The organism is Streptomyces sp. LBL, from assembly GCF_029893585.1.
Classification (GTDB): Bacteria; Actinomycetota; Actinomycetes; order Streptomycetales; family Streptomycetaceae; genus Streptomyces.
The window spans coordinates 340,454-422,294 of sequence record NZ_JARXYX010000002.1 but is presented as its reverse complement, the minus strand read 5'-3'; the positions used below and the strand labels follow the sequence as shown (position 1 = coordinate 422,294).

Sequence of the window (81,841 nt, the reverse complement as noted above, 5' to 3'; positions counted from 1 at the left end):
AAGGGTGACACCGGTCCTGCCGGTCCTAAGGGTGACACCGGTCCTGCCGGTCCTAAGGGTGACACCGGTCCTGCCGGTCCTAAGGGTGACACCGGACCTGCCGGACCCAAGGGAGACACCGGACCTGCCGGACCCAAGGGATCCAAGGGGTCCAAGGGGTCCAAGGGAGACACCGGACCCAAGGGACCCAAGGGATCCAAGGGGCCCAAGGGGGACACCGGACCCAAGGGACCTGGCGGTGAAGGTGATCACGATCACCACGAGGACGACCACGATCACGGTGATCACGGCGGTCACAAGCCCGACTGCCACGAGCACGAGGGCCGTCCCTCTGAGTACGGGACATGTCAGTGAAGGCTTGGGCGGTATGCGGGGGCTAAGCGAAACCTCGCCTGCATCTCCTTGAGGAGAAAACCAAGATGTAAGGGGCGCCTTCCCTCAAGGTGCCCCTTACCGGCATTGCCGAGCCAATGTGGCGGCAGTTCGTTTGGCCATGGCCGTCGTGGCGCGAGCGCGCGACGGAGCCGTCTCTCCCCTCCGAGCCGAGTCATGACCAACCCTCCCCGCCCACAAGCTCCCCGCTACGTGAGGCCAGGGCAAAACGACTGCTTCAGGGACACCGCCCACGCGCGCACGTTCCAGCGTGATGCGATCGTTCAGGTGCATCTCTGCGTCATCTTCCAACACCTTTCGAAATGTGCCCCCTTTGTATCCCCCTGCCCGGACTAGCGTCCCGGAGCCATGGGACACCTGGACCACGCAGCCCTGGGGTGGCTGACCCCCGCGCTGTCATACGTGATGGCCTGCACAGGCGCCGCGCTCGGGCTGCGCTGCACCGTCCGCGCGCTCGGCGCCACCGGCCGGTCGCGACGGAACTGGCTCATCACCGCGGCCTCAGCGCTCGGCACCGGCATCTGGACCATGCACTTCGTCGCCATGCTCGGCTTCAGCGTCAGCGGCACCGAGATCCGCTACGACGTGCCGCTCACGATCGTGAGCCTGCTGGTCGCCATGGTGGTCGTCTGCGCCGGCGTCTTCGCCGTCGGCTACAGCCACGACCGCACCCGCGCCCTCTTCCTCGGCGGCCTCACCACCGGGGGCGGCGTGGCGAGCATGCACTACCTGGGCATGGCGGCGGTGCGCCTGCACGGTGACGTCGACTACGACCCGGTACTCGTCGGCCTCTCCGTCCTGATCGCGGTCGTCGCGGCGACGGCGGCTCTGTGGGCCGCACTCAACATCAAGTCACCCGTCGCCGTCACCCTCGCCTCACTGATCATGGGGGCAGCGGTGAGCAGCATGCACTACACCGGAATGTTCGCGGTGAGCGCGCGTGTCAAGCCCTCGGGGGCCGCTCTGCCCGGGGCCACGGCGATGCAGTTCATCTTCCCCCTCGCCGTCGGCCTCGGGTCCTACCTCTTCCTGACCTCGGCCTTCGTCGCGCTGTCGCCGACCACGGGGGAGCGCCAGGCATCCGACTCGGCCCAGCGGCAGGTCGAGAGCACGGCCCCCTAGCGACCCACCCGGCGGCATCCCGGACCCGCCACCGCGCGGACCGCCTGCCCCCGACCCACTTCCGAGCGAGGAGGCCATGCGTACACCGCGTAGGACCCACCCAGCCGGCGTCGAGACGCCGCCCCCGCCCCCCGTGCGAGGCCGCCGCGCGCACGCCGGACCGCCCGCCGACGAACTCCCGGGCGGACTCCCGGGCGAACCCGCGGGTGCGATACCGGACGACGTACCCGCGCGCGCGGGTAGCCGGCGTATTCGACCACGGACGGTGCGAGCCAAGATCGTCTGCCTGCTGATGGTGCCGGTCGTCTCTCTGCTCGCCCTGTGGGCGTACGCGACGGTCACCACCGCCCAGGACGTCTCCCGGCTCCGGCAGCTCCAGCGCGTGGACTCCGCGATCCGGGCCCCCGTCGCGGATGCCGTAACCGCCCTCCAGACCGAGCGTGCGGCGGCCGTCCGCTACGCGACCGACCCGTCGGCAGGGCAGAGTGCCGACCTCGAGAAGCTCGCCCGGCGCACGGACGGCGCAGTGGCGAAACTGCGCCTCGGCGATGACAACACCGTCGCCGACAGCGAGGAACTGCCCACCGGAGTGGCCCAGCGGCTCGAGACCTTCGTCACCGGCGTTGAGCGACTGCACTCACTGCGCGGCGCCGTACTGGCCCACCGGGTGAACTGGAACGAGACGTACGGGCGGTACACGACGATCATCGCCAGTGCCTTCGGCGTCGGGGGAGCCCTCACCGGCATCCAGGACGCCGAACTCGGCTCCGACACGCGTGTGCTGCTCGAATTCTCCCGCGCGGGAGAGGCCCTGGCACAGGAGGACGTCGTCCTGGGCAGCGCGCGTCTGGCCGGCGGGCTGTCGGGCGAGCGCCTGCGGCTGTTCACCGGTGCCGTCGACACCCGCCGTGCCCTCACCGCCGCCGCCGTGGCCGACCTGCGCGGCTCCGGACGAGCTGACTGGCGCGACCTCGCGGACGGCAGCGCGTACGCCACCGTGGGCACCACCGAGGACAAGGTTCTCGTCGCAGGTGCGGGCACCCACGCCGTCGCAGTGGTGCCGCAGGCGACCTGGGAAGCGGCGCACGCGCGCGTGCAGGAGGGCATGCGGACGATCGAGCAGAACGCGGGACGTGCGGTCACCGACCGCGCCGACCCGTTCACCCGCGGTCTGCTCACCCCGGCCGGTGCCGCCGTCCTCCTCGGCCTCGTCGCTGTCGCCGCCTCCCTCGTGATCTCCGTACGCATCGGCCGCGGCCTGGTCGTCGAGCTGGTGAGCCTGCGCAACGGGGCCCTGGAGATCGCCCGCCGCAAACTCCCCGAGGCCATGCGGAAACTGCGCGCGGGTGAGGAGATCGACGTCCGGGCCGAGGCCCCGTCCGGACCGCCCGCGGAGGACGAGACCGGACAGGTCGCCGAAGCCCTCAGCACCGTGCACCGTGCTGCCCTGAGGGCTGCTGCCGAGCGCGCCGAACTCGCCGGCGGCATCTCCGGTGTCTTCGTCAACCTCGCCCGCCGCAGCCAGGTCCTCGTCCATCGCCAGCTCAGCCTCCTCGACAGCATGGAGCGCCGCTCCGACGACCCGAACGAACTGAGCGACCTCTTCCGGCTCGACCACCTCACCACCCGGATGCGGCGCCACGCCGAGAGCCTGATCATCCTCTCCGGGGCAGCACCCGGCCGTGCCTGGCGCATGCCGGTCTCCCTGACCGACGTGGTCCGCGCGGCCCTCTCCGAAGTCGAGGATTACGCGCGCGTGGAGGTGCGCCGACTGCCCGACGCGTCGATCTCCGGCACGGCCGTCGCCGACCTCACCCACCTCCTTGCGGAGATCATCGAGAACGCCGCCCAGTTCTCGCCGCCCCACACACGCGTGCAGGTCACCGGCGAACCCGTCGGCAACGGCTACGCCGTCGAGGTCGAGGACCGAGGCCTGGGCATGGGCAAGGAGACGCTTTCGAAGGCCAACCGGCGCATCGAGCAGTCCGAGACTCTCGACCTGTTCGACAGCGACCGGCTCGGCCTCTTCGTGGTCAGCCGGCTCGCCGCCCGGCACGGCATCAAGGTGCACCTGCGACCCTCGCCCTACGGCGGCACCACAGCCGTAGTCCTGCTGCCTACCGCTCTCCTGCACGCCGGAGCGACGGAAGGTTCCCCCCGCAAGGTGGCGAACGCGGAACGGCACACGGAACACGAGTACGTACGCGTGCCCGCCGCCACGCAGTACCAGGAGACCGTCCCGGCAGTGTCCGACCGGCCCGCACTGCTGGCTCCCGCACCGACCGTCGCCCGCGTCCGGGAAGAGCCCTGGGTCGCGGAAGAGACCCGCGTCCGGGAAGAGCCCCGGATCACGGAAGAGACCCGGACCACGGCTGAAGCCCCAACTGCCCGGACGGCGGCTGTCAACATGCGGCCCGGAGTCACCACCTTGCCTCTGCACCGTCCCCCGGACGACTTCTGCGACGACTCTCCGGAGGATTCCGACGACCTGCCCCGCCGGGTACGGCAGGCACATCTCGCGCCCCAACTGCGTGAGCGGCCCGCCGAGGAACCGGCATCGACATCCGCGCCACGGAACGACGACCGGCGCACCCCCGAACTCGTACGGGACCGCATGGCGGCGTACCGCGAGGGCTGGAACCGAGGCGGCGGCAGGCAGCCCGGCCACGGCGCCATCCCGGATGTGCCAGTGGGCAGTGACAGCAGCGAAGGAGATCCCGCATGATCCAGGACCCGAGCATGAACACCGCCCAGCGGTCCGGCGAACTCGACTGGCTGCTGGACGACTTGGTCCTGCGTGTGAACGAGGTGCGGCACGCGGTGGTGCTGTCCAACGACGGGCTCGCCGTGGGCGCCTCGACCGGCCTCCGCCGTGAGGACGCCGAGCATCTCGCCGCCGTAGCCTCCGGTTTTCACAGCCTGGCCAAGGGCGCGGGTCGACACTTCGGCGCCGGAGGCGTGCGCCAGACCATGGTGGAGATGGACGACGGCTTCCTCTTCGTGGCCGCCGCGGGCGACGGCTCCTGCCTCACCGTCCTCACTGCCGTAACGGCGGACATAGGCCTGGTCGCCTACGAGATGGCACGGCTGGTCAAGCGCGTCGGCGAGCACCTCTGCACGCCGCCGCGGTTCGACGAGCGGCCTTCCTCCGCCGGATGACGTGAGAAGGCGGTCCACGCACATGGCCGAGGACATGACCGGGGCCCCTGACGAGCAGGGCAGCCAGTGGTACGACGGGGAGGCCGGGCCCCTGGTGCGGCCGTACGCCATGACCGGCGGACGCACCGAGGCCGGCCCCACCGGGGTGCGCTTCGACCTGATCTCCCTCGTCACGCTGGACACCGACGTGCCCGGCGTCGACGACGACACCGCGCTCGGGCCGGAGCACCGCGCCCTGGTCGACCTGTGCCGTACGGAGACGCAGTCGGTCGCCGAACTGGCCGCGGGCGCCGACCTGCCCGTGGGCGTGGTCAGGGTCCTCCTCGGAGACCTCCTGGAACTCGGCCGGGTCACCGTCAGCCGTCCCGTGCCGCCCGCGCACCTCCCTGACGAACGGATTCTGCGCGAGGTGATCGAAGGACTGCGAGCCCTTTGAAGAACGCGCTCAGCCACCCGGCCCCGGCGGCGCCTACTTGTGCGCTCTTCCGCACACAGCATGGCCACGAGTCGGTCAGATCGGGCAAATAGCGGTCCAAGCCCCTCGGAGGGAAGCCGCAGTTGTCACCATGCTGACGTCGCATCCAGCTGACGTCGCCTTTATGCGTCGAAGCCGCGGGCGGACGTTCCGGCGGGACGCGGCACCACTCCCCGACGTCGACCGTTGCCGGTCCTCCCGAGAGAAGTGATCGATGATCTCCGAGCACTCCGACGACCAGGACGGCGAAACGACCGCCCTGGCGTTGAAGATACTGGTCGCCGGCGGTTTCGGCGTGGGCAAGACGACCCTGGTCGGCGCAGTCAGCGAGATCCGGCCGCTGCGCACCGAGGAACTGCTCAGCGAGGCCGGGCAGCTGGTGGACGACACCGACGGTGTGGACCAGAAGGTCACCACGACGGTCGCCATGGACTTCGGCCGCATCACCATCCGCTCCGGCCTGTCCCTCTACCTGTTCGGCACACCGGGCCAGGACCGCTTCTGGTTCCTGTGGGACGAGCTGTCACAGGGAGCCCTCGGCGCGGTGGTCCTCGCCGACACCCGCCGCCTGGAGGACTGCTTCCCCGCGGTGGACTACTTCGAGCACCGGCACATCCCGTTCGTGGTGGCCGTCAACTGCTTCGCGGGTGCCCGGGCCTACGGCGTCCAGGACGTCTCACGCGCCCTGGACCTCGACCAGGGCACGCCCGTGGTGCTCTGTGACGCCCGTGACCGTGACTCGGGGAAGGAGGTGCTGATCCGGCTGGTCGAGTACGCCGGGCGGATGTACACCGCCCGGCTGCTCGATTCGGTGGGTTGACCTCGTGGCCGAGGTCTCGGTGGATTGACCTCGTGGCCGAAAACGGAAGCCGTGCTCAGTCGGCGATCGCCTTCTGCGCCAGGACCTTTTCGATCGCGACGCGGACGAGGAGTTCACCCGGGACGCCGTTGCGGGCGCCGAACTCCTCGGCTCGCTCCTCGCCCATGTACCGCGCCCCGAGACGCCCGGCCCAGTGCCTCACCTCGTCGAGATCCTCGATGATCCGGGCACGGCCCTGGAGCAGCACGTAGTCGAAGGGCGGCCGGTCGTCGTCGACGCACAGCGCCACGCGGCCGTCCCGCGTCAGATTGCGTCCCTTCACCGTGCTCTTGCCGGTGTTGAACACCAACTCGTCCCCGTCTAGCAGGAACCAGATCGGTGCGATGTGCGGGCTTCCGTCGGCCCGTACGGTCGACAGCTTCGCGGTGCGGGTGCCGTGGGAGACGAACTCCCGCCATTCGGTGTCGGTCATGTTCTGTGCCATGTCCCCATCCTCCTTGCTCGCACGCCGGTCGTGGGTAAGGCTGGCGGAGAGAGATCCTCCGGCCAGGGAGGAGACGTCACAGGGGGAGACGGACAACATGGCGCGGAACCAGAGACTTGGCTGGCTGCTGGACGACCTGACCGAGCGCGTGGAACACGTGCGACACGCGCTGGTCCTGTCCAACGACGGGCTGGTGACGGGGGCGAGCACGGGACTGCGCCGCGAGGACGCGGATCATCTCGCCGCCGTCTCGTCCGGACTGCACAGCCTGGCCAAGGGCTCGGGGCGGCACTTCGGAGCGGGCCAGGTACGACAGACCATGATCGAGTTCGACGACGCGGTGCTGTTCGTCACCGCCGCGGGTACCGGCAGCTGCCTGTGCGTACTCAGCGGCGCGGAGGCCGACATCGGCCAGATCGCCTACGAGATGACCCTGCTCGTCAACCGGGTCGGCGAGCATCTCACGGTGGACCCCCGACAGCCCGAGCGAAGCCCAGCCGCAGACCTCTGACCTGCTGATTCGTCGCCCTCCGCAGAGTTATCCACAGGCTTGCCGTGATGTCCGCCGGACCGGCTACGGTTTTGTCACGGCGAGCGCACACAGCGTGAGCCCTGATTCCACGGGGGAGACCGGCCATGCCGACCGACACCATTCCGAAACCGCACCACCTCACCTACGTGCCCAGCCGCGCCGCTCGCGAACTGGGCCTGAGGCGAGGCGAGTTCGACCTTGCCGTGCACCTCGGTCATATCCGCACCCGGCCTGACGAAGGCGGTGGAGGCCGACGCGTCCCCCGCGCCGAGATCGACCGGCTGCGTGCGGGTGAAGGCTTCCCCGATTCCCTGCGGGAACGGGTGAAAGCCGTGGGGGCCACGGAGGGCGCGGCCGTCATGGAGGTGCCTCCAGGCAGGTTCACCCGCCTGGCCCGCCTGGGCCTGGTGGTGCCGGTGACTTTCTACCTGAACCGGTACCGGATGGTGGTCTGGCAGTATCTGGCCGAGGAACTACGCCAGTTCGCGGCCGACGAGAAGAACGCGCGCCTGCTGAACGCCCGTATGCCCGAGGGGCCGCGGGGCCAGCTGGAAACCGGCCTGGATCTGCGCGCCCGCAACTGGCGCGGTCGACACCTCGGATTCCTGCTCCGGCAGGCCGAGGACCCGTGGGAACAGGCCGGTGCCGTGGCTGCCTTCCTCGACCCGGTTCAGATCGCGGAGCTTGTTCCGGACCCCTACGAACGCTCGCACCTGAACCGCTTCCGGCCCGGGCCACCCACTCACGGGGCGCCAGGTTCCCCCGCCGCGCAGCTGGCCGAGCGAATCATGACGGCGGACGATCCGGACGAGATCGGCTGGCTGAGGGCCGACCTGGCCCGGGCCCTGGAGGAGGCGGCCGAGCATCGACCTGCACCCCGTCCACGTCCCACGACCCCACCGGCCCCGGCCATGTCACACCGTGACGTGTCCGTCGGGGCGCACCATGACACGCCCGCGTCCGAGGGGCCGCAACCGCCCCGAAAACTGCTGGGCTGGCTGCGCCGTGGCAAACCCCGGTCTACAGCGCTCTGAACAAACCCTCCTGGACGACCGACACGAGCAGCCGGCCCTCCAGGTCGTAGATCCGGCCGCGGGCCAGCCCTCGCCCGCCCGTCGCGATCGGCGACTCCTGGTCGTAGAGGAACCACTCGTCCGCGCGGAAGGGCCGGTGGAACCACATGGCGTGGTCCAGTGACGCCATGTCGAAGCCGCGCGGGCCCCACAGGGGTTCGACCGGGATGCGGACGGCGTCCAGGAGGGTCATGTCGCTGGCGTAGGTCAGCGCGCAGGTGTGCACCAGCGGGTCGTCACCCAGCGGCCCGACCGCGCGCATCCACACCGCGCTGCGCGGCTCGGCGTCCTCGATCTCCTCGGCGCTCCAGCGCAGCCGGTCCACATAGCGGATGTCGAAGGGCTGACGCCGGGCCATCCGCTCCAGCTGCTCGGGCAGCGCGCCCAGATGCTCCCGGATCTCGTCCGAGACCGTCGGCAGGGATTCCGGGTCCGGGACGGTGCGGGCCGGCGGCAGCTGGTGCTCGAAGCTCCCCTGTTCAGGCTTGTGAAAGGAGGCGGTGAGATTGAAGATCGTGCGTCCCTGCTGTACGGCGGTGACCCGGCGGGTCGTGAAGGACCGCCCGTCCCGCACCCGCTCGACCTGGTACACGATCGGCACCCCGGGCCTGCCCGGACGCAGGAAGTACGCGTGCAGCGAGTGCACCGGTCGGTCGCCCTCCGTGGTGCGGCCCGCGGCGACCAGCGCCTGGCCGGCCACCTGGCCGCCGAAGACGCGCTGCAGGGACTCCTGCGGGCTGCGGCCGCGGAAGATGTTGACCTCGATCTGCTCCAGGTCGAGCAGGTCGACGAGGCTCTCGGCCGGGTTCGTCGTCATGGGTGGGTTTCTCCTGTGCTCACAGCTGGCCGACGTCGGTGACACGTACGATCGCACGGCCCTCGGCGTCGGAGCCCGTGAGGTCGACCTCCGCGCTGATGCCCCAGTCATGGTCGTCGTTCGGGTCGTCGAAGATCTGTCGTACGCGCCACAGGCGGTTCTGCGGCTCCTCCTCGATCATCAGCAGCTTCGGGCCGCGGGCGTCGGGACCGGTGCCGAGGTCGTCGTACTCGTCCCAGTACTTGTCCATCGCCTCGCCCCAGGCCTCGGCGTCCCAGCCGGAGTCCGCGTCCATCTCGCCGAGCTGCCCGACCTGGTCCAGGGCGGCGAGCTCGACCCGGCGGAACATGGCGTTACGGACGAGGACGCGGAAAGCACGCGCGTTGGTGGTGACCGGCTTGACCTCGTCGGCCTTCTCCCGGGCCTCCTCCGCGGTCATCACCTCCGGGTTGGCGAGCTGCTCCCACTCGTCCAGCAGGCTGGAGTCGACCTGGCGCACCATCTCGCCCAGCCACTCGATCAGATCCTGGAGATCCTCGGACTTGAGGTCGTCCGGGACCGTGTGGTCGAGGGCCTTGTACGCGCCGGCGAGGTAGCGCAGCACGATGCCCTCGGTGCGGGCGAGCTCGTAGTAGGAGACCAACTCGGTGAAGGACATGGCCCGTTCGTACATGTCACGGACGACGGACTTCGGCGACAGCGGATGGTCGCCGACCCAGGGGTGGCTCTTGCGGTACGTGTTGTACGCGTGGGAGAGGAGCTCTTCCAGAGGCTTGGGGTAGCTGACGTCCTGGAGGCGCTCCATGCGGTCCTCGTACTCGACGCCGTCCGCCTTCATCGCGGCGATCGCCTCGCCGCGTGCCTTGTTCTGCTGGGCGGCGAGGATCTGCCGGGGATCGTCGAGGGTGGACTCGACGACGGACACCATGTCCAGAGCGTAGGACGGCGACTCGGGATCGAGAAGTTCGAACGAGGCGAGCGCGAACGTGGACAGCGGCTGGTTGAGAGCGAAGTCCTGCTGGAGATCGACCGTGAGACGGACGACGCGGCCCTCGGCGTCCGGCTTGTCGAGCTTCTCGACGATGCCGCCGTCCAGCAGCGAGCGGTAGATCGCGATCGCCCGCCGGATGTGCCTCAGCTGCTGCTTGCGCGGTTCGTGGTTGTCCTCCAGGAGGTGCCGCATCGCCTCGAAGGCGTTGCCGGGCCGTGCGATCACCGACAGCAGCATCGTGTGCGTCACGCGGAAACGGGAGCTGAGCGGCTCCGGCTCGGAGGTGATCAGCTTCTCGAAGGTGCTCTCAGTCCAGCCGACGAAGCCCTCGGGCGCCTTCTTGCGGACGACCTTCCGGCGCTTCTTCGGGTCATCGCCCGCCTTGTTCAGCGCTTTCTCGTTCTCGATGACGTGCTCGGGGGCCTGGGCCACGACAAAGCCCGCCGTGTCGAAGCCCGCCCGTCCGGCACGGCCGGCGATCTGGTGGAACTCACGGGCCCGCAGCGTGCGCACCCGGGTGCCGTCGTACTTGGCCAGCGCGGTGAACAACACGGTCCGGATGGGCACGTTGACACCGACACCGAGCGTGTCCGTGCCGCAGATGACCTTCAGCAGACCTGCCTGCGCGAGCTTCTCCACCAGGCGGCGGTACTTGGGCAGCATGCCGGCGTGATGGACACCGATGCCGTGCCGCACGTACCGGGAAAGGTTGCGGCCGAACTTGGTGGTGAAGCGGAAGTTGCCGATCAGCTCGGCGATCTGGTCCTTCTCCGCGCGCGTGCACATGTTGATGCTCATCAGCGCCTGCGCCCGCTCCACGGCCTGCGCCTGCGTGAAGTGCACGATGTAGACCGGCGCCTGCCTGGTCTCCAGCAGCTCGGTCAGCGTCTCGGTGAGCGGAGACAGTTTGTACTCGTAGGAGAGCGGCACCGGGCGGGTCGCCGAGCGGACCACCGACGTCGGGCGGCCGGTGCGCCGGGTGAGGTCCTTCTCGAACATCGAGACGTCGCCGAGGGTGGCCGACATCAGGATGAACTGCGCCTGGGGCAGTTCCAGGATCGGGATCTGCCAGGCCCAGCCGCGATCGGCCTCCGCGTAGAAGTGGAACTCGTCCATCACGACCTGGCCGACGTCCGCGTGCTTGCCGTCGCGCAGGGCGATCGAGGCGAGCACCTCGGCGGTGCAGCAGATGACCGGGGCGTCGGAGTTGACGGACGCGTCGCCGGTCAGCATGCCGACGTTCTCGGTGCCGAACATCTTGCACAGCTCGAAGAACTTCTCCGACACCAGCGCCTTGATCGGTGCCGTGTAGAAGGTGACCTCGTCACGGGCCAGCGCCGCGAAGTGGGCGCCCGCGGCGATCATGCTCTTGCCGGAGCCGGTGGGCGTGGACACGATCACGTTCGCACCGGAGACCACCTCGATCAGCGCCTCCTCCTGATGCGGGTAGAGCGTGAGACCGCGCTCCTGCGTCCACGACTCGAAAGCTTCGTAAAGGGCGTCGGGGTCGGCGGTCGGCGGCAGCTGATCGATGAGGGTCACCCACCCATCTTGCCTGCCCTCCTCCCCTCCAGGGGAATCGGCTGCCGCTACGAAGATCGCGAACGCTACGCTGTGTCGCCGACGGAGCGTCAGTGCTCCCGGTCAACTGGACAGCGACACACGAGGAATCGGGCGGGCAGCGGCGATGATGGGACCAGCACACTCACTGTCGGGAGCCGCGGCCTGGCTCGGCGTCGGCGCGGCGGCCGCCGCGGCGGGGCACACGATGCCCTGGCCGGTCCTCCTTGCCGGTGCCCTGATCTGCGCCGGCGCGGCGCTCGCCCCGGACCTCGACCACAAGGCCGCCACCATCTCGCGGGCCTTCGGTCCGCTCTCGCGTGGGCTGTGCGAGATCGTCGACAAGCTCTCCTACGCCGTCTACAAGGCCACGAAGAAGCAGGGCGACCCACGCCGCTCGGGCGGGCACCGCACGCTCACGCACACCTGGCTGTGGGCCGTCCTGATCGGCGCGGGCTCCTCGGCGGTGGCGATCACCGGTGGCCGCTGGGGCGTATTGGCGATCCTGTTCGTGCACATGGTGCTGGCCATCGAGGGACTGCTGTGGCGGGCGACCCGTGGCTCCAGCGCCGACGTCCTGGTCTGGCTGCTGGCCGCGACCAGTGCGTGGATCCTCGCCGGGGTGCTGGACAAGCCGGGCAACGGCTCGGACTGGCTGTTCACCGCGCCGGGCCAGGAGTACCTCTGGCTGGGGCTGCCGGTCGTGCTGGGCGCGCTGGTGCACGACATAGGCGACGCGCTGACGGTCTCCGGCTGCCCGGTCCTGTGGCCGATCCCGGTCGGCCGCAAGAGGTGGTACCCGATCGGTCCGCCGAAGTTCATGCGGTTCCGCGCGGGCAGCTGGGTCGAGCTGAAGGTTCTGATGCCGGCGTTCATGCTGCTCGGAGGGGTGGGCTGCGCGGCGGCCCTCAACTTCATCTGAGCGGGCCGCGCCGCGCGGGCGCCGGACTCGTCCGCGGTGCCGCACGGCCCGCCGCCGTCCACGGTGCCTCGCGACTCGCGGCCGTGGTCCGCGACCGGGCACGCTCCGTCGGGACGAACCGCAGGCGCTCACGATCCGCCGGGCCCCTGGCCCGTCCCGCCGCCGTAGCGCCGTTCGAACTGGGCGATGCGGCCCTCCGAGTCCACCGTGCGAGCCTTGCCGGTGTAGAAGGGGTGGCTCTCCGAGGAGATCTCCACGTCCACGACCGGGTAGGTCTCGCCGTCGTCCCACTCGATGGTCCGGTCGCTGGTCGCGGTGGACCGGGTGAGGAAGGCGTAGCCCGCGGAGCGGTCGCGAAAGACGACCGGGTGGTAGTCGGGCTGCTTGTCCTGCTGCATGGATCCTCCTTGTGCGGTACCGGCCGGGCGGCCGGCGGCGCGGGGTCGGTGGGGTCAGCCGGGCAGGGCGTCCCCGTCGACGATGTGCATCGCGGCCTCCTCTGCGGAGGCGGCCGCGCCGTCGATGCCCACGTCCGTCGCGACCAGGGCACTCTCCTTGTCCTCGTGGGTCCCCTCGTCGGGTGCCACGAGTCGGCCGGAGCGGGCCGTGCCGACCTCGTTGTCGAGGAGTTCTCCGTCGGTGCCGTCGCTGTCGCCGATCCCGTCCCCGTCGAACTCGACCGGGTCGGGCAGCTCCTCGGCGAGCCGCTGGTCCAGCGTCTCACCCCGGCGGCGCTCCGCGGCCGTCACACCGCTGTGTTCCACCGCCCAGGGGCGTTCCGGTGGCGACCAGCCCCGGTCGAGCGGATCACCGACCCCGTCGTCCTCCAGGGTGTCCTCCGCGTCGAGCAGCCCCGCGTCGTCCTGGATCTCGGATCCATCGGGCTGGTAGACGTCGTCTCCCCATCCGTCGGTGCTGTTCACGGGTACCTCCAGGTGATGGGGACGGGCCCGTTCTCCCCGCGGTCCGCGGCGGACCAGGGACGTACGAGGCACGAGCCGCGCTCGTCTTCGAACCGCCTGGTTCGCGGGCGCTCCCCGAGACGGTTCCGCTATCCACCCTTCCACTCGACTTCGCCCCTGCGCAATGGCACCGAGCCGAGCCGGGGAGCGCTCGTCCCCGGCCCGGCTCTGCGGCCACCTCACACCGGCAGCGTCAGCCGGTCAGCCGTGCCAGGACCGCCACAGCGCCGCGTACGCCCCGTCGGCCACGACCAGCTCGTCATGGCCGCCCAGTTCGCTGATCCGGCCGTTCTCGACCACGGCGATCACGTCCGCGTCATGGGCGGTGTGCAGCCGGTGGGCGATCGCGACCACCGTGCGGCCGTCGAGGACCCGGGCGAGGGACCGCTCCAGATGGCGGGCCGCCCGGGGGTCGAGCAGGGAGGTCGCCTCGTCCAGAACCAGTGTGTGCGGGTCGGCCAGCACCAACCGGGCCAGGGCGATCTGCTGCGCCTGGGCGGGAGTGAGCGCCAGCCCGCCCGAGCCGACCTCGGTGTCCAGGCCCTCATCGAGGGCCCGCGCCCACCCGTCCGCGTCCACCGCGCCCAGCGCCGCCCACAACTGCGCGTCGTCGGCGGCGGTCCGGGCGAGGAGCAGGTTGTCCCGCAGGGAGCCCACGAAAACGTGGTGCTCCTGGTTGACGAGGGCGACGTGCGAGCGGACCCGTTCCGCGGGCATCCGGGAGAGCTCGGCGCCGCCGAGGGTGATCCGGCCGTCCCGCGGCGCGTAGATCCCGGCGAGCAGTCTGCCCAGCGTGGACTTGCCCGCGCCGGAGGGGCCGACCAGTGCCAGCCTGGTACCGGGGGCCACCTCCAGGGACACCTTGCGCAGTACGTCCACGCCTTCGAGGTAGCCGAAGTGCACCCGGTCCGCGTGCACATCGCGTCCGTCGGGGGTCAGCGCGTCGTCACCGGCGTCCGGCTCGATGTCCCGGACTCCCACCAGCCGGGCCAGCGACACCTCGGCCACCTGCAGCTCGTCGTACCAGCGCAGGATCAACCCCACCGGGTCGACGAGCATCTGCGCGATCAGCGCGCCCGTGGTCAGCTGCCCCACCCCGATCCAGCCCTGGAGCACGAACACCCCGCCGATCATGAGCACCGAGGCGAGGACCGTCACATGGGTGACGTTGACGACGGGGAACAGCACCGACCGAAGCCAGAGCGTGTAGCGCTCCCAGGCCGTCCACTCCTTGATCCGCCGCTCCGACTGCGCGATACGGCGGGCGCTGAGCCGGTGGGCCTCGATGGTGCGCCCGGCGTCCACGGTCTCCGCCAGGGCGGCGGCGACGGCGGCGTATCCGGCGGCCTCCGAGCGGTAGGCCGCTCCCGCCCGCCTGAAGTACCAGCGGCAGCCGACCACCAGCAACGGCACGGCGAGCAACACCGCGGCGGCCAGCGGTGGCGCGGTGATCACCAGCCCGCCCAGCAGCAGGGCCACCCACACCACGCCGATCGCGAGCTGCGGCACGGCCTCGCGCATCGCGTTGGACAGCCGGTCGACGTCGGTGGTGATCCGGGACAGCAGGTCGCCCGTCCCGGCCCGCTCCAGGACTCCCGGCGGGAGTCCCACCGACCGCACCAGGAAGTCCTCGCGCAGGTCGGCCAGCATCCGCTCGCCGAGCATCGCCCCGCGCAGCCGCACCTCGCGAACGAAGACGGCCTGGATGATCAGGGCGAGCACGAACAGTCCGGCCGTCAGTTCCAGATCGAGTTCACGGGCCCCGTCCGACACCCGCTCCACCAGCCCGCCCAGCAGCCACGGGCCCGCCATCGAGGCGACCACGGAGACCGTGTTGACGGTGACGAGGATCAGGAAGGCACGGCGGTGCCGGCGGAACAGTTCGGCCACGTAGGCGCGGACGGTCGCGGAGGCGCCGACGGGCAGGGTGTTCGCCGTCGTCGGGGCCGCCGGGTCGTACGCCGGTGGCGCCACGCCGATCATGCTGTCTCCTCGATCTCTTCCAGTGTGTCCAGTACGTCGTTCAACTCGGATCCGGTCCTCTCCCGCTCGTGCCGGGTGGCCTCCTCGTCGGTCTCGCGGGTCACCACGGCCCGGTACCTGGGTTCCTCGCGCACCAGGTCCCGGTGCACGCCGACCGCCACGACCTCGCCCTCGTGCACCAGGGCGACCCGGTCGGCGTGGTCCAGCAGCAGCGGCGAGGAGGTGAAGACCACGGTGGTGCGTCCGGCGCGCAGCTCCCGCAGGCCCTGCGCGATCCGGGCCTCCGTGTGCGAGTCGACGGCGGAGGTCGGCTCGTCCAGGACGAGCACCTCCGGATCCGTGACCAGCGACCGGGCCAGCGCGAGCCGCTGGCGCTGGCCGCCCGACAGGGACCGGCCGCGTTCGGTGATCCGGGCGTCCATCGGGTCCTCGGCGTCGAGCGACGCTTGGGCCAGGGCGGTCAGCACGTCCCCGCACTGTGCGGCAGCCAGCGCCTCCTCGGCGCCGATGTCGCCCGAGGCGGGCACGTCGAGCAGCTCACGCAGCGAGCCGGACAACAGCACCGGATCCTTGTCCTGGACGAGGACGGCCGTCCGGGCGGAGTCGAGCGGGAGGTCGTCGAGCGGCACCCCGCCCAACAGGACCGACACGCCCACCTCCGAGGGATGCCCGCCCAGCCGCTCCGCCAGCACCCCCGCCGCGTCCGGGTCGCCGCACACCACGGCGGTGAGCCGGCCGGCGGGCGCCAGCAGACCGGTGACCGGGTCGTAGAGGTCACCGGACGGGGTCTCGGCGGCCAGGGAGCCCCCGGTGTCCGTGGCCCGCTCCAGGGACAGCACATGCGCGGCCCGCCGGGCGGACGGACGCGAGAAGGAGTAGGCCATCGCGATCTCTTCGAAGTGCCGGAGCGGATAAGTGAGGAGCATGACGGAGCTGTAGACGGTGACCAGCTCGCCGACGTCGATCCGGCCCTCGCGGGCCAGGTGGACGCCGTACCAGACGACGGCGATCAGCAGCAGTCCCGGCAGCAGGACCTGGATCGCGGAGATCAACGACCACATCCGGGCGCTGCGCACGGCCGCATGGCGTACTTCCTGGGAGGCGCGGCGGTAGCGGTCGAGGAAGAGTTCCTCGCCTCCTATACCGCGCAGGACGCGCAGACCGGCCACGGTGTCCGACGCCAGTTCGGTGGCACGCCCCGCTTTCTCACGCTGGACGTCGGCGCGCCGGGTCGCGCGGGGCAACAGGGGCAGCGCCGCGAGTGCGACGACCGGCAGGCCCGCCGCGACGACCACGCCCAGCGCGGGCTGGTAGACGACGAGGCCGACGCAGACCAGCACGATGGTGACCGCCGCCGCGGTGAACCGGGAGACGGCCTCCACGAACCAGCCGATCTTCTCGACATCGCCGGTGGAGACGGCCACGACCTCTCCGGCCGCGACCCGCCGGGTCAGCGCCGAACCCAGCAGAGCGGCCTTGCGGGCCAGCAGTTGCTGGACGCGGGCGGCCGCCGTGATCCAGTTGGTGATGGCGGTGCGGTGCAGGAAGGTCTCGCCGACCGCGTTGCCGACGCAACACACGGCCAGCAGCGCGCCCGCGAGGGCGAGCCGGGAACCGGAGTGGTCGACGACGGCCTGGACGGCGAGCCCGACGCAGAACGGCAGCACGGAGACGGAGCCGAAGTGCAGCAGCCCCCAGGCCAGCGACTTGAGCTGCCCGCCCAGCTGGTTACGGAAGAGCCACCGGAGGAACCGGGGACCCGAACGCGCGTCCGGCACTCCCGGGTCGGGATACGGAAGGTCTTGAATCTGCATGACGTCCCAGTGGCTCGTGTCAGGGGGTGGGTGGGGGGACCGCTCGACGGCGGCAACAAACCGTGAAAGGGTCGCGTCACAGCGTGGTCGGAAGCAACCGGTTTTCCGCCGCGGCGCACAGAATCGGCTGACCGCGGTGCGACCAGGTGAACACCTCGCACGGCCGGGTGACGACCACCGCGAGCTCGTACCCTCGCGAACACCTCCACGCACCGCCGCACCGACGGCGAGAACGTCGACGCCTGGACGCGGCATGGAGCGACGACGAGTCGATGACCGTCGACGGACGCGGCCCCCCACGACGCGCCCCCACGACGCGCCCCCACAGCGCGCCGCACCCGGCGGACGTACACCATGGGCGGCACGACCACGCTCGGCGCGGCGGGTCGGCTGCGGACCCTGCCGGCCCTCGGTGACCGCGTCGCGGGCGGCCGGCGCACCGCGTGGTCGGGGTTCGACGGCACCGGCGTGGGCGACATGAAGTACACCGCGAACGTGCCGCGCGACCAGCGGCACGCGGTCGGCACGACGAGCGAACGCTGTCGGGTCCATGGCTCGACCGGATGCTACGACCGCTCCCTGACGGCCGTTCAGGGCGTGCTCGCCCAGGAACGCAGGGGCTGCGGGGCCAGTTGGGTGCGCGTCCACCGAGTCCGTCATGCCACGCGTGCGGCAGGAGCTGCGCGAGGCCGGCCGTCGCTCCAGTCCCACGGAGCGGCGGTTGCGGCCGGTTCACTTGCTCAGCAGGTCCGTCCCCGCCTCCGCTCCGGAGCCCCGTCCACCAGCGCGTCCAGCAGCCCGCCCAGCACCTCACGTTCCACGGTCGTCAGCGGATCCAGGATCTCCTCCGCGGCGGACACCCGCGCGCGCCGCAACTCCTGTACGGCCTTGTGCCCGTCGTCGGTGAGCTCGATCCGGATCACCCGGCGGTTGGTGGGGTCGGGCATCCGACGCGCCATGCCGCTCGTCTCCAGCCCGTCGACCAGGGTCGTCACGGCGCGGGGCACCACCTCGAGGCGCTGCGCGAGGTCGGCCATGCGGGGCGGGGCGTCGCAGTGCGCCAGTGTGCGCAACAACCGGGCCTGGGCCGGCGTGACGCCGAGGCCGCGCTGCTCAAGGTGGCGCTTCTGGATGCGGTGCACCCGGCGCGTGAGCCGCAGCAGTTGCTCGGCGAGCAGGCCGTCGGAATCGGGCGTGGTCATACGGGAACAATATCAGGACCCCGTTCATTGTGAGTATAGGTAACAATCAGCTACGCTCCCTCTGTCCGTACCGTCTCACCCTCCGTAGGAGCCATGCCCCGCGACACCATCAACTGGACCCCCGCCCCCGGCACCTCGACCGAGCAACCCCGGCAGGTGCGCCGCATCCTCAAGCTGTTCAAGCCCTACCGCGCCCGGCTCGGGGTCGTCGGCCTGCTGGTCGGCGCCGCGTCCCTGGTGACCGTGGCGACCCCGTTCCTGCTGAGGGAGACCCTGGATGTCGCCATCCCCGAGGGGCGCACCGGACTGCTGAGCCTGCTCGCGCTCGGCATGATCCTCAGCGCCGTCCTCACCAGCATCTTCGGCGTGCTGCAGACCTTGATCTCCACCACGGTCGGCCAGCGCGTCATGCACGACCTGCGCACCGCCGTCTACGGCCGTCTGCAGCGGATGTCCCTCGCCTTCTTCACGCGCACCCGCACCGGCGAGGTCCAGTCCCGGATCGCCAACGACATCGGCGGCATGCAGGCCACCGTCACCTCGACCGCCACCTCCCTTGTCTCCAACCTGACCAGCGTGGTCGCCACGATCATCGCGATGGTCGCCCTCGACTGGCGCCTCACCGTCGTCTCCCTGGTCCTGCTGCCGGTCTTCGTGTGGATCAGCCGCCGCGTCGGCAGCGAACGCAAGAAGATCACCACCCAGCGGCAGAAGCAGATGGCCGCGATGGCAGCGACCGTCACCGAGTCGCTGTCGGTCAGCGGCATCCTGCTGGGCCGCACGATGGGCCGGTCCGACTCGCTCACCCGATCCTTCTCCGAGGAGTCCGAGCAACTGGTCGACCTCGAAGTGCGGTCGAACATGGCCGGGCGCTGGCGGATGGCCGTCATCTCGATCGTCATGGCCGCGATGCCCGCCTTCATCTACTGGACCGCGGGTCTCGCCCTCCAGACGGGCGGCACCCAGATCTCCATCGGCACCATCGTCGCCTTCGTCTCGCTCCAGCAGGGCCTGTTCCGCCCGGCCGTGAGCCTGCTGTCGACCGGCGTGCAGATCCAGACCTCGCTCGCGCTCTTCCAGCGCATCTTCGAGTACCTCGACCTGCCCATCGACATCACCGAGCGGGAGCAGCCGGTGCATCTCGACCACGTCAAGGGCGAGGTCCGCTTCGAGGACGTCGAGTTCCGCTACGACGAGAAGGACGGCCCGATCCTCGACGGCATCGACATCACCGTCCCCGCGGGCAGCAGCCTCGCGGTCGTCGGCCCGACCGGCGCCGGCAAGTCCACCCTCGGCTATCTGGTGCCGCGGCTGTACGACGTGACCGGCGGGCGAGTCACCCTCGACGGGGTCGACGTACGCGACCTCGACTTCGACACCCTCGCCCGCGCGATCGGCGTCGTCTCCCAGGAGACGTACCTCTTCCACGCCACGGTCGCCGAGAACCTGCGCTTCGCCAAGCCGGACGCCACCGACGAGGAGCTCCAGCAGGCGGCCGAAGCGGCCCAGATCCATGACCACATCGCTTCACTGCCCGACGGCTACGACACGGTCGTCGGTGAGCGCGGCCACCGCTTCTCCGGCGGTGAGAAGCAGCGCCTCGCCATCGCCCGGACCATCCTGCGCGATCCGCCGGTGCTGCTCCTCGACGAGGCGACCAGCGCGCTGGACACCCGCACCGAACACGCCGTCCAGGAGGCGATCGACGCGCTCTCGGCCAACCGGACCACGCTCACCATCGCGCACCGGTTGTCCACCGTTCGGACTGCCGACCAGATCGTGGTCCTGGACTCCGGGCAGGTGGCCGAACGCGGCACGCATGAGGAGCTGCTGGAGCGGGACGGGCGCTACGCGGCCCTGGTCCGCCGGGATGCCAGACTGGAATCGACAAGATGACGATATGTCGGGTTTGAGGGTATTGGCGGGTTACCGTGCCCGCATGCACATGAACACTCCGCCACGGAGCACGATCCGACTGACGCGTCGGGGCCGTCTCGCCCTCATCGCGACCGGGGCCGTCGTGGCCGGTACCGCCGTGGCGGTGCCGCTGCTGACCCTGGACAGCGACGGCGAGGAGAAGCCCAGCACCTTGGTCATCGCGCAGGGCTGGCGGGCCGGGCAGGTCTACGACGCCGTCGACAAGGCCCTCGCCCTGCCTGCGGGCACCACCAAGAAGTCACTGGCCAAGGCGAACCTGAAGCTGCCGAACGACGCGGAGGGCAACCCGGAGGGCTACCTCTTCCCGGCGACGTATCCGCTCCAGGAGAAGGCGACTCCGGATCGGCTGGTGTCGTCCATGGTCGACACCGCGAACAAGAAGTTCAACGGCGCCCCGATCGCGGCCGGTGCCCAGCGGAACGCGATGAACGTCTACCAGGCGGTCACCATCGCGAGCATTGTCCAGGCCGAGGTCGCCACCAAGGCGGACATGGGCAAGGTGGCCCGGGTCGTCTTCAACCGTCTGGAGCGCGGTCTGCCACTGCAGATGGACTCGACGATCAACTACGCGCTGAACCGTTCCACTGCCAGGACGACTTCCCGGACGACTCCCAGGACGACCGAGGCCGACACACGGATCGACAGTCCCTACAACTCGTATCGGCGCATGGGCCTGCCGCCGACCCCGATCGACAGCCCGGGCGAGGACGCGATGCGGGCAGCGATCAACCCGGCCCCGGGTGACTGGCTGTACTTCGTCACGGTCAAGCCGGGCGACACCCGCTTCACGGCCGACCAGGCGGAGCACCAGCGCAACGTCGCCGAGTTCAACCGCAACCGGCAGAAGAGTTCGGCCGTGGCAGGCTGACCGGACGGGGCTCAGGCGGCGACCGGTTCCCCGGCCAGCAGCCGCCTGATGTCCCGTACGGCCGCGCGGCCCGCTCGGTTGGCGCCGATGGTGCTGGCCGACGGGCCGTAGCCGACGAGGTGGATCCGAGGATCGGCGACCGCGCGCGTGCCCTCGACCCGGATCCCGCCACCCGGCTCGCGCAGCTTCAGCGGCGCCAGATGGTCGATGGAGGCCCGGAAGCCGGTCGCCCACAGGATGACATCGGCGTCCACGCGCCGCCCGTCGCTCCACTCCACGCCCTCGGGAGTGACCCGGTCGAACATCGGCAACCGGTCGAGGACCCCGTCCGCGATGCCCTGGCGGATCGCGTCGTTGAGCGGCAGCCCGGTCACGGACACCACGCTCTTCGGCGGCAGCCCCTGCCGCACCCTCTCCTCGACCAGCGCTACAGCGGCCCGGCCCACGCTCTCGTCGAAGGGCCCCTCGCGGAAGACGGGCGGTCGCCGGGTGACCCAGGTGGTGGAGGCCGCGTAGGGGGCGATCTCCAGCAGATGTTGGGTACCGGAAGCGCCGCCACCCACCACCACGACCCGCTGCCCGGCGAACTCCTCGGGCCCGGGGTACTGCGCGGTGTGCAGCTGCCGTCCCCGGAAGGTCTCCTGGCCCGAACAACGTGGCCAGAACGGCCGGTCCCAGGTCCCGGTCGCGTTGATCAGCGCCCGCGTCGCCCAGGTTCCGGCCGAGGTCTCGACGAGCAGCCGCCCGCCCACACTCTCGCGCACGGCCTGGACCTTGACGGGCCGCCTCACCCGCAGGTCGAAGGTGCGCTCGTACGTGCTGAAGTACTCGGTGATGACGTCGGCGGACGGCCGCGCCGGGTCGGCGTCCGTGAGTTCCATGCCGGGCAGGGCGTGCATCCCGTGGACCTTGCCGTATGTCAGTGACGGCCAGCGGAACTGCCAGGCGCCGCCGGGGCCGGGGGAGTGGTCCAGCACGACGACGTCACGGTCCGGCTCGTAGCCGGCCCGGCGCAGGTGATAGGCGCTGGACAGTCCGGCCTGTCCAGCGCCGACGACGACCACCTGGACCTCACGCGTCTTGTTCACGTTTCTACCAACAGTGGTGAGGTCGCCGGTCTTCCCCTGCGGTCAGCGGCCGCTGCCCATGAGGATCGGCGAGCCGGCCTTCGGCGTCTGGGGCCGCGGCGGAGCCAGCCCACGGGTTGCCAGCTCGGGGATCACGCCCTCGCCGAACCAGTACGGCTCGCGCGAGATGGTGTGCACCCTGATCCCGAACCGGACCTCGCGGCCCTCCCGTTCGGCGAGCGAGCGGATCCAGTCGATCTTCTCCTGGACCTACGCGGGCGGCTCGCCCCACGTCAGACAGACGTCGGGCGGGCCGGTCGACGAGGGTACGGTTGTCGCCGCCCGTCGGGAGGAAGCAGTGGAGCCGGACGGTCATGTCACGATCCGTCCGAGGGGCGGGGCGCGGTGGTCGACGGCGGCAGGTCGCCGTTGTACCGCGAGTCGGTGAAGGCGCCGAAGTCGACCTTGCGCGGGATGAGCTTCAGCTGGGTGAAGGTGTCGGCGATCTGCTGCTCGGAGGCGATGAGCGGCTTGTCGACGGCGACCGCGACCCGGGTGGCGTAGGTGCGCTTCACCGCGGCCAGCGCCACGTCCTCGGGCAGTCCGGTCTCCTTCGCCCAGACCTTCGCCCAATCCTCCTCGTGGTCGTACACCCACCTGTAGGCGCGCTGCAGCCGCTGCAGGTAGTCCTTGACGGCGGCCGACTTCTTCGCGTCCTTCAGCGCGCCGGGCGCCGCCACCTGGAAGGTCAGGCCGTTGGTGATGCCCTCGCCGGTCGTCAGGATCCGGCCCTGTCCGCCCTTGAGCACCTGCGAGGTGTACGGGTCCCACACCGCCCACGCGTCGACCTTGCCGGAGGTGAACGCGGCCAGCGCGTCGGCCGGCTGGAGGTACTTGACCTTGACGTCGCTCAGGCTCAGCCCGGCCCGCTTCAGGGACGCGACCAGCTGGTGGTTCGCGGAGGAACCCTGCGCCACGGCCACCGATCTGCCCTTGAGATCCTGCGGCTTCGACAGCTTCGAGTCGTTCGGTACGAGGATGGCGTCGCCCTGGGACGTGCCGTGCCAGGCGGACACCACCGTGATCTTCGAGTTGGCGCCGGCCGCGAACACGGGCGGGGTGTTGCCGACGCCGCCGATGTCGACGGCCTTGGCGTTGACGGCTTCGAGCAGCGGGGGGCCGGAGGTGAAGGTGGACCACTTGATCTTGTAGTCGAGGTTCTTGAGTTCGCCGGCGGCCCGCAGAATCGCCTCCGAACCGCCCTTCTGGTCACCGACGCTGAGCGTGAGAGAGCCCGAGCCGTCGGTGCCGCCGCCGGTCGAGGCCGACGAGTTCCCGCCGCAGGCGGACAGGAGCAGGGCGAGAGGGAGGAGCAGCGCGGCGGGGACGAGGCGACGTCGCATGACGGATCCGTTCTGTGCAACCAGGGGAGAAAGAAGGGGAGAAAGAGGGGAAGGGGGTGTTCAGGCGGCTTCGGCGGCGGTGTCGACGCCCAGGCGCTCCAGGAGCCCGGCGCGCAGTTCGGCGAACCGCGGGTCGGTGATGTCACGCGGCCGGGCAAGGTCGATCTGCTGCTCGTGCGCGATGACACCGTCGTCCATCACCAGAACCCGGTCGGCGAGCAGTACGGCCTCCTCGACGTCGTGCGTGACCAGCAGCACGGCGCAGCCGCGCCGCCGCCACAACTCGCCCACCAGGCGCTGGGCCTTGATCCGGGTGAGCGCGTCGAGCGCGCCGAACGGCTCGTCGAGCAGCAGCAGATCGGGCTCGCGGACCAATGCCCGGGCCAGCGAGGCACGCTGGGCCTCACCTCCGGAGAGGGTCTTGGGCCAGGCGTCGGAGCGGTGGTCCAGGCCCACCTCTTCCAGAGCCCGGTCGGCGAGGGCGCGCTCGGCCCTGCCCGGCAGTCCCAGCAGTACGTTGCGCCACACCTTCTTCCACGGCATCAGCCGCGGCGCCTGGAACGCGACGGCCTTGCGGCGCGGGACGAGGACGGTGCCCTCGATGTCGCGGTCGAGACCGGCGAGGATGCGCAGCAGGGTCGACTTGCCGCAACCGCTGCGGCCGAGCAGGGCGACGAACTCGCCCCGACGGACGTCGAGTCGGAGGTCGTCGATGACGGCGCGGCCGTCGAAGGAGCGGGTCAGCCCGTCGACGCGGACCGCCTGCGGCACCGAGAAGATCAGGGATTCCTCGGGCACTTGGGGCACTTGGGATACCTGAGATACCTGGGGGCTCATCGGCCGGTGAACGTCGGACGCCATTGCAGCAGCAGCCTTTCGAGGGTGCGGACGACGAAGTCGGCCAGCAGGCCGAGGAAGGCGTAGACGATCAGGCAGACCACGATCACGTCGGTCCGCAGGAAGTCACGCGCCTGGACCATCAGGAACCCGATGCCGGAGTCCGCGTTGACCTGCTCGGCGAAGACGAGCGCCAGCCAGGAGACGCCGAGTGAGAAGCGCAGGCCGGTCATCGCCCCGGGCAGGGCACCCGGCAGTACGACGTGGCGCACGAGCCCCCACCGCGACAGTCCGAGGGACTCCCCGGCCTCGATCAGCTGGGAGTCCACGCCGCGGATGCCGGCGTACACGTTGAGGTACAGCGGAAAGGTCACGCCCAGCGTGATGATGGCGACTTTCGGTGCCTCGCCGATGCCGAACCAGATGATGAACAGCGGGATGAGTCCCACGAAGGGCACCGCCCGCAGCATCTGGACGGGGGCGTCCACGAGGTCCTCGCCGAACCGGAACAGGCCCGAGACCAAAGCGAGTCCGGTGCCGATGACGGTGCCGAGCAGGAGTCCGACGGCCACGCGCTGCAGTGAGGTGCCCATGGCGGAGGGCAGCGAGCCGTCGGCGATCAGGTCCCTGCCGACCTGAGCGATCCGCCCCGGTGAGGCGAGCACGTCGGGGGCCAACACGCCCGTACTGCTCAGGAGTTGCCACAGCACCAGCAGCACCAGCGGGCCGGTGGTGCGGCGCAACCAGCGGGGGACGCGGGTGCGGCGGGAAGAACTGGGGACGAGGAGCTGGAGGTCGAGTGGAGAGTGCCCGGCGGCGTCGGCCTTGGTGATACCGGACACTGATATATCTGATGTATCTGAAATGTCGGGCTCGGGGGAGCCGGGCGGGGCATGGCTGATGCTCATGAGTGCTCCACGGGGAGGAGAGCGGCCGGTGAGGGAGCGCGCCCGAACGCCACCATGTCGCGGGAGTGGCCGGGGCGGGCGGGCATGGCGGCATGGATCAGGCGCGGATCAGAGGCGGACCAGGCATGTTTCAGCCGCGGAACGCGCGCCGATCAGATCCGGATCAGGCGAGGAGAGGTGATGAAGGCGTCAGCAGCCGCGACGACACGCGGCGGAGGCCACCCGCAGCAGGTCGATGTGACCGCGCGTGGTGAGCAGGGCTGAACGCAACATGCGGACGAAAGTAGTCAGCTGGGATGACCCAGGTCAATGGTGTCTCGCGGAGCGGACCACTCGGATCGGAAGGTCTTCGGTCGGGCACGTGTGAAATCCGGTGCGGGGGCGAGGATGGGAGGTATGCCAGATGTTTTCACCACCCGAGTCCTGAATGTGACCACCGGCTCCACGGAGCGGATCGCCGATCTCACCGGCGACTGCGAGGACTTCCTGCGTGAGGCCGCAGCCGGCCGCGACGGCCTGCTCAACCTCTTCGTCCCGCACGCGACGGCCGGCATTGCGATCATCGAGACGGGCGCCGGCAGCGACGACGACCTCCTCGCCGCCCTGCACACCCTTCTCCCCGCCGACGACCGCTGGCAGCACCGCCACGGCAGCCCCGGCCACGGTCGCGACCACGTCCTTCCCGCCCTCGTCCCGCCGCACGCGACACTCCCGGTGATCGGCGGGCGACTGGAGCTGGGGACGTGGCAGTCGGTGTGCCTGGTCGACACCAACAAGGACAATGCCGACCGTCGTGTCCGGTTGAGCTTCCTCGCGTAGCTTCCTTCCGAGGAGCGACTTTGGCGGTCGGTCCATGGTCGAGGAAGTCAAAGGGTCCTCAACTGTTGGTTGTTTAGTTTAAGCAGGCTGGTTGATGCTGCTCCGTGTCATCGGTGCGGTTCCTCAGGATCTGTTGATCCTTTCATCCTCATAACATGCATTTTGTGCAGGTTGGTGGAATGTGGTGTTCCTCGATCCGGTGCTCGCCGACGCCGACGATCGTGGTCGTCCCGCTCTGCCCCTCCGGCCTTCCCGCACCCGCAGGGTGCGGGAAGGCCGTGTCCTTGTGTGATGGTCAGTCGTTAGGCCGATCGGAGGCGGGGATGCGGCCGCTGCTGAAGGTGGCCGGACACGTGCGGGAGAGTGAGGTGGTGGGCATGGCCAAGTTGATGGCGACGGCGACGTGTACCGCCTTCGCCGGTGTGCTGGAGGCAACCGGTGAGCGGATCGGGCAGCGGGGCTTGCTGGAACGGGTGGGTTTTCTGGCCCGGTTGGGCCGGACGCTGACCGGTGCTCTGGTGGCCGCCCGGTGGGATGAGAACTCCTTCGACGTGCTGGCCGCCGGGGTGGACGAGCGCGGTGAAGTCCTGCCGTCCAAGGGGTGGATGGCACTGCGCCGCCTGAACTGGCCGAAGACTGTCCCGCCCCCGGCCGGGGTGTATGTGCCGGACCGGGTGCGCCGGGGTGTGGAGGAGTACGCGGCCCGCACCCTGCGTCTGGCCCTGCACCGGCGCGGCATCGTGGCCGCGGTCCTCGCCACCTGGCCCGCCGATCCGGGGCGTCGCACCGAGGCGGAATGGACGTTGCTGCGGGCGCTGCTGCCTGCTGGGGTGAGTGGTGCGGAGATCCGTAACCGCACCCGGCAGATTGGCGCGTATGTGGCCGGGCACGGGCAGCTGCCCGCCGGGCTGTGCGTCCTGGAGGGCCCGCCGCAGGTGGCCCCGCTGGTGTTGCTGGCGGCGATGGACCGCCAGCAGGTCACCCTGGCCCGGGTGGATGCGGTCACCGCCCGGCTCCGGGTGAAACTCCCCCTGTGCGCGGCCCCTGTCACAGGCCGTGACTGGGCCTGGCACGTGATCGACATCCGGCTGCCCGGCATCATCGCGCCGGATGCCGTGCTGCACACCCCCACCCTGCGCCCCACCCGCACGGGCCGGATCGCCCTCGACCTGCCCCACTCCCGGCCCGCCCCCGCCACCAAGGCGACCGGTCATACTCTGGCCCTCGGCTTCGACTGGGGCGTCAACACCCTGCTCACCGGCACACTCGCCCGCCTGACCGGAAAAGGCCAGACCCAGCGGGTGGTCACCGACGGGCGTCCCCTGGTCTTCGACGCCACCACGGTGAGCGCCGCCCTGCACCGGCTGCGCGGCCTGCGCGAAAGCCTCGCCGCCAAACGCGACCACTACCGGGCACTCGCGGACGGGCTGGGCTCCCCACACCTACGCTGGCCCGAACACCTCGACCGGGCGCGGGTACTGGAGGTCGAGCACGGGCGGGTGTGTGCGCGGATCCGGCAGCTGAATGCCGCGCTGGCCTGGGCGGCGGCCCGCTGGGCCGTCGACCAGGCGGTAGCACTCGGCGCGAGCGTCATCTACCTGGAAGACCTGACCACCCTGGAAGCCCGCGGCCACCGACGAGGCAACGCCCGCCTGTCCGGACAGGTCCGCGGCACCGTCGCCGAAGCGATCCGCCACCTGGCTACGAAGGCCGGGGTCGCGGTCGTCACCGTCCCCGCCCGGGGCACCTCCAGACTGTGCCCCGGATGCCTCGCAACGCTCACCCACCATCCGGCCCCCGACCGGCTGTCCGAGCGCGGCTGGAAGTGGGCACACTGCACCGGCTGCGGATTGTCGATGGACCGCGATCATGCCGCCGCCCGCCGGATCGTCTCCCGCGGCCTGCTCGCACAAACCCACACCACCACCGAACGCGCCACCCACGCCCGGACCATCCGCACCACCATCGAGGGCACCGTGCGCCTGGTGAAGCGTCCGAAGAAGACCACCCGCCGCCTGCGCCGACAGCATCACGCCGAGCACACCCCGCCCCGGCCGCGCGGAACCAAGACCACCCCGGGCAAGGGACACCCCACCCCCACCAGGCCCGCCGCCCCTCGTGGCCGAGGTACTCGGCGCGCCGCCGAACAGGCCCCCGGACAGAAGACTTCCCGCCGTATGCCCGATGTGCGTACGGTCCCCGCCACCACCCCCACCACGGGGGCAGTCCAGCGTCCGGCGGGGCATGACACTACGACACCAGCCGCCGTACCCGGGCTGGCGTCAGGTCATGGAGTACCCGCACACGGCCGGCCCGAAGAAGACCTTCTTCGATCCAGCCGGGTGCGGCTCTCCCACAGAACCTGTCGCCGGCGCACCCGCGCCGCCGAGCGGACCGGCTTCCACCACCTGCACGCCACCGCAGTCCACCCCCTCACCCCGAGGTTCGGACCACCGGACAGCGACCGCACACGGCCACGCCGCGCCCGAAAAGCCTGGAAACCACAGGCACACACAGAGTTCTAGAGACGCTGTCGTACGCGTGATGGGATCAGCGTGGCGCGGGTGCTCCGTCCCACGCCGACCTGTCGAACGCGCAGGTGTGGGTCAGCACCGGGCTGTTGCCCTCGCCGTCGAGTTCGTGCAGTTTGTCGCCCTTGCGGGCGGTGCGGTTGCGACCGCCGGTGCGGGTCTGGGGCGCCGGCCCGCTGAGCTCCGGCGAAGGCACCGCGCCGGACTTCGCCGCCGCACCGAGCGCGGCGGCCGGCGAGGAACCGTCGGTACTCATCCTCGGCGCAGGCGTCGGCGGACTCACCGCCGCCTACGAACTGGGCAGGCTCGGTTACCGAAGAAGTCCGTGGGACCGGCCGCGGGATGGCCTCGAAGGAGACGAGACCTGGCCATGAAGTGCCGCGCGAAGTGCGAGTGGCCTGCGCAAGGGGGGGTCTTTCCCGGTCTGTCGAGAGCGGACGCCGACCGTCCGGGTGAGCACACGGAACGGAAGCTGACGCACGCCGGCGTGCGCCCGCGCCTGCCGGCCCGCGGCGGACAACCTTCAAGAGGCCGTGTGCGGCCCGAGGGAGGTGACGGCGGTGCCGGGCACGGCCAGGAGCAGTCCAAAACCCCGGGCCTGACGCTTTCAGGGAGCCCCTGCTTGCCACCTGTGGCTCACCGCACTTGCGGTACATGGCGCCGCACATAGCCTGATTAGTGGCATTAAGGGTGATTCGGTGTGTGGTTTCGCGCTGGACCACCCGTTCTGTGTGACTGGAGGAGTTCCCAAGATGCAGCAGCCTCACCCGGCGGACTTGCGCGCGGTGGCGACCTACCGCGATGACGGTGACGTCAAGCTTGAAGGCATCTCACTCACCTGGCGGATCGGCGCAAACTCCCCCGACCAGGGCACCACGGAGCCGTCCGACTGGAACAACGGACGCCCGGACTACCCGCACCACTACGAGGTGTGGCTGGACGGGCGTCCCGCGCAGACGGTGGACCTGTACTGGGCGGCCTGGTATCCGCACTGGCAGTCGGCCAACCGGCACTGGGTGTGCCTCGGAGAGACTCCCGCCCGCGAGTACCGGGTGAAGATCCGGGCCCGGCACGCCGACGGCGCCTGGGGGCCGTTCACGGATGAGGTCACCGTCGACACGTCCACGTCCACGCGCTACAACGTGCACATCCCCATGCGCGCCGAGGAGCGCGGGGATGACGGCCGGGAGCGGCACGGGAGTCTGGAGTTCCCGGTCAGCCGGGCGATCCGGGCGATCCGTGACGAGGACGATGCGCCGATCTGCCAGAAGGCGCGCGAGTTGAACACCTCGACCACCTGGCAGGAAGTGGTGCCTCCCGGCGCGGCCGGCAACCCGCCGTGGAACGAGGCCCACGGATACCTGGAGTACCGAAAGTTCTTCCAGGGCGCCAACGTGGCATCGGCAGCGAATCCCGCCTTCCAGGGCCTGGACCTGGCCGGCGGGGACGGCCTGGGTGACTGGCCGACCAGCACGCTGGAGGCCGTCGACGGTCGGCACGCCTTCACCTACAACTACAGGCAGAACCACATGGGCCCGAAGTGGACTCATCAGTGGTTCATCACCACAGAGGACTGGGACCCGGCCCAGGGAATCTCCTGGGACGTGCTGGAGCCGACACCCTTCATGGTCGAATACCACGGTGGCGGCACGCACGCCGACCAAGAGCTGCACTACACGACCGAGGCACTGGCATCCCGGCAGGGACGGCACGCCATCGTCAACATCTGGGGCGGCGGCGACGCCGGACACGACTTCAAGGGCGAGTTCTTCGTCAGTGTCTCCGACGTCGAATTCCGCTAGGCCCGCGCTGCGAGCCCACCAGGCGGCCGGCGATGCTGTGGCCAGCCTGGCTGTTCCAGGAAGGGTTTCCCGCGAGTGGCAGGGCCCTGCGCGTCTGATAGGTCTCGGGCATCGCGGTGACCGCAACCCGTTCCTGGCCGAAGCGTTCGAAGATCGCGTCGTAGACTTCAGCCGACGGGCGGACTCCACATCGATGTCGATGTCGGGCAGCGAGGCCCGGCGCATGCGTGACCGGTGCCGTCTGCACAGCGATCGCCGCGCCCCTACCTGGCTCGGTACTCGGCGATGTCGCCCCAACAGCGCCACCGAGCGCACCGTTCCGCGTCCGGCACCCCGCCCGTTCCCTCACCGTCGAGGTCGACGTGGATGGCCCCGCCCTCCAGATCCGCAGAGCGACCCATGGATCCCTCGGATGTCTGCCGGAGACTGGCATCAACCCGAAAGAGCGCTTCGGCCTCCGGGCCTGCTCGAACCCGGGGCGCGTCAGCGCATGTCTGCCGCATCGAGCAGGGTGACCACGGTGGGTGCGATGAGCCCGGTCAGGTTGTCGGCCTGGATTCCCGCACGGGCGCTGGCGCCGTCGAAGACCAGGATGAGCTGCCGGGCCAGCAGGTCGGGGTTGCTCGCCCCACCCTGTTCGGCCTCGGAACGGAAAAAGGCCGTCAGGTTCGCTTTGATCTGGTGGGCCACCCGGCTCGCGGGGTGGGTCTGGTCCTTGAGCTCGATCTGCACAGCCAGGTACCGGCAGCCTTGGAAGTCGGGCGCACCCGCCTGCGACTCCACCCGCTCGAAGACGTGCAGGATCCGCTCGCGGGGGGAACGGCCATCATCCGCCGCGGGCAGGAGGCTAGCCCCGAAGGCGGCGGCACGCTCCTTCAAGCTCGCCGCCAGCAGTTCATCCTTACTCTCGAACAGCTGGTACATGGAGCGCTTCGACACCCCCGCCGCCTTGCACAGCGCCTCGACGCCGATGCCGACGCCGTCGCGGTAGGTGAGCGTGGCTGCTGCCTCCAGCAGCCGCTCCCGGGGGCTTTGCTTCACGTTGGTGGTCATACCGCGAGGTTAACTCGAATAGGACCAAAAAGAAACCGATCGGTTTCCGTGGGGTGTCGGGAAGACTCCCGCCGCCGCGCGGCCGCCTGAAGGCCGCTCAGAGGCTCGGCGACGATCTCAGGGGAGAGACCGTCGCCGAGCCCTGATGGTGCACGCGCCTCTCGTCTCCACAGGGGGCGACGCACACCGGGGCCACTCCGAGTAATGGCCACGTCTCGGGTGAGCCGCCTCCGCTACGCCGGGGCAGCGGTCTTCTCGGGCTCCGTCTCGACGGGGATACGGTGGAGCCCCTTGCGGTCGTACCAGCTGGTCATGCCGAAGCCGAAGAGGGCGGCGGCCGCGAGGCCGACGGCCATCATGACCCAGCCCCGGGTCAGGCCGGCGTCGGCCTGGGCGTCGTAATAGAGGATCGAGCGGATGCCGCCGGTGATCTGCCGCAGCGGTTCGAACTCCGCCAGGAAGCGGTAGAAACCGGGCAACGCCTGAAGCGGCGTGGTGGCGTTGGCCGTCGGCACCGCCATCCCGATGAAGACCAGCGTGACCACCAGCATGCCGGGCGTGCCGAAGACGGCGAGCAGGGTCAGCGCACCGATCCCGGAGACCGCGATGGCGCACACCGAGTAGAGCCACAGCAGTGGCAGATGGGCGGCCTGCATTCCCATGAGGCCGACCGCGCCCGCCATGACCATGCTCCCCATCAGCAGGGACAGCCCGGCCATGAGAGTGCTGCTGATGGCGAGGGTCTGCACCCGGGTCGCCCGGATCAGCGGGCGGTGCAGGCGCAGCGGGCCCATGTCGTTGTGGGTGTAGCCGAGGGCGTGGTCCACCTGGCCGCTGATGACGTTGGCGGAGAGCATGCCGCAGACCACGAGGACGAGGGCGTAGTAGAACGCCGTCAGGCCCAGGCCGCTGCGCGAGTCGAGGGGATGGCCGTCCTCGACGGTGACGGCGGCCGGGTCGGCCAGCAGGACGCGTGCCGCGGCGGGCAGCTTCGCCTCCCTCGTTCCGCCCTGGGACGTGAGCTCCTTGCCCACCTGGAGCGAGGCGCTTTCGGCCGCCTGTGTCGTCGCAGTCCGGGCCAGACTGGAGCCCACACTGCCGGCGGACTGGTTGGTCAGCACCGTCAGTGTCGGACGGGTCGGGGCCCCGGTGGTCGCGGCGCTGGTGAGTGCGGTGGCGGCGGAGGTGAAGCCGGCGGGGACGACGAGCGCGCCGTACAGCTTGCCCTTGCCGAGTTCCTCCTTCATTTCCTTCTCGTCCGTCACCTTCCAGTTGATCTTGTCCCCGCTCGCGGTGGACTTCTTGATCGACTCGGTGATCCGAGCCCCGAGGTTGACCTGCTCGCCACCGACAGCGGCCCCCTTGTCGGCGTTGACCAGGCCGACGGGCAGATTCTTCATGTGATCGACGGGATCGATATTGGCCCCGACATAGAACACGGTGAACAGCAGCGCGAGAACGCCCGTGATGACGCCATTGGCGATCCACAGGGGTTTGGCGCGCAGGACGCGGAACGGGTGAATCCCACTCATGACTTACTCCGGTCTCGGACAACACACTCATATCCGGAGAGGGGCGGACAGCTTCATTGTGGTCCGGCGACCCTCGGAACGTTCAATCTCGGCACACACGGCCGTCGACGCGGAACCGGAGATGCAGCACCCCGCCGGGACCCCGACTGATGAAACCGGTCGGTTTCAAGCCCATCGTAAACAGCGCCAGGCGGCCGCCTGGCGCGAGCCGGAGAGGTCACACGAGCCTGACCGGCCCGGCGTCGATCGGCAGGCGGACCAGGAGATAGGGCTTGCGGCGCAGGTCCTTGCCCTCGTGGAAGGGCGACAGCCGGTTGAGCTGGTTGGCGATGGCGTACAGGTGCCGGTCCGAGGCGACGGACAGGGTGTCGACCCAGAGCAGATCGCGTCCCTGGGCGAGGGTCCGGTAGGTGCCGTTCGGGCTCCTGCGCCAGATCGCGTTGTGTTCGAGGTCGCCGCCGTAGAGCCGCCCCTTGTCGTCGCTCTGAAGGCCGTCGGCCATCGGCTTGAACCCGAGGTCCTCGACCGTCGCCGCCACCTCGGCGTCCGTGGCGTCCGGATCGGCGAGGGCGTCGGTGGACACGCTGTGCAGTCGGCGGCTGGACAGCGGGCAGTAGTAGAGGCGCGTGCCGTCGGCGCTGAGAGCGATGCCGTCGGAACCGGTCTCGTAGTACGTGGGCTCGCCGCCCGCGGGGCGGACCATGAAGGGCTCGCCCTCGATGACCGGAAGGAACTGCGCGTCCGGGAGCGCCGAGGGATGCCCGGCCAGTCGCCGCCAGGAGCGGCCCGTGGCGAGGTCGACCACGATCACCCCGTTGGAGCCGCCCGAGTCGGTGATGAAGGCCATGCCTTCGGCGCCGCGCCGCAGGTCGAAGCGCACGTCGTTGGGGTAGCTGTTCGCCGGCACCACCTCGGGCGGGAAGAGGATCTTCCGTACGATCCGGTCGGTGCGCAGGTCGACCGCCACGAGCTTGGGACCGCCGTAGGAGGACCCGGCGAACCCCGGGCTTCCGGTGTCGAGGATCCACAGCCGGTCGGCCGGGTCGACGACGACGCTCTGCACCGACTGGAAGTGCCCGGCCAGGTCTGAGGCGTCCTGACGGTTCACCTCGGCGTCGGGGTAGGCAACCGGCTTCCCGCCGCGCAGTTCGGCGACGGTGAACGGGACGTCGTCGCCCCAGCGGGGAAAGTTGACGAAGACCCGGCCGCGGCGCGAGACGGTGACACCCGTCGGCATCGCGCCCCAGAAGCGCGCAACGACCTCGTAGTGACCGGCTGTTGAGCCGGAGGGGGAGGCGTAGGCGTAGGCGGGTCCGGCGAGTTGGGTGGCGGCCAGCGACGTGGTGGTTGCCGTAAGGAACGTACGTCGTTTCATGGAAGCCTCTCCTGTTGGGTCAAGTTGCTGGAAGGCGCGGCGAGTTGCCGCATCACCTCGGCGCGTGGGGGATTGGCCGAACGTTGCCGTGGCCGGTGGAGGACGGTGCCTCCAGCAGCCGCTCTCGGGAGTCGGCTTCGCCCGTGTGGTCAGGGCGAGCCGAAGCCCACCTGGACGGCAGGTACCTCGTGCGTTCCTGAGACCTGAAGCTGTCCGCCGGGGACATCGCCCGCGGCTGCCGCCAACTCCTGGAAGGGGAATGGGGCCAAACGGCCAGTGGACCTGGCGCTCTCAGGTTTACCCGGCTGCCGGCTGGGTCTTCGCGACCATGCTGCGGTCCCCGAAGGTGACCATCGCGTGGATGGGTATGGTGCTGGCGCGCATGAGCGCCGCGAGGCCCCGGCGGCCCTGTTGGCGGGCGAGCTCCGGCCCCAGGGTGGTCATCAGGGCGGTGAGGGCCGGCATCGGACGCCCGAAGAGCGTGATCTCCTTGATCTTTGCCTCGTCGTCGAGCCGCAGCAACTGCACCTCCTCGAACGACTGGGACCCCACCCGCGCCCGGTAGACCAGCGCGTACACGTCGCCCTCGCCGGTCTGGGTGTGGTAGCGGACGTCCTTGACCGCCGTGAACGCCGAGGTCAGGAAGTCACGCAGCTGGTCAGATCCCTCGAAGCGGAACTGCTCGGTGAGCGGCGAGCTGAGCACGACGTCCCGGCTCAGGCACGCGACCGCGGCGTCGACGTCACCGCGTTCCTCGGCGGAGCGCCAGCTCGCGACGGTAGCGGCGGCGGAGTGCAGGGTCTCGGACATGCGTCTCTCCCGGTATCAGCGGCGCGATGGGATGTGCGGGTGCCGACGTGCTTGGTGGACGGGGTTTGCGGGTGGCGGGTGTCAGCCGGTGAGCTTGTTCATCGTGCGGATCTGCTTGTCCAGGACCCAGGCGGGAACGAAGCGGAGCATGCGTGCGCGTCCGGCCATGGGACCGGCGGCGTAGCGCAGTTTCGGCTTCGCGTCGGTCGCCGCCGTGACGATCGCCTTGGCGACCACGGCGGGGTCGTCACCGCCCTTGATCGCCTCCGCCATCAGGCGGTCGAAGACGTGCCGCTGGTCCGCGTAGGTCTGCAGGGGGGTGTCGGGCTTGGCGCTGTTGGCCTCGAATCCGGTGTTGGTGTAGGCGGGTTCGACGAGGAGCGAGCGGACGCCGTACTGCCGGACCTCGTGGTCCAGGGACTGGGAGTAGCCCTCTATCGCGTGCTTGGACGCGCCGTAGACGGCCATGTAGGGAGCGGGGATAAAGCCCTGCACGGACGAGAGGTTGATGATGCGTCCGCGCCCCCGGGCACGCATGTGCGGCAGGACCTCCTTCACCATGCGCATGACCCCGAAGACGTTGATGTCGAAGACGCCCTGGGCCTGCGCGAGGGAGGTTTCCTCGGCCGCGCCGATCGAGCCGATGCCGGCGTTGTTGACCAGGACGTCGATCCGCCCGAACCGGTCGATCACCTGCTGGACCACGGCGGTGACCGACTTGTCACTGACCACGTCGAGGTCGAAGAACGTCACGCCCTGGAGCGGGGTGACGCGTGAGGTGTCGCGGCCCGTGCCGGCCACCTCGAAGCCCGCCGCGACCAGCGCGAGCGCGGTCTGCTTGCCGATGCCGGAGGACGCGCCCGTCACGAGGGCCACCGGCCGATTTGTCGTCATCATGCACTCCCGAAATCACCCGGGAAACCGGTCGGTTTCCCCTTGGTCTCACTGTAAACCGATCGGTTTCCAGTGCGCAAGCTCAAGCAGCGAACGGATCCCGGGCCGCGCCACCGGCCGGTTGCAGGTTGAGCTGACCGGCGCCCGCCGGCATGGCGGCACGCGCCGGATGAGCAGGCAGGAGAGACGCGGGAGCGCCATCCGTGCGCCGCGATCGCGAGTTCGCGCTCAAGGGCTGCTACGGCACTGCCCGGCGATTGCCAAGCGTGTCGTTGTCACGCAGCCGTACCTCTTCCGAATCTTCCCGGGCGAGAAGGCGATCGCCGCCGCCTTGACGCGGAGCACGGAAGAACGCCCGCCTGGCGTTCGAGAGGTGGCCAAGGATGAGCGGCACGAGCGGTTGCCTCCCGTGCCATGAGCAGCTCAATGGCGATCGGTTACATGCGGCCGATCTCGGCACACCCCGAAACGCTCCAGATGCAGATGCAGGGATACACCGTCGCGGCAGCCACCAGGCGGTAGAAGCCTTCGGCGGCGTCCGGTGAGAAGGGCACGAGCCCGATGCCGCCGACGATGATCACGGACGGGGCGCAGTACTCGAGTCTGGCGAATGCGTCCACCGCGCGAATACGGACAGTGACTGCGGTCGAGAGACGTAGGCACTTGGCGGGCTGGGCATTTGCGGGCGCCCAGCGATAGCCGCAAGGTCGGTCCGGCGCGGGCCGGGCCCCGGGCGCGGGACGGCGTCGGGCGCAGGCGGAGGGTGATCCCTCATCGTTCAGCAGCTCCCGCGACGCAACACTGCCGTCATGGTTCGCGGCCCCTCAGCCCGATCGCCCGCGTCACTTCCGGATGGATGATGGGTATGGAACCCGTCCGACAGCCGGCAGGTGCGCCGCACCTGCGTTCACTGCGCAATGTTTCCCGTCGGCCTGCGTGATCAGTGCTGATCGCTGATGGCTCGGTAGGCCGCGATGAACAGGGTGTAGCACAGGTCGATCAGTTCTTCGATGGTGGCGTTCTGGTGGCCGAGGGTCCAGTCCACGAGGAGTTCGTTGACTCCGCCGACCAGACTCATCGCGGTCATGGTGAGCCGGCTGGAAGAGGCTTCCGGGCCAGGGAGCGGTCCGACGACGGCGGCGACCATGGCGGCGAATTCGTGCAGGACCTCACGGCGCCGTACTTCGAGGCGGGGGCTGGCGCCCACGACCTCGATGAGCACCAGGCGGGCCCTGCGGGCGTCGCCGGCCAGTGTGCGGATGAACACCTCGAGGCCGGCGCGCAGTTGGGCGTCGACATCGGGTGCGGCAGCGGCTGCGGCCTGCGCGGTTTCGGCGCTGATCGTAGCGATCAGCTCGTTGTAGACCCCGGCGAGAAGGTCTTCACGGTCGCGGAACGATTCGTAGAAGTAGCGCTCGGTCAGTCCGGCATGCGAGCACACCTGCTTGACGGAGGCTGAGGCGTATCCGGCCGTGCCGAACAGGTCGAGGCCCGCCTGGATGAGGCGGGTGCGGCGCTCCTGCTGTCGTTGCGCCGCATCGCGTCCGCCGTAGCGCCGCCCGGCGGTCTGTGTGCCGGTCATTTTTCCCCTTCGCAGAGGTGTTGACACCGGTGTGCTCCGAACTGACACTCTAGCTTGTCAGTTCATCTGACATGGCATCGTGTCAGACGTGCGGGCCGCTTGCCGCTCGGCGTTCCGCTCATGCTCAGGGCAAGAAAGGGGCTCGACCGTGGCAGCACCGCCCACATACCCGTACACGTCCGTCCGAAGAGACCGCGACAGGCTCCCCCGCACACAACCGCTGACCGGACGAGTGATCGCGGTCACCGGGGCGGGCCGCGGAATCGGGCATGCCGTCGCGGCCCGGCTCGCCGCGGCCGGAGCGGCGGTGGCGATCGGCGATCTCGACGCGGAGCTTGCCATGGAGGCGGCTGGTGCCATCGGCGCGCATCCCGGTGGCCGGCTGCTCGGGCTGTCTCTCGACGTCACCGACACACCTTCCTTCGACGACTTCCTGCGCACCGTCGAGACCCAGCTGGGGCCGATCGACGTACTGGTCAACAACGCCGGAATCATGTGGGTGGGCCCCTTCGAAGAGGAACCGGAGGAAGCCGCCCTGCGCCAGTTCGACGTCAACGTCCACGGCGTACTGCGGGGGATGAAACTCGTGATCCCGGGGATGCGGAAACGCGGTCGCGGCCACGTGGTGAACATCGCCTCCGCCGCCAGCAAGGTCGCCCCGGCCGGCGAGGCGACCTACGCGGCGACGAAGCACGCCGTCCACGGCTACAGCACAGCCGTCCGCGCCGAACTGCGCGGCACCGGCGTGCATGTGTCCTTGGTGATGCCCGGTGTCGTGGACACCGAGCTGGCGGTGGGCACCACGACCGGACCCACCCGGCGCCTGACGACAGATCAGGTGGCCGACGCGGTGCTCGACGTCGTGCTGCGCCCGCGGTTCGAGGTCTTCGTTCCCCGCCAGGTGGCCGCCCTGACCCGGTTGGCCGCAGTGCTGCCGGGCCGTGCCCGCGATGCCCTGCATCACCTCCTTGTCCCCGACCAGCTCGCCGCCCTGTCCGACCGGTCGGTCCGCGCGGCCTACGAGCAGCGCACCCGGACCGCCCGCCATCCCGAAAGTTGAGCCCGTGACCACCACGCCCAAGCCGGCGCCCGGCGCGAAGAAGGCCCAGGACGCCGCTGCTCCGCGTCCCATCCCCGAATTCGAAGGTGTCCACGACGTATGGCCCCGCGGTGACCGGCTGCGCGCCGTGCGCAGCGCCGCGGCCACCTACCGTGAGCGGTTCGTCCAGCAGGGCCGCATCCACGCCGTCCGCAGTTTCGACATCGCCGCCGCCCCGTACCCGACCCGGTTCGGCTTCCACGGCGCCGCGCTCGCCGTCAACCCGTTCGTGAGCATCGTCAACCGGATGCTCGTCGTGCAGTTCGACGGCTTCGACGGTGAGCCGAAAACACTGGTGTGGGAGCCGACCGTCGCCGCCGGAACGGCTCAAGCGCCGTTCTACGCCCAGCTCAAGCGGCTGGCGGGGGACTTTCTCACCGAGCGCGTCTTCGCCCGCTTCTACCAGGACCCGAACACCGTCCTGCCCTCCTGCGGTCTGCGACCCGAGGACGTGGACTTCGTCAGCTTCGACCACCTGCACGTCCAGGACGTGCGCATGATCATGGGAAGTGCCAGCACCATTCCCGGCGAGCGGGCGCCCCGCGAAGCGCTGTTCCCGCGCGCCCGGTTGTTGGTGCACCGCAGGGAGCTCGGCACCTTCGAATCGGTGCATCCGATGCAGTGGGCCTGGTACGTCGACGGAGGCATGGACGGGGTACCGCCCGAGCGCGTCACCGCCTTCGACGGCGATGTCGAACTCGGTGTCGGCGTCAGCCTGCTGTGGACCCCGGGCCATACGGACGGCAACCACTCCCTGGTGCTGAACACTCCCGACGGGGTGTGGGTCTCCTCCGAGAACGGCATCTCGGCCGACAACTGGCAGCCCGAGCTCTCCCGCATTCCCGGGGTGCGCCGCCACGCCGCGTTCTACGGCCATGAGGTGGTGCCCAACGCCAACACCCTGGAGGACTCGCTCGACCAGTACGACTCCATGGTCAAGGAGAAGACGCTCGCCGACCCCAGCCGACGCGATCCGCGCTGGCTGCAGATCCTGCCCTCCTCGGAGCTGGCCCCCTTCAAGCGGCAGTGGCCGGTGCTGCCCGGCTTCTTCCACGGCGGTCTGAACTACGGCGAACTGACCCCTGCCAGCGGTGGCCGATGACCGGCCCGGCCGCCCGCCGGATCGCTGCGGACGGCGTGGAGTTGGCCGCCTACCAGTGGGGAGTGTCCACGGCTCCTCCGGTGGTGCTGGTCCACGGCTATCCGGACACCAGCGCAGTGTGGCGCCCGGTTGCCGAGCGCCTGGCCGACCGCTTCCACGTCACCGCCTTCGACGTGCGGGGAGCCGGTGCCTCCCACCGGCCCAGGGGTCTGCGCGCCTACCGGATGTCCCGCCTGGAAGCCGACCTGGAGGCGGTTCTCGACGCCGTGAGCCCCGACCGTCCGGTGCATCTGGTCGGACACGACTGGGGATCGATCCACTCCTGGGAGTCGGTCACCGGCACCCGCCTGGCCGGGCGGATCGCCTCGTTCACCTCGATCTCCGGCCCCTGCCTGGACCACGTCGGCCACTTGATCCGTGCCCGCCTTCGGCCGCGGCATCCGGATCTGCCGAAGATGCTGCGGCAGGCCGCACGGTCCTGGTACATCGCCTACTTCCATCTTCCGCTCGTGCCCGCCCTGACCTGGAGAGCACTGGGACACCGCTGGCGCGCCTTCCTCACCGGCTCCCAGGGTGTGCCCGGGCACACCCCCTACCCCGCGCCGACGCTGGCCCGCGACGCCGTGTCCGGCACCGCGCTGTACCGCGCCAACATGCTGCCCCGCCTGCTGCGTCCCCGGGACCGGCCGACCACCGTCCCGGTTCAGCTCATCATCCCCACGCGCGACTTCTGCGTCACCCCGGTGCTGTCGTACGGAGTGGAGCACTGGACGCGCCAGATACAACGGCGCCCGATCGACGCCGGGCACTGGGTGCAGCTCAGCCACCCCGAGGAGGTCGCGTCCCGGATCGCGGAATTCGCCCACCGTATCGAAGACGGCTCCCGCCGCAGTCCGGACCACACCGGGCACCCGATCTGACGGACCAGCAGTAACAGACCGGCAGTACTGGACGACTGCCTGACCGCCCTTCCGCACACACCGATCGCCGACGGAGGAGGAACCTGTCATGTTCCGAGCCGCACATGCCCACCCGGAGAGCCCCTCCGAGCCCATCGACCACCACGACCTGGTGCTGCAACCCCGGGACGTCACCTTCGACTGGGGCACCACCCCGCTGCACTGGCTGCCGGGTGAGCCCTTCGCGACCCACACCTTCGATGTGCTCCACCTCATGCTCCCCGAGCTCGAACGCTGGTTCGTGCGCACCTTCGAGCAGGCACTGCCACTGATCACCGACGACCGGCTGCGTGAGGACGTACGCGGTTTCATCGGCCAGGAAGCGATGCACGCCGAGGCGCACCAGGAGGTCCTGGAGCACCTGCTCACCAAGGGGCTGGACCCGGCTCCGTACACCCTGCAGTCCGAATGGATCTTCCGAAGGGTGCTCGGAGACCGGACGGAGCTGATGCCGGCCGCCACCCACGCGCACCTCCTCCAACGGCTCGCCCTCATAGCGGCCTTCGAGCACTTCACCGCGTACATGGGTCACTGGATTCTCAGCAACGGGCACCTGGACCGGGCCGGCGCGGACCCCGCGATGCTCGATCTGTTCCGCTGGCACGGCGCGGAGGAGGTCGAACACCGTTCGGTCGCGTTCGACCTGCTGGTGCACCTCGATCCCCGGTACCGGCGCCGAGTGGCCGGCATGCTCGTCACCGCTCCGGTGCTGATCCGGCTGTGGATCCGCGGAGTCCGCTTCCTGATGAGCGCCGACCCCGAACTGGACGACCGGGTCGAGGTCCGCTTCCGCGACTACCTGGCCGCCGCCCGCAAGGACCTGTTGCCCCGGCCGGGCTCGTTCGCCCGCTCGGTACTGCGCTACTTCCGCCCTGGCTACCACCCGACCCAGGAGGGCTCGACCCAGCTGGCGGTCGCCTACCTGGCGGCGTCCCCCGCTGCCCGAGCGGCTGCCCGATGACCCAGCAACCAGTGAGGCATCCCATGGACATCAGCACACCCCTCACTCGGCCGCCGGACCTGTACGGCAGACCGCGCAGCGACTCCTTCATGCAGAAGCTGGCGGCTTTCAGCGACAACGCGGTCACCCGCCTCGCGCGGCGCAGCACTCCTCCCAGGCGTCCGCCGACTATCGAGATGCCCGTGATCCGGGAACTGGTGGTCGCCACCAAGCACCAAGAAGCCGAGGATGTCGTCTCCCTGTGGCTGGCAGCACCCGACGGGGGAATACTCCCGCCCTGGCAGCCCGGCGCCCACATCGAACTGCACCTGCCCTCCAGCCGCAAGCGGCAGTACTCCCTGTGCGGCGACCCTGCCGACCGGTACCGGTACCGCATCGCGGTGCGCCGCATCGCCAACGGTGGAGGCGGTTCGGCCGAGGTGCACGACACCCTCGGAGACGGTGTGCGGGTCGCCGTCACCGCGCCCCGGAACGCCTTCCCCTTCGCCGCCGAAGTGTCCATCCTGCTCATCGCGGGCGGCATCGGAATCACCCCGATCCTGCCGATGGCCCGGGAAGCCGCCCGACGCGGCCTGGACTGGAGGCTCGTGCACACCGGCCGCAGCCGCGGCTCGATGCCCTTCGCGGCAGAGCTGGCCGAACTCGCAGCCGCAGCCCCTGGCCGGGTCTCCATCCGTCCTGACGACGAGTCCGGCGTGCCCGAAGCAGCCGATCTGTTGAGCTTGAGCCCGGCGGCGGGTGCGGTGTACTGCTGCGGGCCCGCGCCCATGATCGACGGCGTTCGGCGCGCGTTCGGTGGCAGCCGCGCGTCAGCCCTGCACTTCGAGCGTTTCGCCCCGGCCCCGATCACGGACGGCCGTCCCTTCGAACTTCAGCTGGGCGACGCCGGAAGAGTTCTGCCAGTGCCGCACGACCGCTCCGCCCTGGATGTTCTCCACGAGGCCCTGCCGGACATGTCGTTCTCCTGCCGCCAGGGGTTTTGCGGCACCTGCCGGGTACAGGTGGCCCATGGCCATGTTGATCACCGTGACCGTCGGCTCACGGCCACCGAACGTGCGGAGGGCGCCATGCTGCCCTGCGTCTCGCGTGCACCGGAAGGAGAGCGGTTGGTGCTGGAGGTGTGAGCGATGGCCGAGCGCCCGTAGAGGGCGGCCGTAGCCGCGGGGCCGTCGGAAATCCAGTTCATCCAGTCCGGCCCCACGACGGCCAGCAGGAGGGAACTGTGTCGCAGCGCGGCCAGCAGGGAGTCGGGGTAGGCCTCGCCAGGAGCGATGGACCTCGACGCACGGAAGAGGTGCTGCGGGCCGAAGCGTCGCGACAGCTCCTGGTCGATCAGTGCGGCGGTCTTCTCCCCGTCGCCAGTCCGGTAGTTGATGCAGACCTCTTTCATGGTGATGTCCCCCTCAGGAATTGGACGAGCGCGATAACGTGCCGAGCCGCGGCCCGAGCTGACGTACGGAAGGGTGATCCGAATGGCGGGCAAGGATCCGGGCGAGACGCCGCAGGTCGTTCGTGACGGTCGCTGAGCGCACCGCCGCCACGCCGGCGAGCAGTGGTGCCGTCAGCGCACACGCGTGGTCGACCTCGCCGGCTGCCGCCAGATCGACTGCGCGCTCTCCGTGCGATGCAGTCCCAACGGGTCCCGGCCGCGCTGTCATCACGCGATGTCGATGTCATCACGCGATGCAGACGTCATCACAAGATGTTGACGGCCCGGGCGACCACCAGGACCACAGTCACCAGCGAGACCGAGGACTGCAGCATCATCAGCAGTTTGGCCCAGTGTGACAGCGGCATCACATCGGTCGGGCTGAAGGCGGTGGAGTTGGTGAAAGACAGGTACAGGTAGTCCACGAATGCCGGCTCCCAGTCCGGCGGCGCGGTCTGTGGGCTCTGCATCTGGACGAAGAGGAAGTCGGCGAACTGATGGTGACCGCGGGCCCGCGCCATCGGCCCGCCGCGGTCCCACTCCCAGTACCACAGGGCGAACACGATGACGTTCGTCAGCCAGATGCCGCCGCCGGTCAGCAGCAGGGGCCCGGCGTCCGCCCCCTCGGTGCCGTTCACCAGGCCCGCCACCAGCCGGGCCGCCGCCCAGCCGTTGGCCAAGCTGATCACGCAGATCAAGGCCAGGCCCAGCCAGCGCAGCCAGCGGGTACGGGGCTCCACCCGTCGCGGGTTCGCCGCGATCAGGCCGGCCAGCAGCAGTAGTTCCAGGACCGGCAGAGCCCAGTACGGCTGGAAGGTGAGCCGGTGCGGCAGCATCAGCTGGAGGGCGACCGCCATCAGGATCACGGCGGTCACCGCCCAGCGCGTCTCGCCCCGCGTCGCCCGGCGCCATGCGGGTGCCGCATCGCGCTCGCCGCTCTCCAGCAGTCGTTCGATCCTGGCCAGGCGGCTCTCGGCGTTGTCCCTACCCTCGGTCATGGCGATGATTGTCCCGGGTCACATGGTGATCAGGGGACCGGCGGGCCCGTGGGCGGCCTCGCCGTAGTCGAAGCGCAGTTCACAGTTCGCCGCTCACAGTTCGCCGTTCGCCCGGAGACCGCCTGTCCACGTGGCTGACACGATCGTGCACAGAAGTGTTGGCTTTGGCCGTCTAAGCTGCTTAAACAGGCATTGCCTTTCAAAGAATCGGACACGGCTCGTGCTTTCACGGGTCCGCACACCATGGACAGGGGACGACGCATGGCGGCACCGCAGGACCGATGGAGTGCCTTGCTGGACATGCTGACGCGCGACGGGCGGATCGAGGTCGAGGCCGCCGCGGACGTACTGCACGTCTCCGCGGCCACGATCCGGCGGGATCTGGATGAGCTGGCACGCCAGCAAATGGTCACCCGTACCCATGGCGGCGCCGTGATCAACGCCATCGCGTACGACCTTCCGCTGCGCTACAAGGCCGCGCGCAACGCTCCGGAGAAGGAGCGGATCGCCAACGCGGCGGCGGGCCTGGTGAAGGCCGGGGCCGTGGTGGGTCTGAACGGTGGCACCACGACCACCGCGGTCGCCCGGGCGCTGGCCATCAGGCCCGAGCTGAGCACGGAGGGCGCCGGACCCTCGCTGACGATCGTCACCAACGCGCTGAACATCGCCAACGAGCTGGTCGTACGCCGTCATGTGAAGCTCGTCGTGACCGGGGGAGTGGCCCGCCCTGCCTCGTACGAGCTGACCGGACCCCTCGCCACCGGGATGCTCGCGCAGATCACGCTCGACCATGCCTTCATCGGCGTGGACGCGATCGATGTCCGGCACGGGGCGACGGCCCAGGACGAGGGCGAGGCGGGCATCAACTGGGCGTTGGCCCGTCGCGCCGAACGGGTGATCGTGGTCGCGGACTCCTCCAAGCTGGGTCGGCGGGCCTTCGCCCGGATCTGCCCGGTGGAGGACGTCGATGTGCTGGTGACCGACAAGGCGGCGGGCCCGGAGCTGACCGAGCCCTTCGCCGCGGCGGGTGTGGAGATCGTTCGAGCGTGAGCGCCTTCCGGGCGTTGCAGGCCGTTCGGGCCTGAGCGCCTTCCGGCCTTGCAGTCAGGTCACTTGATGCCACCAGCCGTCAGACCGCTGATCAGATAGCGCTCCACGAAGACGAAGAGGACGACGACCGGCACGATCGCGATCAGGGACGTGGCGAAGAGGTACTGCCACTGCTCCTGGTACGCCGTGACGAATCCGGGGATGGCCTTGGTCAGCGTCGTCCGGTTGCCGGACGAGGTGATGGTGAGGGCGACGACGTACTCGTTCCAGGCCCCGATGAACGTGTAGACGAGCGCGGTCACCACTCCGGGCAGCGCCAGAGGCAGGGTGATCCTGACCATGGCGCCCAGCCGGCCCGCCCCGTCCATGAACGCCGCCTCCTCCAGCTCCTTCGGGATGCTCGCGAAGTACGCGTTGAGGATCCAGATGCAGAACGGCAGGTTGAACGCCGCGTTGACCAGGATCAGGCCCTCCGCGGTGTCGGTCAGATCGAGGCTGACCATCTCCCGGTAGATGCCCACCAGCAGCGAGGTCGGCGCGAACATCTGGGTGACGAGCACCAGCAGCAGGAAGGCGCCGCGCCCGCGGAACCGGTGGCGGGCGGTGTAGTACGCGGCGGGAAGCCCCACGGCGAGGGCGAGAAGCGTGGACATCCCGGCGACGTACAGCGAGAACCAGAGCGCGTCGGAGACCGGTGGATCCTTCAGCGACCAGACGTCGGCGAAGTTCGACCACTGCCACGTCGACGGCAGATAGGACGGCGGCGACTTCATCAGTTCCGGCGTCGGCTTCAGGGCCGTCAGCAGCATCTGCAGATACGGCGCCAGGAAGAACAGGGCCACCAGCCAGCCCACCGCGGTGAGCAGCACGGTGCGCAGCCGGAGCGGACGGCGCCGACGGACCGTCGTGGATGGGGTCGTTTCGGACGGGGTTGTTTCGGATCGGGCCGTGACGGTGGACATCAGCCGATCTCCTCTCGACTGCGCACGACGCGCAGGTACAGCAGCACGACCAGGAGGATCAGCGCGAAGTTCACGACGGCCATGGCCGCCGACTCGCCTACGGCCTGGTTGTCGAACGCGAGTTTGTACATATAGGTGGTGCTCGTGTCGGTGGCGAAGCCGGGACCGCCGCGGGTCATGGACCAGATCACCGGGAACGAGTTGAACACGTTGATGACGTTGATGATGGCGGCCACCATCAGCGACGGGCGCAGCAGCGGCAGCGTGATCGAGAGGTACGTGCGGGCCGTTCCCGCGCCGTCCAGGCGGGCCGCCTCGTACACCTCGGCCGGGACGGTCCCCAGGCCGGCAAGGATGACGAACGCGGTGAACGGCAGGGAGACGAACACCGCCACAGCCATCATCCAGGCGAACGCCTGGGCGGGGTGGGCCAGCCAGTTCACCGGTTTGTCCAGGATTCCCACGTCCATCAGGACGCGGTTGACGACGCCGTAGAAGTTGTTGAGCATCCAACGCCAGGTCAGCGCCGTCATCAGGACCGATGCCGCCCACGGCACGATCAGTGCCCAGCGGACCAACCGGCGCCCGGGGAAACGCGAGTTGAGCAGCTGCGCCAGAGCCAGCGAGACGACGATGGTGACCGTGACCACGCCCACCACCCAGACCAGGGTGCGCAGCACCACGCCCGGCAGGTCCGGCTCGGCGAACAGCTCGGTGTAGTTGTCGCCACCCGCGAAACCGCGGACAACTCCGGTGGAGCTGATGTCCATCAGGGACGTGCGGACCATCTCGACGACGGGCCAGATGACCACGGCGAGGATCAGCACGAGCGCGGGGCCGAGCCACAGCAGCGGCTCCAGCGCCCGCAGGCGACCGCTCCGGGCCGGGCGGGAACCGTGTGCCGGTGTGGTCGGCGTCGGTTCCTTGCCGGCTCCGGCGGTGCGCGTGGTGACGTCCTGTACGGCCACCCCGTCAGCCGTTCTTCTCGGCGGTGTCCTGGATTTCGCCCAGGACCTTCTTGGGCTCGGTGCCCGCCACGCCGGTGCCGATGCGCTGCTTCACGGCGCCCTCGACGGCCGACCAGTTGGGATTGTCGGTGGGCGCGAAGCGTGCGCCCGACAGCGCGTCGACGAACGGCTTGTAGTAGGCGGAGTCCGAACTCAGCGCGGCTCCGGCCGACTTGGTGACCGACAGGAACCCCTCGGTGGACAGGAACTTCGAGGCGTTCTCCTTCTGGTAGAAGAAGTCCAGGAACTTGTTGACGGCTTCGCGGTTCTTGCTCTTGTCCTTCTTGAAGGCCACCAGGTAGTCCTGGACACCGAGCGTGTTGTGCGTCGTGCCGTCCTTGCTCGGCAGCGGCGCGACGCCGTAGTTCAGGTTCTTGTCGACGGCGTCGAGGAAGCCCTTGCGCATGAAGACGGCACCGTTGATCATGCCGATCTTCCCCTGCGCGAACTGGTTGAAGACGTCCTTGCGGTTGGTGGCCTCGGGGTTGGGCTGGGTCAGCCCGGCCTTGGTGAGCTTCCGCAGGAAGTCCAGCGTCTGGACGTTGGCCGGCTGATCGACCGTCCACTTGCCCGACTTGTCGGTCCAGCCGCCGCCGTTGTTCATCGCCCAGATGTAGAACTCGGCCTGGGCCTCCTCCGCGCCGAGCGGCACGCCCAGCGGGATGTCCCCGGCCGTCTTTATCTTCCGGGCGGCGTCCTCGACCTCGGCCCAACTGGTCGGCGGCTTCGAGACCTTGGCCTTGTCGAAGATGTCCTTGTTGTAGAAGAAGAGCCGCGCACTGGAGATGAACGGCAGGCCGTACTGGACGTTCCGGTACTGCGCCTGGTCGGCGAAGAGCGGCAGGAAGTCGTCGAGCACCTTCGGCGACACGACGTCCTTGGCCTGGTAGATCAGGTCGTCGCGGGCGAAGTCCGAGAACTTGTTGTAGTTGAGGACGTCGGGCTGCTGACCGGTCTGGATGTACGTCTTGACCTTGGAATCCAGCTGCTCCCAGTCGACGACCTCCAACTCGACCCGGTAGCCCGGGTTCGCTGCCTCGAAGGACTTGATGAGGTTGTCCCAGTAGGGCTGGGTGTCGTCGTCGTACTTGGCGGCCACGAATCTGATCGTCTTCCCGTCGGAGTCGCCGCCGCCGGACGAACCTCCCTTGCCGCACCCGCTGAGGGCCAGGGTGAGGGCCACACCTGCTGCGATGCCTACGAGGTTCCGTTTCACGGGGTACCGCCTTCTCTGCAACCTGGTGATTTTTTCTGCTCGAAACTGGCTTACTTCAAGCAGTAATCACCATCATGCCCAACAGGAAGCGCGCGATGTCAAGGGAGGAAGGGTTGCCGGTGCGTTACGTCGAGGCTCGAGGCGGGGTGGTCGCGCTCGCTCGGCCGGTGCCGTCTCCGGGGTGCTGGATGTGCCCTCCGGTCGCGGTCGGCCGGTCCATCGCCGCGGTCACTCGGTTCCCCGTCGCGGTCACGCGGACCCGATGAGCCCGTCAGTGGAGGGATCGGGTGGAGGGGTGGGTGCGGAGGGCCCGGGCGGAGGGGTCGGAATCAGTCGAATTGGTCGCGGTTCACGCAGAATTTACAGCCGCTTCTTTCGGGTCCGCCCCCTCTCCGAGCAGGGCGCGGGGCCAGGGAGGCGACTGTCACCAGGGTCGACAGTGGCCCGTGGTGTTGCCGAGAAATCATGGAAGGGAATGTTGACAGCTGACGTTTATGGCCAGAACATGAGCAGAAATGAGCATGATCTTGTCGTGCCGTTCCGCGAAGTAACCCGTGCTGTTCCGCGAAGCAACACCCCGCCCGGCAACGCCCAGCCCCGCCCCCCCCGCTGGAGGACGTGAGTGCCCATTCAACCGCTCAGGCGCAGAACCCCTAGGCCAGGAACACTGTTGGCCGCCGCGCTGGCCCTGACGCTCGTACCGTCCGTGACCGGCTCCCTCACCACAAAAGCCCAGGCGGACACCGGCTCCCGGCCGAAAGTGACCCAGAGCGCGGACGGCCTCACCCTGTCCGTGCCAGGCACCGGGAACACACCCGGCTACGCCGTCGACGTCGCCACCGACGCACTCGCCCTGACGACCGAGCGCTCCGGGAAGACCGTGCTCGGCACCGCGGGCGGCGACGACGGAGGACTCCGCTTCCGCTCCGGCGGGAAGTGGGAACACGCCACCAAGGTCACCGACTGGACGTGGAAGAGCGGTGTCCTCACCCTCACCACCGACACCACCCTCGACGGCGCCACCGTCAAGGCCCGGCTCACCCCCGCAGCCGACCGCTACCAGCTGGACTGGGACGTCGAGGGCGGCAGCCCCGACCAACTGGGCCTCGCCTACGACCTGTCATCGGCCGGCCACTGGTACGGCCACGGCGAGGCGGAGACCCCGCAGGGCGGTCCCGGCACCAACCAGCCCTGGCCGCTGGACGCCGGCGAGGTCGACCACAAGACCTTCGGCCCGGCGTCGTACCACATGATCGACCCGTTCTGGTACACCTCCAAGTCGACCGGTCTGCGTGTCGACACCGGGAACGTCATGGACGTGGCGCTCAACAAGGGCAAGGACGGCCTCGGCACCTTCGTCGTCGAGTCGCCCGACACGTACAAGGCCACCGTGTTCGTCGAGTCGACCCCGCTGGAGGTCTACCGCGACTACATCGGCATCGTCGGCAAGCCCACCAAGTCCGACGCCCCGTACGAGCAGTACGCCAAGCCGCTGTGGAATTCCTGGGCGCAGTTCTACACCAAGGTCGACCAGGAGAAACTGCTCGACTACGCCACCGACCTCCATGACAACGGGCTGGACGGGCACACCATCCAGCTCGACGACAAGTGGGAGTCGAACTACGGCAATCTGACCTGGGATCCCAAGACCTTCCCCGATCCCAAGGGCCTCTCCAAGAAGATCCACGACATGGGGTTCGACTTCGGCGTCTGGGTCACCCTGTGGATCAACCTGGACTCCGCCAACTACCAGTACGCGGTCGACCACGGCTATCTGCTCATGGACGCCAAGGACAAGACCAAGCCGTGCGACGTGACCTGGTGGAACGGCGAGGCAGGGATCATCGATCTGGCCAACCCCGACGCCAAGGCCTGGTACGAGGGCAACCTCAAGTCCCTCATGGACACGTACGACATCGACGGGCTGAAGTTCGACACCCGCTTCTTCGACGAGAGGTGCGCGCCGCGCGAGGGCTCCCAGGTCACGGACTATCAGAAGCTGGGTACGCAGCTCGCCGACGAGTTCGACCTCCAGGGCGCCGGCATCCGGGTGCACTGGAACAAGACGGCCCACGAGGCCGGCTTCGTGACCCGTCAGGTCGACAAGGGCACCGGCTGGGACTCCCTGCGGGCCTCCGCCAGCCAGAACCTGGCCATCTCCACCATCGGCTACCCGTTCGTGGAGTCCGACATGATCGGCGGTTCCGGCGGCCAGCCCGCACCGACGAAGGACGTACTGGTGCGGTGGGCGCAATCCGCCTCGCTGATGCCGCTGATGTACGCCTCGACCTCTCCGGTGGACACCAACGACACCACCACCGGCCAGAAGGTCGACTACGACCAGGAGACGGTCGACCTCTACCGGCAGGCGATCAAGACGCACGAGAAGCTCGCCCCCTATATCTGGGACCAGGTGCAGAGCACGCTGAAGACCGGTGATCCGATCATGCGGCCGCTGTTCTTCGACTTCCCGAAGGACGAGGCGAGTTACACGGTCGCCGACGAGTGGATGCTCGGCCCGGCCGTGCTGGCCGCGCCCAAGCTGAGCACCGGCGCCACCCGCTCCGTCCATCTGCCGCCGGGCACCTGGTACGACGTGAACCAGGGCACCGTGATCCGCGGTCCCAAGACCCTCAAGGGGTACGCGGCGCCACTCGGCGTCACGCCGGCCTTCGTCAACCTCAAGGCCAAGGGCGCCGCCAAGGCCGTCAAGGCGCTCAAGCGCGACGACGCTCCGGCTGCCTCCGTCCTGATCACCCCGGATGCCCCGGTCACCGACGCCGGCAAGCCGTTCCAGGTGACCACCGAGGTGACCAACTGGAGCACCGGGACCCTCAGGAACGCCAAGGCGGCCCTGGACCTGCCCGAGGGCTGGACCGCGAAGGCGACCGGCTCGACCACCGCGAGCTCCCTCAAGAACGGAGCCACACTCACCACCACCTGGACGGTGACCCCGGCCGGCGACGCCCGCTGGGGCAGCCACGGCCTCACCGGTACCGCCACCTACAGCGGATCCGACGGGTCGCAGAAGGTGTCCGACACCGTGCAGGCGCAGGTGAAGGCCGCCCCGGGCAGCGTGCAGGCGCCGTACCTGACGACCGACACCACTTCCGAGGACCCCCAGTACGCCCAGGCCGGCGACCAGTTCGCCATCTGGGCGGGCGGCCAGGACCTGTCCGGCTGGAAGGACGAGAAGGGCGTCATCTACCGCGACGAGGCGGCCGGCGAGAAGTCCACCGTGCAGGCCCAGTTGATCTCCCAGAACAGCGCCTCACCGGTCGGCAAGGCGGGCATCGCCCTCGCCAACGACCTGACCGCACCCGAGAAGGGCGGTTACGCGGTGCTGGTCATGACCCAGAGTTACGGACTGGAGTTCATGACCGACAGTAACGGCGACGGAAAGCTCGACACCTGGGCGGGCGGTAACGCGAGCTATCACCCGGCGTATCTCAAGCTGACCCGGGACGGCGCCACCTACACCGCGTACGCCAGCAAGGACGGCAAGACCTGGTCGCAGGTCGGCACCGCCCAGGTGCCGTCGGCCGCCGGCACCGAAGACGCCGGAATGGTCGCCGGCGCGTCCAACGTCAACTACCCCGGCGAGAACATCGAAGCCGTCTTCAGCGGATTCTCCGTCACTTCCTGACACCACAGCTCCTGACACCACAGGCGCCATTGCGCGCCACGAATATCACCCCGCTTCCTGGCAGGCCCCCACCCCGTGGGGCCTGCCGGGGACCACTCCCTGCACAGCCGTGAGAGAGGGAACCCACCCCCATGGCACGTACATCCTCAGCTGTCGCCGGCTTCGTGGCCGGCGTGGTCGTGGCCGCCGGCACCACCGCGATCGCCGTCACCGGTACGACGACGGGCACCGACCCCAACTCCAAGGCCACCACCACCTGGCTGACCGTCAAGGTCGCCGACGCCATGGGCACCAGGGACACCATCACCTGGGTTCCCACCGGCTCCTTCGCGGGCTCCGCGGAGGAACGGGTTCCGCGCTACCCGATGACCGCCATCCAGGGCAAGGACACCAAGGAGCTCAAGCTCTCCGCCGTCCGCAACGAGCAGGTCTCGGCGCAGCTGGCGATCGCCTCCGGCCAGAAGCTCGACGACGTCAAGGCCGTGGTCGGCGACCTCACCGGCCCCAGTGGCGCGAAGCTGTCCGGTGCGGACACCCAGGTCCGGTTCGTCAAGTACGTGCCCGTGCAACGCTCCAAGAGCGAGGTCGACTGGTCCGCCACCATCGACCAGGTCAGCTCCGGCAAGGAGGTGTCCGGCGACCGCAACCCGGATGTGGTCGGCGACGCGCTCGAGGAACGGTCCTCCGTGGACGTACCCGCGTACGCCGCGCAGCCGCTGTGGTTCACCTTCCACATTCCCCAGCAGGCCAAGCCCGGCACCTACACCGGCACGGTCAAGGTCAACGCCGGCGGTCGCACCCAGGCCAGCTATCCGCTGACCATCGAGGTCGCGGACGCGAGCGTGCCCGACCCGAAGGACTACAAGTTCTTCCTCGACGTGTGGGCGCAGCCGGAGACGATCGCCAAGAACCACGGCGTCAAGCTCTGGTCCGACCAGCACTGGAAGCTGATCGAGAAGTACAACCGCGACCTGGCGTCGCGCGGCCAGAAGGTCATCAACACCACCATCGTCGACAACCCGTGGCACCACCAGTGGTCGCTCGGCACCCGGGAGTCGCAGACGGCCACGCCCTACACCAGCATGGTGGGCTGGGCCTGGAACGGAAAGACGTTCTCCTTCGACTTCAGCCGCTGGGACAAGTACGTCCAGGCCGCCAGGCGCGCCGGCCTCGGGCCTGACATCGGCGCCTTCTCCATGCTGGCGTTCCAGGACCAGGAGCACCTCACCTACACCGACACCAGCACCGGCAAGACCGTCTACGAGAACGTCGGCCTGGGCGGGGACCGCTGGCGGGAGGCATGGGGGGCGTTCCTTCCCGCCTTCGAGAAGCATCTGAAGACGAAGGGCTGGCTGGACCACACCTGGCTGTCCTTCGACGAGCGGCCCATCGACACCATGACGGTCGTCAAGAACTTCGTCCACGAGGTCGCGCCGGTCTTTGACGACCGTATCTCCGTGGCCGGTTCGATCAGCACCGAGGGCGTCGCGTCCAACCTGTCGGTCGACTGGGGCGGCATCGACGCGATGACGAAGGAGAAGGCGGCGGAGCGGCGCAAGGCCGGCAAGATCACGACCTTCTACGTGTACGGGGCGCCCGCCCACCCCAACACGCTGTCCTTCTCGCCCGCTGTCGAGTCGCGGATGCTGCCGTGGATCTCCGCCCAGCGGAATCTGGACGGCTTCCTTCGCTGGTCGTACAACAGCTGGACCAGCGACCCCTTCAACCAGCCGGTGCACGTCTTCACGCAGGGCGACGAGTACCTGGTCTACCCGGGCAAGGACGGCCCGATGTCCAGCATCCGCTGGGAGCAGCTGAAGGATGGCATCGAGGACTACGAACTCATCGCCGAGCTGCGGAAGAAGGACGGCGGTGCCGACAGTGACGCGCTGACCGAGGCCCTCACCACCGCGACCCGGAACCTCGACGGCCGGACGAAGGACGTCGGCGACATCGAGACCGCGCGGGCGGCAGTCGTGAAGGGACTGACGTCATGAAGGGCACATGGAGGTCGCTGCTGCTCGCAGGATCACTGACTGTCATGCCCCTGACCAGCGCCGGGGTCGCGACGCCGGCCCCGGCGGAACAGCAGGCCCAGGCGCGGCACACCGTCACCTATGACCAGTACTCCGTGCGGGTCGACGGCAAACCTCTGTACATCTGGGGCGCCGAGTTCCACTACTTCCGGCTGCCCAGCCCCGACGCGTGGCGCGACGTCCTGCAGAAGATCAAGGCGGGCGGATTCAACGCGGTCTCGCTCTACTTCGACTGGGGCTACCACTCCGCCAAGCCGGGCGCGTACGACTTCACCGGCACCCGTGACGTGGAGCGGCTGCTCGACGAGGCCGAGCGCGCGGGCCTGTATGTGATCGCCCGGCCGGGCCCGTACATCAACGCCGAGGTCTCCGGCGGCGGCATGCCCGCCTGGCGGAAGACCCAGGGCGGCGTGAACCGCACCTCCGAGCCGGAGTACATGAAGGCGGCCCGGGAGTGGATGAGCCGGATCAACCCGATCATCGCCCGCCACCAACTCACCCGCGGCACCGGATCGGTGATCCTGTACCAGGTCGAGAACGAGTACCAGGGCGGTCGCCACGACGAGGACTACATGCAGGCCCTCATCGACTGGGCGAAGGAGGACGGCATCGATGTGCCCACCTTCGTCAACGACGGCGGCGCCAACAAGAACTGGGTGAGCGGCAAGGGCGCCCCCGACATCTACGGCTTCGACGCCTACCCGCAGGGCTTCGACTGCAAGGACCCCGACACCTGGAAGAACCTGCCCGACTACTCGTACGTCAACGAGTGGAAGCCCGAGTCCCCGCTGCTCATCCCGGAGGCACAGGGCGGCGCGTTCGACCCCTGGGGCGGCACCGGATACCAGGACTGCGCGAAGCTCACCGGTACCGACTTCACCCGGGTGTTCAGCAAGATGAACATCGCCGCCGGGGTGAGCGGCCAGTCCTTCTACATGACGTACGGCGGCACCAACTGGGGCTGGCTCGCCGACCCCAACGCGGTCTACACGTCGTACGACTACGGGGCCCCGATCAACGAGTCCCGCCAACTGACCGAGAAGTACCAGGAGTTCAAGCGCCTCGGATACCTGGTCAACTCGGTGACCTCGCTGGCGCGTACCGACAAGGCCGAGGCGCCCACTCCTTCCGACGAGGCCCTGCGCATCGACCGGCGCGTCAACCCCGACGACGGCACTCAGTTCTTCACCGTGCGGCACGCCGACACCCGCGTGAAGGACAAGAACGAGACCACCCTGTCGCTGAAGGGCAAGGACGGCGACTACCCGCGCGTACCCCAGCAGGGAACGATCACCGTCGACGGCCGGGACGCCAAACTCCTCGTAGCCGGCTACGACCTGGGCAAGAGCCAGCGGCTCGTCTACTCCACCTCGGAGATCATGACGCACGCCCGGATCGGCGACCGGGACGTGGCGTTGTTGTACGGGCGTGCGGGCGAAACCGGTGAGACCGTGCTGCGGTACGCCGAGCGGCCCAAGGTGACCGTCCTCGACGGAGATGTCACCACCACCTGGGACGCCGAACGCGGTGACCTGCGGTTGAACTACACCCACAAGGGCCTGGCCCGGGTGCTGGTGAACGGCATGGAACTGCTGATCGCAGACACCGCCGAGACCGCCCACTGGTGGCGGCAGGACACGGCCTCCGGACCGGTTCTGGTACGCGGCCCGTCTCTCGTCCGTACGGCCGAACAGTCGGCCGGCACCCTGAAACTGACCGGCGACTCCACCAAGGCCGCGAAGATCGAGGTCATCGCGGACGCCAGGAAGGTGACCTGGAACGGCCGCAAGGTCACCGTCACCGAGGCGCCACGCCCGGTCGAGCTGCCCGCACTGACGACATGGAAGTACCAGGAGGAAGCACTGGAGGCCGCTCCCGGCTTCGACGACTCCACCTGGACCACCGCCGACCACCTCACCGCCAACAACCCGGAGCTGGCCGGGTCGCTGCCGGTCCTCGCGATGGACGAGTACGGCTTCCACCACGGTGACGTCTGGTACCGAGGCCGGTTCAGGACCACCGGTGCCGCGACCGCGCTCGCACTCGACGCCAAGACCGGCAGCACCGGCCAGTACGCGGTCTGGCTCAACGGCCGCTACCTCGGCCGCTCCGGCGACGGCAAGCACACCTTCGACATCCCGGCGGGCACGCTGAAGCCCGGCGAAGACAGCGCAGACGGTGGGGACAACGTCCTCTCCGTCCTCGTGGAGAACGCGGGCCACAACGAGGAATGGGGCCACGACTACTCCAAGGAGCCGCGCGGTCTGCTCGGCGCCGAGGTGATCGGCGGGGCCTCCACCCTCACCTGGAAGATCCAGGGCAGCCGCGGCGGCGAGGACCCGGTCGACACCGCCCGGGGGCCGTACAACAACGGCGGGCTGTACGGGGAGCGGGCCGGCTGGTCGCTGCCGGGATACTCCGACGGCAGCTGGAAGAGCACCACCCTCTCCCAGCAGTCCGGCAAGACCGGGCCCGGTGTGCGCTGGTACCGCACCTCCGCCCGGCTCGACCTGCCGCAGGGCCAGGACAACGCGATTGCGCTGGACCTGGCTGAAGCCGCAGGCGGCAGCACCGGCTACCGCGCCCAGATCTTCGTCAACGGCTGGCTGATCGGCCGCTACCTGCCGGACACCGGACCGCAGACACGGTTCGTCGTCCCCAAGGGCCTCCTGCGCGAGCAGGGCAACAACACCATCGCCCTGGCGGTGTGGTCCACCGAGGCCGGCGCGGGCCCGGGTTCGGCCAAGCTGGTCGACCTCGGCGCCACGGCGGGCGGGATCAAGATCGGTACGGTGGACGCTCCCTCGTACGACGCCAAGACCTACGCCATGCCGACCGCGGGCGCTCACGTCACGGTCGGCGCCGCGCCGTTCCTGGGCACCGGCACCGCCGCCAAGGTCCCCGTCGTCCTCAGCCTGCCGAAGGACGCGCCGACCGCCCGGAACGTCGAGCTGGCGCTGAAGGTCCCGGCCGGCTGGACCGCGACCACCGACGACACCACCCGCTTCGACCGGGTCCGGCCCGGCGCCACGGTGACCGCGGACTACACCGTCACCCCGCCGGGTGACCCGGTCCACTACGCCGTCCTGTCCGCGACCGCCCAGCTCACCCAGCCCGGCCGTCCGGGCACCGTCACCGGGGTACGGGCCGTACAGGTGCCGCCGCCGGGGCTGTCCGCCGACGGCTATGTGAGCGACCTGACTCTGGTCAAGGCGGTCAACGGCTGGGGCCCGGTGGAGAAGGACGCCTCCAACGGGGAGTCCGCAGCCGGCGACGGACGTCCGCTCAGCATCGGCGGCACCACCTATGCCAAGGGCCTCGGGACCCACGCCAACAGCCAGATCCGGGTCTATCTCGGCGGCGGCTGCACCCGGTTCACCGCGACGGCCGGGGTGGACGACGAGGTCGGCGACAACGGCAGCGTCTCCTTCCAGGTGATCGCCGACGGCCGCTCGCTCACCAAAACCCCCGTGGTCCGCGGCTCCGACGGCGGCACCGACATCGACGTGGATGTCACCGACGCCCGCTGGCTGGACCTGCTGGTCGACGGGGACGGCGATGTCTCCACGGACCACGCCGACTGGGCCGACGCCAAGCTGACGTGTACGGGAGGCACCTCGTGACCCTCGCCCGAGTGGGACACCTGCGTGCCCTGCTGGCGGCGGCGCTGGCCGCCGTACTGCTCGCGGTCCTCGCCGCGGCGGTGCCCGCCCACGCCACGGTCCCGGCCGCCGCGGCCGCCAAGCCCACGCCCCACACGGTCAGTTACGACAAGTACTCCGTCAAGGTCGACGGGGAGCGGCTCTTCGTCTGGTCCGGGGAGTTCCACTACTGGCGGCTGCCCAGCCCCGACCTGTGGCGTGACGTGCTCCAGAAGATCAAGGCGAGCGGTATGAACGCCGTCTCGATCTACTTCGACTGGGGTTATCACTCCCCGGCGAAGGGCCGTTACGACTTCACCGGGATCCGTGACGTCGACAAGCTCCTCGACATGGCCGAGGAGGCCGGGCTCTATGTCATCGCCCGGCCGGGCCCGTACATCAACGCCGAGACGGACGGCGGAGGCTTCCCCGGCTGGCTGATGACCCAGAAGGGACAGGCCCGCTCCACCGACCCCGAATACCTCGACGCCGCCCGCGCGTGGCTCAAGGAGATCGACAAGATCCTCGCCCGCCGCCAGGTCACCGACGGCACCGGACCGGTGCTGCTCTACCAGGTGGAGAACGAGCTGTACGACCCGCAAGGCCGCGACTACATCGTCGAGCTGAGCAAGCAGGTACGGGCCGACGGCATCACCGTGCCGCTCGTCGGCAACGAACCGATGCCGCAGTACGCGGGCGGCGAGGGCCTGGACTTCGTCGGCGAGCTGGACCAGTACAACTCCTTCTGCAAGGGCGAGTGGTGGCTGCCCGCCCTCAAACGGCAGCAGGACGACGCACCGCTGTCGATCTTCGAGGCGGGCACCGGCTGGTTCCAGACCTGGGGCGACACCGGGTACGAGAAGTGCCCGGAGAAGATGGGCCCCGCCTACCAGAAGATCGTCAACAAGCACGAGGTCATGCAGGGCACGACGATCGAGAACCTGTACATGACCTACGGCGGCACCAACTGGGGTTGGCTCGCCGACCCGCGCCAGGTCTACACCTCGTACGACTACGGCGCACCGATCAGTGAGCCCCGCCAGACCGGCGCCGACTACGACGAGATGAAGCGGCAGGGCCTCTTCTACACCACCACCGCCCCGCTCACGGCCACCGATCCGGCCGACGCCCCCGCCTCCTCCAACACCGCCGTGCACATCGAGGCCCGCGCCAACCCGGACACCCACACCCAGTTCCTCTACCTCCGGCACGGCGACCCGATGGCCGACGCCGACGCCACCACCACCTTCGACTGGAAGACCCCGGACGGCACCTATCCGGTCACCGCGCGGCTCAACGGAAAGACCGGCAAGATCCTCGTCGCCGGCCACGACCTCGGCGGCGGCCAGCGCCTCGTCTACTCCACCAGCGAGCTTCTCACCAGCGCGCGGACCGGTGACCGCACCCAGGCCGTGCTGTACGGCGGCGAGGGCGACCCGGGGCAGACCATGCTCCGCTACTCCGCCAAGCCCAAGGTCACCGTGCTGGACGGCACGGCGGACGCCACCTGGGACGCCGAGCGCGGCGACCTGTTGCTGGACTACACCCACTCCGGCCTCACCCGGGTCCTCGTCCAGGGCGGCGGCCGCCCCGATCTGCTGCTCCTCATCGGCACCGACGCCGAGGCCGCCGGCTTCTGGCGGCAGGACACGGCAGCCGGTCCGGTCCTGGAACGCGGCACCGAACTGGTCCGCACGGCGTCCGTCAACAGCCGGACACTCGCCCTCACCGGCGATGCGAAGAAGGCGGGCCCGCTGGAGGTCTTCGCCCCGTCCGGCGTACGGAACGTCACCTGGAACGGCGTACCCCTGAAGGTGAAACCGACGTCCTCGGGCAGCCTGCTGGGCACCGTGCCCGGCCCGAAGGACGTCAAGCTCCCCGAGCTGACCGGCTGGAAGACGTCCGCCGAAACTCCCGAGGCCGCCCCCGGCTTCGACGACTCGTCCTGGACGTACGCCGACAAGCTGACCACCGACAACCCGACCAAGCCCGGGACGCTGCCCGTGCTCTACCAGGACGAGTACGGCTACCACTACGGCTACGTCTGGTACCGGGGCCGCTTCAAGGCCACCGGCACCGAGAAGTCCCTCTCGCTGGCCGCCTACGCCACCAACCCGGACACCGGCTCGGCCGCGGTGGGCGCGTACTCGGTGTGGATCAACGGGAAGTTCGCCGGGACGAGCCAGACCGGCCGCAAGACCTTCCCCCTCGCCGACGGTCTGCTGCACAAGGGCAAGGAGAACGTGATCTCCGTTCTGGTCGGCAATATGGGCCACAACGAGGACTTCACCTGGAACAGCGACGACCACAAGCAGCCGCGCGGCCTGACCACCGCGTATCTCGCCGGTTCCGACGCGCAGATCACCTGGCGCATCCAGGGTGCCCGGGGCGGCGAGCAGCCCGTCGACACCGTACGCGGCCACATGAACAACGGCGGTCTGTACGGGGAGCGTTCGGGCTGGACCCTGCCCGGATTCCCGGACCGGTCCTGGGACGACGCCACGCTGCCGGCCAGTGACACCACCCCCGGCATCGCCTGGTACCGCACCACCTTCAACCCCAAGCTGCCCAAGGGGCAGGACGTGTCGGTCGGCGTCACGATCACCGACCACCCCGACCGCAACTACCGCGCCCTCATCTACGTCAACGGCTGGCTGCTGGGCAACTACGTCAACGACACCGGCCCCCAGCACACCTTCCCCATCCCGAACGGCATCCTGCGCGCCGACGGCAAGAACACCCTCGCCATCGCCTCGTGGAGCGAGGACGCGAAGAGCGGCGGCCTCGGAAAGGTCGGCCTCACCACACTCGGCAACGTCGCCTCCTCGCTGCGGGTCGGCAAGGTGACCGCCCCGTCCTACGACGCCGCCACCTACGCGGCCCCGGCCACTCCGGCGCGGGTGACCGTCGACGCCCCCGACACCGTCGAGCCGGGCAACACCTACCAGGTCACGGCGACGGCCTCGGTACCGGACAACGGCAGGACACTGAGCGGCCTGACCCTGAGCCCGAAGCTGCCGGAGGGGTGGACCGCGACCCCGGGTGAGCCGGTGAAACTCGGCACCCTCACACCCGGTGCCTCGGCGAGAGCCCGATGGACCGTCACCGTGCCCGCCGACCAGAAGACCGGCACCGTCGCGATTCTCCGCGCCACCGCCGACTTCACCCGCGCCGGCACATCCGGTTCGGTGACCGGGGAACAGGTGGTGGCGGCGCAGCCACCGCCCCTTACAGCCGGCGACCACTACGTCAGCGATCTGCCGTTCGCCTCCAGCAGCAACGGCTGGGGGCCGGTCGAACGCGACCAGTCCGTCGGCGAGAACGCCGAGGGCGACGGCCTGCCGCTCACTGTCCACGACACCGTCTACGAGAAGGGCCTCGGCACCCACGCCGCCAGCAGCGTGCAGGTGTGGCTCGGCGGCACCTGCACCGCCTTCCACGCCGCGCTCGGCCTCGACCAGGAGACCTACGGCCGGTCCGACGGCCCGGCCACCGTCACCTACACCGTCCTCGCCGACGGAACGCCCGTCTACGAGAGCGGCACCGTCGACCGGGACACCGCGACGAAGAAGATCGACGTCGATGTGGCCGGCGCGCGGCGGCTCGAACTCGTCGTCTCGGACGCCGGGGACGGCAACGCCCTCGACCACGCCGACTGGGCCGACGCCAAACTGACCTGCGGAGGCGGTTCCTGATGTCCAGACTGAGACGAACCGTCCGCAGCAGCTCGGCGGCGCTGATCCTGGCCGCCCCGCTGCTCGGCACGGCCCCGGCGGCCGCCGACTCCGGGCCGATCAGCGCCGCGACACCCGCCTACGAACTGCGGGTGGCCACGGACCGGTTGGCCGTCACCACCGTGCGGGCGAACCGGACCGTGCTGGCCACCGCGCCCGCGGCCTTCCGGTTCCGGATCGGCGCCGACTGGCACATCGTCCGGGAGGTCACCGCCAGCAGCCGGGACCGCGACACCCTGCGCGTCACCGCCGCCACCGACCTGCCCGGCGTCACCGTCGATCTGCGGATCACCCTGCGCTCCGACCGGTACGACATGAACTGGACCCTGTCGGGCGCCCGGGCCGACGCGCTCAGCACGGCGTACGACCTCAGCAGCGCCGGACACTGGTACGGGCAGGGCGAGAACAGCGACCAGACCGTCCAGCCGTGGCCGCTGGACGCCGGGCAGATGGTGGACACCGGGTTCAGCCCGGCCTCCTACCAGGTGGTCTCGCCCTTCTGGTACACCTCCAGCGCCACCGGACTGCGGGCCGACACCAACGACCCGATGGACGTGCGGATCAACTCCGGCGGCAACGGACTCGGCGAGTTCACCGTCACCGGAGACCGGCCCGCCGCCTCCACGGTGTTCGTCGAGGACACCCCCGCCGAGGTGTACCGCGACCACATCGCGCTGGTCGGCAAGCCCGAACGCTCCGATACTTCCTACGAGCAGTACGCCACCCCGCTGTGGAACTCCTGGGCGCAGCTCTACGGTGAGCAGACCCAGGAGAACGTCCTCGCCTGGGCCCGTGCGCTGGCCGGCGCCGGGCTCGGCGGGCACGCTCTGCAGATCGAGGAGAGCGTGATCGCCGCCGACTTCGGCGAACGCTTTCCCGATCTGCCCGGACTGTCGAAGCAACTCGACCGCCTCGGCTTCGACCTCGGTATGTGGACCGGCCTGTACATGCCCGAGACTGCCGCCAACTTCTCCGAGGCCGTCGACAAGGGCTATCTGCTGAAGGACCCGTCCGACCCGGCCAAACCCTGCCTGTTCACCTGGTGGAACGGCCGCCAGACCGGCCTGATCGACCTGGCGAACCCGGCCGCGCGGCAGTGGTACACCGACGATCTCACCGCGCAGAAAACCACGTCGGGGGTCGCCGGGTTCAAGTTCGACACCGCCTTCTTCGACGACCGGTGCGCCCCCTACCCGGGGGCCACCCGCGCCGACTACGTGAAGTACGGCACCGAGCTGGCCGACGCGTTCGACCAGCAGGGGGCCGGGCTGCGGGTCGCCTGGAACGCCGCGCAGGCCAAGGGCTTCGCCACCCGCACCGCCGACAAACCGACCACCTTCGCGGGGCTGCGCGCCGCGGTCTCGGCCAACCTGGCGGTCTCCACGATCGGTTACCCCTTCGTCGAGACCGACATGATCGGCGGCTCCCTCAGCTACCCGCCGCCCACGAAGCAGGTCCTGGCCCGCTGGGCCCAGGCGGCGTCCCTGATGCCGCTGATGTACGCCTCGACCTCCCCCACCGGTGTACGGGACGCGACGACCGGCCAGTGGGTCGGCTACGACCGGGAGACGGTCGACCTCTACCGGTCGGCCATCGCGACGCACGAGCGGCTGGCCCCGTACATCTGGGACCAGGTGCAGAGCACCCTGAAGAACGGCGATCCGATCATGCGACCGCTGTTCTTCGACTTCCCGAAGGATCAGGCGAGTTACACGGTCGCCGACGAGTGGATGCTCGGCCCGGCCGTCCTGGCCGCGCCGAAACTCGACGAGGGCACCACCCGGGACGTCTTCCTGCCGACCGGAACATGGCGTGACGTCACCGACGGCAAGGTCGTCCGCGGCCCCGTGACGCTCAAGAAGTACGCGGCGCCCCTCGGGGTGACCCCGGCCTTCGTCAACCTCAAGGCCAAGGGCGCCACCAAGGCGTACCAGGCGCTCGCGCGCACCGGCGCGGAACGGTAGGGGGCGAGATGCGTTCCATACGTGGCAGGTTCGTTGTGCTGATGCCCGTGGTCCTGGCTGTTCTGACTGTCCTGGCGGGGCCGGTGGCGCCCACCCAGGCAGATCAACTGGTCGGTCAGCGCGGCTGGACGGGGACCTGGGCGACATCGGCGAGCGAGCACTACGAGGTCTCGGGGATGTCCGAGGTGACGGTACGGATGCCGGTGCACACCAGCGTCGGCGGTTCCTCCGTACGCATCCGCCTGACCAACGCCTACGCCACCGACCCGGTGACGATCGGGCACGCGACCGTGGGCCTGCGTGACGGGGGTTCCGCCGTGGCACGCCCGTACGACGTGCGGTTCGGCGGGAAACGCGAGGTCACGATCCCGGCAGGCGGCGAGGCGGTCAGCGACCCCGTCCGCCTCGCCGTGCCGGCCCTGGCCGACCTGGTGGTCAGCCTCCATCTGCCCGGTCAGGTCACGCACATCACCGATCACTGGTGGGCGCAGCAGACCGTGTACTGGACGGACTACGGGGCGGGTGACCACGCCGCCGACACCACCGGCGACGCCTACACCTGGACCACCACGAGCTGGCCGTTCCTCAGCGGTGTCGATGTGACCGCGCCGAGAACCGGGTCGGTGGTGGCACTCGGCGACTCGATCACCGACGGGTCCTTCTCGACGGCCGACACCAACCAGCGCTGGCCCGACCTGCTCTCCGCCAGGCTGAACGCCTGCCGGCCCGGCGCCGGGGTGCTCAACGCGGGCATCACCAGCAACCGGATCACCGCCGGGACCGCCACGAATCCCTCGGCCCTCGACCGGCTCGACCGGGATGTCCTCTCCCAGCCGGGCGCCAGAACCCTGATCCTCTTCGAAGGGATCAACGATCTCGGCGGGGCGAGTGCCGAGCAGATCATCGCCGGGATGACGGAGATCGCCGACCGGGCCCACCGGCGCGGGATGCGGGTCGTCGGCGCCACGATCACCCCGTACAAGGACTTCACCTGGGGCGGCTGGACCGAGGACACGGAGGCGCGGCGACAGCAGGTCAACGCGTTCGTCCGGGACTCCGGCGAGGTCTTCGACGACTACGCCGACTTCGACCGGGCGGTCCGGGACCCGGCGGATCCGCGGCGGCTGGGCACGGCGTACGACTCCGGTGACCATCTGCATCCCAATGACGTCGGCATGAAGGCCTTCGCCGACTCCATCGACCTGACGTCGCTCGGCCTCGGCCGCGGCTGTTTCTGAGGAGGAACCGTGTCCGGACGACTTGCCCACCTGCGTGGACGCCGAAGACTGGCGGCCCTGGCCACGGCCGTGACCGCCGTACTGGCCGGGTTGTCGCTCCCGGCGGCTTCGCCTGCCGAGGCGGCACCGGGGCAGTGGACGGGGACCTGGGCGACCGCCCAGCACGCCGCGTATGACCCGGGCACCTCCGAGGTGACGGTACGGATTCCGGTACGGGTGAGCGCGGGCGGGTCGAGCGTACGCATCCGGCTGACCAACGACTTCACCACCGAGCCGGTGACGATCGGGCACGCGACCATCGGACTGCGTGAGGACGGTTCCGCCGTCAGGAAGCCGCAGCAGCTGCGGTTCGGTGGGAAGAGCGAGGTGACGATCCCGGCCGGCGGGCAGGCGGCCAGCGATCAGGTCCGGCTCACCGTGCCGGCCCGCAGCGACCTCGTCGTCAGCCTGTACTTCCCGGGCCGGCTGACCCATATCAGCCAGCACTGGATGGGCCTTCAGACTGTCTACTGGACGCCCGACGGCGGCGGCGACCACGCCTCGGACGCCGGTGGGGACGCCTTCACCAGGACCGACTCCACCTTCCCGTTCCTGACCGGCGTCGATGTGCGGGGCGGTGACACGGCCGGCAGCGTGGTGGCGCTCGGCGACTCCATCACCGACGGCGCCGCCTCCACCGCGAACGCCAACCGGCGCTGGCCCGACTATCTGGCGGGGCGGCTCTCGGCCTGTTCGTCCACCGCCGGAGTGCTGAACGAGGGCATCAGCGGCAACCGGATCACGGCCGGGACCGACGGCAACCCGTCGGCGCCGGCCCGGCTGGAACGCGATGTGCTGTCGCAACCGGGGGCCCGAACGGTGGTCCTGTTCGAGGGCGTCAACGACCTCAGCTGGGGCGGTGCCACCGGCGATCAGGTGATCGACGGCATGAAGGAGATCGTGCGCCGCGCCCACGCCCGCGGGCTGCGCGTGATCGGCGCGACGGTCGTGCCGTACCGCGGCTGGGGCGACTGGTGGACCGAGGCCAAGGAAGCGGACCGGCAGAAGGTCAACACCTTCGTGCGCGAAGGCAAAGTCTTCGACGGCTACGCCGACTTCGACAAGGCCGTACGGGATCCGGACGACCCCACCCGCTACGCCGCCGCGTTCGACTCCGGTGACCATCTGCACCCCAACGACACCGGGATGAAGGCCTTCGCCGACGCAGTGGACCTCACCACTCTCGGGGCGGCCCGCGACTGCCCGTCGGCCCGCGTCCGGCTCACCCCGTACCAGCCGGCCCTGCAAGCCGGCGGCGACGGCACGGAGATCACGTCGACCGTCACCAACACCGGCACCAAAGCGGTCACCCAGGTCAGCACACGCCTCGACCTCCCCGACGGGTGGTCCGCCGAACCGGCCGGCAGCACGAGGACCCGCTCCCTCGCCCCGGGCGACAGCGCCACCGTCACCTGGACGGTGACCCCCGCGACCGACGCGACCTGGGGCACCCACCAGATCGGCGTACGCACCTCCTTCCTCCAGAACGGCCGTACCCGGCACGACTCCGACAGCGTGGACGCCACGGTCACCCCCGTTCCGTCCGACGTGCGGGCGCCGTACCGAACGGCCGCCACCACCACCGAAAAGGCCCAGTACGCCCAGAACGGCGGCCAGTTCGCCATCTGGGCGGGCGGCCAGGACCTGTCGGGCTGGAAGGACGAGAAGGCGGCGGTCTACCTCGCCGACTCCGCGCCCCCGTCCGGCACGGTGACCGCCCGGGTCGTCGGTCAGACCGGCAGCGGCCCGTCCGCCAAGGCCGGGATCGCCGTCGCCAACGACCTCACCGCGCCCGAGGCGGGTGGCTACGCGGTGCTCACCATGTCCGCGCAGTACGGCCTGGAGTTCCTGACCGACAGCGACGGCGACGGGAAACTCGACACCTGGGCCGGCGGCGGCAGTTCCTACCACCCCGCCTGGCTGAAGATCGTCCGCGACGGCACCGCCTACACCGCGTACTCCAGCGCCGACGGCACCGCCTGGCAGCAGGTCGCCACCGCCACGGTTCCCTCCGCGAGCGGCACCGGCGACGCCGGGATGGTCGCGAGCGCCGTCAACCTCAACTATCCCGGCCAGATCACGACAGCGCTCTTCGATTCCTTTTCCACGCACGAGTGAGAGGCACACCTTCATGGCAGTCGACCGCAGACACTTCATGACCAGCGCGGCCGCCCTCGGCGGCGCCGTGCTGCTGGCCCCGCCCGGCACCGCCCAGGCGCTCACGCAGGTGGCCTCGTCCGGAGCCCCGGGCCTTCCCGACTACCAGGCCACCAAGGCGTCTCTTGACACCCACCCCGTGCCGCGCTGGTACAAGGACGCCAAGTTCGGCATCTTCGTCCACTGGGGCATCTACTCGGTGATCGGCGGCGCGACACCGAGGAGCGCCTCCGAGTGGTACCTGTGGTATCAGAGCACCAAGGACACCGCCGAGTGGAAGTACCACCGCGACACCTACGGCGAGAACGTCACCTACGACGACCTCATCCCCCAGTTCAAGGCCGAGAAGTACGACCCCGACTCCTGGGTGAAGCTCTTCGAGCAGGCGGGCGCCGAGTACTTCGCACTCACCAGCAAGCATCACGACGGATTCGCCCTGTATCCCAGTAAGGTGACGGACCGTCACTCCGTGGCGTACGGCCCGAAGCGTGACCTCGTGGGCGAGTTGATGACGGCTGCCCGCAAGCGCGGCACTGTGCGGCCCGGCCTCTACTACTCGCTCGGCGAGTTCTTCAACCCGGCGATCGGCCGGCCGATGCGCAACTTCTACACCGACAAGGAAATCCCGATGACCGGCTACAAGCCGGTCCAGGACTTCGTCGGCGACTACGAGCTCAAGCAGCTGTACGAGATCATCGACCGCTACGACCCGGAGCTGCTGTGGGCAGACGGACAGTGGTTCCGGCCCACCGGCGAACCGTCGTGGCGCAGCGAAGAACCCATGGCCCACTACTACAACCAGGCCAAGAACCGCAGGCACCCCAAGGGTGTGGTGATCAACGACCGGTTCGACACCCACTTCGACTTCGCCACGTACGAGCAGCGCACCAACCCCACGATGGACCCGCAGAAGTGGGAGTGCTGCATGACCATGGGCTACTCCTGGGGGTACAACAAGCACGAGCCGGACGAGGACTACAAGACCTCGGAGTTCCTGATCCAGTTGCTCGCCGACGTGGTCAGCAAGAACGGCAACCTGCTGCTGAACATCGGCCCCAAGCCGGACGGCACGATCCCCGGCGTCATGCAGGAGCGGCTGCGGGACATCGGCGCCTGGCTGAAGGTCAACGGCCCCGCGATCTACGGCTCGGCGCCCTGGGTGCGGGCGGAGGAGGAGGGCAGCCCGCTCGGCATCCGCTACACCGTCTCCCCGGGCAAGTTCAACATCATCGTGCTGGGTGCGCCCAGCGGCACCCTGTCGGTGCCCGGCGACATCCCCGTCAGCGCCACCTCCCGCATACGACTGCTCGGGCACAGCGGCAGTCTGCGGTGGACCCGCCGGGACGGAAAGATCCACATCTCTGTCCCGTCGTCCCTTCCCAGCCGTATCGCCAACGTCTTCACCGTCGACTGGGACCGGTGAGCCCCGTGGCAATCAGTGACGGAACCGAGTTCGACACCCTGGGGCCCACGCTCACCGTCACCACGGAGCCGGCCGAGCCGGCCAGTGGTGACACGGTGACCGCCACGGCGGTCCTCACCAACGACTGTCCCTTCCCGCTCCGCAACACCGTGCTCCACCTGATCAGCCCCGGAGCCGTCACGGCGGCGAGGACCATCCCGCTCGGCGACCTGCGGAGCGGCGCGAAGGTCACCCGGCGCTGGGAGACGGCGATGCCGGCCGGCGTCGCCGGGAACGTGGGGTTCACCGCGCACGTGATCTTCGACGTCGACGGGCACAGCACCGACTGCGCGCGGTCCTCGAAGACGTTCACGCTGCCCTACGAGCCCAATGAGGTGCGGGACCCGTACCGGACGTTCACCACCGCCGACGCAACCGAGTTCGGCCAGTACGGCAGCCAGTTGGTGATCTGGGCGGGCGGCCGGGACCTGTCCGGCGGCACCGACGAGAAGGGGATCATCCATCTCCCCGGCTCCGCCACCGAGTCGAGTGTGGTGCAGGTCGAAGCGGTCAGCCTCACCGGCACCGACAACCCCACCGCGAAGTACGGCATCGCCGTCGCCAACGACCTGACCGCGCCCGAAAAGGGCGGCTACGCCGTGCTGACCATGTCACTGCGCTACGGCCTGGAGTTCATGACCGACAGTGACGGCGACGGCCACCTCGACACCTGGGCCGGCGGCGGCGGTTCGGTCCACCCGTCCTGGCTGCGGCTGGTCCGCTCCGGCACGACCTACACGGCGTACAGCACCACCAACCTGTTGTCCTGGACCGAGGTCGCGAGCGTGACGGTGCCCTCGGCGAGCGGGGCCATGGACGCCGGTGTGATCGCCAGCGCGGTCAACACCAACTACCCCGGTACAAGGGTCCAGGCGGTCTTCGACCGTTTCTCCGTGGAGGAAGCATGAGTCCCTACCGCCCCGAGGAGGACTTCCTCACGCCGCCCGTCTCGCTCAGCTTCGATCCGGCCGCCCCCGAACCCGGCGGGGCGGTGACGCTGACGGCCAAGCTCACCAACACCACGCGGATCGCGCTGCAGGGCACGGTGCTGTACCTCTCGGTGGGCGGCGGAGCCGGTCAGGCGTCCTCCCTCGGCAAGGTGGCGCCCGGCACGTCGGTGACCCGTACCTGGAAGACCCGGCTCTCCGACGCCGCCGAAGGCGTGGTCCCGTTGATCGCGCACGCGCTCTTCGACGTGCACGAGGACGGGTCCGACTGCACTCGCGCGACCTCGCTGCTGCAGCTCCCGTACGGGTCGCCGGCCAGTGCCTTCGACAACGCCGGGATCTCCGCCGACGACGCCACCACCACCGCCGACATCGACGGCTCGCGCTCCAGTCTGTCCGCCGGGGCGCTCGCGTCGGTGGGATTGACCCCGGGGGCCTCGGTCACCTACGGCGGGACCACCTTCACCTGGCCGGACACCGAGCCGGGGGCCAAGGACAACGTGGTGTCCTTCGGGCAGAGCGTGCGGCTGTCCGGCACCGGCGGGCGGCTCGCGTTCCTCGGGACCAGCACCTGGGGCGCGGGCAAGGGCCCCGGGAAGGTCGTGTACGCGGACGGCACGGAGCAGGACTTCACCGTCGACGTCCCCGACTGGTACGGAGCGTACGCCTCCGCCGCAGTGGTGCTGCCGTACCGCAACATCCCTTCGGGGCAGGACAACAGCCCCGTCAGCCTCTTCACCTTCGGCGTCGATCTGGAGGACAAGGAACTGCACTCCGTCGTGCTGCCCAAGGTCGGCGACGGGCTGGGCAGCAGTAGCCCCGCACTGCACATCTTCGCGATGACCGTCGCCTGATCCGAGCCTGGGTGCGGCCGGGCAGGCCGTCCGGAGTTCGGAAGATCCCCAAAGTCCTGAGAAAACCTGTGAGGACCTTCATGACAGACAATCAACCCCTCAGCCGCAGACGTCTGCTGACGGGAGCAGCCGCGTTCGGCGGTGTGGTGCTGCTTTCTCCGCCGCTGGGCGCCCAGGCCGCTCCAGGGACCGTGGGCGAGGCCACGAAGCCGTTCAACACGACCCCCGCGTCGCTCGCGCTGCGACGGTTGCTGCCAGATCACCACCGGCAGGTCACGCTGCGGGCGCTGGCCGCGGGCGGCGCCGACCGGTTCAGGGTCACCGGTCGGGCCGGGGAGATCACCGTGGAGGGCACCAGCCCAGCGGTGTTGCTCACCGGCCTCAACACCTATCTCGCACGGGTGGCGAAGGCCGACATCTCCTGGAACGGCGAACAACTGGACCTCCCCAGGCTGCTGCCCGCCCCCGCCGGTGAGATCGCCGGATCGGCGAACGTGCCGCACCGCTTCGCCCTCAACGACACGAATGACGGCTACACCGGCCCGTACCGTGACTGGGACGCGTGGGAACGGGAACTGGACGTCCTCGCCCTGCACGGCATCAACGAGGTCCTCGTCTACACCGGTGCCGACGCCGTCTACTACGACACCTTCCGTCAGTTCGGCTACTCCGACGCGGAGTTGAGGGCGTGGATACCGGCTCCGGCCCATCAGCCGTGGTGGCTGTTGCAGAACATGTCGGGGTTCGGCGGTCCGGTGTCGCGGCGGCTGATCGAGAGGCGTGCCGACCTCGCCACGAAGATCACCGACCGACTGCGGGAACTGGGCATGACTCCCGTGCTGCCGGGCTACTTCGGCACCGTGCCCGACGAGTTCGTGGCGAAGAACGGCGGCGACGCCGCGGTCGTCGCCCAGGGCGACTGGGGCGCCTTCAAGCGACCCGACTGGCTCGACCCGCGGACAACAGCCTTCCAGGAGGTCGCCGCCGCCTTCTACCACGCCCAGTCGGAACGCTTCGGCGACAGCACCATGTACAAGATGGACCTGCTGCACGAAGGCGGCAACCCGGGTGACGTACCCGTGGGACAGGCGGCGAAGGCCGTGGAGGCGGCGCTGCGCAAGGCCCACCCCGGCGCCGTCTGGGCGATCCTCGGCTGGCAGAACAACCCCAGCAGGGACATCCTCGACGCCGTCGACAAGTCCGGGATGTTCGTCGTCGACGGACTGTCGGACCGCTACACCACGGTCACCGACCGCGAGAGCGACTGGGGCGGCACCCCGTACGCGTTCGGCAGCATCTGGAACTTCGGCGGCCACACGCCGATGGGAGCCAACGCCCCCGACTGGGTGGAGCAGTACCCGAAGTGGCGGGACAAGGACAACAGCGCCCTGGCCGGCATCGCCGCGATGCCCGAGGGTGCCGACAACAACCACGCCGCCCTGGCCCTGCTCACCGACCTGGCCTGGACGCCCGGCACCATCGACCTCGACACCTGGTTCGCCTCGTACGCGGTGTCCCGGTACGGCGCGGAGGACCCGCACGCGCTCGCGGCCTGGAAGATCATCGGCGACACGGCGTACGGCATGACGCGCGCCGACAGCTGGAGCGAGGCACCCGACGGACTGTTCGGGGCCCGTCCGAGCCTGGGCGCGAACAAGGCGGCGGCCTGGGGACCGGAAGCGGACCGCTACGACACCACCGCGTTCGACCTGGCACTGTCCGAACTGCTCCAGGTGGCGCCCGCGCTGCGCGACAACTCGGCGTACCGCTACGACCTGGCCGATGTGGCCCGGCAGGTGCTGTCCAACCGGAGCCGGATGCTGCTGCCGCAGATCAAGGCGGCCTACGACACGGCCGACCGCGCCCGCTTCGACGAGCTCACCGGCATCTGGGTGGACTGGATGAAGCTCATGGACAAGGTGCTGGCCACCAGCGGGCAGCACCTGCTCGGCAGGTGGCTGGCCGACGCCCGCTCCTGGGGCGGCACGAAGGCCGAGAAGGACCAGCTGGAGTACGACGCACGGTCGATCATCACCACCTGGGCCTCCCGGGCCAGCAGCGAGGAGGGGCTGCACGACTACGCCAACCGGGAGTGGTCCGGGCTGGTCGGCGGCCTCTATCTGACCCGCTGGACCTTGTACTTCCGGGAACTGTCCAGCGCCTTGAAGGAGGACCGCCAGCCGAAGACGGTCGACTGGTTCGCGCTGGAAGACGACTGGGCGCACCGGCACGACAGTTACCCGACGAAGACCACGGGTGACGTCCAGAAGGTGGCACGGCAGATCCACGACACCCTGGCCTCCGACCCGCACCAGGTCACGCTGACCGCGTCCGCCCCCACGGGCGCGGTGGCGGAGGGCCGCCCGGTCACGGTCACCGTGTCGTTCACCAACCGCAACGGCTTCGCCCCGGCCACGGAGGTGAAGCTGTCCGTCGACGCACCGGAGGGGATGACCGCCGAGCCGGCCGGCCCGACCACCGCGGCGTCCCTCGCCCCGGGTGACACCTTCTCGGCGACCTTCACAGTCGCCCTCGCGAAGGCCACCGGAGCACTGATCTCCCGGGTGCCGGTGCGCGCGTCCTACCAATCCGGCGGCACGCGCGGCTCGGCCTCGGCGTCGGTCCGGCTGATGGCGGGCACCGGGGTGGGCGACCCCTACCGGAGCGCCTCCTTCAACGACGCGGTCTTCGGCCGGTCCGGCGACGCGATCGCCATCGAGGGCGCGGGCGCGGACCTGTGGGGCGGGACCAACGAGTTCGGCACGGTCTACCGGCCCGCCGCCTTCACGGCCTCCTCGACCGCCACGGTCCAGGTCACCTCACAGGACACCACCGGCGGCTGGGCCCGGGCCGGGCTGATGGTCCGTAACGACCTCTCCGAGAACGGCTCGGCCGGTTACGTCAATCTGGCGGTGACTCCCTCCAACGGCTGCGCGCTGTCCTGGGACTCCGACGGCAACGGTCAGTTCGACGCCATCGAACTGACCGGTTCGCTGTCCGCTCCGGTGCATCTGCGGCTGACGCGCTCCGGCGACACGTACACCGGCGAGTGCAGCCGTGACGGCGTCACCTGGACCAAGGTCGGCACCGCCACACCGGGCGGCGTCGCCGGCACCCAGGACATCGGCGTCTTCATGACGGCGGCCAACGGCTGGACCGACACCCGGGGGATCGCCGGTTTCGAGGGCTTCTCCGTCACCTGAGCGCAGGGGCTGTGCCCGGGGCCGGAGCCGCACCACGCGGCTCCGGCCCCGAGCCGCCACGCGGCTCCGGCGCGGACAGCAGGGGCGCGGTGCTGCCCTCATGGCCCGATCCGCGTGACGTTCGCGGTGGAGCGGCGTACGTCAAGGAGGTGCCGCGTCCCTGTCCCCCTCTCACCCTCAGGGTGCCGTCGCGGTCCACGCGTCGTCGTCCAGGGTGAGGAAGGCGTCCGTCTCCGAGCGCGGAGGCAGGACGGGCACGTCGTCCCGGGTGCGCAGCGCGGCGGTGGCCGTGAGGTGGCCGAGGCGGAGGCGGGCGCGCTCGTCGCGGTGCTCCAGGACTCCGGCCAGGTAACCGGCGGCGAAGGCGTCGCCCGCGCCGACTGGTTCGACGACCTTGGTGGGCAGCGACGGCACGAAGGTCCGCACGCCCTCGGTATACGAGGTCGCCCCGTGCTCGGCGTCCTTGACGACCACGCAAGGTGCGGGGGCGAGCAGGTCCGCGATGTCGTCCGGGTGGGCGGTGCCCCACAACGCCTCGGCCTCGTCCCGGCCGACGAACACGATGTCGGCGGCGCGGGCGAGCGGCAGCAAGGCCTGCGCGGCGTCCGTACCGGCGGCACGCCAGAGCGCCGGGCGGTGGTTGACGTCGAAGGAGACGACCGGACCGCGGCGACCGCCGTCCCGTTGTGACAGCAGCGCGTCCAGCAGCCGGGCACAGCTGTCGGAGAGGGCCGCGGCGACGCCCGACAGGTGGACGATCCGGGCCCGGCGGAGCGCCGGCCACCGGGCCAGCTCCGGGCCCATGCCGGTCGCCGCGGAGCCACGACGGTAGTAGTGCGTACGGGTGTGGCCCGGGCCCGGGTCCTTGAAATAGACCCCGGTCGGCCGCTGAGGGTCGGTCTCCACGGCGCTCACGTCCACGCCGCGCGCGCCGAGCTCGGCGAGGATCCGGCGGCCGAACGGATCGTCGCCGAGACGGCTCACCCACGCCGCGCGGTGCCCGAGTCCGGCGAGCCCGCAGGCGACATTGGACTCGGCGCCGCCGATGCCCAGGCTGAGCGCGGACTGCTCGGCGAGGGGGCGGGAGTCCGGGGGCGCGAGCACAGCCATCGTCTCGCCCACACACACGACATCGGCCGGCTGCTCCTGGCCTTGGGGTCGGGCATCGCGGGCAGGGGTCGGGAAGGGCTGGACAGGCTGCACGTCATCCAACGGGATTCTCCTGGCGGACAGTTCGGGGGCGCGTGGGTGAGGGGAGGCCGACGGGGGAGCTCGGGGAGCTCGTGATGCCCGGGGGTGGTGGGTTCGGCGCCCGCTGACCCCGCCCGCCGGGCATCACCCCCAGTCCGCCGGGCGTCACGCCCCGCCTGTCAGCCGCAGCATGACCTTGCTGCTTCCGCTGCGCACATCCGCGGCGACGGCGAGCGCCTCCTCGGCCCGTTCGAGCGGGAAGCGGTGGGTGATCAGCGGGGTCACGTCCAGGCCGTCGGCGAGGGCGCGCAGCGCGTCGTCGATCTCGTCGACGAAGCGGTACGAGCCGATCCAGGTGATCTCCCGGGTCACCAGGTCACCGAGCACAGCCGCCGCGGCCGTACCGGGCAGGTTGCCGACCTGGACGAGGGTGCCGCCCCGGGCCGTGGCCCTGAGCACCGGCCCGAGCGCGGCCGGGGCACCCGACGCCTCGAAAACCACGTCCGTGTCCGCGGGCAGTCCGTCGCCGGCGGAGAGGTCGCGGATCTCGTCGGCGCCCATGGCACGGGCGACGTCCAAGGACGAGGCCGCCAGGTCGGCGGCGATCACCCGGCCCGCCCCCCGGTACCGGGCGGCGGCGACGACCAGCGAGCCGATCGGCCCGCAGCCGTTGACCAGGACCGTACGGCCGCGCAGCTCGGGGACCCGGCCGACGGCGTGCAGGGCGACGGCCAACGGCTCGGCCAGCGCGCCCTGTTCGGTGTCGACGCCGTCCGGCAGGGGGCGGATCTGGGCTGCGGGGACCGTCCGGTACTCGCTGAACCCGCCGTCGGTGTGCGGCTCGAAGGCCGCCGAGCCGAAGTAGCGGACGTGCGGGTGGAGGTTGGTCCGGCCGGCGATGCGCTCGGGAAGGACGCCGTCGCCGACGACCCGGGCCGGATGGACGGTGACCGACTGTCCTTCCCGCAGCCCGGTGACCCCGTCACCGAGCGCGGCGATCCGGCCCGCGACCTCGTGCCCGAGCACGAGCGGGTGGGCGAGCGAGGCCGTCCCGGACGCCCCCTTCTTCCAGTACGCGATGTCGGACCCGCAGATCCCGCCCCACTCCATGGCGAGCAGCACCTCGCCGGTGCCGGGCACCGGCCGGTCCCGTTCGTCGATGCGCAGATCGCCGGGGCCGTGCACGACGAGCGCCCGCATCGGGCCGGTGGCGGGTCGCGCGGCGCCTCGCTGTGTGCGTGTGTTCATACGGCGTCCTCCAGCCGGACGAGATCCCGGCCGCGTGTCTCGGGCGCGAGCAGCGCGCTGACGAAGGTGATGAGGGAGTAGACGACGAGCATCGCCGCGATGGGCCACCAACTCCCGGTGACGGCCGTGAGGGTGGCCGCGAGGACCGGCCCGATGGCGGTGGCGAGGATGCCGCCGATCTCCTTGGCGAGGGCGAGTTGGGTGAACCGGGCGCGGGCGCCGAAGAGTTCGGCCATCGTGACGCTCTCCAGCGAGAACAGTCCGAGGACACCGACGTTCAGGCCGAGAACCATGCCGAGCATCACGCCGGGGGTCGAGCCGGAGGTGATGAGGAGCATCACCGGGAAGGCGATGGCCGCGGTCAGCGCCGTGAGCACGAGGTAGACGACGCGGCGGCCGAAGCGGTCACCGAGCAGACCGACCACGGGCACGGTGGCGAAGCCCACCAGCGAGCCGTACAGGATCGCGTCCGTCGGGACGGACCGGCCGACCGCCAGGTTGGTGGCGAGGTAGCCGACGAGGAACGTCTGGACCAGCCCGGAGTTGCCCGCCTGGCCGAAGCGCAGCCCCAGCGCGAGGAAGAACGCCTTGCCCTTGCGCTGCCGGATACCGGCGGCCAGGACGCCGCCCTCCCGCTCGTCGGACGTGACGATCGCGGACTCGACCTCGTCCTTGGTCAGCGCCGTCCCGCCGACGACATCGGGGCGCTCCTCGAAGACCGGGCTCTCCTTGAGGCCGCGCCGCAGCCAGACCGCGAACAGCATCAGCGCGAAGCTCAGCAGGAACGGCAACCGCCAGCCCCAGGCCAGCAGTTGCTCCTCGCTGAGCACCGCGAGCAGGATCGCCCAGAGACCGGAGGCGGCGAGTGTCCCGGAGTTGGTGCCGAGTGACACCAGCGAGGAGATCAGGCCGCGCCGCTTGACGGGGGCGTACTCGGCGAGGAGTACGGTCGCGCCCGCGATCTCGGCGCCGGCGCCGAAGCCCTGGACCAGCCGCAGAACGACGAGCAGGACCGGCGCGAGGATGCCGATGGTGGCGTACGTGGGCAGGGCGCCGATGAGGGTGGTGGAGGCGCCCATCAGCAGGATGGTGAGGTACAGGACCTTCTTCCGGCCGATCCGGTCGCCCATCCGCCCGAAGTAGACGGCGCCGGCGAGCCGGGCGACGTATCCGACTCCGTAGGTGGCCATCGCGGCGATCAGACCGATGGCCGGGCTGACGTCCGGGAAGAAGATCTTGTCGAAGACGATGGCGGCGGCCAGCGAGTACAGCTGGAAGTCCATGAACTCCATGGCCGTGCCCAGCCAGCCGGAGACGGCGGCCCGGGCCAGATCGCGCGTGCTGCGTTGTGCGGGTGGCGTCTGCTGAGCGGCTGTGACGCTGTCCTTCATCGTGAACTCCGTTGTTCGGGGAGTGAAGTGCGGCTCTTGCGAGGGAGGTGACTCACACGTAGGGGTGGATCAGGAGCGGGAGGTGGGGTCAGACGCAGGGGCGGATCGAGAGCGGGGAGGCCCCGGCGCAGGGTGGCTCACCAGCGGGGAGGGATCAGATCTCGACGCGTCCGGCGCGCAGCGCCGGAAGCCGGCCGGCGACTGCGGCCACGAGGGCGTCGTCCGCCGCGAGGTCCGCCGCACCGAGGACGCGCAACAGCGCGCGTACTGCCTGCAACGGCCCGGTCGCGGCGCTCCAGCAGCCGGCGAGCGCCTCCGCCGCGGGGTCGGCGAGGACGTCGGCGGCCCGGTCGGTGCTCACCACCCAGGCGGCGAGGGCGAGTTCCAGCACCGGCGTACCCGCACCACGCTCCCGCAGCGTACGCAGGGCGGGCAGCCAGCGTTCCGTGATCTTCAGTGATGCGTCGGTACCGATCTGCCGCAGCAGGTGCCGCATGGCGGGATTGCGGAACCGTACGACGAGGTCGTCGGCGTAGGCGACCGGGTCGGGCCGGCCCGCGGGGAGCGTCGGGGCGACCTCCGCGCACAGGGCCCGAACCAGGCGTTCGCCCCAGTCGGCCGCCATCGTCTCGGCGATCGTGGTGAGTCCCGCGGCCGTGCCGAGGCAGGCCAGTGCCGAGTGGGAGCCGTTCAGCAGCCGCAGCTTGGTCAGCTGGTACGGCGTCACGTCCGGGACGAACAGGGCGCCGTCCCGCTCCCAGGGCGGCCGGGGAGCGGCGAAGGTGTCCTCCAGCACCCACTGCCGGTACGGTTCGGCCGTCACGCACAGGGCGTCGCGTACGCCGAGAGCGGCCTGTGCCGTCGTCCGGTCGGCCTCGCCGGTCGCGGGCACGATCCGGTCCACGACCGTCGAGGGGAAGGTGACGGACGAGGCCATCCGGTCCAGCACCCACGCACGGTCCGGCCAGCCGGACGCCCGTACGAAGTCGTGGACCACCCTGCGCAGCGCGCCCCCGTTGTCCGCCATGTTGTCGCAGGACACGACAGCGATCGGAGGTGCGCCGGCCCGCATCCGCGCCGCCAGCCCGGCGGCGAGGCGCCCGACCACCGTGCCGAGCGGCCCGGAGGGGTCCGCCGCGAGGTCGGCGGCGACCGGCGGGGCCGCACGGTCCAGCCCGCCGGTCGCGGGAGAGCGGTGGTAGCCCTTCTCGGTCACGGTGAGCGTCACCACCGTCACCCCGGGGTCGGCGAGCAGGGCGTCGACGGCCTGGGCGCCGGGGCCCATGGCCAGCGCGTCGACGACCGAGCCCACGACCCGCGTCAGGTGTGCGTCCGGACGGCGTTCGGTGAGCGAGTACAGACAGTCCTGGTCCCTCAGGGCTCGTACGGTCTCGGTCGACCGGGGCGCGACCGCGGTGATGCCCCAGGGTTCGCCGGAGAGGGCGGCGGCCTGCTCGGTGTACACCGCCTGGTGCGCCCGGTGGAAGGCGCCGAGCCCGAAGTGGACGACACGGGTGCGCAGTTCGGCGGGATCGACCGCGGGCCGCAGCGCGGGCGGGAGCCGCAAGGCCGCCGCGCGGTTCAACAGGGCGCTCACCAGTCGTGCACCGACCCGTCGAGGCGGCGCGCGACGGGCAGATAGCGCCGCTGGTAGGGGAACCGTTCGGCCGCCTTCTCGTCGTACTCGACGCCCAGGCCCGGATCCTCGGAGGGGTGCAGCATGCCGTCGGCGAAGGTGACCCCGGAACGGAAGACCTCGGCGGTCTCGTCGGGGTGGCCCATGTACTCCTGGATGCCGAAGTTCGGCACGGCGAGGTCGAGATGGACGGCGGCGGCCATGCTGACGGGGGAGAGGTCGGTCGCCCCGTGCGAGCCGGTGCGCACGTGGTAGAGCGCGGCGAGGTCGAAGATCCGCCGCAGGTGGGTGATGCCGCCGGCGTGGACGACGGTGGTGCGGACGTAGTCGACGAGCTGTTCGGTGATGAGGTGCTGGACGTCCCAGATCGAGTTCATCACCTCGCCGACCGCGATCGGTGTCGTGGTGTGCTGCCGGATCAGCCGGAACGCCTCCTGGTTCTCGGCCGGTGTCGGGTCCTCCATCCAGAACAGCCGGCAGCCCTCGACGCTCTTGCCGAACCGGGCCGCCTCGATCGGGCTCAGCCGGTGGTGCACGTCGTGCAGCAGATGGAAACCGAAGCCGAAGCGTTCCCGTACGGCTTCCAGGTAGGCGGGCGCGAAACCGAGGTAGGCCTCGGTGTCCCAGGGCTGCTCCTCGGGCAGTTCGGTCGCGGCGGGCTCGTAGACCTTGCCCTTGCGCACTCCGTACGTCCCGCCGACGTCGGGCACGGCGGCCTGCGCCCGTACGGCCTTGTAGCCCAGCTCCAGATAACGCTCGACGTCGTCCAGCAGGGAGGGCACGTCGGTGCCGCTGGCGTGCGAGTAGACCAGGACGCCGTCCCGGGAGCGGCCGCCGAGGAGCTGGTAGACGGGCAGACCGGCCGTCTTGCCCTTGATGTCCCACAGGGCGGTGTCGACGGCGGCTATGGCGGTCATGGTCACCGGTCCCCGCCGCCAGTACGCCCCCTTGTAGAGGTACTGCCAGATGTCCTCGATGCGGGCGGGGTCCCTCCCGACCAGCAGCGGGGCCACGTGGTCGCGCAGATAGCTGGCGACGGCCAGTTCACGGCCGTTGAGGGTGGCGTCACCGAGTCCGGTCACGCCGTCGGTGGTGGTGATGCGCAAGGTGACGAAGGTGCGGCCAGGGGAGGCGACGAACACCTCCACACGCTCGATCTTGCTCACTGCGGGCTCCTAGGTCGGGCTCCTGGATCGGACTCCTGGATCAGACTGGATTGTCCTCCTGGACCGGACTCCTGGATCGGACTGGATCGGCCTCGGATCGACTCCTTGGTCGCGAAGTACTTGTATACAAGCATCTGTCGCGCAGAAGGGCAATACTTGTGTCGCCGCTCTACGTACGATGGGCACATGGCTCATACCAACGGGCGGCGGACGAGCCGGCGCGACATCTACGTGAAGTTGCGCCAGATGGTCCTGGCCCTCGAACTCGCCCCGGGCGCCGCGCTGTCGGAGAACGAACTCGCCGCGTCCCTGGGTGTCAGCCGCACTCCGGTGCGGGAGAGCCTGATCCTGCTGGCCCAGGAGGGGCTGGTGCAGGTCTTCCCGAAGATCGGGTCGTTCGTCTCCCGGGTGGACCCGGCGCAGGTCGCCGACGCGCAGTTCCTGCGGGAGGCGGTGGAACTCGCCTCACTCGACGACCTGCCCGAGGACCTCGACGCCCCACTCGTCGAGGAACTGCGGCACAACCTGAAGCGCCAGCGGCACGCGGACCTCGGCCTGGAGGAGTTCTTCGCCCTGGACGAGGCGTTCCACCACGGCCTGATGCGGCTGAGCGGTCACGGCGACGTCTGGACCACCGTCGCCGCGGCCAAGGGCCACCTGGACCGGGCCCGGCGGCTCGGCCTGCACGAGAACGTGTCCCCGGCCGTGTTCGCCGCCCAGCACCACGAGATCCTCGACGCGGTCGTCGGCGGGAACGTCCCGCTCGCCCGTACCGCCATGCGCACCCATCTGCGGGCCGTCTTCCAGGACATCGAACGCATCCGCGCGCACTCGCCCGAACTGTTCGCCGCCGACGCCTCCACGGTGCCGGTGCGGCGCAACGTCGTCGTCTGGGAGTGACCCGTTCCGGGCCCGACGGCCGAGTGGTGACGGCCCGAGCACCGGCGTACGGTCGAACGGTGGACGCCACCGTTCACCCCTTCGTCGCGGGGGCGTGAGCCCCCGAGAGACGGCACCCCATGAGCAGCAGCCCGCAACCGACCTCCGCAGGGCAGGCCACCACCCGGGAAAACGGCGGTGGCGGAAACGTGATGGCCCTACTGGTCATCGCCTCGTGCCAGTTGATGGTGGTCCTGGACATCACCATCGTGAACATCGCGCTGCCGGACATCCAGCGCTCCCTGGGCTTCTCCACCACCAGCCTGGCCTGGGTGGTCAACGCCTACACCCTCACCTTCGGCGGTCTGCTGCTGCTCGGCGGCCGGACCGGCGACATCCTCGGCAGACGGCGCGTGTTCATCTTCGGTGTGCTGCTGTTCGTGCTCGCCTCCCTGCTCGGCGGGCTCGCCCAGAACGAGGGCCAACTCCTCGCCGCACGCGCCGTCCAGGGCGTCGGCGGCGCCATCGCGTCCCCGACCGCGCTGTCCCTGGTCAGTACGACCTTCCGCGAAGGCCCCGAACGCAACCGGGCCTTCGGGGTCTTCGCCGGGGTCTCGGCGGCCGGCGGCGCGATCGGGCTGCTCGCCGGGGGGATGCTCGTGGAGTGGTTGAACTGGCGGTGGGTGCTCTTCGTCAACGTCCCCATCGGGCTGCTCATCGTCCTCGCCACGCCCCGTTGGATCAGGGAGTCCGAACGCCACCCGGGCCACTTCGACATCACCGGCGCGCTGACCTCCACCATCGGCATGGTCCTGCTGGTGTACGGGTTCATCAGGGCCGCGCAGGAGGGCTGGCGGGACGCGCTCACGCTGGGCTCGTTCGGTGCGGCCGTCGTCTT

General features: G+C 69.9%; 61 protein-coding genes and 2 pseudogenes (1 of these 63 only partly in view). 33 read left to right on the top strand and 30 right to left on the bottom strand.

Annotated elements, in window-relative coordinates; all coding sequences use genetic code 11:
• Positions 1 to 741: 741 nt before the first annotated feature.
• The 5 genes from M2271_RS04190 (at position 742) to M2271_RS04170 (ending at position 5,969) form a co-directional block, all read left to right on the top strand.
• Positions 742 to 1,515, top strand: a complete 774-nt coding sequence (locus M2271_RS04190) for an MHYT domain-containing protein (protein WP_280885692.1) — start codon at positions 742 to 744, stop codon at positions 1,513 to 1,515.
• Positions 1,516 to 1,591: 76 nt separating this feature from the next.
• Positions 1,592 to 4,240, top strand: a complete 2,649-nt coding sequence (locus M2271_RS04185; protein ID WP_280885691.1) for a nitrate- and nitrite sensing domain-containing protein — start codon at positions 1,592 to 1,594, stop codon at positions 4,238 to 4,240.
• Entirely contained in the window at positions 4,237 to 4,674 is a 438-nt protein-coding gene (locus M2271_RS04180; protein WP_280885690.1) for a roadblock/LC7 domain-containing protein, read from the top strand. Before M2271_RS04185 ends, M2271_RS04180 begins: the two co-directional genes overlap by 4 nt.
• Before the next feature lie 22 nt (positions 4,675 to 4,696).
• The gene (locus M2271_RS04175) at positions 4,697 to 5,110 is read left to right on the top strand and encodes a DUF742 domain-containing protein (RefSeq protein WP_280885689.1); all 414 of its coding nucleotides are present in this window, start codon (positions 4,697 to 4,699) and stop codon (positions 5,108 to 5,110) included.
• A 253-nt stretch (positions 5,111 to 5,363) separates the two neighbouring features.
• On the top strand, positions 5,364 to 5,969 hold the full coding sequence (locus M2271_RS04170) for an ATP/GTP-binding protein (protein ID WP_280885688.1): 606 nt from the start codon (positions 5,364 to 5,366) through the stop codon (positions 5,967 to 5,969).
• A 55-nt stretch (positions 5,970 to 6,024) separates the two neighbouring features.
• Here M2271_RS04170 and M2271_RS04165 read toward each other — a convergent pair whose 3' ends face one another.
• Positions 6,025 to 6,453, bottom strand: a complete 429-nt coding sequence (locus tag M2271_RS04165) for a PPOX class F420-dependent oxidoreductase (protein WP_280885687.1) — start codon at positions 6,451 to 6,453, stop codon at positions 6,025 to 6,027.
• Between the two features lie 97 nt (positions 6,454 to 6,550).
• Between M2271_RS04165 and M2271_RS04160 the strand changes: the two genes are divergently transcribed.
• Positions 6,551 to 6,964 (top strand): roadblock/LC7 domain-containing protein, encoded by a 414-nt coding sequence (locus M2271_RS04160; protein WP_280885686.1) that lies wholly within the window; start codon positions 6,551 to 6,553, stop codon positions 6,962 to 6,964.
• A 125-nt stretch (positions 6,965 to 7,089) separates the two neighbouring features.
• On the top strand, positions 7,090 to 8,019 hold the full coding sequence (locus M2271_RS04155; protein WP_280885685.1) for a DUF6397 family protein: 930 nt from the start codon (positions 7,090 to 7,092) through the stop codon (positions 8,017 to 8,019).
• Here M2271_RS04155 and M2271_RS04150 read toward each other — a convergent pair.
• Both M2271_RS04150 and M2271_RS04145 read right to left on the bottom strand, forming a co-directional pair.
• The gene (locus tag M2271_RS04150; RefSeq protein WP_280885684.1) at positions 8,006 to 8,875 is read right to left on the bottom strand and encodes an acyl-CoA thioesterase II; all 870 of its coding nucleotides are present in this window, start codon (positions 8,873 to 8,875) and stop codon (positions 8,006 to 8,008) included. The two genes, M2271_RS04155 and M2271_RS04150, sit on opposite strands and share 14 nt — an antisense overlap.
• Positions 8,876 to 8,894: 19 nt before the next feature.
• The gene (locus M2271_RS04145; protein ID WP_280885683.1) at positions 8,895 to 11,408 is read right to left on the bottom strand and encodes a DEAD/DEAH box helicase; all 2,514 of its coding nucleotides are present in this window, start codon (positions 11,406 to 11,408) and stop codon (positions 8,895 to 8,897) included.
• Between the two features lie 145 nt (positions 11,409 to 11,553).
• Here M2271_RS04145 and M2271_RS04140 point away from each other — a divergent pair, with 145 nt between their 5' ends.
• Positions 11,554 to 12,348, top strand: a complete 795-nt coding sequence (locus M2271_RS04140) for a metal-dependent hydrolase (protein WP_280885682.1) — start codon at positions 11,554 to 11,556, stop codon at positions 12,346 to 12,348.
• A gap of 128 nt (positions 12,349 to 12,476) precedes the next feature.
• On the opposite strand, the gene M2271_RS04135 is transcribed toward M2271_RS04140, so the two are convergent.
• The 4 genes from M2271_RS04135 to M2271_RS04120 all read right to left on the bottom strand — a co-directional run bounded on the left by M2271_RS04135 (position 12,477) and on the right by M2271_RS04120 (position 17,107).
• Positions 12,477 to 12,746 (bottom strand): type B 50S ribosomal protein L31, encoded by a 270-nt coding sequence (locus M2271_RS04135; RefSeq protein ID WP_280885681.1) that lies wholly within the window; start codon positions 12,744 to 12,746, stop codon positions 12,477 to 12,479.
• 54 nt (positions 12,747 to 12,800) lie between these two features.
• On the bottom strand, positions 12,801 to 13,271 hold the full coding sequence (locus M2271_RS04130) for a DUF5709 domain-containing protein (RefSeq protein ID WP_280885680.1): 471 nt from the start codon (positions 13,269 to 13,271) through the stop codon (positions 12,801 to 12,803).
• A 240-nt stretch (positions 13,272 to 13,511) separates the two neighbouring features.
• Positions 13,512 to 15,293: an ABC transporter ATP-binding protein gene (locus tag M2271_RS04125; protein WP_280885679.1), complete on the bottom strand. Its 1,782-nt coding sequence runs from the start codon at positions 15,291 to 15,293 to the stop codon at positions 13,512 to 13,514.
• The gene (locus M2271_RS04120; protein ID WP_280885678.1) at positions 15,290 to 17,107 is read right to left on the bottom strand and encodes an ABC transporter ATP-binding protein; all 1,818 of its coding nucleotides are present in this window, start codon (positions 17,105 to 17,107) and stop codon (positions 15,290 to 15,292) included. The genes M2271_RS04125 and M2271_RS04120 overlap by 4 nt, the downstream gene beginning before the upstream one ends.
• A 146-nt stretch (positions 17,108 to 17,253) precedes the next feature.
• Here M2271_RS04120 and M2271_RS04115 point away from each other — a divergent pair.
• Positions 17,254 to 17,731 (top strand): annotated as a pseudogene (locus tag M2271_RS04115) (peptide-N4-asparagine amidase); the annotation flags it as partial.
• A 116-nt stretch (positions 17,732 to 17,847) separates the two neighbouring features.
• Here the strand turns inward: M2271_RS04115 and M2271_RS04110 are convergent.
• Positions 17,848 to 18,309 carry a MarR family transcriptional regulator gene (locus tag M2271_RS04110; RefSeq protein WP_280885677.1) on the bottom strand — a complete coding sequence of 154 codons (462 nt, stop codon included), beginning with the start codon at positions 18,307 to 18,309 and terminating at the stop codon, positions 17,848 to 17,850.
• A gap of 93 nt (positions 18,310 to 18,402) precedes the next feature.
• Here M2271_RS04110 and M2271_RS04105 point away from each other — a divergent pair, with 93 nt between their 5' ends.
• A complete protein-coding gene (locus tag M2271_RS04105) occupies positions 18,403 to 20,205 on the top strand; it encodes an ABC transporter ATP-binding protein (RefSeq protein WP_280885676.1) in 1,803 nt (600 codons plus the stop codon).
• A 43-nt stretch (positions 20,206 to 20,248) separates the two neighbouring features.
• Positions 20,249 to 21,115: an endolytic transglycosylase MltG gene (mltG, locus tag M2271_RS04100; protein WP_280885675.1), complete on the top strand. Its 867-nt coding sequence runs from the start codon at positions 20,249 to 20,251 to the stop codon at positions 21,113 to 21,115.
• An 11-nt stretch (positions 21,116 to 21,126) separates the two neighbouring features.
• On the opposite strand, the gene M2271_RS04095 is transcribed toward mltG, so the two are convergent.
• The 5 genes and pseudogenes from M2271_RS04095 to M2271_RS04075 form a co-directional block, all read right to left on the bottom strand.
• Positions 21,127 to 22,203, bottom strand: a complete 1,077-nt coding sequence (locus M2271_RS04095) for an FAD-dependent oxidoreductase (protein ID WP_280885674.1) — start codon at positions 22,201 to 22,203, stop codon at positions 21,127 to 21,129.
• 42 nt (positions 22,204 to 22,245) lie between these two features.
• Positions 22,246 to 22,488 (bottom strand): annotated as a pseudogene (locus M2271_RS04090) (hypothetical protein); the annotation flags it as partial.
• Between the two features lie 71 nt (positions 22,489 to 22,559).
• The gene (locus M2271_RS04085; protein WP_280885673.1) at positions 22,560 to 23,585 is read right to left on the bottom strand and encodes an ABC transporter substrate-binding protein; all 1,026 of its coding nucleotides are present in this window, start codon (positions 23,583 to 23,585) and stop codon (positions 22,560 to 22,562) included.
• Between the two features lie 60 nt (positions 23,586 to 23,645).
• Positions 23,646 to 24,446, bottom strand: a complete 801-nt coding sequence (locus M2271_RS04080; protein ID WP_280885672.1) for an ABC transporter ATP-binding protein — start codon at positions 24,444 to 24,446, stop codon at positions 23,646 to 23,648.
• Entirely contained in the window at positions 24,419 to 25,330 is a 912-nt protein-coding gene (locus M2271_RS04075; protein WP_280885671.1) for an ABC transporter permease, read from the bottom strand. The genes M2271_RS04080 and M2271_RS04075 overlap by 28 nt, the downstream gene beginning before the upstream one ends.
• Before the next feature lie 396 nt (positions 25,331 to 25,726).
• Here M2271_RS04075 and M2271_RS04070 point away from each other — a divergent pair, with 396 nt between their 5' ends.
• Positions 25,727 to 26,149, top strand: a complete 423-nt coding sequence (locus M2271_RS04070) for a YjbQ family protein (RefSeq protein ID WP_280885670.1) — start codon at positions 25,727 to 25,729, stop codon at positions 26,147 to 26,149.
• Positions 26,150 to 26,472: 323 nt separating this feature from the next.
• Positions 26,473 to 28,674 (top strand): zinc ribbon domain-containing protein, encoded by a 2,202-nt coding sequence (locus M2271_RS04065; RefSeq protein WP_280885669.1) that lies wholly within the window; start codon positions 26,473 to 26,475, stop codon positions 28,672 to 28,674.
• Positions 28,675 to 28,699: 25 nt separating this feature from the next.
• On the opposite strand, the gene M2271_RS04060 is transcribed toward M2271_RS04065, so the two are convergent.
• Positions 28,700 to 28,936, bottom strand: a complete 237-nt coding sequence (locus tag M2271_RS04060; protein WP_280885668.1) for a hypothetical protein — start codon at positions 28,934 to 28,936, stop codon at positions 28,700 to 28,702.
• Between the two features lie 496 nt (positions 28,937 to 29,432).
• Between M2271_RS04060 and M2271_RS04055 the strand changes: the two genes are divergently transcribed.
• Positions 29,433 to 30,482, top strand: coding sequence for a lytic polysaccharide monooxygenase (locus M2271_RS04055; RefSeq protein WP_280885667.1), 1,050 nt, complete (start codon positions 29,433 to 29,435; stop codon positions 30,480 to 30,482).
• 483 nt (positions 30,483 to 30,965) lie between these two features.
• Here M2271_RS04055 and M2271_RS04050 read toward each other — a convergent pair whose 3' ends face one another.
• From M2271_RS04050 to M2271_RS04020, 7 genes are all read right to left on the bottom strand, one after another.
• Positions 30,966 to 31,535 carry a TetR/AcrR family transcriptional regulator gene (locus tag M2271_RS04050; RefSeq protein WP_280885666.1) on the bottom strand — a complete coding sequence of 190 codons (570 nt, stop codon included), beginning with the start codon at positions 31,533 to 31,535 and terminating at the stop codon, positions 30,966 to 30,968.
• 233 nt (positions 31,536 to 31,768) lie between these two features.
• The gene (locus tag M2271_RS04045; RefSeq protein WP_280885665.1) at positions 31,769 to 33,067 is read right to left on the bottom strand and encodes an SNG1 family protein; all 1,299 of its coding nucleotides are present in this window, start codon (positions 33,065 to 33,067) and stop codon (positions 31,769 to 31,771) included.
• Between the two features lie 217 nt (positions 33,068 to 33,284).
• Positions 33,285 to 34,442 carry an L-dopachrome tautomerase-related protein gene (locus M2271_RS04040; protein WP_280885664.1) on the bottom strand — a complete coding sequence of 386 codons (1,158 nt, stop codon included), beginning with the start codon at positions 34,440 to 34,442 and terminating at the stop codon, positions 33,285 to 33,287.
• Positions 34,443 to 34,739: 297 nt separating this feature from the next.
• A complete protein-coding gene (locus M2271_RS04035) occupies positions 34,740 to 35,252 on the bottom strand; it encodes a nuclear transport factor 2 family protein (protein WP_280885663.1) in 513 nt (170 codons plus the stop codon).
• An 81-nt stretch (positions 35,253 to 35,333) separates the two neighbouring features.
• Complete coding sequence (locus M2271_RS04030) at positions 35,334 to 36,146, bottom strand: oxidoreductase (protein ID WP_280885717.1); 813 nt, start codon at positions 36,144 to 36,146, stop codon at positions 35,334 to 35,336.
• 437 nt (positions 36,147 to 36,583) lie between these two features.
• A complete protein-coding gene (locus M2271_RS04025; RefSeq protein WP_280885662.1) occupies positions 36,584 to 36,766 on the bottom strand; it encodes a hypothetical protein in 183 nt (60 codons plus the stop codon).
• Positions 36,767 to 37,086: 320 nt separating this feature from the next.
• Positions 37,087 to 37,728: a TetR/AcrR family transcriptional regulator gene (locus tag M2271_RS04020; protein WP_280885661.1), complete on the bottom strand. Its 642-nt coding sequence runs from the start codon at positions 37,726 to 37,728 to the stop codon at positions 37,087 to 37,089.
• A 148-nt stretch (positions 37,729 to 37,876) separates the two neighbouring features.
• Between M2271_RS04020 and M2271_RS04015 the strand changes: the two genes are divergently transcribed.
• The 5 genes from M2271_RS04015 to M2271_RS03995 all read left to right on the top strand — a co-directional run bounded on the left by M2271_RS04015 (position 37,877) and on the right by M2271_RS03995 (position 42,973).
• The gene (locus tag M2271_RS04015; RefSeq protein WP_280885660.1) at positions 37,877 to 38,788 is read left to right on the top strand and encodes an SDR family oxidoreductase; all 912 of its coding nucleotides are present in this window, start codon (positions 37,877 to 37,879) and stop codon (positions 38,786 to 38,788) included.
• A gap of 4 nt (positions 38,789 to 38,792) precedes the next feature.
• The gene (locus M2271_RS04010) at positions 38,793 to 39,929 is read left to right on the top strand and encodes a hypothetical protein (RefSeq protein ID WP_280885659.1); all 1,137 of its coding nucleotides are present in this window, start codon (positions 38,793 to 38,795) and stop codon (positions 39,927 to 39,929) included.
• Positions 39,926 to 40,849, top strand: a complete 924-nt coding sequence (locus M2271_RS04005; protein ID WP_280885658.1) for an alpha/beta fold hydrolase — start codon at positions 39,926 to 39,928, stop codon at positions 40,847 to 40,849. The genes M2271_RS04010 and M2271_RS04005 overlap by 4 nt, the downstream gene beginning before the upstream one ends.
• 88 nt (positions 40,850 to 40,937) lie before the next feature.
• Positions 40,938 to 41,849: a metal-dependent hydrolase gene (locus M2271_RS04000; RefSeq protein ID WP_280885657.1), complete on the top strand. Its 912-nt coding sequence runs from the start codon at positions 40,938 to 40,940 to the stop codon at positions 41,847 to 41,849.
• Between the two features lie 23 nt (positions 41,850 to 41,872).
• Positions 41,873 to 42,973 carry a PDR/VanB family oxidoreductase gene (locus tag M2271_RS03995; protein ID WP_280885656.1) on the top strand — a complete coding sequence of 367 codons (1,101 nt, stop codon included), beginning with the start codon at positions 41,873 to 41,875 and terminating at the stop codon, positions 42,971 to 42,973.
• A gap of 571 nt (positions 42,974 to 43,544) precedes the next feature.
• On the opposite strand, the gene M2271_RS03990 is transcribed toward M2271_RS03995, so the two are convergent.
• The gene (locus tag M2271_RS03990) at positions 43,545 to 44,276 is read right to left on the bottom strand and encodes a hypothetical protein (RefSeq protein ID WP_280885655.1); all 732 of its coding nucleotides are present in this window, start codon (positions 44,274 to 44,276) and stop codon (positions 43,545 to 43,547) included.
• A 261-nt stretch (positions 44,277 to 44,537) separates the two neighbouring features.
• On the opposite strand from M2271_RS03990, the gene M2271_RS03985 reads away from it, so the two are divergent.
• Positions 44,538 to 45,326 (top strand): DeoR/GlpR family DNA-binding transcription regulator, encoded by a 789-nt coding sequence (locus M2271_RS03985; RefSeq protein WP_280885654.1) that lies wholly within the window; start codon positions 44,538 to 44,540, stop codon positions 45,324 to 45,326.
• Positions 45,327 to 45,385: 59 nt separating this feature from the next.
• Here M2271_RS03985 and M2271_RS03980 read toward each other — a convergent pair whose 3' ends face one another.
• From M2271_RS03980 to M2271_RS03970, 3 genes are read right to left on the bottom strand one after another with little or no spacing between them, the layout of a single operon-like run.
• A complete protein-coding gene (locus M2271_RS03980; RefSeq protein ID WP_280885653.1) occupies positions 45,386 to 46,288 on the bottom strand; it encodes a carbohydrate ABC transporter permease in 903 nt (300 codons plus the stop codon).
• Entirely contained in the window at positions 46,288 to 47,256 is a 969-nt protein-coding gene (locus tag M2271_RS03975; protein ID WP_280885652.1) for a sugar ABC transporter permease, read from the bottom strand. Before M2271_RS03975 ends, M2271_RS03980 begins: the two co-directional genes overlap by 1 nt.
• Before the next feature lie 4 nt (positions 47,257 to 47,260).
• Positions 47,261 to 48,511 carry an extracellular solute-binding protein gene (locus M2271_RS03970; protein WP_280885651.1) on the bottom strand — a complete coding sequence of 417 codons (1,251 nt, stop codon included), beginning with the start codon at positions 48,509 to 48,511 and terminating at the stop codon, positions 47,261 to 47,263.
• A 670-nt stretch (positions 48,512 to 49,181) separates the two neighbouring features.
• On the opposite strand from M2271_RS03970, the gene M2271_RS03965 reads away from it, so the two are divergent.
• The 11 genes from M2271_RS03965 (at position 49,182) to M2271_RS03915 (ending at position 73,432) form a co-directional block, all read left to right on the top strand.
• Positions 49,182 to 52,157: a TIM-barrel domain-containing protein gene (locus M2271_RS03965; RefSeq protein WP_280885650.1), complete on the top strand. Its 2,976-nt coding sequence runs from the start codon at positions 49,182 to 49,184 to the stop codon at positions 52,155 to 52,157.
• A 131-nt stretch (positions 52,158 to 52,288) separates the two neighbouring features.
• A complete protein-coding gene (locus tag M2271_RS03960; RefSeq protein ID WP_280885649.1) occupies positions 52,289 to 54,154 on the top strand; it encodes a DUF4091 domain-containing protein in 1,866 nt (621 codons plus the stop codon).
• A gap of 44 nt (positions 54,155 to 54,198) precedes the next feature.
• Positions 54,199 to 57,816 carry a beta-galactosidase gene (locus M2271_RS03955; protein ID WP_280885648.1) on the top strand — a complete coding sequence of 1,206 codons (3,618 nt, stop codon included), beginning with the start codon at positions 54,199 to 54,201 and terminating at the stop codon, positions 57,814 to 57,816.
• Positions 57,813 to 61,529, top strand: coding sequence for a beta-galactosidase (locus M2271_RS03950; protein WP_280885647.1), 3,717 nt, complete (start codon positions 57,813 to 57,815; stop codon positions 61,527 to 61,529). Before M2271_RS03955 ends, M2271_RS03950 begins: the two co-directional genes overlap by 4 nt.
• The gene (locus M2271_RS03945; RefSeq protein WP_280885646.1) at positions 61,529 to 63,532 is read left to right on the top strand and encodes a TIM-barrel domain-containing protein; all 2,004 of its coding nucleotides are present in this window, start codon (positions 61,529 to 61,531) and stop codon (positions 63,530 to 63,532) included. Before M2271_RS03950 ends, M2271_RS03945 begins: the two co-directional genes overlap by 1 nt.
• An 8-nt stretch (positions 63,533 to 63,540) precedes the next feature.
• Positions 63,541 to 64,770: an SGNH/GDSL hydrolase family protein gene (locus M2271_RS03940; protein ID WP_280885645.1), complete on the top strand. Its 1,230-nt coding sequence runs from the start codon at positions 63,541 to 63,543 to the stop codon at positions 64,768 to 64,770.
• Between the two features lie 9 nt (positions 64,771 to 64,779).
• The gene (locus tag M2271_RS03935; RefSeq protein WP_280885644.1) at positions 64,780 to 66,927 is read left to right on the top strand and encodes a GDSL-type esterase/lipase family protein; all 2,148 of its coding nucleotides are present in this window, start codon (positions 64,780 to 64,782) and stop codon (positions 66,925 to 66,927) included.
• Positions 66,928 to 66,940: 13 nt separating this feature from the next.
• A complete protein-coding gene (locus M2271_RS03930) occupies positions 66,941 to 68,389 on the top strand; it encodes an alpha-L-fucosidase (protein WP_280885643.1) in 1,449 nt (482 codons plus the stop codon).
• Between the two features lie 5 nt (positions 68,390 to 68,394).
• Entirely contained in the window at positions 68,395 to 69,336 is a 942-nt protein-coding gene (locus M2271_RS03925) for a hypothetical protein (protein WP_280885642.1), read from the top strand.
• Positions 69,333 to 70,229: a beta-glucosidase gene (locus M2271_RS03920; protein ID WP_280885641.1), complete on the top strand. Its 897-nt coding sequence runs from the start codon at positions 69,333 to 69,335 to the stop codon at positions 70,227 to 70,229. The genes M2271_RS03925 and M2271_RS03920 overlap by 4 nt, the downstream gene beginning before the upstream one ends.
• Positions 70,230 to 70,309: 80 nt before the next feature.
• Positions 70,310 to 73,432, top strand: a complete 3,123-nt coding sequence (locus tag M2271_RS03915; protein ID WP_280885640.1) for an alpha-N-acetylglucosaminidase TIM-barrel domain-containing protein — start codon at positions 70,310 to 70,312, stop codon at positions 73,430 to 73,432.
• A 177-nt stretch (positions 73,433 to 73,609) separates the two neighbouring features.
• Here the strand turns inward: M2271_RS03915 and M2271_RS03910 are convergent, their stop codons facing one another.
• From M2271_RS03910 to manD, 5 genes are all read right to left on the bottom strand, one after another.
• Positions 73,610 to 74,635, bottom strand: coding sequence for a sugar kinase (locus M2271_RS03910; RefSeq protein ID WP_280885716.1), 1,026 nt, complete (start codon positions 74,633 to 74,635; stop codon positions 73,610 to 73,612).
• 153 nt (positions 74,636 to 74,788) lie between these two features.
• Entirely contained in the window at positions 74,789 to 75,871 is a 1,083-nt protein-coding gene (locus tag M2271_RS03905; RefSeq protein WP_280885639.1) for an L-idonate 5-dehydrogenase, read from the bottom strand.
• The gene (locus M2271_RS03900) at positions 75,868 to 77,262 is read right to left on the bottom strand and encodes an MFS transporter (protein ID WP_280885638.1); all 1,395 of its coding nucleotides are present in this window, start codon (positions 77,260 to 77,262) and stop codon (positions 75,868 to 75,870) included. Before M2271_RS03900 ends, M2271_RS03905 begins: the two co-directional genes overlap by 4 nt.
• Before the next feature lie 154 nt (positions 77,263 to 77,416).
• The gene (locus M2271_RS03895; RefSeq protein WP_280885637.1) at positions 77,417 to 78,859 is read right to left on the bottom strand and encodes a mannitol dehydrogenase family protein; all 1,443 of its coding nucleotides are present in this window, start codon (positions 78,857 to 78,859) and stop codon (positions 77,417 to 77,419) included.
• Positions 78,856 to 80,064, bottom strand: a complete 1,209-nt coding sequence (gene manD, locus M2271_RS03890) for a D-mannonate dehydratase ManD (RefSeq protein ID WP_280885636.1) — start codon at positions 80,062 to 80,064, stop codon at positions 78,856 to 78,858. The genes M2271_RS03895 and manD overlap by 4 nt, the downstream gene beginning before the upstream one ends.
• Before the next feature lie 186 nt (positions 80,065 to 80,250).
• On the opposite strand from manD, the gene M2271_RS03885 reads away from it, so the two are divergent.
• Together M2271_RS03885 and M2271_RS03880 are read left to right on the top strand one after the other, a co-directional pair.
• The gene (locus tag M2271_RS03885) at positions 80,251 to 80,964 is read left to right on the top strand and encodes a GntR family transcriptional regulator (protein ID WP_280885635.1); all 714 of its coding nucleotides are present in this window, start codon (positions 80,251 to 80,253) and stop codon (positions 80,962 to 80,964) included.
• Positions 80,965 to 81,155: 191 nt separating this feature from the next.
• Positions 81,156 to 81,841: the start of an MFS transporter gene (locus M2271_RS03880; protein ID WP_280885715.1), read on the top strand. The gene runs 796 nt beyond the window's last position; the window shows 686 of its 1,482 coding nt (coding positions 1-686); the start codon lies at positions 81,156 to 81,158; its stop codon lies beyond the right edge, outside the window.

Bases quoted from the DNA above. Each gene is read 5' to 3' on its own strand.
- M2271_RS03920 (WP_280885641.1), top strand. From the start codon at position 69,333: ATGAGTCCCTACCGCCCCGAGGAGGACTTCCTCACGCCGCCCGTCTCG.
- M2271_RS04085 (WP_280885673.1), bottom strand. From the start codon at position 23,585: ATGCGACGTCGCCTCGTCCCCGCCGCGCTGCTCCTCCCTCTCGCCCTG.
- M2271_RS04140 (WP_280885682.1), top strand. From the start codon at position 11,554: ATGATGGGACCAGCACACTCACTGTCGGGAGCCGCGGCCTGGCTCGGC.
- M2271_RS04150 (WP_280885684.1), bottom strand. From the start codon at position 8,875: ATGACGACGAACCCGGCCGAGAGCCTCGTCGACCTGCTCGACCTGGAG.
- M2271_RS03885 (WP_280885635.1), top strand. From the start codon at position 80,251: ATGGCTCATACCAACGGGCGGCGGACGAGCCGGCGCGACATCTACGTG.
- M2271_RS04020 (WP_280885661.1), bottom strand. From the start codon at position 37,728: ATGACCGGCACACAGACCGCCGGGCGGCGCTACGGCGGACGCGATGCG.
- M2271_RS04175 (WP_280885689.1), top strand. From the start codon at position 4,697: ATGGCCGAGGACATGACCGGGGCCCCTGACGAGCAGGGCAGCCAGTGG.
- M2271_RS04155 (WP_280885685.1), top strand. From the start codon at position 7,090: ATGCCGACCGACACCATTCCGAAACCGCACCACCTCACCTACGTGCCC.
- M2271_RS04160 (WP_280885686.1), top strand. From the start codon at position 6,551: ATGGCGCGGAACCAGAGACTTGGCTGGCTGCTGGACGACCTGACCGAG.
- M2271_RS04170 (WP_280885688.1), top strand. From the start codon at position 5,364: ATGATCTCCGAGCACTCCGACGACCAGGACGGCGAAACGACCGCCCTG.
- M2271_RS03985 (WP_280885654.1), top strand. From the start codon at position 44,538: ATGGCGGCACCGCAGGACCGATGGAGTGCCTTGCTGGACATGCTGACG.
- M2271_RS04105 (WP_280885676.1), top strand. From the start codon at position 18,403: ATGCCCCGCGACACCATCAACTGGACCCCCGCCCCCGGCACCTCGACC.
- M2271_RS04080 (WP_280885672.1), bottom strand. From the start codon at position 24,446: ATGGCGTCCGACGTTCACCGGCCGATGAGCCCCCAGGTATCTCAGGTA.
- M2271_RS03960 (WP_280885649.1), top strand. From the start codon at position 52,289: ATGGCACGTACATCCTCAGCTGTCGCCGGCTTCGTGGCCGGCGTGGTC.
- M2271_RS03915 (WP_280885640.1), top strand. From the start codon at position 70,310: ATGACAGACAATCAACCCCTCAGCCGCAGACGTCTGCTGACGGGAGCA.
- M2271_RS04180 (WP_280885690.1), top strand. From the start codon at position 4,237: ATGATCCAGGACCCGAGCATGAACACCGCCCAGCGGTCCGGCGAACTC.
- M2271_RS03905 (WP_280885639.1), bottom strand. From the start codon at position 75,871: ATGAACACACGCACACAGCGAGGCGCCGCGCGACCCGCCACCGGCCCG.
- M2271_RS03900 (WP_280885638.1), bottom strand. From the start codon at position 77,262: ATGAAGGACAGCGTCACAGCCGCTCAGCAGACGCCACCCGCACAACGC.
- M2271_RS04125 (WP_280885679.1), bottom strand. From the start codon at position 15,293: ATGATCGGCGTGGCGCCACCGGCGTACGACCCGGCGGCCCCGACGACG.
- M2271_RS04075 (WP_280885671.1), bottom strand. From the start codon at position 25,330: ATGAGCATCAGCCATGCCCCGCCCGGCTCCCCCGAGCCCGACATTTCA.
- M2271_RS04185 (WP_280885691.1), top strand. From the start codon at position 1,592: ATGCGTACACCGCGTAGGACCCACCCAGCCGGCGTCGAGACGCCGCCC.
- M2271_RS04065 (WP_280885669.1), top strand. From the start codon at position 26,473: ATGCGGCCGCTGCTGAAGGTGGCCGGACACGTGCGGGAGAGTGAGGTG.
- M2271_RS04045 (WP_280885665.1), bottom strand. From the start codon at position 33,067: ATGAGTGGGATTCACCCGTTCCGCGTCCTGCGCGCCAAACCCCTGTGG.
- M2271_RS03955 (WP_280885648.1), top strand. From the start codon at position 54,199: ATGCCCCTGACCAGCGCCGGGGTCGCGACGCCGGCCCCGGCGGAACAG.
- M2271_RS04110 (WP_280885677.1), bottom strand. From the start codon at position 18,309: ATGACCACGCCCGATTCCGACGGCCTGCTCGCCGAGCAACTGCTGCGG.
- M2271_RS04005 (WP_280885658.1), top strand. From the start codon at position 39,926: ATGACCGGCCCGGCCGCCCGCCGGATCGCTGCGGACGGCGTGGAGTTG.
- M2271_RS04050 (WP_280885666.1), bottom strand. From the start codon at position 31,535: ATGACCACCAACGTGAAGCAAAGCCCCCGGGAGCGGCTGCTGGAGGCA.
- M2271_RS03980 (WP_280885653.1), bottom strand. From the start codon at position 46,288: ATGTCCACCGTCACGGCCCGATCCGAAACAACCCCGTCCGAAACGACC.
- M2271_RS04135 (WP_280885681.1), bottom strand. From the start codon at position 12,746: ATGCAGCAGGACAAGCAGCCCGACTACCACCCGGTCGTCTTTCGCGAC.
- M2271_RS04165 (WP_280885687.1), bottom strand. From the start codon at position 6,453: ATGGCACAGAACATGACCGACACCGAATGGCGGGAGTTCGTCTCCCAC.
- M2271_RS04040 (WP_280885664.1), bottom strand. From the start codon at position 34,442: ATGAAACGACGTACGTTCCTTACGGCAACCACCACGTCGCTGGCCGCC.
- M2271_RS03990 (WP_280885655.1), bottom strand. From the start codon at position 44,276: ATGACCGAGGGTAGGGACAACGCCGAGAGCCGCCTGGCCAGGATCGAA.
- mltG (WP_280885675.1), top strand. From the start codon at position 20,249: ATGCACATGAACACTCCGCCACGGAGCACGATCCGACTGACGCGTCGG.
- M2271_RS03930 (WP_280885643.1), top strand. From the start codon at position 66,941: ATGGCAGTCGACCGCAGACACTTCATGACCAGCGCGGCCGCCCTCGGC.
- M2271_RS04120 (WP_280885678.1), bottom strand. From the start codon at position 17,107: ATGCAGATTCAAGACCTTCCGTATCCCGACCCGGGAGTGCCGGACGCG.
- M2271_RS03995 (WP_280885656.1), top strand. From the start codon at position 41,873: ATGGACATCAGCACACCCCTCACTCGGCCGCCGGACCTGTACGGCAGA.
- M2271_RS04030 (WP_280885717.1), bottom strand. From the start codon at position 36,146: ATGACGACAAATCGGCCGGTGGCCCTCGTGACGGGCGCGTCCTCCGGC.
- M2271_RS04000 (WP_280885657.1), top strand. From the start codon at position 40,938: ATGTTCCGAGCCGCACATGCCCACCCGGAGAGCCCCTCCGAGCCCATC.
- M2271_RS04190 (WP_280885692.1), top strand. From the start codon at position 742: ATGGGACACCTGGACCACGCAGCCCTGGGGTGGCTGACCCCCGCGCTG.
- M2271_RS04070 (WP_280885670.1), top strand. From the start codon at position 25,727: ATGCCAGATGTTTTCACCACCCGAGTCCTGAATGTGACCACCGGCTCC.
- M2271_RS04055 (WP_280885667.1), top strand. From the start codon at position 29,433: ATGCAGCAGCCTCACCCGGCGGACTTGCGCGCGGTGGCGACCTACCGC.
- M2271_RS03940 (WP_280885645.1), top strand. From the start codon at position 63,541: ATGCGTTCCATACGTGGCAGGTTCGTTGTGCTGATGCCCGTGGTCCTG.
- M2271_RS04035 (WP_280885663.1), bottom strand. From the start codon at position 35,252: ATGTCCGAGACCCTGCACTCCGCCGCCGCTACCGTCGCGAGCTGGCGC.
- M2271_RS04060 (WP_280885668.1), bottom strand. From the start codon at position 28,936: ATGAGTACCGACGGTTCCTCGCCGGCCGCCGCGCTCGGTGCGGCGGCG.
- M2271_RS03945 (WP_280885646.1), top strand. From the start codon at position 61,529: ATGTCCAGACTGAGACGAACCGTCCGCAGCAGCTCGGCGGCGCTGATC.